Origin of the sequence: Mycobacterium sp. AT1, assembly GCF_002043095.1 — a bacterium.
GTDB lineage: Bacteria > Actinomycetota > Actinomycetes > Mycobacteriales > Mycobacteriaceae > Mycobacterium.
Window position 1 is genome coordinate 1 of sequence record NZ_MVOC01000056.1, and the last position, 97,684, is coordinate 97,684.

Consider the following 97,684-nt stretch of genomic DNA (forward strand, 5'->3'; position numbering starts at 1 on the left):
GCGACCCGGGTCGCGCAACCGTTCTCGGCGGATCAACTCGACGGCTTCGAGCAGTCCCTCCGCCAGCGGGGTACGACCGCCGGTGCGCAAATCGTCGAGCCGCCGGGCTGCGACGTCGACCGAACGCGTCGGCGGCAGTGCGACCTCGGCACCGGTGCCGCGGAACGTCACGACAGCCACTCGGTCGCGCCTGCGGTAGGCATCCAGCAACAGTGACAGGATCGCCGTCTTCACCTGTTGCATGCGCTCCCTGGCGGCCATCGACCCCGACACGTCGACGACGAACAGCACCAGGTTGGCCTCGCGGCCCTCTCGCACGGCGCGGCGCAGATCTTCTGGCTGCAGCGCCAGCCGCCCCGACGTGCGACCTCTGGTGGCCTGATGGGGCGCAGCGGCGCGCACCGTCTCGAGCAGATGGATGCCGTTGCCCGCGGCCGACGACGGAGTGGCGCCGGTGCGGCGGCCCGCCGTCGTGCGGGCTCGGCTTCGGCGCCCGGCCTGCCCGTCACCCACCCCGTCCACGGTGAACAACCGCGCCCGGAAGGGCTCACCCGCACCGACCGGGGCCGACGAATTCCCCTGTTCCGCACGTGATTTCCCGCTCTCGGAGGGGGGTGGTCCGTCGAGGTCCTCCGGGGGCTCTTGGCCGCCGTCGGGTCCGTCGGGATCGGGGTCGGGCTCCGGGCCCGGATCGGGCGCCTCGGGAGGCAGCAGCTCGTCGAGCTCATCCTGCTGCAGCCCCGGAGCGTCGAAGGGGTTACGACGCCGCCGGTGCGGCAGCGCCAGCCGAGCAGCCACCCGGACGTCCTCCAAGGTGATGTCGTCCCGCCCCTGCCACGCCGCGTGTGCGGCGGCGGTGCGGGCGGTGACGATGTCGGCGCGCATACCGTCCACGCCAAGGGCCGAACACACCTCGGCGATCCTCAGCAGCGTCGCCGGCGTCAGCTCGATGCCGGCAACGCGGGACTGCGCATCCGTGATCCGTTGCCGCAGGGCGCGTTCGACGTCGGCGTACCGGCCGCGGAAGGCTTCGGGGTCGGCGTCGAATGCCAACCGGCGCCGCACGACCTCGGCCCGCAGGGCGGGATCCTGAGGGGCGGCCACCTCGACACTGAGACCAAACCGGTCCAGCAGTTGTGGGCGTAGCTCTCCCTCTTCGGGGTTCATCGTTCCCACGATCACGAACCGGGCCGCGTGGGTGACCGAGATGCCGTCGCGTTCGACGGTCAGGCGGCCCATCGCCGCGGCGTCGAGCAACAGGTCGACCAGGTGGTCGTGCAGCAGGTTGACCTCGTCGACGTAGAGGATGCCGCGGTGTGCCCGCGCCAGCAGGCCCGGCTCGAAGTGCACGGCACCCTCGCTGAGGGCCCGCTCCAGGTGGATGGAACCCGCGACCCGGTCCTCGGTGGCGCCGACCGGCAACTCGACGAGGCGCACCGGTCGCATCTCGACGGGCGCATCCTTGGCGAAAGGCCCGTCCGGCGAAAGCGCGTGCGGATCGGCGGGATTGGTCGAGAAGCGATCTCCGGCGACCACCGCGATGTCGGGAAGCAGACCCGCCAACGCGCGCACCAACGTCGACTTCGCCGTGCCCTTCTCGCCGCGTACCAACACACCGCCGATGCCTGGTGAGATCGCGGTGAGGACCAGCGCGAGCGCCATGTCGTCCAGCCCGCCGTCGGCGTCGGGGTCGGCGCCGAGGACCGCTGGGAAGGGGAACAGCTGATACACGGGGGCTCCGCTCGTCATTGCATCGTCGCGATGGATGGGCGTCTTCGGATTCCGTCACGACGGACCGCAAGGATCCGAGTCGAGGCGCGGCAAGCCGGTCGTGGCGTCAACGCTAGCATCGCCTGGGAACAGGTCCGAGCGGTCGCAACGATAGCGAGGGTGGGCACGTGCATCTGACGGTGGTAGGCATCGCAGCGGACGGATGGGATGGTCTGCCCGAAGCCGTTCGCGCGACCGTGCTGGATGCAGAGGATGTCCTTGGTGCTCCCCGCCAGTTGGCCATGCTCCCGAAAGTCATTGGTCAACAACGACACCCGTGGCCGTCGCCTCTGCGCCCCGGTCTGCCGGCCCTGCTCGACGGTCTTGCCGGTCGGCGCGTCGTGGCACTCGCTTCCGGGGACCCCATGCTCAGCGGCATCGGAACCACGCTGGTGAACCTCATCGGCGCCGACGGCGTCACGATCGTCCCGCACGTCTCGTCGGTGGCCTTGGCATGCGCCCGTCTCGGCTGGTCCGCGGAGTCGATCGCGGTCGTCAGCGTGGTCGGCCGCGACGTGCACGCCGTGCTGCGCGAATTGGCCCCCGGCCGCCGGGTGGTGGTGCTGTCGTCGGACGAGACGACGCCCACCGCACTTGCCGCGCTCTTGGTTCGCGCCGGATATGGAGCCAGCCGGGTGACGGTGCTGGGCGAACTCGGAGGCGCGGCCGAAACCCGGTTCGACACCATCGCCGCCGACTTCGACTACGAGCCTCCACGGCTGAATCTCGTTGCAGCCGAAATGATCGGACCGCAGACCACCGGATGGGCGGCCGGCCTGCCCGACGACGCGTTCGAACACGACGGGCAACTCACCAAGCGCGATCTGCGCGCGGCCGCACTGGCCCGGCTGCTGCCCGCACCGGGGCAGCTGTTGTGGGACGTCGGCGCGGGAGCGGGATCGGTCGGCATCGAATGGATGCGGGCCCACCCCAGCTGCGGCGCAACCGCAGTCGAGGCCGACGCCACGAGAGCCGACCGGATCACCCGAAACGCCCGCTCGCTGGGTGTGCCCGGGCTGCGCGTCGTTCACGGCTCCGCCCCCCAGGATCTCACCGGGTTGCCCACCCCGGACGCCATCTTCGTCGGCGGTGGCGCCACCCGCCCCGGCGTACTGCAGGCATGTCTGAACGCGCTCGCGGTCGGTGGGCGGTTGGTGATTCACGGCGTGACGATGGAAACCGAGATCCTCGTGGCGCAGGCCTACCGCGAACACGGTGGCGAGTTGGTGCGCATCCACGTCGAACGTGCCGCACCCGTCGGATCGTTCACCGGGTGGACGCCGGCGCGCGCCGTCACGCAGTGGGCCTACACCCGCTCGTAGGCACGGCTCAGCGCGCTTCGTAGCGCTCATGGTGGACCACCGTGTGCAAGGGCGCGCGCTCACGCCAGCCGTAGCGCTCAAGGTCAGGGGTGTCGGGAAGGTCGGCGACGTGCCCCACGCACAACCAGGCGACGGGCCGCACATGGGCGGGCATGCCGACCAGCGTCTGCAGGAAGTCCTCGCGATAGAACGAAACCCAGCCGACACCAAGGCCTTCGGCGGTCGCTGCGAGCCACAGGTTTTGGATTGCGCACACGACCGAGTACAGACCGGCGTCGTCGATGGCGTGCCTGCCGAGGATCTGCCGACCACCCCGCGTGGGGTCGTAGCCGACGACGACGCCGAGGCCCGACTCCCGGATGCCTTCGACCTTGATTGGCGAGAACGTCTCTGCCCGTTCCCCCGCCAGGCCGCCCGCGAACAGTTCGCGTTCGGTGAGCACGTGATCGCGGAACATGGACAGGGTCGCGGGTGAGCGCACCAGCACGAAGTCCCACGGCTGCGTCATGCCGACCGACGGCGCGGCGTGGGCTGCGTTCAGCACGCGATCGAGGACCTCGGGATCGATTGGCGCACCGGCGAATTCGCGACGGGTGTCTCGGCGCCGGTGGATGACGTCGTAGAGCCCGTCGATGGTGGGCGCGCTCATCGGGACCGCTCCCGCAGTGGGTCGTACAGGTGACTCTCCCCGGCGCACGGGTCGGTACGTTCGGCGAGCGCGCGGCCTACCAGGATCACCGCAGCTTGACGCAAGCCGGCCTCGGCCACGCTATCGGCGATGTCGGCAACGGTGCCGCGCAGCACCACCTCTTCCGGTTGTGATGCCCGGTAGACCACCACGACGGGGCAGTCGGCGCCGTACGGCTCTACGAGCTCGGCCATCAGCTCCCGTGTCCTGGTGATGGCCAGGTGCAGCACCAGCGTCGCCCGGGTCGCGGCGAAGGCGCCCAGCGACTCGGACTCCGGCATCGCCGTCGAACGCTGATGGGTGCGGGTGAGCACCACCGACTGGGTGACCAGCGGCACGGTCAGCTCCCGTCCCACCCGCGCCGCGGCGGCCGCGTAGGCCGGCACTCCGGGGGTCACTGCCCACGGCACACCCGCGGCGTCGAGGCGGCGGGTCTGCTCGGACACCGCGCTGTAGAGCGTCGGATCCCCGGAGACCAGTCGTGCCACTCGTAACCTCGCCTCGTACGCCGCGACAATGCGGGCCACGATGGCATCGAGGTTCAGATCCTTGGTATCGACGAAATCAGCTGCGGGAGAGCAATTCTCGAGAACTTCAGGGTCGAGGTAGGTGCCCGGGTACAGCACAACGTCGGCGTCGCCGAGTAGACGTGCGGCGCGCAGGGTCAGCAGATCGGCCGCGCCGGGACCCGCCCCGACGAACTGCACCGGATTCATTCCGTCGACGATCACTGGACCCACCGGGGCGTCCACACCCGACCCGTTGCCGTCACCCGGGTCGACGACGCCCCGATCAGCAGCAGACACTTCATGTCGACGGAATCGGTGTCGAGATCACCAAGGGTGGTCACCAACAGGGACTCCTCGGCCCGTCCGACGTCACGGCCGACCACCACGACCGTCTCGGCGGACCGATGCTCGAGCAACAACTTTCGGGCCAGCGCAATTTGATCGGGCCGGCTTCGCGAGGCGGGGTTGTAGATGCCGAGCACCAGGTCGGCCTCCGCGATGGCGCGCAGCCGCGCCTCGATCACCGCCCAGGGCTTGAGCCGGTCGGACAAACTGAGCACGGCGAAGTCCGCACCTATCGGCGCCCCGGCCCGTGCCGCGACGGCCTGCACAGCCGACACGCCCGGCAGCACGCGCACCGAGACGTCGGCATAGGTCTCGTCCTCCGCGGCCTCGAAAACGGCTGCGGCCATTCCGAATACCCCCGCATCACCACCAGAGACCACGGCGACCCGTTCACCCCGCTTCGCCAGATCCAGGGCGAAGCGGGCGCGGTCGACCTCGACGGTATTGCCCGAGGAGTGCCGCTGCAGTCCCATGCGCTGCGGCACGCGGGCGACATAGGGCCCGTAGCCCACCACGTGGTCAACCTCGGCCAGCGCCGCGGACGCCTCCGGCGTCAGCCAGCCCTCGGGGCCCGGTCCGAGGCCCACGACCACCAGTTCGGCCGCCGCGATCGCCGGACTGGCCGTCGCGGACACCGGTTCGCCGGGCGTCCGGGAGCGCCGGCCGTTGAGCGAGTCGCCGTTGACGACGATGAGGGACAGGTAGGGCACCGAGGTCTCGTCGACGTCGGCGACCGGCATCCACCGCTCCTCGGGATGGCTCGCCTTTTCGACGTATAGGGCGTGGGAGAGCCGACCCGAGGCCGCCAGTGCCCGGCGGACGGCCGGAAACGTCCGGCCCAGCTTCATGATGATGGCACCGTCGGTGTCGGCCAGCCTGCGAGCCAGCTCGGGCTCGGGCAGCGTCCCTGGCAGCACGGTGAGGACGTCGGTCTGTCGGACCAACGGCGACGCCGTCGTCGCGGTCGCGGCGATGAACGCGGGCAGGCCGGGCACTACCTCGGTCGGAAAGCGCGAGCTGAGCCGATCGTGCATGTACATGTACGAGCCGTAGAACAGTGGGTCGCCCTCGGCGAGCAGCACCACGGTCCGGCCGACGGACAGGTGCGCGGCGAGTCGCGCGGCGGACTCCTCGTAGAAGTCGGCGAGCGCCCCGGCGTACCCGCCGGGGTGGTCGGTGCCGCCGGTGGTGACGGGGTAGCGCAGCTCTTCCTCGACGACGCCGTCGCGGATGAGATCCGCGGCGATGCTCCTGGCGTAAGACTGCTTGTTGACCCCTGCGTGGTAGGCCACGACGTCGGCCTCGCCGATGAGCCTGGCGGCCTTCAGCGTGATGAGCTCGGGATCGCCTGGACCCAGCCCGACCCCGAAAAAGCGTCCGGTGGTCATTCCTTCTCCGCGGCAAGCGCATTCAGCGCCGACGAGGTCATGGCCGAACCGCCGAGACGGCCACGGATCGTGACGAACGGGACGTCGATGCCGTGGTCGGCGGACAATGCGACGAGCGCGTCCTTGGACTCGGCGGCGCCGATGAAGCCGACGGGACAACCCACGATTGCGGCGGGGCGGGGGGCACCGTCGATGATCATTTCCAGCAGGTGGAACAAGGCAGTCGGGGCGTTGCCAATCGCCACGACGGCCCCGGCCAGAAGCGGCGTCCACAGCGAGACGGCGGCCGCGGTGCGGGTGGTGCGCCACGCCTTGGCGAGCTCGGGTACGCGCGGGTCGTGCAAGAAGCAGTGCACGTCGTTGCCTGCCGGGAGGCGGCTGGCGGTGACGCCGGTGGCGACCATCTGGGCGTCGCACAGGATGGGGGCGCCGGCGTCGAGAGCCGACCGGGCCGCACGAACGAGATCGGGGTGAATGATCAGGTCCTTGACCAACGCGGGCTGCCCCGTGCCGTGGATCATCCGCACCGCGAGCTTCTCGGCCTCGGTGGGAATCGCAGACAGATCGGCCTCACGGCGGATGGCGGCAAACGAATCCACGTAGATGGCGGGTCCGTCGTCGACGTACTCGTACCTCTTCGTGGGTCGGGCGAGCTGGTCGGAGCTGATCATCGAAGTCCTTCGGGGCATGCGTGCTGGAACTGCCAGAGTCGGATGTCGCGTCCGTCGGGCACGTCGACATCACTACCACCCCCTACGTTGCAATGGGGTAGCAGTCCCTCCACCGGGTGTCGAAGGCGCGAACTCGTCACCGCCGCGAAGAAACCTGCACTACTCTGATCCAGCACGTCTCGTGGCGATGGAACCCGGTGCAAACCCGGGGCGGTTCCGCCACTGTGAAGGCCGCACGGCGGCCGCAGCCAGACACTGGCCGCGAGACTTCGACAACGAGGGGCGAGAACCCCGAGTAGGAGCCCATGCATGCCCGAAGCCCCGCTGAATTCGATGCCCCTTCCGCGCATCGCCCTGCTGTCCACGTCGGACACCGACCTGCTCTCGGCCCGCGCCAGCGGCGCGCCGTTCAGCCTGGGAAACCCGGTGCGCCAGGAACTCGAGCCACTGATCCGCGGTGCGCAGATGGTGGTGCTGCGAGTGCTGGGCTCGTCGGCGGAGATCGAGTCGGAGTTGGCGGTGCTGCGCGCCACCGGCCTGCCACTGGTGGTGCTCGGCGGCGAACGACAGCCCAGTGCCGAGTTGATGGAGTGCTCGAACGTCCCGATTGGCGTCGCCGCCCAGGCGCACGCCTACCTCGCCGAGGGCGGGCCCGCCAACCTCGGGCAAATGCACGCGTTCCTGTGCGACACGGTGCTGCTCACCGGGGAGGGCTTCGAGGAGCCCGTCGTCATCCCGGAGTGGGGATACGGCGCGAGTGCCGACGCCTCTGGGTCGAACGAGCTGCGGGTCGGGGTTCTGTATTACCGCGCGCACGAGATCAGCGGCAACGCCGAATTCGCCCATGCCCTCGTCGACGCGGTGAGCTCGACCGGCGACGCGGTCGGAGTGCCCATTTTCGCGTCCTCCCTGCGCAGCGCACCGCAGGAGCTGTTCGACGCCATGGGCACGCTCGACGCGCTGGTGGTCACCGTTCTTGCCGCCGGCGGGTCCAAACCGGCCGGGGCGACCGCCGGTGGCGACGACGGCGCCTGGGACATCGAACGCCTTGCTGCCCTTGATATTCCGATGCTGCAGGGGTTGTGCCTGACGTCCTCGCGGGAGGACTGGCAGGCCAGCGACGATGGTGTCACCCCGCTCGACTCGGCCAATCAGATCGCCATCCCCGAGTTCGACGGACGCGTCATCACCGCGCCGTTCTCCTTCAAGGAGATCGACGAGGATGGTCTGCCGCACTACGTCGCCGACCCGGAGCGCTGTTCGCGAGTCGCCGGCATCGCCGTCAAACACGCCCGGCTGCGGCGGCTGCCGAACGCGGAGAAGAGACTCGCCCTCGTCCTCTCGGCGTACCCCACCAAGCACTCTCGCGTCGGCAATGCCGTCGGCCTCGACACCCCGGCCTCGACGGTGCGCTTGCTGCACCGGCTGGCTCAGCAGGGGTACGACATCGGCGACGGATTCGGCGTGCTCGACATCGCCGACGAGACCGAGGCCGGCGACCGGCTGATTCACACGCTGATCGCGGCGGGCGGACAGGACCAGGACTGGCTGACCGCAGGCCAGCTCACCGACGCCCACGTCACCGTCACCGCCGCGGAGTATGCGCAGTGGACGGCGCACCTGCCGGCCAGCCTGCGCGACGCCATGACCGAAGCGTGGGGACCGGCCCCCGGCAAGCTCTTCGTCAACGACGACGACCAGATCGTGCTCGCGGCGCTACGGGCCGGCAACGTCGTGCTGATGATTCAGCCGCCCCGCGGTTTCGGCGAGAATCCAGTCGCCATCTACCACGATCCCGACCTGGCACCGAGCCACCACTATCTGGCCGCATACCGTTGGCTGGAGCAGGGTTTTGGCGCCCACGCCGTGGTACACCTCGGCAAGCACGGCTCGATGGAATGGCTGCCCGGCAAGAACGCCGCGCTGTCGTCCGCATGCGCCACCGACGCGACGATTGGCGACATGCCGCTGATCTACCCGTTCCTGGTCAACGATCCCGGCGAGGGCGCCCAGGCCAAGCGGCGCGCGCACGCCACCATCGTTGACCACCTCATCCCGCCGATGGCGCGAGCGGAGACCTACGGCGACATCGCCCGTCTCGAGCAACTGCTCGACGAGTACGGCAACATCGCGTCGATGGATCCGGCGAAGCTTCCCGCGATCCGCGGTGAGATCTGGAACCTGATGCGGGCCGCCGAAATGCACCGTGACCTCGGTCTCGACGACCGGCCGGACGACGAGGAGTTCGACGACTTCCTGCTGCACGTCGACGGCTGGTTGTGCGAGATCAAGGACGCCCAGATCCGCGACGGATTGCACGTCCTCGGTGGCGCGCCGCACGGCGAGGCGCGGGTCAACCTGGTGCTGGCCATCCTGCGCGCCGCGCAGGTGTGGGGCGGTCAGGATCACGCCGTACCGGGACTGCGAGCCGCCCTCGGTCTGAAGGAGGGCGCCGAGACGCGCGCGGTCGACGAGATTGAGTCGCGGGCACGGCAACTCGTCGAGGCGATGGAGGCAGCGAACTGGGCGGCCGAAACGGCGGTCTCGCTGCACGACGATCCCGAGGTGCAGAAGGTGCTGCACTTCGCCGCGACCGAGGTGGTGCCGCGGCTGGCCGGCACCGCTGGCGAGATCGAGGCCGTATTACACGCCCTTGCAGGCGGTTTCATCCGCCCCGGACCGTCGGGCTCACCGCTGCGGGGTCTGGTGAACGTGCTGCCGACCGGCCGCAACTTCTACACCGTCGACCCCCGCGCGGTGCCGTCGCGGCTCGCCTGGCAGACCGGCCTAGCCATGGCCGACTCGCTGATCCAGCGCTACCTCGACGACACCGGCACCTACCCGGAGTCCGTGGGCCTGTCGGTGTGGGGCACCAGCGCAATGCGTACCTCCGGCGACGACATCGCCGAGGTCTTCGCCCTCCTCGGGGTGCGCCCCGAGTGGGACGAGGCGTCCCGGCGGGTCAGCCGTCTCGCGATCGTCACGCCCGAGGAACTTGGCAGGCCGCGCATCGACGTGACGGTCCGCATCTCGGGCTTCTTCCGCGACGCATTCCCCCACGTGGTGGCGATGCTCGACGACGCGGTCCGGATGGTCGCCGAACTCGACGAACCCGACGACCAGAACTTCGTGGCCGCCCACGCCCGCGCCGACATGGCCGAGCACGGTGACCAACGCCGTTCCACCACAAGGATCTTCGGCTCCAAACCGGGCTCCTACGGCGCAGGCATCCTGCAGGTCATCGAAGCGGGCACCTGGCGCGATGACAAGGATCTCGCCGAGGTCTACACCGCGTGGGGCGGGTTTGCCTACGGCCGTGGTCTGGACGGCGCACCGGCAGCCGACGACATGCGTACCAACTACCGCCGAATCAAGGTGGCGGCCAAGAACGTCGACACCCGCGAACACGACATCGCCGACAGCGACGACTACTTCCAATACCACGGCGGCATGATCGCCACCGTGCGCGCACTCACGGGATCAGACCCCAAGGCCTACGTCGGCGACTCGACCACACCGGACGCCGTTCGCACCAGGACGCTCTCGGAGGAGACCGCCCGCGTCTTCCGCTCCCGGGTGGTCAACCCGCGGTGGATCGCCGCCATGCGCAAGCACGGATACAAGGGCGCCTTCGAGCTCGCCGCGACGGTGGACTACCTGTTCGGTTTCGACGCCACCGCCGGCGTCGTGCACGACTGGATGTACGAGAAGCTGGCCCAGGAGTACGTGCTGGACCCCACGACCCGGGAGTTCCTCGACACCTCCAATCCTTGGGCGCTGCATGGCATCGTCGAACGCCTGCAGGAGGCCGCCGATCGCGGGCTGTGGGCCGACCCCTCCGCCGAGACGCTGGCCGCCTTGCAGCAGGCGTACCTGGAGGTCGAGGGCGATCTGGAGGATCGTAGTGCGACCGTCGGAGGCTGAGCCGGTACGGGTCCGGATCCTAGGGATCGGCATGGGACCGGGGCAGGTGACCCACGAGGTCGCCGACGCACTGCGGTCGGTCGACTACGTGCTCGCGGCCGCCAAGGGCGACGACGATGGGCTGCTGGCTCTGCGCCGCGAGATCGTCGAGGCGTTCCCCGGTGCCGGCGGGCCCGCCGAGATCGTGGTGGTGCCCGACCCGGTCCGCGACCGGTCGGCCGGGCTGACCGACGCCAATTACGAAGGTGCGGTGGCAGATTGGCACGACGCCCGGGCGGCCCGGTATGCCGACGTCTTGCGCGAACGGGGTGGCACCGCGGCATTCCTGGTCTGGGGTGACCCGTCTCTGTACGACTCCACGATCCGGGTCGTCGAGAAGGTGCGCGCACTTGGGCTAGGGGTGGAGTTCGACGTGCTGCCGGGCATCAGCGCACCGCAACTGCTCGCCGCCCGGCACCGCATCGTGCTGCACGAGGTCGGCAGGTCGGTACACGTGACGACCGGGCGTCGGCTACAAGAGGCGGTGGCCGCCGGACAGGACAACGTCGTCGCCATGCTCAACCCGCCGCCAGACCGGTTGGACCTCACCGGACTCGACGACTGGACGGTGTGGTGGGGTGCCAACCTGGGCGCCACCGGCGAGCGGTTGGTGTCGGGACGCCTCTCGGAGGCACTGCCCGCCATCGTCGACGCGCGCGAGGAGGCCAAGGCCGAGGCGGGCTGGGTGATGGATCTGTTCCTGGTGAGGCGCACCTGATGGCGGGTCTGCTCGTCGCGGGCACCACCAGTGACGCAGGCAAGAGCGTGGTGACCACCGGGCTGTGTCGGGCCCTGGCGCGCCGCGGGGTGAAGGTGGCCCCGTTCAAGGCGCAGAACATGTCCAACAACTCCATGGTGTGTGCGGGTCCATCCGACGGCGGCGCGGAAATCGGCCGAGCCCAATGGGTTCAGGCCCTGGCGGCCCAGGCCGTTCCCGAGGTGGCGATGAATCCTGTGCTGCTCAAGCCGGGCAGTGACCACCGCAGCCACGTCGTGCTGATGGGCCAGCCGTGGGGCGAGGTGTCGTCGTCGGATTGGCTGGAGGGACGGCGGGCGCTGGCGACCGCGGCGCACGCGGCGTTCGACGAGCTGTCCGCGCGGTTCGAAGTCGTGGTGGCCGAAGGCGCGGGAAGTCCGGCCGAGATCAACCTGCGCGCAGGCGATTACGTCAACATGGGCCTGGCCCGCCACGCCGGGCTGCCCACCGTCGTGGTGGGCGACATCGATCGCGGCGGCGTGTTCGCGGCGTTCGTCGGCACCGTGGCCCTGCTGTCCCCCGAGGACCAGGCGCTGCTGACGGGGTTCGTGGTCAACAAGTTTCGCGGCGACGTCGAGCTGCTGGCTCCCGGACTCCGCGACCTGGAACGCCTGACGGGCCGGCGGGTATACGGCACCCTGCCCTGGCACCCCGACCTGTGGTTGGACTCCGAGGACGCTCTCGACCTGCAGGGTCGCCGCTCGACCGATACCGGAGCGCGTCGGGTAGCGGTGATCCGGCTGCCGCGGATCAGCAACTTCACCGACGTCGACGCGCTTGGCCTTGAACCGGACGTCGACGTCGTGTTCGTCTCCGACCCCCGCGCCCTGGCCGACGCCGATCTGGTGGTGCTGCCCGGCACCAGGGCCACCATCGCCGACCTGGCGTGGCTGCGGTCGCGGGGACTGGACCGGGCGCTGCTGGCGCACGTCGCGGCCGGTAAGCCACTGCTGGGCATCTGCGGGGGATTCCAGATGCTGGGCAACGTGATTCGCGACCCCGACGGTGTCGAGGGCGGAGTCGCCCAGGTGGACGGACTCGCGCTGCTCGACGTCGAGACCACCTTCGCGCCGACGAAGGTTCTACGGCTGCCCCACGGCGACGCGCTCGGCGTACCCGCGGCGGGGTACGAGATCCATCACGGCCGCATCACGCGCGGACCCGACGCGGAGGAATTCCTCGGCGGTGCCAGAGCCGGTGCGGTGTTCGGCACGATGTGGCACGGGTCGTTGGAAGGCGACGCGCTGCGGGCGGCATTCCTCCGCGAGACGCTCGAGCTCGAGCCCTCCGGCGTCAGCTTCCCCGCGGCCCGTGAGCGCCGCCTCGATCTGCTCGGTGAGTTGGTCGAAGCGCATCTGGACGTGGATGCACTGCTGCACTTGGCCCTTCGCGGCAGCTCGACGGAATTGCCGTTCCTGGCGCCGGGGGCACCATGACGGCCACGCGGATCCTGCTGCTCGGCGGCACCTCGGAGGCACGGGCTCTCGCCGCCCGACTGCTGGCCGATGGCGTCGAGGTGACGAGCTCGCTGGCTGGCCGAGTGGCCAGACCGCGGATGCCCGCGGGTCCGGTCCGGATCGGCGGCTTTGGTGGCGTGGCAGGCCTGCGCTCGGCGCTCGTCGACTACGACGCCGTCGTCGACGCCACGCACCCGTTCGCGGCGACGATGTCGGCCACCGCAGTCGAGGCCTGCACCGCTGGCAAGACGCCGAAACCGCTGCTGCGGTTGGAGCGCCCGGGCTGGGCGGACCGCGCCCAGGCGTCGTGGTGCTGGGTCGACACTCACGACGAGGCCGCCGCCGAAGCGGCCCGGCTCGGGGAGCGACCACTGCTCACCACCGGACGCCAGCACCTGGCGCGGTTCATCCCGGCGCTCGCCGAGCGGGCGGTACTGGCGCGGGTGGTGGACGAACCCGAGGTGGAGCTGCCCCCGCGTTGGCGGCTGCTCAACGATCGCGGCCCCTACGCGCTACCCGGTGAATTGGCGATGTTCGAGGATCACGGCGCAGACGTGTTGGTCACCAAGGACTCCGGTGGTGAGTACACCTGGCCGAAGATGATCGCCGCCGAACGACTCGGGGTACCGGTGGTCATCGTGCGTCGACCGCAGGTGCCAGGGGGCGTGCCCGTCGTGTCCACCACGGTTGACGCCGTGACCTGGGTCCACGAACTGGCCGCACGTCAGATCGACGACACCCCCCGGTAGACCGCCGCGACCCCCACCACGACGAATACCACCGGTACGGCCCACCGCCCGAACCTTCGAATGGCGACGACGACGAATCGTCGCGACCCGCACCACCCGCCGACGGCGCATAGTACGGCCGCACCGATGACGAAGACACCGATGGTGACGACGAGTTGCGACACACTGTCGGTCCGAAACACCGGCGTGTAGGCCGCCAGGTTGTCGGCCCCGCTGCCGACGGTCAGGCCGGCGACCGCAAGCACGCCGTCCTGTGGAGGCACCCGCTCGTCGTCGTCGACGACGCCACCCCGCAGCGCGGCTCGCAACCCGTTGACACCCAACGCGATTGGCACCACACCGACCAAAGCGAGCCACCCCGCGGGGACTTGGGCAAGACCAGCCCCCGCCAGCAGCGCGATCAGCACGACGATTGCCATCCCCAGGCATTGACCGCACCAGATTCGCCAATTTCCGTCGCGCCCAACGGCGCGGCTGGCCGCGACCAGGGTGGTGCTCGTCAGCAAGGTGTCGATGTTGGTCGCCGCGAACAGGACCGCGGCAAGTGCCGCGGTGGCGGCCACCGATTCGCTCATCACCCCGTCGACGCGCGGTGTTCGGCGAATGGATCGACGTGGCGGCTCCCCAACGCTGCTCCTCTGCCTGCCCACCACCGCGTCGCGGCGCCGCCATGTCCTGTCGCGGCCCACGCTAGGCGGCCCGAGGTTGCAGCATGGTTGCACGGGTGAGCGGTGACCGTTGGTGGGCGAGGGACGTTCCCTGCCATGGGCTCTCGTCGTGTCAGCTGCGGTCGAACACGTCGCAGGCCTGGCCAGGCAGCGGGCGAGTTGACGAGAGTCATTGGACGCCGTTGGCCGAGACCGTCGTGCTGTCGAGAGGTCGACACGAGGCCCGAGCCACGTACCGTCCAGGTCCGTGAGGAGCAGCGGCCTTTCTCCGTCGCGCGCGCTGCCCCGTTCAGCGTTGTTCGCTCACCGAGTCCGCCACCCGCGAGGCCAACAGCCGTGCGGTGTCTTCGTCGGCGGCCTCCACCATGACCCGGACGACCTGCTCAGTTCCAGAGGGGCGCAACAGAATTCGACCGGTGTCGCCGAGTTCGGCCTCCGCCTCGGCGACCGCGGACTGCACCGACGGCGCTTCGGCGACCGTGGCCTTGTCGGCCACCTGGACGTTGATCAGGACCTGCGGCAGCGTGTGCATCGGCGCCGCCAACTCGGCCAGCGTCGAGCGGGTCTGCGCCATCCGCGCCATCAGGCGCAACCCGGTGGCGACGCCGTCCCCCGTGGTGCCAAGCGACGGCATCACGACGTGGCCGGACTGTTCGCCGCCGAGGGAGTAGCCGCCGGCCCGCAGCTCCTCGAGCACGTAGCGGTCGCCGACGGCGGTGGTGCGCACCTCGATGCCCTCCGCCCGCATCGCGATGTGCAGCCCGAGGTTGCTCATCACGGTGGCGACCAGGGTGTTCGACCTCAGCTCGCCCGCGTCGCGCATGGCCAGCGCGAGGATCACCATGATGGCGTCCCCGTCGACGACCTCACCCGCCGCGTCGACGGCGAGGCACCGGTCGGCATCCCCGTCGTGCGCCAGCCCCAGGTCGGCGCCGTTGGCGAGCACCGCCCGCTGCAGCACGTCCATGTGCGTCGACCCGCAGCCGTCGTTGATGTTGAGCCCGTTGGGTTCCGCGTTGATCGCGATCACGGTGGCGCCGGCGGCGCGGTAGGCCAGCGGGGCGGCCGCGGAGGCGGCGCCGTGCGCGCAGTCGACGACGACGGTCATGCCGTCGAGTGGGGCGGGGGCGGCCGTGGCGACGTGCCGGAGATAGAGCTCGAGCGCGTCGTCGGCGTCGCGCACACGACCGATCGCGGCGCCGACCGGGCGATCGCCTGGTCCGGCGGCGAGGAGTTCTTCGATGCGGTCCTCGGCGTCGTCGTCGAGCTTGTGTCCGCCGGGACCGAAGATCTTGATGCCGTTGTCGGGCATCGGGTTGTGCGACGCCGAGATCATCACGCCGAACTCGGCGCCGTAGACGCCCGTCAGATGGGCGACGGCGGGGGTCGGCAGCACGCCGACGCGCAGCACGTCGACGCCCTCACTGGCGATCCCGGCGATGACGGCGGCTTCGAGCATCTCACCGCTGGCCCTCGGATCGCGACCGACGACGGCGATCCGGCGCTGGCCGCCGGGGCTGCCCAGTCGACGAGCGGCTGCCGACCCGAGGGCCAGCGCCAACTCGGCGGTCAGGTCCGTATTCGCGACACCGCGGACTCCGTCGGTGCCAAACAGGCGACCCATGCAACTCCTAGATAAACCGAGAGCGTGCGCGCCTTTGGAAAACAGACGCGCACGCTCGCGGGACAAACCGTGCTGAGGATCAGCGCTTCGAGTACTGAGGCGCCTTACGGGCCTTCTTGAGGCCGTACTTCTTGCGCTCGATCGCACGCGGGTCACGCGTGAGGAAGCCAGCCTTCTTCAGCGGCGGCCGGTCTTCGGGCTGAACGATGATGAGCGCACGGGCGATGGCAAGACGCAGGGCGCCTGCCTGTCCGGACGGTCCGCCACCGTCGAGGTGGGCGAAGATGTCGACGGTGTCGAGCCGGTCGACGAGCACCAGCGGCGCCTTGATGAGCTGCTGGTGCACCTTGTTCGGGAAGTACTCCTCCAGGCTGCGGCCGTCGAGGATGAACTTGCCGGTGCCGGGGGTCAGGCGAACCCGCACCACGGCCTCCTTGCGGCGACCGACGGTCTGAACCGGGCGGTCGAGCAGGAGCGGCTCGCGAACGGGCGCCTCGTCGGCAGCCTCGGTCTCGACGGTCTCGTCGACGGCTTCGGTCGCTTCTGCGGCCTCAGGCGCTTCTGCCACCTCTTCGACCTCGGTCGATTCGGTCACGTCTGTCGTTTCGGTCACTGGGCCACCTGCTTGATCTCGAACGGAACCGGCTGCTGCGCGATGTGCGGATGCTCGGCGCCCGCGTACACCTTGAGCTTCTTCTGGACCTGACGGCTCAGCTTGTTGTGGGGAAGCATCCCGACGATCGCGTTCTCCACGACCCGCTCCGGGTTCTTCGCCATCATTTCGCCGATGGTGCGCCTGCGCAGGCCGCCGGGGTAACCCGAGTGGCGGTAGGCGAACTTGTTGTTGAGCTTGTCGCCACTGATGGCGACCTTGTCTGCGTTGATGACGATGACGAAGTCGCCACCGTCGACATTCGGCGTGAACGTCGGCTTGTGCTTGCCGCGCAGCAGTGTTGCCACTGCGACGGCGAGCCGGCCGAGGACCACGTCGGTGGCGTCGATGACGTACCACGTACGCGTGGTGTCACCCGCCTTCGGCGTGTACGTAGGCACAGCGCTACCTTCTCTTCTCTCGGGTTTCCCGGGGTACCGGGTGTCGGTCGAACGCTGCGGCTGGAGTCCTCGGCGACCGACGTAGACCCGAGAACCCGCAGAGTCGTGAAGACTCACCGCGCGCCAACGGAGCAGCCTACCGGGCGTCGTCGTCGCAGGTCAAAACGCCCGTTCCGCATCCAGTGTGCGGCCAGATCGCGATCCGGCCTCGCACCGCACACTCGACGGGGCAGGAGGGGGGTCCGGACGCGACTGTGCGGTCCCGCCCGGGCTCTCCTCCCGATTGGGACCGCACAGGGTCTACGCGCGCCGCGGTCTAGAAGCTCCAGGCTCCTGCCGCGCGCCGGTCGGTGTCGGCGACGTCGTCGGATCCGTCGCGCACCGCGTTGCCGAGGGAGACCAGGATGTCGTTCAGCGCAGCCGCCGACTGGTCCCACCTCGCCTGCTCGACGCGATAGGCCTCCGCGGCCTCGCGGGTCCACACCGCCTGAAGGGGCGCTATCTGTGCGCGCAGGTCGTCCAGCGCCGCGTTGAATCGCGCGGAGGTGCGGTGAATCTCCTGACGGACCGTGTACTCGATCTCGTTGAAGTCGTATGACAAAACCGGTTCCATGGGTGCTCCATTCGAGTGGGTGGGCGGATGCTCAGCGGACGTCGACCGACGCGATCCGGTGGGAATGCTGGTCGGCCGCCTCGCGGAGGGTCCGCTCGTTGAACCGGATGGTCTCCGCGATGCGTTGCAGCGACTGGTGCAAGGCAAGGGACTCGGTGTTCCACCGGTCGACGACGTCGCGGAAGCGTGCCGCCGCGGTACCGCCCCACACCGACGGTGGGACTGTGGTCATCTGCCCGATGAACGTCCGGAGCATCGCGCCGGTCTCCTCGTTGCGGCTGTCGATCTTGGCTGCCACGGTCGACATCAGACCGAAGTCGGTGTTCAGTGCGCCACTGCTCATCCACATCTCCTTTCGCTCTCCGTTTGTGGTCGTATGCATGATTGGACGCATTGACCGTTGATTCGGTTCCCTTGTCCGTGAATCACTTTCGGGTGACCGCGTGTGCCGAGCGAATCGCCCTGTCGCACGCCGCCTGCGGGCCGGGCTCGGTGACCGGGCCCTGACAACCAATCGCGATCCGCACTCCCCCGTCGAGCAGCACCGTCCAGTCGACGCTCCGGTCGGATCGCACCTCCCGGTAGGTGACGGCGCTGCGATTCGCGCGCTCACCGGCCGCGGCGAAGTCGACGAAGACGCCGCCCGGCTGGTCGGCGAGCGCCGACGTCAACGCCTCGGCAGTCGACTCCAACGACTCGGTGTCGGACACCCGAGACTGTGTCACCTGGATCGCCTCCGATCGACCGGCAGGCGAAACCACTTGCACGCGAGCCGAACCCGGCCCGGCGGTGATCCGCTCGACGGTCCACCCGGCGGGAACCTGGACGGCGACGCGTCCTTCCATCAACCAGGCGACGTCGGCCGACTCCGCATTGCGCCCGTCGAGGCCGATCCCCGCAACCGTCAACCCGCCGACCGTCAGGATCGCCGCGGCCACCCCGACAGCGTGAGGAGGCGGGCGCCACCTGCCCACGGCGTCCGTCTCGGAACCGGGTGATCCGCGGACGGCGTCGGCGAGGGTCCTGTCGTCCTCCATCGTCACCTCGACACCCCGCAACCGAAGCGCCCGAGCGAGATTGGCGCCGAGCAGCGTCGTGCCCGACGGCACGTCGAGGGTCACCTCAGCCAGCCCGTCGACGCACGCGACCACGACGTCAACGACGTCGGCGGCATGGCTCCCCCGCGTGATCACGTTCCGTCGGCCGTCGGCATGCACGACGACGAGCTCGGGGCCGAGTTCGACGACCGTCGCCGCCGCGGCCAACACCTCCGAGCGGAGGTGGACGACGACGTCGTCGCACCAGTGCCGAGCTGCCGCCACGACGCGGGCGATGCGCGACGGGCCCCACCACGACGGACAGATCAGCGCCACGTCGTCGCACAGACCGTCGACCGCCGACCCGAGAACGTCCCGCCACAGGTCGTCGACGGACACGACGCGGTCGTCGACGAGGGCGAGCACGTCGTCGACCGACTCCAGCGCGATCGTCGCCGCGTCGAAGTTCACGGGGCCCCGGCCGACGATCGCCTTCGGCCCCACCACCACGACCACGTCGCTCACGGCGGCTCCGTCCACGACACCTGGACCAGGTGGTCGGACTGCCCGCGCCGGATCAGCGTGCCGCGCCCCGGCGGCAGCGGCGCACACCGCACGGAACCCAGCAGCACGCCTTCGTCCGGGCTGGCGCTCATCATCAGGCCCATGGCGCCCAGGTCCTTCGTCCGCGCCAGGATCGGGTCGAACATCGCCCGCGCGGCACCCCCGGAGCGCCGGGCGATCACCAGGTGTAGGCCGAGATCCCTGGCGTGCGGCAGCAGGTCGAGCAGCGGGAGCAGCGGGTTGCCGGACGTGCCAGCCACCAGGTCGTAGTCGTCGACGACCACGTACAGCTCCGGCCCCGACCACCACGACCGGTCCCGCAGTTGTTGCTGCGTCACCCGTTCGTCGGGCAGCCGCTCCGCGAGCAGGTCCGACGCGGTGGCCACGTGGGCGTCGGCCGACCCCGCCGACATCGCGTAGCCGAGAAGGTAGTCCGATTCGACGACCCCGAGCAGCGTCCGACGGAAGTCGACGACGAGGATGCGGGCGGCATCGGGCCGTGCGGTGCGCACGATCTCCCGGCACAGGGTGCGCAGCGCTGCGGTCTTCCCGCATTCCGTGGCCCCCAAGATGAGCAGATGCGGATGGGACGCGAAGTCGACTGCCGCAGGCCGCATGTCGTCCTCCCCGAGTCCGATGGCGATCTGCCCGCCCGACTGGTCGACGACGTCGGCGTAGGCCACCCGCGACGGCAGGAGGCGGATGGCAGGCGCCGCCCGCCCGGGGAAGCGTGCCGCCACCGCGGCCACGTCGGTGCCGTCGGCGCATGGCTCGGCGAGTACGAACTCCAGTCCCTCGCGGGTGAGTCCGTGCCCCGGCGGTCGGGAGCCCAGCAGGCGGGCCTTCTTCCTGTCCATCTCCGAATCCGCCGGGTCGCCAAGACACAGCTCGACGCGGGTGCCGAGTTGATCCTTGAGTGCGGGCCGGATGTCGGCCCATCGGGACGCGGTGACGACGACGTGGACGCCCAGTGAAAGGCCTTGGGCGGCAATCGCGGAGACGGCTTCCTCCATGCCGTCGAACTCCTGGCGGGCCACCGCCCACCCGTCGACCACCAGGAACGCGTGGCCCCGAACGTCCGGTGCGCCCTCGCGGCGCCGTGTCTCGCGGTCCCGCACCATGGCCTGCACGTGCCCGACGATCCTGCGGGCGAGATCGCGTTCCAGCCGGCCCGCGACCGCGCCGACGTGCGGCAGCGATCGCAGCGTCGACAGCGATCCGCCGCCGAAGTCGAGCCCGTAGATCTGCACCGCCTCGGGGTCGTGCGTCTGCGCCAATCCCACGACCACACTGCGCAGCGCGGTGGTCTTGCCAGACCGTGGTCCGCCGACGATGGCCACGTTGCCCCCGGCGGACCGCAGGTCGACCGTCAACGTGTCACGTCGCTGCGCAAAGGGGTTGTCCACCAACCCGATCGGCAACACCAGCGGCGGTTGCCGCCCCACGCCGTCGAGCAACCCGCGCAACGGCGGTGACATGTCCAGGGGTGGAAGCCACACCTGATGGGCCGGCTCGCCCCGGTCGGCAAGGCCGTCGACCACGACGTCGAGCAACGCCCGGGACGTTCGCGCGGGAACCTCGGGGGTGGGCGGACGCTCGGCGTCACGCGCCGTGAAGCGCCGAGCCGCCTGGCCGTGACGCGGCACTGACCCGGCGACCGGCCCGGAGACATAGGCGCTCCGGAACCGGATGAGGTCACCGGACGCCGTCTTGAGGATCGCCGCCCCCGGTGTGCCTGGGAGTTCGTAGGCGTCGGCCGTGCCGAGTACGGCTCGGGATTCGCTCGCGGAGAACGTCTTCAGACAGATGCGATAGGACAGGTGGGTCTCGAGGCCACGAAGCCGACCTTCGTCGAGTCGCTGGCTGGCCAGCAAAAGGTGCATGCCGAGGGATCGGCCGAGCCGTCCGACGGCGACGAACAGTTCGGCGAAGTCGGGGTGCTGGGTGAGGAGTTCGGAGAACTCGTCGACGACGATGAACAACGCGGGCAGCGGCGGAAGGTCGCGGCCTCGAGCGCGAGCGGCGTCGTAGTCGGCGATGCCGGGGAATCCTCCGGCGGCCCGCAGCACCCGCTGCCGCCGCGTCATCTCCCCGGCAAGGGCGTCCCTCATGCGGGCGACCAGGTGGGCCTCCTCGGACAGGTTGGTCACCACGGCCGCGACGTGTCTGAGGCGCTCGAGGCCAAGAAACGTTGCCCCTCCCTTGAAGTCGACGAGGACGACGTTGAGCGCCTCCGGCGGGTGGGTGGCCGCCAGGCCGAGGACCAACGTACGGAGGAATTCGGACTTTCCCGAACCGGTCGCACCCACGCACAGCCCGTGCGGGCCCATGCCACCACGGGCCGCCTCCTTGAGATCGACGCGAACCGGGTCCCCCTGGTCCGTGAGACCGATCGCGACCCGGAGGTGGTCGCTCCCCGCCCGCGGCCGCCACGTGCGTCGAACGTCCAGGCTCGCCGGATCGCCGACGCCGACCAGCTCGGACCAGCCTGCGCCGCCGCCCGTCGCGGCGGACTCTCCGGCGAACGGCGCAAGCGTTCTGGCGCAGACCACCGCCTGGGCGATCGTCAACGAGTCGAAACGATCCACGGGTCCGGTGTCGTCGCCTAGACGGAGGCAGTCACCTGGCAATGGCCCGACCACGATCGTCGTGATGTCGGCGGCCGGCATCGACGTGGCGTTTCCGTCGACGAGCACGACGTGCCGGGACCCGGGCAAGGCATCCGAACGGCCATGATGCGGAAGCCATTTCACCCAGTCCCAGTGCGCATCGGCGGAGCTGCCGGTCGCGGTGACCCGCACGACGTCCGGGCCGTGCAGGACGGTCAGCTGGCAGATCAACGCGCGAATCACACCGCGAGCCGCCTCCGGCGTCCCCAGCACGGCGATGCGCGGGTGCGCGCGGAGGTCCACCGTGACGGGGAGGTCGGGAACCGTCGACCGGTCGGCGAGCAATCGGTCGACGGCGTCGTCGACCATCGGGTCGCGCGATTCGGACTCCGGGACGACCGGCACCACCACGGCGGTCGACAGCGGGAGCCGACCGGTGCCAACCCGCACGCGGCAGAAGTCCTCGTCGTCTGGGCGGCGCTCCCACATGCGGTCGCCGCCTACCAAAGTCCACAGCGCAGCGGGGTCAGGGTGATTCCAGTGCAGCGATTCGTGTTGAGCCGCCGCGGTTTCGACGAGCGACCCGTCGAGCCCGTCGAGGTAACGGAGGTACGCGCGCCGGTCGGCGTCGAGCTCCCCGCCCCGACGCGCTCCCCTGGACTGGTAGGCCACCGAGCCAAGCACCGACACCAGCATCATGACGGGCAGGAACAGGAACGCCGGACTGCGTGACGACGCGGCTCCGGAAGTGAAGTACAGCACCGTCATACCGCCCATCGCGACGAGCATCACCACCGGCAGCAACTTGCCGACGAGGTTGGACGGCGGATCCTTCGGCACACCGGGCGGTTGCCGCATGACGAGATCGCCGTCCTCGAACGGAGGCGGAAGCAGGCGGCGACGAATTTGTCCCATCGTGTGAATGGACGCTGTCAAGGTCGGTTTGGTTCCATTCGTGCGCGGACGAAATTGCCGCTGCGAGTGGTCCTCCGAGGCGGTTACGGTCAGTGAGGTGTCGGTGTCCAAGGTCTGCGTTCAGGCCGATCGCGATGGTGATCCGGTGGCGGTCGACGTCGTCCTGCCGTCGGGAACCCCAGTGGCCGAGCTGGTCCCCACCATCGTCGGTTTGGTCGACGCTCCCACCCCGACTGGTGGCGTCGCTCGGCGCTGGCGCCTGCAGCGCGCCTCCGGCGCCCCGTTGGACGAATCATTGTCGTTGAGCGCCAACGGCGTTCGCGACGGGGAGCTCGTCATCCTCGACGCCGACGCCGCGCCGGCACTCGGACCGGTGCGGCACGCCGCGTATCTGCACGTCGCCGGGGCACCGCAGGCGCGAACCCGGGGCGACGGCTGGCTACCCGGCGCAGTGGGCGTATTCGCCACCACACTGGCAGGTCTCGCGCTCGCCAGCACCGCGGGATCCGACGGCGCGACCACCAACGCGGTCGTGTGCGCCACCGCCGCGGCGGCCGTCACCGTGCTGGCGGTCGTGACCGGCTACTCGACGACCCCGAGCGTGGGGGTGGTGACACTGGCCTGCGCCGCGGGCTTCCTCGTCGTGCCGTCTGGGCCTTCGGCACCCAACGTCTTCCTGGCCGCGGCTGCTGCGCTGTCGGCCTCACTGCTGATGCTGCGCCTTTCGGGGCGAACGTCACCGGCATTGGTTGCAATCGCGGCAGTCTCGCTGCTGACGGCCGTCGTCACGGTCGCGGCGTTGCCGCTGACGGTCGTCGGCGCTGCTCTCTCCACCTCCGCCCTGGCCCTGCTCGGCCTCGCCCCGCGCGTGTCGATGGTGACCGCCGGGCTCGGACCGGATCGTTGGCACGGCGATCTGGCCGCATCCGCGGGGCACAAGATTCTCAGCGGGTTGGTGGCAGGCGCGGCTGCGGGAGCCGCGGCGGGTGCGGTGGTGGTCGCCGTCGCGGGCCACCCGGGCGCCGCCCCCTTCACCGGGCTGGTTGCCATGGTGCTGGTGCTGCGCTGCCGGACCCACGCCGACGGCGACCGCAGAATCTCCCTGACGGCAGGCGGGTTGGCGGCCCTCGTCGCCGGCGTCTGCGCTCTGCTGAACGCCCGACCGGGCAGCGTCGTCCCGGTCGCCGCCGCACTGGTCGTCGTCGGACTGCTGGCCATGCGCCGTCCCAGCAGTGGTGCCACGGTGGCACGAATGCTGGGGCACCTCGAATACGCCGCCCTGGTCGCCGTGGTCCCCGTCGCGTGCTGGGTCGGTGGCGCGTACACCACCCTCGGACTCCCGTGAAGGCCGCGGCCCGGGCCGCAGCCGTGGCGGCGGTCGCAGGCACCGTGTGGGCGGCTCCCTTCGCCACTGCCGTGACCCCACCGACGGTCGACGACGCGCAGCTCCCCCTGGCCCGACCGCCCGCACCGCGCACGCCGACCGAACAGACCGACGAATGCCGAACCGGCGCGCCAGCAGCCGACGTCGCGGGATCTCAACCAGACTTCACCGAACTCCAGGCGGTGTGGCGGTTGACGAGGGGCGCCGGCCAGACCGTCGCGGTGATCGACACCGGTGTGGCAAGGCATCGCCTGCTGCCCCACCTCCTCCCCGGCGGTGACTACGTCTCGACTGGCGACGGAACCCAGGACTGCGACGGACACGGGACGATCGTCGCCGGCATCATCGGCGCTGCGCCGAGCGACACCGCCGGCGTGACGTTCAGCGGGGTTGCACCCGACGCGTCCATCCTCGCGATCCGGCAGTCGAGCAATCTCTTTCGCCCCAAGGACGGCGCCACCGAGCCCGGCGTCGGTGACGTCGAGACGTTGGCGGCCGCCGTTCGGCTGGCCGCGGACGCGGGCGCGACGGTCGTCAACATCTCGTCGGTCGCATGCGCCGACACCGATCAGGCGCTCGGCGACCAGGCCCTCGGCGCCGCCCTCGCCTACGCGGTCGACGTCAAGAACGTCGTCGTCGTCGCCGCGGCGGGCAACGTCGGCGGACCAGGTCAATGCCCACGACAGAACCCACCGCCCGACCCGGCCCATCCCGGTAGACCGAACTGGGACACCGTGGACGTCGTGGTGACCCCGGCCTGGTACGACGACTACGTCCTGACCGTCGGATCGGTCGACCGCAGGGGCCGGCCGTCGGCGTTCACGCTGTCCGGGCCGTGGGTCGACGTCGCCGCGGTCGGCGAAGGGGTCGTCTCCCTCAGCCCGGACGGCGACGGTGTCACCGACACCGTCATGGGTTCGACGGGTGCGCAGCCGATTTCGGGGACGAGCTATTCGGCGCCGGTGGTCGCGGGCGTCGTCGCGTTGGTGCGATCGGCGGCGCCTCAGCTGACGGCGCGGCAGGTGATGCGCAGGATCACCGACACCGCACACCATCCGGCCGCCGGGTGGGACCCCTGGGTGGGCCGCGGTGTCGTCGACGCGTTGGCCGCGGTGACCGCCGACGGGGCCCCGCCGCGGAAGTTTACGTCGGTTGAATCAGTCACGCAGGCAACAGATCCCACGTCTCCCGCCGACACCTCGTCCCGCCGGGTCTCGCTGGTGGGCGCCGCGGCCTGCGTTGCGGTGGCCACGGCCGCCATGACCGTGTCCGCGGGGCGCCTACGACGGCGTCGGGAGCCCGTCGCGAACGACTGAGGCGGCGTCGACGCCGAGCTCGGGCCCGCGCGGCAGGTTCGCCAGGATGGGCCACGGCGCGATCCCCGAGACATCGCTCAGTCCAAGGAACTTCGCGGTGTCGTCGTCGTGCACGCCGAACACCACGCCCGAGTCCGTGACGAGGAACCGCGCGCCGCCTGCGCCGTCGTCGCCGAGGATGCCGGCAGACCGGACGTAGACGCTGGCGCCGCCGGGGATTGCGACGGCGTCGACGGCTGGCCCTGCTCCGTCCCCTTGCGCGAGAACCGTGATCTGGCGGGCGTCACGAAACGGCGCCTCTCCGACGGCGACAACGGTGTTCGACGACGTCGATGCCGAGCCGCCTGGCTGCCAGCTGGCGCAGACGGCGTATCCGTCGGCGGCGCCGACGGGCGTGCCCGCATGCCGAGGGTAGGTGCCAACGGCTAGTTCGTCGGCGACCGGCAGAGTCGCGACCGCGGTGGGGGCGACGCTGGTCGGTGGTCGCCCGCCGGTGTCGTAGGCGTAGCGGATGAGATCGGCCGCGACCTCGCCGACCCGTTGGAGACCCTGCCGCAGCACCACGAACCGTTCTCCGCCCACCGAGACGACGGACCCGATGGTTGCCCCCGCAAGCGAGGCGGGGCCGGGCGTGCCAGCGCCGGCGATCGACGGCGGGGTGATTGCAGGCACCTCCGGAACGACGTCGAGCAGAGCCCGCGAAACCGACACGGGCACAACGCCATCCAGACGAAGTGCCCGCACCACGGCAATGTTCCTCAGGTCGACCGCGGCTCGCTGCCCGTCGTACAGCAGGTAGGTCGTGGCGGCGCCCTCGCCGCGCGGGGTGACCAGTACCGGACGGCTCGAGTCGAGATGGTCGACGTCCGAGCGGCCGACGGCGACGATGGTGCGGTCGTCGACGTCGCACACCGTCCAGGCCGGGTCGCGCAGCGTTTCACCGATCGCCGCCGGGGCACCGGGAATGCCCATCAGCGGACCGCGTTTCACGTCGGCGATCGACGCCTGGCCCGCCGCAACCGGGTCGGCGGCCGATCGCGCGACGAGGCGGGCCGAGGCGAGATTCGGGACGGGATGCAGGGCGTCACCGACGCGCACGTAGAGCGCACCGGTCTCGCGGGCCATCACGATCGGCGCGGAGTCGGGAACGCCGGTGCCGCGAACCAGTCCGACGACCACCCCCGCAGCGAGCACGAGCGCGGCCAGGAGACCACCGAGGGCAAGCGAGATCGACTGCGCGCGTAGCGGATCGTCGAACATCGCGACGTCCCTGCGCACCAGCGCGTGCATCATCCGGCGCGCGAGAAGGCGCCGCCCACTGAGCTGAAGTCGTGTTGCCGGTTGCCGAGACATACTCCCCCCGCATTCGAGGGTAATCGCGTCACGGTGGCCGCCGGATCACCGATTTCGGGTCAGTCGTGCTCCTCGCCTGCGCGACGTTCCCGGTAGGCCGCGACGTGCTGACGGTTCCCGCAGTTGCCGGTGTCGCAGAACATCCGCGACCGGTTGCGCGAGAGGTCGACCAGCACCGCCTCGCAGTCCGGCGCCGCGCAAATCTTGAGCCTGCGCAGCTCACCGGCGCGGATCAGGTCGGCCAACGCCATTGCCATCTCTGCGCCCATCCGCTGCCACAGCGGGTCGTGGATCGAGGCCAGGTGCAGATGCCACTCCGGCATTTCCGCGTGGCGGGTCAGCCACGGCGAGGCCCTGGTGTCGCTCAGCAGTGCGTTGACCTGACCGACGACGCGCTCCTCGTCGTCGGCGCTCGCCCAGATCTTGCCGACCCGCGTGCGCAATTTCAGAACGGATTCCAGCTCCGCGTCGTCTCGGTCGCGGCGGCCCGTCCATCCGAACGCGTTCAGGTATTCGTCGAGCGAAGCCATGCCGTCGAGCCGCTCGCCGTCCACCCGATCGGTGTTGACGAGGACACACGCGGCACGGAGGGTGAGTTCCGTGTCATGACTGAAATTCAATTGACTCATGACTCCTGTCGGCGGTAGCGTCACGACCAATAGCCATTTTACTCATTACATGCCAGGAGGTGCCGCATGACTGCCGTAACCGACGTGCGACCCGCCGCCGATCACTTTCGAACCGGCCTGCTGTTCGCCCTCTCGTCGGCCTTCGCATTCGGCCTGTCCGGACCCCTCGGCAAGTCCCTGATGGAAGCCGGCTGGAGCCCGACCGCCGCGGTCACCGCCCGACTGGCCGGGGGCGCCGTCGCCATGGCGGTCTTCGCCACCGTGATGAACCGGAACTGGCTGCGTGAGGCACTCGGACACTGGAAGACGGTCGTCGCCTACGGCGTCGTGCCGATCGCAGGCGCCCAACTCTGCTACTACAACGCCGTTTCGCATCTCTCCGTCGGCGTGGCCCTCCTCATCGAATACACCGCCCCCGTCCTTGTCGTGGGGTGGCTGTGGGCCACCACTCGCCGCAGGCCGACCAACCTGACACTGGCCGGCGTGGTGCTCGCCGTCGCCGGAATCATGTTGGTGCTCGACGTCTTCTCCGACGCCCACGTCAACCTCGTCGGCGTTGGATGGGCACTCGTCGCCGCCGTCTGCGCGGCGTGCTACTTCATGATGTCCGACGAAGTGAGCACCGACCCGACCGAGGAAGGCGCCCTCAACCCCATCACACTCGCGGCCGCAGGGTTGATCGTCGGCGCCGTCGCCGTCACCCTGCTCGGAGCGTCGCACGTCCTGCCGATGACCTTCACCGCGAACGACACCGTGGTCGCGGGCTTCACCACGTCGTGGATCGTGCCCGTCGCCGCCATGGCGTTGATCCCCACCGCGATCGCGTACACGCTGGGCATCATGGGCGTCGCCCGCCTACGGCCGCGGTTTGCCTCGCTGGTCGGTCTCTCCGAAGTGATGTTTGCCGTGCTGGCCGCGTGGGTCCTACTCGGCGAGGCTCTGGCCCCCATCCAGGTCGCCGGCGCCGCAGTGGTTCTCGCCGGGTTGGTGCTGGCCCGCCAGGGTGACCGGACCGAACGGTTGGCCGCAGCTAACCCAAATATGTGAAGATGGGCTAGTGACCTTGCTCAGGATGTCCGCCCGCCTGGCCGCGATCGCATCGGCCGTCGCCTGCACCGCGGCGACCTTGATCGCCGCCCCGCCGGCGTCGGCGGCTCCCTGCCCCGACGTCCAGCTCGTCTTCGGGCGGGGCACCAGCGAAGCCCCCGGCATCGGTCGCGTCGGCCAGGCCTTGGTCGACGCCCTCACCCCGCAGCTCGGTGGCCGCACGATCGAGGCCTACGGCGTCAACTACCCGGCCACCTACGACTTCCTCGCGGCGGCCGACGGTGCCACCGACGCCACCAACTTCATCAGCTCGCTGGCAGCGCAGTGCCCTAGCACGCGCGTCGTGCTCGGCGGATACTCCCAGGGTGCGGCCGTCGTCGACATGCTCGCCGGCATCCCCCCGCTCGGGAACAAGATCGGCGAGGTCGGGTCGGCACCGCCGCTTCCCTCGGCCCTCGACGCGAACGTCGCCGCGGTCGTCGTGTTCGGCAACCCGTCGGCGAAGTTCTCGATTCCGATCACCAACTCGATCTTCGGCGGACGCGCCCTCGACCTGTGCGCCGACGGCGACCCGATCTGTTCGGACGGCCGCAACCCGTTCGCCCACACGCACTACGAGTCGTCGGAGTTCATCCCACAGGCCGCGAACTTCGTCGCAGGACTTGTCTAGCTGATTTAGGCGTTACCATTCGGCGTGGCCTTCGATCTTGTTAGACGGACGACTCTCGCCGTTGCTGCGGCTTGCCTCGCCGTCATCGCTCCCGTCCTGTCGACCGTCCCCACCGCGGGCCTTGGCCTCGGCCTCGCTCCGGCGTCCGCCGAAGGCTGCCCCGACATCGAGGTCGTCTTCGCCCGAGGCACCAGCGAAGCACCCGGGCTGGGGCTGCCCGGCGGATCCTTCGTCGAGGCGCTGCGGTCCAAGGTCGGCGGCCGGTCCGTCGGCAGCTACGCCGTCGCCTACCCGGCCGACTACGACTTCCTCGCCGCGGCGGCCGGCGCCAACGACGCCAGCGCCCACATCCAGTACATGATGGGCGCCTGCCCCACCACCCGCCTCGTGCTCGGCGGCTACTCCCAGGGCGCAGCCGTCATCGACGTCATCGCCGCGGTGCCGTTCCCGGCCATCGGCTTCACCAATCCGTTGCCGCCCAACACCCCCGACTTCGTGGCGGCGCTCGTCGCCTTCGGCAACCCGTCGGCCAAGTTGGGTCTGCCGCTGACCTCGAGTCCGGTCTGGGGCGGCCGATCCATCGACCTCTGCAACGCGGGTGATCCCGTGTGCACCAGCGGCGAGGACGTCGCCGCCCACCGCGCCTACGCAGGCGGCCCGGCCAACGACGCAGCGAACTTCGTCGCCGGTCTGCTGTAACCCGGTCGCCACGCGACGCAGACGGCACGTCGTCGACGTCGGCTAGCATCGCCTGGGTGACCCCACAGCTGATTCGCAGGCTCGTCGTCGCGACGTTCGTCACCGCCCTTACCGCCGCTGCCCTGCTGGTGACGCCTGCCGTCACCGCAATCGGGATTCCGACCGCGTCCGCCGCCTGCCCGGCGGTTGAGGTCATCTTTGCGCGCGGTCGGTTCGAGCCCGCTGGCCCCGGCCAAATCGGCAACACCTTCGTCAGTGCGCTCCGCAAGAAGAGCGGCAAGAACGTCAACCTGTACGCGGTGCGCTACCCCGCCGACACCCAGGTCGACCTCGGAGCCAACGACATGAGCGCGCGCGTGCAGAGCACGATGGCCAGCTGCCCCGACACCAGGATCGTGCTTGGCGGCTACTCCCTCGGCGCCGCGGTGACCGACGTGGCGCTGGCCGTGCCCTTCGCCTTCTTCGGCTTCGACAATCCGCTGCCCCCTGGCGCCGATCAGCACATCGCCGCCGTCGCCCTGTTCGGCAACGGCAGCGTATGGGCGGGACCCATCGGAGCGATCAGCCCGCTGTACCGCGAGCGGACGATCGACCTGTGTCACGGGGCCGACCCGATCTGCAACCCCGCCGACCCGAACACGTGGGAGAAGAACTGGACCGACCATGCGGCGCGGGCCTACATCGACGCGGGCATGGTCAACCAGGCCGCCGACTTCGCCGCCGCGCGGGTCTAACCCTCGATCCGCCCCACCTCGTCGGGCGTACGCCGGTCACGGGTCACCAGGATCCGCGCCTCGAGTTCTGCGTCGGCCGGATAGTCCACGCCGACCAACGTCAGGCCGCGGGCCGGGGCGGTGGCGAAGTCACTCGACCGCCGCGTGGACGTCAACAGCTCAGCGCACCAACGAGGTTCGCGCCGACCCTCCCCCACGGCCAGCAGCGCGCCCACGAGTGACCGCACCATCGACCAGCAGAATGCATCGGCGGCGACGTAGCCGACGATCGAATCGCCGTCGCGCACCCAGTCCAGCCGCTGCAGATTGCGAATCGTGGTCGCACCGTCGCGCGCCCGGCAGAACGCCGCGAAGTCGTTGAGACCCTGCAGTTCTCGTGACGCCACGCGCATCGCGTCGACGTCGAGCTGGCGAGGCCACGGCGTGACGAACCTCGCCTCCCGCGGCAAGACGCCGAACGTCGCCGTCGTCAACCGGTACTCGTAGTGCCGCCGCAGCGCGGAGAACCTGGCGTCGAATCCAGTCGGCGCCCTTACCACGTCGAGCACCCGCACGTCCTCGGGCAGCAGCCGAGACAGCCGTCGCACCAAGGGCTGAAATTCCGGTTCGTCGCGAGGAGTGCGCGGATAGACAAGCGGGATCGACTCGGCAGGCACGTCCACGTGGGCCACCTGACCGGTGGCGTGCACACCGGTATCGGTGCGACCCGCCGCCCGGGTGATCACCGGTGTCCGGAACACCGTCGACAGCGCATCGTCGATCGCGCCCGCCACGGTGCGCTGATTCGTCTGCGTCGCCCACCCGGCGAAGTCGGTGCCGTCGTAGGCGACGTCCAGGCGCAAACGAACAAGCCCGCCACCGGAATCGATGGCGGGCTCGTTCACGAGTCGACTACTTGGCGTCGTCGGCCTTGTCGTCCTCGACGACCTCGTCGGTGTCGGCGTCCTCGACCACGGCGTCTTCAACCGGGGCGTCCTCGACGACCTCGTCGGTGGGGCCGACGGCGGCCTCGGGCTCGACCGCGGCCTGCGGCGCGGCGGCAGCCGCGACGGGGGCGTTGGCGGAACCACTGCGACGGGCCCGGTTGGCCTCGGAGGTGACCGTCTTCTCCTGCACCAGCTCGATGACGGCCATCGGGGCGTTGTCGCCCTTGCGTGCCTCCACCTTGATGATGCGGGTGTAGCCACCCTCGCGCTCGGCGAAGTGCGGTCCGATCTCGGCGAACAGCGTGTGCACGACGTCCTTGTCGCGGATCTTCTTCATCACCTCACGCCGGTTGTGCAGCGTGCCCTTCTTGGCGTGGGTGATGAGCTTCTCCGCGTAGGGCCGCAGCGCCCGCGCCTTGGGCTCGGTCGTCTTGATCCGACCGTGCTCGAACAACGACGTGGCCAGGTTGGCCAGGAGCGCCTTCTGGTGTGAGGACGACCCGCCGAGGCGAGCACCCTTAGTGGGCTTGGGCATTGCGACTATCTCCTTATGTGGCCGGCCCCCGTATCAGGTAGGGCCGGGACGGTTTCTTGAAAGCTGTTAGAGCTGTTCGGTTTCGGCGTAGTCCTGCGTGTCGTCCACGTCGTAGCTGGCATCGCTGTTCCAGGTACCGGTCGCGACGTCGTAACCGGCCACCTCGGACGGGTCGAACGTGGCCGGGCTGTCCTTCAGCGAGAGACCCAGCTGGTGCAGCTTGATCTTCACCTCGTCGATGGACTTCTGACCGAAGTTGCGGATGTCCAGCAGGTCGGACTCCGTCCGCGAGACCAGCTCGCCGACGGTGTGGACGCCCTCGCGCTTGAGGCAGTTGTACGACCGGACGGTGAGTTCCAGATCGTCGATCGGCAGCGCGAACGAGGCGATGTGGTCCGCCTCGGCCGGCGACGGGCCGATCTCGATGCCTTCGGCTTCGACGTTGAGTTCCCGTGCCAGACCGAACAATTCGACCAGCGTCTTACCGGCCGAGGCCAGCGCGTCACGCGGGGTGATCGAGTTCTTGGTCTCGACGTCGAGGATCAGCTTGTCGAAGTCGGTGCGCTGCTCGACGCGAGTCGCCTCGACCTTGTAGGTCACCTTGAGCACCGGCGAGTAGATCGAGTCGACCGGAATGCGGCCGATCTCGGCACCGGAGGCCTTGTTCTGCACGGCGGGGACGTAACCGCGGCCACGCTCGACGACGAGCTCGACCTCGAGCTTGCCCTTGTCGTTCAGGGTCGCGATGTGCATGTCGGGGTTCTGCACCGTGACGCCCGCGGGCGGGACGATGTCACCGGCGGTGACGGCACCCGGGCCCTGCTTGCGCAGGTACATGGTGACCGGCTCGTCCTCCTCGGACGACACGACCAGGCTCTTGAGGTTCAGGATGATGTCGGTGACGTCTTCCTTCACCCCGGGAACGGTGGTGAACTCGTGCAGCACGCCGTCGATGCGGATGCTGGTGACCGCCGCGCCCGGGATGGACGACAGCAGCGTGCGCCGAAGCGAGTTGCCAAGGGTGTAACCGAATCCGGGCTCCAAGGGCTCGATGACGAACTTGGACCGGTTCTCGGCAAGGCTCTCTTCGGACAGGGTGGGGCGCTGAGAAATCAGCATTTTCTTTTTCTCCTTCTCGACATCCGCTATTTGATGCCGTTTGGTGTCCCAGGCCACCGTGACCTGGGACGGTCACACGATTACTTCGAGTAGAACTCGACGATCAGCTGCTCGGTCAGCGGCACCTGAATCTGTGCGCGCTCGGGCAGCTGGTGGATGAGGATGCGCTGGCGTTCGCCGACGACCTGGATCCAGCCCGGGATGGGGCGCTCACCGGCGGTCTGACGCGACAGCTCGAACGGCAGCGTGTTCAGCGACTTCTCACGGATGTCGATGATGTCGTACTGCGAGACGCGGTAGCTGGGGATGTCGACCTTCACGCCGTTGACGGTGAAGTGACCGTGGCTGACCAGCTGACGGGCCATCCGGCGCGTACGGGCGAGCCCGGCGCGGTAGATGACGTTGTCCAGCCGGCTCTCCAGGATCTGCAGCAGGTTCTCGCCGGTCTTACCCGAGTGGCGGTTGGCCTCCTCGTAGTAACGACGGAACTGCTTCTCCATGACGCCGTAGGTGAAGCGAGCCTTCTGCTTCTCCTGCAGCTGCGTGCGGTATTCGCTCTCCTTGATCCGCGCGCGACCATGCTGGCCGGGCGGGTAGGGACGCTTCTCGAAGGACTGATCTCCACCGACGAGGTCGACGCCGAGACGACGCGACTTACGGGTGACGGGTCCGGTATAACGAGCCATTTCTTAAATCTCCTCTAGACCCGGCGCCGCTTGGGCGGACGGCAGCCGTTGTGCGGCTGCGGCGTGACGTCGGAAATGGCGCCAACTTCGAGGCCGGCTGCCTGCAGTGAACGGATCGCGGTCTCGCGGCCCGAACCCGGGCCCTTCACGAAGACGTCGACCTTCTTGACACCGTGTTCCTGCGCCTTGCGGGCAGCGTTCTCGGCGGCCAGCTGTGCGGCGAACGGGGTCGACTTACGCGAACCCTTGAAGCCCACGTGACCCGACGATGCCCAGGCGATGACGTTGCCCTGCTGGTCGGTGATCGAGACGATCGTGTTGTTGAACGTGCTCTTGATGTGAGCGGCGCCGTGCGGAACGTTCTTCTTTTCCTTGCGGCGCGTCTTCTGGCCCTTCTTGGGACCAGCCGCTCCACTCTTCTTGGCCTGTGCCATGTGCTTACCTGGCCTTCTTCTTGCCGGCGATGGTGCGCTTCGGGCCCTTGCGGGTGCGCGCGTTGGTCTTGGTTCGCTGGCCGCGCACCGGAAGGCCGCGACGATGCCGCAGACCCTGGTAGCAGCCGATTTCGATCTTGCGTCGGATGTCGGCCTGCACCTCGCGGCGCAAGTCACCTTCGACCTTGATCTCGGAGTTGCTTTCGATGTAGTCGCGCAACTGCGACACCTGATCGTCGGTCAGGTCCTTGGTACGCAGATTGAAGTCAATGCCGGTGGCCGACAAGATTTCCTGCGAGCGAGTACGGCCAATGCCGTAGATGTAGGTCAGCGCGATCTCCATGCGCTTGTCACGCGGGAGATCGACGCCCAGTAGACGTGCCATCAGGCAGTGATTCCTTTTCGTTGCGGAGGTCTTGTCCCAGTCCGTTCCCCTCGCGGGGCCCGGCCTCCGTGCCGGGCGTGTAATGAGCAGCTCATCTGCTCACTGGTACTGGGATTTCATCATTTAGTTGTTGCTGTGCTGCGTTTGCGCGACGCGCAAACGGCTAGCCCTGACGCTGCTTGTGGCGCGGGTCAGAACAAATCACCATGACCCGCCGGTGGCGACGGATCACCCTGCACTTGTCGCAGATGGGCTTGACGCTCGGGTTCACCTTCACGGCGGTCGATCCTGTCTTGGTTGTTCGGTGTCGAGGGCGAGCCCCCGTCACGGTCTAGTTACTTGTAGCGGTAAACGATGCGGCCCCGGGTCAGGTCGTAGGGCGACAACTCCACCACGACGCGGTCCTCGGGCAGAATGCGGATGTAGTGCTGCCGCATCTTGCCGCTGATGTGCGCGAGCACCTTGTGTCCGTTCTCCAGCTCAATGCGAAACATCGCATTGGGCAGGGGCTCGACCACTCGGCCCTCGACTTCGATGGCACCGTCTTTTTTAGCCATGTCCTCCGTTGTTCCTGTCTGGCGCCACAAACGCCGCCTCCGACTTCAAAACGTGAGCCGGATTCGTTAAATTCCAGGACAGGGCACGCAAGGAGCCGGCGCGGATGCCGCACCGTTGATCGATGGTACCCGCTTCCGTGCGCTCCCCAAAATCGCCGTCACCAGCAACGGCTTGAGGGTGGCAAGATCGTTTCAAGGTCCACGGCGACCGATGCTAAGGACTTCACGACCGGCCTCAGGGGGAACGTGTGACCGCTGCCTACCTCGCGGCGTTCATCGTCGGCGGGATAGCGGTTCTCTCGGCGCTGTTCCTCGTCGACTTCGGCCATGGGGCCGGCCATGACGGTCTGCCCTTCCTCAGCCTGACCGGGGTGTCCGCCGCCCTGCTCGGCGCGGGTGCCGGCGGCCTGATCAGCTCCTGGGTCGGTTTCGGCGCCGTCGGCGCCGGACTCGTCGCGATCGCTGCAGCCGTCGTCCTGATGCTCGCGCTTCAGGGACTGCTGCTGCCGTACCTGCGCAGGCAGGAGTCGAACTCGCAGAAGTCGCGGTCGTCCTACATCGGCCTGCTAGGCACCGTCACCCTCGACGTCCCCGTCGGCAGCTGGGGCGAGGTGGCGTTCGTCGACTCCGACGGGAACCGGGTGCGGGCCAGGGCGATCACCGAAGAGCCGGACGTCCTGACGAAGAACACCAGCGTCTACATCGCCGACGTCGATGCCGACTACCTCCACGTCGTGGCGGTTCCCGACCACTAGCGCCGTCCCCAACCACCAGAACGGAAGGCACCGCCGTGTCCACTCTCCTCATCGTCACGATCGCGGTCATCGCCGGGCTCCTCCTGCTCGTCGTGCTCCCGCTGATCTACGTGAAGAACTACATCAAGGTGCCGCCAAACGAGGTGGCCGTGTTCACCGGTCGCGGCCAGCCCAAGGTGGTCCGCGGCGGAGCCCGGTTCCGGGTGCCAGGCATCGAACGGGTGGACATCATGTCCCTCGAGCCGTTCAACGTCAGCATCAACCTGCAGAACGCACTGTCCAACAACGGTGTGCCGGTCAACGTCGAAGCCGTCGGCCTGGTGCGCATCGGATCGGCCGACGAGGCCGTGCAGACCGCGGTGCAGCGGTTCCTCACCTCCGACCTCAGCGAACTGCAACGCCAAATCAACGAAATTCTGGCCGGCAGCCTGCGCGGCATCACCGCCACGATGACCGTCGAAGACCTCAACTCGAACCGTGACACCCTGGCCCGCAGCGTGGTCGAGGAAGCAGGCAGCGACCTCGCCCGCATCGGCATGGAGGTCGACGTCCTCAAGATCGCCGGAATCTCCGACGCCAACGACTACCTGAAGTCACTCGGTCAGCGTCGCATCGCCGAAGTGAAGCGCGACGCGACCGTCGGTACCGCCGAGGCCGAGCGCGACGCGCAGATCCAGTCGGCGAAGGCCCGCCAAGCGGGTTCGGTCGCCCAAGCCGAGGCGGACACCGCGATCGCCATCGCCAACCAGAAGCGCGACGTCGAGCTCGCGAGGCTCCGCGCTCAGACCGAGGCCGAGAACGCCGAAGCCGACCAGGCGGGCCCGCTCGCGAACGCGCGGGCGCAGAAAGACGTCGGCATCGCCACCGAGCAGGCCGAGGCTGCGCGCATCCAGGCCCGCATCGAGGTGGAACAGCGGCGCAGCGAACAGGCCCAGGCGGCGCTGCAAGCAGACGTCATCGCGCCGGCCGAGGCGCAGCGCGCGGCCGACATCGCCCGTGCGGAGGGTCAGCGCCAAGCCGTCATCCTCGGTGCCGAAGCGCAGGCGGAATCCGCTCGTCGGGCTGGTCAGGCCGAGGCCGACGCCCGCAAGGCGGCGGCCGACGCACTCCGCGTCGAGAAGCAGGCCGAAGCGGACAGCCTGCAGGCGAAACTGGTCGCCGAGGCTGCGGGCAAGAAGGAACTCGCCGACGCCTCCCGGGTGGAACAGCTCGCCGAGGCGGCCGGCATCGAGGCCAAGCTCGTCGCCGAGGCCACCGGTAAGAAGGAGATCGCCGCGGCGCTCAACAGCTACACCGCCGAGGCGGCGCGCATGCTGATGCTGCCCGACGTGCTGGCGTCGGTGGTCAAGGCCACCGAGGCAGCGGCAGCGCCGCTCGCCGAGATCGACCGCCTGTCGATCATCGGTGGGGCGGGCGACACCCAGGACGCGATGGGCGGCCTGCTTGGGGTCAGCCCGCTTGCGGTGGCCAAGATCGTCGAGGCGCTCAAGACCTCGGGGATCGACGTCGCCGCGATGCTGAATCGCTTCGGCGAGGAGACCACGACATCCGTCGCGGCCGCGGCGAACTCGCATCCGGTGGCCCCGCCGGCGTCCTGAGCGACGCCCACGCGATTCCGCCCTCCGAGTAACCGGCACTTGTCACCCGCTTCCAGGGTGATATTGGGTGGACGACCAGCGCATAATTGATCGCGATGACCGGACCCACTTCGCAGCCCCGCCATCCCGTGATTCTGACCGTGGACGACGATCCCGCCGTGTCGCGCGCCGTGGCGCGCGACCTACGCCGTCATTACGGCGAGCGGTATCGCATCGTCCGCGCGGAGAGCGGGCCCGACGCGCTGGCGACCCTCAAGGAACTCAAGCTCCGCGGCGACACCGTCGCGGTGCTCGTCGCCGACTACCGGATGCCTCAGATGAGTGGCATCGAGTTCCTCGAGAAGGCGATGGACCTGTTTCCGCTGGCCAAGCGGGTGCTGCTGACTGCGTACGCCGACACTCACGCCGCCATCGACGCCATCAACGTCGTCGACCTCGACCACTACTTGCTGAAGCCTTGGGATCCGCCGGAGGAGAAGCTCTATCCGGTGATCGACGGGCTGCTCGAAGAATGGCGGGCCGTCGGCGACCGGGCGATGCCGTACACCAAGGTCATCGGGCACCGCTGGAACCAGCGGTCGTGGGAGGTCCGCCAATTCCTGGCGCGCAACCAGTTCCCGTTCCGCGCCTACATGGCCGACGAACCGAAGGGCGAGCAGCTGCTCGACGCCGCCGGCCTCGACGGCCGCGACCTGCCCGTCGTGATCACCGAGAAGGGTGAGGCGATCGTCGAGCCGACCGACGGCCAACTGGCCGAGCTGCTCGGACTGTCGACTGAACCGTCACTGCCGATGTACGACCTAGCGGTCATCGGCGGCGGTCCCGCGGGGCTGGCGTCGGCGGTGTACGGCGCCTCCGAGGGACTCGAGACCGTGCTCATCGAACGCACCACGACCGGCGGACAAGCCGGTCGCAGCTCGCGGATCGAGAACTACCTCGGCTTCCCGATCGGCGTCTCGGGAGCCGAGCTGACCAACTCCGCCCGCAGGCAGGCCGAGCGGTTCGGCGCCGAGGTCATCACCACACGCGACGTCGTCAAGCTGCACGTCGGCGAGGCCGCCCCGACCATCGAGTTCGAGGACGGCAGCACCATCGGTGCCCGCGCGGTCATCCTCGCGACCGGCGTCGAATACCAGGAACTCAAGGTCGTCGGCTGCTGGAGCGACCCCGCGGACCCGGACGGCTGCAACTACGTCGGCCGCGGCGTCTACTACGGGGCTTCGGTGTCCGACGCCGAGGAGTGTCGCGGCGAAGACGTCTACATCGTGGGCGGCGCAAACTCGGCAGGCCAGGCCGCGATGTTCATGTCCAAGACCGCCAAGTCGGTGACGCTGCTGGTGCGCGGCCCCTCGTTGGAGGCGTCGATGTCGCACTACCTGATCGAACAGATCGAGGGCAACGACAAGATCAAGGTCAGGACCTGCACCGAGGTGGTCGACACGATCGGCGAGGACGACCACCTGTCCGGGCTGGTGCTGCAGGACCGGCAGTCCGGCGAGCGCACCACGGTGCCATCGGGTCGGTTGTGCTGCTTCATCGGCGCGAGCCCGCGGACCGAATGGCTCGACGGCGTCCTCGCCCTCGACGAGCGCGGTTTCGTGCTGGCCGGGCCGGACCTGAAGGACGTCTGCGGCTGGAACCGGGAACGTCCGCCGCACCACTTGGAAACAAGTGTGCCCGGTGTGTTTGTTGCAGGAGACGTGCGCTCTGAATCCGCGAAGCGAGTGGCGGCCGCCGTCGGTGAAGGGTCGATGGCCGTGATGCTGGTGCACCGCTACCTGGCCGAAGCGTGAGTGCCGGCGCCGCCGGCGAAGCCTAGAGAGAAGGACTGTCCCCATGGGCGAAACGTGTCTGCCCGACGAGCTCCGGACGCTGTTCCTGTTCGAGAAGCTGACCGACCGTCAGCTGAGGTCGCTGTGCGACCACGGGCACCTCGCGCGGTTCGAGCCGGGTCCGATCTGCATCGAGGGCGAGGCGGCGACCTGCTTCTACGTCCTCATCGAGGGTGAGCTGGCGATGTCGAAGCGCTCCGGCGGCGCGGACATCGAAACCAACCGGACCTCGCAGCGCGGCGTCTACTGCGGTGCGTGGAGCGCCTACGTCGACGGCGTGCCCCAGGTATACGAGTCGTCGGTGCGGGTCACGAAGCCGTCGAAGTTCTTCGTCCTTGACGCGACCGCGTTCGGCGAGTTCGTCAAGACCGAGCTCCCGATGGCGGTGCACCTGCTCGAGGGTCTCAAGGTCGGCGGGCTGCGCCAGCGCCAAATCATCGACCAGCGGGAGAAGCTGCTCGCGCTCGGTCAGCTGTCGGCGGGCCTGACCCACCAGCTCAACAATCCGGCCGCGGCGGCCGCTCGGGCCGTCTCGGACCTGCGCGAGAAGATCGCGGGCATGCGGCACAAGCTCGCGATGCTGGCCGACGGGAAGTTCAGCCCGGAGGGTTTGCGCGTCCTGGTCACCATCCAGGAGGAGGTGGCCGAACAGGTTGCCAAGTCCAAGGCGCTTGAGTTGACGGCGCTGGAGGCCTCCGACCGCGAGGACGCGATCGGCGACTGGCTCGAGGACCACGGCATCGTCGGGGCCTGGGACTACGCCCCGACGTTCGTCGAAGCGGGTCTGGACATCGACTGGCTGGAACGCATTTCCGCCTCGGTCGACGAGGTCGACGCGACCGCGTCCCTGCAGGGCGCGATCGGGTGGCTTCGATACACCATCGACACCGAGCTCATGATGAACCAGATCGCCGAGGCAAGCAGCCGCATCTCGGCACTGCTGGCCGGCGCCAAGCAGTACTCCCAGATGGACCGCGCGCCGTACCAGAGCGCCAACGTCCACGAGCTCTTTCGCAGCACCGTCATGATGTTCGGCGAGAAGCTCGGCAAGGACAAGCCGGTGAAGCTGATCAAGGAACTCGACAAGTCGCTTCCCGAAATCCAGTGCTATCCAGGCGATCTCAACCAGGTGTGGACCAACATCATCGACAACGCGATCCAGGCGATGGGTGGACACGGCACGCTGACGCTCCGCACCTCGGCCGTCGGCGAGGACGCGATCAAGGTGGAGATCTGCGACGACGGGCCGGGCATCCCGCCCGACATCGCCGACCGCATCTTCACGCCGTTCTTCACCACCAAGGCCTTCGGCGAGGGCACCGGACTCGGACTCGACCTGGCCTGGCGCATCGTCGCCCAGAAGCACCACGGCAACATCCGCGTGGAGTCCAAGCCCGGTGACACGCGCTTCGTCATCGTGCTGCCGTTGGTGGCTCCCAAGCCGGAAGAGGCGCCGGCCGACGTCGCGGAATAGTCGCGCTGCCGAACGGGGTTGACCCCACCATGGCCAAACCAGAGCTCGGCAAGTTCGGCGTCTTCGGTCACTACCAGCAGTGGCAGCAGGTGCCACCCAAGCAGCTTCGTGAGATCGAAGCCCTCGGCTACGGCGCCATCTGGGCCGGCGGGTCGCCACCCGCCGAGCTCGACTGGGTGGATTCCATCCTCGGTGAGACCGAGAAGCTGGCGCTGGCCACTGGCATCGTCAACATCTGGACCGCCGCGGCCGGCCCCACCGCCGAGTCGTTCCACCGCATCGACGCGGCGTACCCGAACCGGTTCCTCCTCGGCATCGGCGTCGGGCACCCCGAGGCGCACACCGAGTACAAGAAGCCCTACGACGCCCTCACCGAGTATCTCGACGAGCTCGACCGATACGGCGTCCCCAAGGATCGCCGCGTCGTCGCAGCCCTCGGGCCGCAGGTGCTCAAGCTCTCGGCACGTCGTAGCGCGGGCGCACACCCGTACCTGACCACGCCCGAACACACCAGGCAGGCACGGGAACTGCTGGGCCCCGACGCGTTCATCGCACCCGAGCACAAGGTCGTCCTGACCTCGGACTCCGAACAGGCGCGCGCCGTGGGACGCAAGGCACTCGAGGTCTACTTGAACCTGGCCAACTACCTCAACAACTGGAAGCGGCTCGGCTTCACCGACGCCGACGTCGCGAAGCCCGGCAGCGACGCGCTGGTGGACGCCGTCGTCGCCCATGGCACGGTGGACGCCGTGGCCGCGCAACTCTCCGAGCACCTCGCCGCCGGGGCCGATCATGTTCCGGTTCAGGTGCTGACGGGTACAGACAAGCTGGTGCCCGCGCTCGCCGAGTTGGCTGGACCGCTGGGCCTGAAGTAGTCAACCCCAGACCAACCCCATCCGAAGGGACCGCTTCACCCATGACTGACGCAACCGATCTCAAGCCCAACCTCGGGCGCTTCGGCGTCTGGACCTTCGGGGCGGTGACCCCAGAGCAGGCCAAGGAGATCGAGAGGCTGGGGTACGGCGCCGTCTGGGTGGGCGGGTCGCCCGCCGCCGACCTGGCATTCGTCGAACCCATCCTCGAGGCGACGACGTCGTTGCAGGTGGCGACGGGCATCGTCAACGTGTGGACGGCCCCGGCCGCCGATGTGGCCGAGTCCTACCACCGCATCGAGAAGGCCCACCCCGGCCGCTTCCTGCTGGGCATCGGGATCGGGCACCCCGAACACACCGACGAGTACCGCAAGCCCTATGACGTGCTGGTCGAATACCTCGACGCGCTCGACGCCGCCAACGTTCCGACCAGCCGTCGCGTGCTCGCCGCGCTGGGCCCGAAGGTGCTCAAGCTGGCAGCCGTGCGCAGCGCAGGCGCCCATCCGTACCTGACGACGCCGGAGCACACCGCCCAGGCTCACGCACTGATCGGCAACGCGGTGTTCCTGGCTCCCGAGCACAAGGTGGTCCTCGCCAGGGATGCGGCCCAGGCCCGCGAGATCGGTCGGCAGACCGTCGAGTTCTACCTTGACCTGAGCAACTACGTGAACAACTGGAAGCGGCTGGGCTTCACCGACGCCGACGTGCAGAAGCCCGGCAGCGACAAGCTGATCGACGCGGTGGTGGCTCACGGCACGCCCGACGACGTCGCCAGGCGGCTGCAGGAGCACGTCGACGCAGGCGCCGACCACGTCTGCATTCAGGTCCTGGGCGGCGAGGACGCGCTGATTCCGACGTTGGCCGAACTGGCGGGACCGTTGGGGCTTTCGGCCAGCGAGTAGATCGGGCCACCCGCTAGGGTTTGTGACCATGCGTCTGCTGGTCACCGGGGGTGCCGGTTTCATCGGCGCGAACTTCGTCCACGCCGCCGTGCGGGAGCATCCCGACGCATCCGTGACGGTGCTCGACGCCTTGACCTACGCGGGCAGTCGCGAGTCGTTGGCGCCCGTCGCCGACGACGTCCGCCTGGTGCACGGCGACGTCGGCGACGCCGAACTGGTCGAGAAGCTGGTCGCCGAGACCGACGCCGTCGTGCACTTCGCGGCCGAGACGCACGTCGACAATTCGTTGGCCGATCCCGGGGCGTTCCTGCGCACCAACGTCGTCGGCACGTTCACCGTGCTGGAAGCCGTTCGCAGGCACGGCATTCGGCTGCACCACGTGTCCACCGACGAGGTGTACGGCGACCTGCCTCTTGACGATCCCATCCGGTTCACCGAGGCCACCCCGTACGACCCGTCGAGCCCGTATTCGGCGACCAAGGCGGCGTCGGACATGCTGGTGCGATCGTGGGTGCGGTCCTTTCGCGTGCGGGCTACGATCTCCAACTGCTCCAACAACTATGGGCCGTATCAGCACGTCGAGAAGTTCATTCCGCGGCAGATCACCAACGTCCTCACGGGGCGACGTCCGAAGCTGTACGGGTTCGGAGCCAACGTCCGCGACTGGATTCACGTCACCGACCACAACCGCGCGGTGTGGCGAATCCTGGCCGACGGCGAACTGGGGCGCACCTATCTGATCGGCGCCGACGGCGAGCGCGACAACCTCACGGTGATGCGCACCCTGCTGCGGCTGATGGGTCGCGATCCCGACGACTTCGACCACGTGACCGACCGGGCGGGCCACGATCTGCGGTACGCGATCGACTCGTCGGCGCTTCGCGACGAATTGGGCTGGACGCCGCAGCACGACGACTTCGAGTCCGGCCTCGCCGCGACGATCGCGTGGTACCGCGACAACGAATCATGGTGGGCGCAGGCGAAGGACGCGTCAGAGGCAATGTACGAGGAGCGCAACCAGTGACCTTCCGCGAGCTGTCGATTCCCGGCGCATGGGAGATCACGCCGACCGTCCGCCCCGACCCCCGCGGCCGGTTCTTCGAGTGGTTCACCGACGACGAGTTCACCGCGATGACCGGGCACTCCCTCGATCTGCGGCAGGCCAACGTGTCGGTCTCCGCGGCGGGCGTGCTGCGGGGCCTGCACTTCGCCCAGCTGCCACCGAGCCAGGCCAAGTACGTGACGTGCGTGCGGGGCGCGGTGTTCGACGTGGTCGTCGACGTCCGGGTCGGCTCGGCGACATTCGGTCAGTGGGATTCCGTGCTGCTCGACGACCGCGACCACCGGACCGTCTATCTTTCGGAGGGCTTGGCGCACGGATTCCTTGCGCTGCAAGATGATTCGACGGTGACCTACCTCTGCTCGGCGGGCTACTCCCCCACCCGCGAACACACCATCTGCCCAACCGATCCCGCAATCGGCGTTGACTGGCCGCTCGTCGACGGGGCGGTACCGAACCTCTCCGAGCGCGACGCCGCCGCCCCGACCCTCGACGACGTTCTCTCGGCAGGGCTGCTGCCCACGTGGGACGAGGCGCAGGCCTTCGTCGAGGGCCTCGGCTCCCGCCCCTAAACCCCCGCCGCCCCACCCCCGTGTGCGCACAGATCGCGATCTCACAGCACACGCGATGGCGTCGACACTTGCGAATGGTCATCCCCCATTACTAGGATGTCCTAGTAATCGAACACCGTCGAAGGGCAGCCGCCATGACCACTCAGATTCCGCACTTCGTCGACGGCCGGCGGGTCGAGGGCCGGTCCGGCCGCACCGCCGACGTCCTCAACCCCAGCACCGGCGAGGTGCAAGCCCAGGTACCGATGGCCTCCACCGCCGAGGTCGACGCCGCCGTCGAGATCGCCGTGGCGGCCCAGCGCGAGTGGGCGGCGTGGAACCCGCAGCGCCGCGCCCGGGTGATGATGAAGTTCGTCGCGCTGGTCAACGAGAACGCCAACGAACTCGCCGAACTGCTCTCCCTCGAGCACGGCAAGACCGTCGCCGACTCACTTGGCGACATCCAGCGCGGCATCGAGGTCATCGAGTTCGCCATCGGCATTCCGCACCTGCTCAAGGGCGAATACACCGAAGGCGCCGGTGGCGGCATCGACGTCTACTCGCTGCGCCAACCCCTCGGCGTCGTCGCGGGCATCACTCCGTTCAACTTCCCGGCGATGATCCCGCTGTGGAAGGCGGGCCCGGCGCTGGCGTGCGGCAACGCGTTCATCCTCAAGCCCAGCGAGCGCGACCCGTCGGTCCCGGTCCGGCTGGCCGAGCTGTTCGGAGAGGCAGGCCTGCCGAAGGGCGTCTTCCAGGTGGTGCACGGCGACAAGGAGGCCGTCGACGCCATCCTCAACAACCCCGACATCCACGCCGTCGGCTTCGTCGGCAGCTCCGACATCGCGCAGTACATCTACTCGACCGCCGCGGCCAACGGCAAGCGCGCGCAGTGCTTCGGTGGCGCCAAGAACCACATGATCGTGATGCCCGACGCCGACCTGGACCAGGCCGTCGACGCACTGATCGGCGCGGGCTACGGCAGTGCCGGCGAGCGGTGCATGGCGATCAGCGTCGCGGTCCCCGTCGGGGAAGAGACGGCAAATCGGTTGCGCGCCAGGCTCGTCGAGCGGGTCAACCAGCTTCGCGTCGGCCACAGCCTCGACCCCAAGGCGGACTACGGCCCACTGGTCACCGCCGCCGCGCTGGCCCGGGTGAAGGACTACATCGGCCAGGGCGTCGAGGCCGGCGCCGAGATCGTGGTCGACGGTCGGGAACGCGCCAGCGACGACCTCACCTTCGGTGACGCCAGCCTGGAGGGCGGTTACTTCATCGGCCCGACGCTGTTCGACCACGTGACGCCCGACATGACGATCTACACCGACGAGATCTTCGGGCCGGTGCTCTGCATCGTGCGCGCCGACACCTACGAGGAGGCGCTGGCCCTGCCGTCGGAGCACGAGTACGGCAACGGCGTGGCGATCTTCACCCGCGACGGCGACACCGCCCGTGACTTCGTCTCTCGTGTGCAGGTCGGGATGGTCGGCGTCAACGTGCCCATTCCAGTTCCGGTGGCCTACCACAGCTTTGGTGGCTGGAAGCGCTCCGGTTTCGGTGACCTCAACCAGCACGGCCCGGCCTCGATCATCTTCTACACCAAGGTCAAGACGGTCACCCAGCGCTGGCCCTCCGGCATCAAGGATGGCGCCGAGTTCTCCATCCCCACGATGAAGTAGCGCCGGTTCATGGACTACTTCGGTCTCGACCCCGACGAGCGGGTCATCGCCGAGACGGCGGCGGAGTTCGCCGACAAGCGGATCACGCCGTACGCCATGGAGTGGGACGCCACCAAGCACTTTCCGGTCGACGTCCTCCGCGCTGCCGCCGAGTTGGGCATGGCGGCGGTCTACTGCGCGGAGGACGTGGGCGGCAGTGGCCTGCGCCGCCTCGACGGCGTGCGGATCTTCGAGCAGGTGGCGACGGGCTGCCCGACTATTGCGGCGTTCCTGTCCATTCACAACATGTGCACCTGGATGGTCGACACCTACGGCACGGCCGAGCAACGAAAGGCATTGGTACCGCAGCTGGCGTCGATGGAGCTGATCGCCAGCTACTGCCTCACCGAACCCGGTGCTGGCTCGGACGCAGGCGCGTTGCGCACCAAGGCAATTCGCGACGGCGAGCACTACGTTATCGACGGCGTGAAGCAGTTCATCTCCGGAGCCGGGGTGTCCGACGTGTACGTCGTGATGGCGCGCACCGGAGGTAGTGGACCGCGCGGAATCTCCGCCTTCGTGGTGGACAAGGACACGCCCGGCGTCAGCTTCGGCGCCGACGAGGTCAAGATGGGGTGGAACGCCCAGCCCACCGCACAGGTGGTGTTCGAGGGCGTCCGGGTGCCGCTGGATGCCTTGCTCGGCGGCACCGAGGGCACTGGCTTCGGCGTCGCGATGAACGGCCTCAACGGCGGGCGCGTCAACATCGCCGCGTGCTCACTCGGTGGTGCGCAGGCCGCGTTCGACAAGGCGGTGTCCTACCTGGCCAGTCGCGAGGCGTTCGGGATGACCCTGCTCGACGAGCCGACGATCCGGTTCACGCTGGCCGACATGGCCACCAAGCTGGAGACCTCGCGAAACCTGTTGTGGCGGGCGGCATCTGCGATCGACGACGACCACCCGGACAAGGTCGAGCTGTGTGCGATGGCCAAGCGCTACGTCACCGACACGTGTTTCGACGTGGCGGATCAGGCGTTGCAGTTGCACGGCGGCTACGGCTATCTGCGCGAGTACGGCGTCGAGAAGATCGTCCGCGACCTGCGGGTGCACCGGATACTCGAGGGAACCAACGAAATCATGCGCGTCGTGATCGGGCGAGCTGTCGCGGGCGGAGCCCGCAAAACGACAGAAGCCGCCCGGGCCCGCGCGTCTTAGCTCAGGAGGTCTAGATGGCGACGATAGCGTTCTTGGGGCTGGGCAACATGGGTGGCCCGATGGCCGCCAACCTTGCCGCGGCGAACCACACGGTGCGCGGTTTCGACCTGGTGCCTGCATTGCGGGATGCCGCAGAGGCCAAGGGCGTCACCGTCTTCGACAGCGGAGCAGAGGCGGTCACCGGCGCGGACGTGGTGATCACTTCGCTGCCGAACGGTGCCATCGTCAAGGCCTGCTACGCCGAGGCGCTGCCCGCAGCCACGCCGGGCACGTTGTTCGTCGACACCTCGACCATCTCGGTCGACGACGCCCGCGCGATCAACGCCCTAGCCGAGGAACACGGCCACGAACAGGTCGACGCCCCGGTCTCCGGTGGCGTCAAGGGAGCCACTGCGGGCACGCTGGCGTTCATGGTCGGCGGGACCGACGCCGCGGTCGAGCGAGCCAGGCCGGTCCTGGAACCGATGGCGGGCAAGGTCATCCACTGTGGCGGCTCCGGAAACGGTCAGGCGGCCAAGGTGTGCAACAACATGGTTCTCGCCGTACAGCAGATCGCCGTCGGCGAGGCGTTCGTCCTCGCGGAGAAGCTCGGCCTCTCGGCCCAATCGCTGTTCGACGTGATCACCGGCGCGACGGGCAACTGCTGGTCGGTGCACACCAATTGCCCGGTGCCAGGGCCGGTTCCGACGTCACCGGCCAACAACGACTTCAAACCGGGCTTTGCGACGGCGTTGATGAACAAGGATCTCGGGCTGGCGATGGCCGCAGTGAACTCGACCGGCTCGGCGGCGCCGCTGGGTACTCACGCCGCCGAGATCTACGCCGACTTCGCCGCCGACCACGCCGACAAGGACTTCAGCGCCGTCATCGAGCTCCTACGCGGCAGCTGACCGGTTTCCCCTTGCCCACGTCTCGGCGTGCAGCCGCTGACAGTCGGTGATGCGAAGGCCCTCGTAGTCGGCGCGGGCGCCGATCACCTCGGGGTCGACGAGCACCCCGGCGAGGCCGACGGACATCGCGTCGCGCAGGCCGTCGGTCGAACCGGTGAACGCCAGTGAGTCGTGTGCGGGGGCGCCCATCTCGGCCAGCGCCATCCGGAAGGCGGCGCCAAGCGGGGCTGCCTGCGCCAGGTCGTCGGCGGTGACGACCGTCTGAACCAACCCGTCACCGACCAGTTGGCGCACCAGCGGTTCGACCCACTGCCGGCGACCGGTGCTGACGACGCCGACGGCCACCCCTGCGGTGAACCCGTCGGTGATCAGCTCGACCAGGCCGCTCCTGGCATCCAGATCGGCACCGAGCATCACCTCGTCGAGCATCCTGGACTTGGTGGCGCAGATCTGGTCGACGAGAACCCTGAGCAGGACGTCGCACTCGGTACAAATCCCCCGTGCCCGCAGCTCGGCGGCGACGCGCTGCCGTTCGTCGCGCAGCGCCAGCAGCTTGCGGTACCGAGCCGCGGACCACGTCACGGGCAGCCCGTGTGCGGCGAAGGCCGCGTTGAACGCCAGTCGACTGCCCCCGCACTCGGCGTCGGTGAGGGACTCGAGGTCGAAGACCACCGCTCGCAGCGGGTGAGGACCCGCCGCGCTGGGGCGGGACGAGTCCCACCAGAACCGGCCTGCCCGCCACGCTCTGTCCGGTATGTGCGTCATGCCAACAGAGTGGCCCACGTCACACGTCGGCCGCCTCCCCCATCCGGGGGATTGAACGGGCCAACTTGGGTTGCCAGCCAGCAGGCCGGTCCTATGCTCGTGCCATGTCGCCCCCCGCAGGCTCCCCGGTGCGGCTCGTGTTGGTCGACGACCACGAGATGGTCATCGAGGGGCTCAAGGCGATGTTGACGGCGTTCGGCGACCGCGTCGAGGTCGTCGGCCAGGCCGTTGGCGCCGAGCGTGCGATGAACGTGGTCGCCGAACTGAACCCAGACATCGTGCTGTGCGACGTGCGCATGCAGGGCAGCAGCGGACTGGATCTGTGCGCCGCCCTCCGGCAGCGGGAACCGCACCGCAAGGTCGTCATGTTGTCGGTCTACGACGACGAGCAGTACCTGTTTCAGGCGCTGCGGGTCGGGGCGGCGGGGTACCTGCTGAAGAGCATCGGCAGCGACGAGTTGGTCCGCCAGCTCGAGTTTGCACACGCCGGCGAGACCGCGATCGACCCCGGCATGGCGGCGCGGGCCGTGGACACGGCCGCCCGGCTGCAACGCGACGAGTTCTGGCCGGGCGCCAGGCAGGGGTTGACCCAGCGCGAGAGCGAAATCCTGTCCTACGTCGTCAACGGCCTGTCCAACCGCGGCATCGCGACCAAGCTGGTGATCGGCGAGGAAACCGTGAAGACCCACCTTCGCGCCATCTACCGCAAGCTCGACGTCGCCGACCGCACCGGTGCCGTCGCCACGGCGCTGCGCGAGGGGATCTACCGGTGAGGCCGGGACGGTCGTCGCCCCCGGGCGGCACCAACGCCGTCCGCGACCTCGTCGACGCCGACCGCGAGCTGGCTCTCCTGCGGGAGTTGATCCAGGCCGCCTCGAGCGGCCCCGGCGTCGAACCGTTGGCCGAGGCCGCCGCGCGGATGATCACCGCGGCGACGGGCACCGACGTGTGCTTCGTCCACGTGCTCGACGACGCCGAACAGTCCCTGACCCTGACCGGGGCGACGCCGCCGTTCGACTCCGAGGTCGGCAAGATCCGACTGCCGTTGGGCCGCGGCGTGTCCGGGTGGGTGGCGAGCCATCGCGAACCCGTGGTGATCGTCGGCGACAAGGAGTCAGATCCCCGGTATCTGCCCTTCGAGTCGTTGCGCGGCTCGGACTTCACGTCGATGGTGTCGGTACCGATGGAGACCGACCCTGGCGGGCTGGTTGGCGTGCTGAACGTGCACACCGTCGCCCGTCGGGACTTCACCGACCGCGACGTCGAACTGCTGTTGGTGATCGGCCGGCTGATCGCGGGGGCCATGCACCAGGCCAGATTGCACCGCAGGCTGGTGGCCCGCGAACGCGCGCACGAGAACTTCGTCGAGCAGGTCATCGAGGCTCAGGAGATGGAACGTCGTCGGCTCGCCGGTGACATCCACGACGGCATCTCCCAGCGGCTGGTGACGCTGTCCTACCGGCTCGACGCCGCGACCAGAGCGGTGGGCGAGGACGCCGCCGCGGCCGCCGAGCAGCTGGGCATGGCCCGCGAGTTGGTCGACCTCACGTTGGAAGAAGCGCGTGCGGCGATCGGCGGGTTGCGCCCGCCGGTCCTCGACGACCTCGGTCTCGCCGGTGGACTCGCCAGCCTGGCCAGGTCCATCCCACAGGTGGAGCTCGGCCTCTACATCGACGTCGACGTGGCCGAAACCCGGCTGCCCGACCACATCGAGATCGCGATCTACCGCATTGCGCAGGAGTGTCTGCAAAACGTCGTGAAGCACGCACACGCCAGCCACGCCAGCCTCACGTTCTCGGTGGGCGAGGACACGGCCCGGCTGGAGATCGTCGACGACGGACGCGGTTTCGACACGTTCGAGAACCCGCTCGGCGGCGACGAGATGGGTGGCTACGGGCTGCTGTCGATGGCCGAACGCGCCGAGATCGTCGGGGGCAGGCTGCACATCCGGTCCAGGCCCGGCGCGGGGACGGCGGTGACCGCGACGATCCCCTTGCCGCCCTCCCCTGCGCGAGAAGCTGCAGAGCGGCTCTAACTGCCCTCGCAGGCGTCGACGTGTTCGGCGATCGCGGCGAGCACGTCGTCGGAGGCCGCCTTGAGCACCGCCAGCCGCTCGGGTCCGACGACCTCCACGAAGAGCTCGCGCACCCGGGCCGCGTTGGCGGGGGCGGACGCGGCGATGGCGGCGCGGCCGGCGTCGGTCAGCACGACGTCCGGGTAGCGGGCGTCGGACACCTCCTTCTCGACCAGGCCACGCTTCTCCATCCGGCCCAGATGGTGTGACATCCGGCTCTTCTCCCACTGGGTGGCCCGGCCTAGCTCGAAGGCGCGCAGTCGACCACCGGGGGCCTCCGAGAGGTTGACCAGGATCTCGAAGTCGGAGTCCGACAGCCCGAAGTCGCGTTGGAGGTGCTTGACCAGGTGCCTCTCCAAGTGGTGGTGCATCTCCACGAAGCTCCGCCACGCGGACAGCTCGTCGTCGTCGAGCCCGGTCGCATCCGTCATGCCGCCACTGTAGCCCACTGGGTTGACATATCAACCCAGTGGACTATCGTTCACATCAGGTTGACACATCAACCCGATACGAGATGGGAGACGTCATGACGAACGAGAAGCTGATCGCAGTGGTCGGGGCAACGGGATCGCAGGGTGGCGGCCTGGTGCGGGCCATCCTCGACGACCCGAACCACGAGTTCCGGGTGCGGGCCCTGACCCGCAGCGCCACCTCGGAGAAGGCCCGTGCACTGGCCGAGGCGGGAGCCGAGGTGGTGGAGGCCGACCTCGACGACGGGCCGAGCATGCGCCGCGCCTTCGAGGGGGCCGACGGCGCGTTCGTGGTCACCAACTACTGGGCCGAGCGCACGCCCGAGGAGGAGGCCACCCGCACCCGCGCCGCGATGGAGCTCGCCCAGGCCGACACCGCGGCGCTGGCCGCCAAGCAGGCGGGCGTCGGCCACGTCATCTGGTCGACGCTGGAGGACACCCGGGACTTCTTCGGCATGGACGGCGGCGTTCCGGACGTCGACGGGGCCTACAAGGTGCCCCACTTCGACGCCAAGGCCGAGGCCGACGCAATGTTCCGCGAGTACGACGTCCCCACGACGTTCCTGCGCACCACGTTCTTCTTCGAGGGCTTCGCCGGGGGCCTCGGCCCATTGCGCGGCGACGACGGCAAGCTGACACTGACGCTCCCGATGGCCGATCAGTTGATGTCGGGCATCGCCGTCGGCGACATCGGCCGGACGGCACTTGGCGTCTTCCGGCGCGGCCCGGAGCTCGTCGGCGCCACGGTCGGCATCGCGGGCGATCACCTGACCGGCGAGCAGTACGCGGCGGCCCTCGGCGACGCCCTCGGCGAAGAGGTTCTCTACCGGCCGCTCGGCTGGGACGAATTCCGTGCGCAAGGGTTCCCCGGCGCCGTCGAGATGGGCAACATGTTCCAGTACTACGCCCAGAACTCGGCCCGCTTCGTCGGTGACCGTGACCTGTCGGCGGTGCGCGCGTTGAACCCCGGCCTGCTGTCGTTCCGCGACTGGCTTGCGTTGCCGGACAACGGCATTCGCACGCAATGAGCTAGAAGTCGCCGGCCTGCCTGCGCAACGTCTCGATGGCCGAGGCAAGCGCGGCCGACTCTCCTTCGGAGATCCCGATGTCGGCGAACACCTCGTCGTTCAGCGTCGCCGTCGCATCCTCCACCGTCGATCGACCCAGCTCGGTCAGCCGGACCAGGGTGGTACGACCGTCGGTGGGATGCGGCATCCGTTCCACCAGGCCGTCACCCTCCAACCGGCGGATGGCGTGCGTGACGCTGGTGACGTGGACCTGCAGTCGGTCGGACGCCTTGGTGATGGGCAGGGCGCCGCTGCCGCTGAACGCCAGCAGCCGCAGCAGCTCGTAGCGCGAGAAACTCAGGCCGTAGGGACGCAGCGCCGCCTCGACGCGAGCCAGCAGAATTTGGTGGGCGCGCATGACCGACGTGACGGCGACCATGCCGTCGGCGACCGCACCCCAGCCGGCGCGCTCCCAGTTAGCGCGGGCCAGCGCAATGGGGTCACGCTCCGCTGGGTTCGAAGACACGCTCATTCATACCGCACCGGCGGGCCGAACCTATGTCGGGCGTTCGAGCAGGACCTGTCCGGAGTCGACGGAGACCAACTGCACCGACGCGATCTGCTCCTTGGGCATCGGGGTGTTACCGCTGGGCAGCGCGGTGGCACCGGGCAGACCGAGCCACGTCGCCACCTGAGTCCGGCTGCCGTCACGCCCGACGACCACCATGCCGAGGTTGCTCGGCGACGCGTCCGACCCGCCAGACCATTGGCCGTAGGTGCAGGCCATGTCGACTCTGGTTCCCCACGCGAAGCTGCTCAGCCCGACGGTCGCGCTGAACGGCGTCGGCGCGAGCTTGTTCATCTCCAGCTGCGCGACGGCTTGGTCGGTGTCGCCGCTGCGCAGACCCATCAGCTCGGGTCGGACGGCGACCACCAGTCCTACCGCCAGCAGAGCCGCCGCCAAGGCGACCGACGCCGTCGTCAGCCATCGGGCGCGACGCCTGCGCCACCGCACCTTGTCCAGGACCGAGGTCAGCACCTCGGGCCGCAGCGGTGGTGGCTCGGGCTGGTCGCCGTCGAGGCCTCGGACGTCACCCTCGCTGAGGAGGCCGAGGAGGGCAGGCATGCCGCTGAGCTCGGCGACGGCGGAACGGCACCGGTCACACGTCTGCAGGTGCGTCTCGAACTCGCGGCGCTCGGTGCTCGACAGCGCACCAAGCACGTAGGCCGCGTCCCAGGTCGAGTAGCCGTCCCCGTCGACCGCGTCGAGACCGTGGCCCCCACTGGAGTAGGTCATCGCGTCACCCCCATCTCCTGCAAGTTGAGCCGAAGTGCGCGCACCGCGTAGTGCAACCGGGACTTGACCGTGCCCTCGGCGATGTTCAGGTCCGCCGCAGTCTGCGCAACGCTCCATCCCTGGTAGTACGCGCGCTGGATTACCGCGCGGTGGTCTTCGGAGAGCTGGCTGAGCGCCGTGCCGAGGAGCAGTTTGTCCAGCGCGCTGTCGACCTCGTCGGGCCCGGCATGGTCGGCGACCGCCTCCACGTCGGGGGTGCCGGCCTCGTGGCGGAACCTGGCGCTTCGTCGCTCGTCGATGATGAGGTTGCGGGCGACGGTGAACAGCCAGGCCCGTGCCGAGCGCTCCACGTCGTCGGTGACCTCGGGATGACGCCAGGCCCGTAGCAGCGTTTCCTGGACGACGTCCTCGGCGCGAGATTGGTCGCCAGTGAGCCGCAACGCATACCGCCACAGCGCGGCCGCGTGCTCGTCGTAGAGCACGCGCATCATCGCTGCCTCCGGATCATCCATGTGCAACCTCCGACAGTTACACGTCGCCGACGCCCGTTGGGTTCACCTCAGAGTGTGAGGACGCGGGGCCCGTCGTCGGTGGCGGCCACGGTGTGCTCCCAGTGCGCCGCGCGGGTGCCGTCGGCGGTGACGACGGTCCACTCGTCTTCCAGCACGATGGTCTTGGTGGTGCCGAGGGTCAGCATCGGCTCGATGGCCAGCACGGAACCGGCGACGAGGTGGGGGCCGCGGCCGGGTGAGCCCTCGTTGGGCAGGAACGGGTCCATGTGCATGCTTCTGCCGATGGCGTGCCCGCCGTAGCCCTCGACGATGCCGTACTTGCGGTCGTGGCGGGCCTCGGCGGCGTGCGTACCGACCTCGATGGCGTGTGAGACGTCGCTGAGCCGGTTGCCGGGGACCATGGCGGCGATTCCCGCCTCCATGGCCGAGCGGGTGGCCTCGGAGAGCGCTTCGTCGGCCGGGACGAGCGGGCCGACGCCGAAGGTGACCGCCGAGTCGCCGTGCCAGTCATCGAGGATGGCGCCGCAGTCGATGGACACCAGGTCGCCGGCGGCGAGTACTTCCGTCGCCGACGGGATGCCGTGGACGACACGGTCGTTGACCGACGAGCAGATGCTCCCCGGGAAGCCGTGGTAACCGAGGAACGACGGGATGCCGCCGCCGTCGCGGATGACCGATTCGGCGATGACGTCGAGGTCGAGGGTGGAGACGCCCGGTTGGGCGGCCTGCCGGACGGCCAGAAGCGCCTTGGCAACGAGAGCTCCCGCGGCGGCCATGGAGTCCAGTTCACCCGCGGTGCGATGCGGAACGGCCTTGCGGCCACGCAGGCTGGGCAGTCCGATCATCGGTCTACTTGCCGAGTGCGCGCAGCGCGCGGGCGAACACCTCGTCGAGATCGCCGACGGCGTCGACGGTCTTGAGTTCGTCGGAATAGTAGTCCAGCAGCGGTGCCGTCTCGTCCCGGTAGACGTTCATCCGGTTGAGGATGACCTCTTCGGTGTCGTCGGCGCGTCCCCGGCTCTTCAGCCGCTTGAGCAGCTCGTCCTCGGAGACCCGGAACTCCAGCACCGCGTCGAGCTGCAGGTTGCGCTTGGCCAGCATGTCGCGCAGCGCCTCGGCCTGCTCCACCGAGCGGGGGAAGCCGTCGAGGATGAACCCGTCGGCGACGTCCTCGTCGTCGAGCCGGTCGTCGACCAGTGCGTTGGTGAGGGTGGCGGGGACCAGGTCGCCTGCGTCGAGGTACTTCTTGGCCTCGAGGCCAAGCGGCGTGCCGGTACTGATGTTGTGCCGGAACAGATCGCCGGTGGAGACCTGCGGGATGCCCAACTTCTCGACGAGCTTCTGGGCCTGCGTTCCCTTGCCTGCGCCAGGCGGTCCGAGCAACACGATTCTCACTTGAGGAACCCTTCGTAATTGCGCTGCATCAGCTGGCTCTCGATCTGTTTGACGGTGTCCAGTCCGACACCGATCATGATGAGAACCGCGGTGCCGCCAAACGGCAGGTTCTGCACGCTTCCGGTGTTGCCGATCTCCAAGAACAAGTTGGGCAGAACGGCGATCACACCGAGGTAGATCGAGCCGGGCAGGGTGATTCGGCTCAAAACGTATCTCAGATAGTCCGCCGTTGGCTTGCCAGGTCGAATCCCAGGGATGAAGCCACCGAACTTCTTCATCTCGTCGGCGCGTTCGTCGGGGTTGAACGTGATCGACACGTAGAAGTACGTGAAGAAGACGATCAAGCCGAAGTAGATCGCGATGTACACCGGACTGGCGGGGTTGGTCAGGTAGTCCGCGACGAACTTGTCCCACCACCCGGTGCCGGGGTTGGCGCTGCCACTCTGCACCAGCTGGGTGATCAGGTGCGGGATGTAGATCAGCGACGACGCGAAGATGACGGGGATGACGCCGGCCTGGTTGACCTTCAACGGCAGGTAGGTCGACGTGCCGCCGTACATGCGGCGTCCCACCATGCGCTTGGCGTACTGCACGGGGATGCGTCGTTGGCCCTGCTCGACGAACACGACGCCCACGATGATGATCAGGGCGGCGATGCAGACCATGGTGAAGACGGTCGGTCCGCGGCCGTCGAGGATCATCTTGCCCTCGGACGGGATCCGAGCGGCGATGCCGGCGAAGATCAGCAGCGACATGCCGTTGCCGATGCCACGCTCGGTGACCAGCTCGCCCATCCACATGACCAGCGACGCGCCTGCGGTGAGCACCAGCACGATGACGACCAGGGTGAAGATCGACGAGTTGGAGATGATGTCGAGGGTGCAGCCCTGCAGCAGTCCACCGTTGGCGGCCAGCGCGACGATCGAGGTGCCCTGCAGCAGCGCCAGTGCCACCGCGAGGTAGCGGGTGTACTGCGTCATCTTGGCCTGGCCGGATTGGCCTTCCTTGCGCAGTTGCTCGAACCGCGGGATGACCACGGTCAGCAGCTGCACGATGATGCTGGCCGTGATGTAGGGCATCACGCCGACCGCGAATACGGAGAGTTGGAGCAGCGCGCCGCCGGAGAACAGGTTGATCAGCGAATAGATCTGCGCCGAGTCACCGCCCTGGACCTGCTGGATGCACTGCTGCACGTTGGGGTAGTTCACGCCAGGAGACGGCAGCGTGGCACCGACCCGGTAGAGGATGACGATGCCGAGGGTGAAGAGAATCTTCCGTCGGAGGTCGGCCGTCCGCAGTGACGAGATGAAAGCCGAAAGCACTCTTCCTCCTGCGCAGCCGGACAGAGTCGCGGCGTGCCGATGGGGCTGGTCCAACCAGCGCGTTATGGGTAAGTCCTGTGCGATCCGTCAGCCGGTGCGCAGGCGTGCCTGCAGCCAGCGCAATCGCGCGTTGGAACAGTCTACGAGGGTAACAGTTGCCGCCGGTCGGACCCTCATCCGATCGGCGTGAACGCGGCCTGATGGGCGCTTCAGCTTCAGAGCGTACAGTCGCCAACGTCTCGTTACATCAGCTAACTAATAGTTGGAGGCACGGATGACCCATCCCGACACGAAGCGCTTCGACGGCGACGAGTGGGACCTCGCGTCCAGCGTCGGCGCGACGGCCACGATGGTCGCGGCCGGCCGCGCCCTGGCCTCGCGCGAAACCGACCCCCTCGTCGACGACCCCTACGCCGCTCCCCTGGTTCGCGCCGTCGGCATCGAGTTCTTCGTCAAGCTGGTCGACGGCACCCTGGCCCTCGACGAAGAATCCGAGGGCGCAGGCCGGATGCTGGCCGACGTCATGGGGGTCAGGACGCGGTTCTTCGACGACTTCTTCATGGATTCCGCCGGGGCCGGGGTGCGGCAGGCGGTGATTCTGGCGTCGGGTCTCGACTCGAGGGCCTATCGGCTGCCGTGGCCGGCGGGCACGACGGTGTTCGAGATCGACCAACCCGCGGTGCTTGGCGCCAAGTCCGCGGCGATGGCCGACCTCGGCGCCACCCCCACCGCCGACCGCCGTGCCGTCGCGGTCGACCTGCGCGACGACTGGCCGTCGGCGCTCGCGGCGGCCGGGTTCGACGCGACGGCGCCGACGGCGTGGAGCGCCGAGGGCCTTCTCGTCTACCTCCCGCCCGACGCGCAGGACCGCCTCTTCGACGACATCACCGCGGTATCGGCACCCGGCAGTCGCCTCGCCACCGAGTACCACCCGGACGGCGGCGCAGCGCTCGGCGGCCGCGCAGGCGCACTGGCCGACCAGTGGCGGACCCACGGCTTCGACGTGAACATCGCCGACCTGACCTACGTCGGCGAGCGCACGCCCGTCGTCGACTACCTGACCGCGAAGGGCTGGAGTGTGTCGGCCCGCCCCCGACCCGACGTGTTCGCCGACTACGGCCGGGAGTTCCCCGACTCCGAGGCACTCGCGGCCCTGCGCAATTCCCTATCCGTCATCGCCACCCTCGAAGGAGACATTTCATGACACGCACCGCTGACGACAGCTGGGACCTGGCCTCGAGTGTCGGCGCCACCGCCACCGCGGTGGCCGCCACCCGCGCCACGGCGTCACAGGGTCCCGACGCGCTTCTCGACGACCCGTGGGCCGATCCGCTGGTGCGCGCCGTCGGCATGGAGATGTTCGTCAAGGTCGTCGACGGCGAGTCGCTCGCCGACGACGACGATCCGCTGCTGAACCGGCGGGCGATGAACGAGCAGATGGCCGTCCGGACCCGGTTCTTCGACGACTTCTTCCTCGACGCCGCTCGAGCCGGGGTGCGGCAGGCCGTGATCCTCGCCTCGGGTCTCGACACCAGGGCCTACCGCCTGTCGTGGCCCGCGGGGACCGTCGTCTACGAGATCGACCAACCGGAGGTCATCGAATTCAAGACCCGCACGCTGGCCGACCTCGGTGCCGAACCCACCGCGCAACGCCGCACCGTGGCCGTCGACCTTCGCAACGACTGGGCGAAGGCCTTGAAGGAGCAGGGTTTCGATCCCGCCGCCCCGACGGCGTGGAGCGCGGAGGGTCTCTTGGTCTACCTGCCGCCGGAGGCGCAGGACCGGTTGTTCGACGACATCACCGCGCTGTCGGCACCCGGCAGTCGGATCGCGACCGAGCACATGGACCTGAGTTCGATTCCCGGCGATTGGGCCGAGAAGCTCACCGAGCGCACCAAGCGGTTGGGATCCGAGATCGACCTTGCCGAGTTGTTCTACACCGGTGAGCGCAACAGTGCCGCCGACTACCTGGCGAAGCAGGGGTGGCGCAACACCATCCTCCCGACCGCGGACGCTTACGCCGCCAACGGTTTCCAACTTCCCGACGACGAGCTCGCCACGTTCGGCGGCAACTCCGGCTACCTGACGTCGACACTGGCATAGCGACAAGAGGAGAGACATCATGGCGAGAACTGACGGCGACAGCTGGGACCTGGCCTCCAGCGTCGGGGCCACCGCGACGATGGTCGCCGCACAACGCGCGCTTGGTCACCGCGAGAAGCTGATCGACGACCCCTACGCCGAACCGCTGGTGCGGGCGGTCGGCGTCGACCTGTTCACCAGGATGCTCGACGGTGACGTCGACTTCACCGCCGTCGACCCGGCCTTCACCCCCCGTCGGGCGGCCGAGGGCATGGCGGTTCGCACGCGATTCTTCGACGAGGTGTTCCTAGACGGGGCCGCCGCCGGGGTACGGCAGGCCGTGATCCTCGCCGCCGGTCTCGACGCGCGTGGCTACCGACTGCCGTGGCCGGACGGCACGGTGGTCTACGAGGTCGACCAACCCGAGGTCGTCGAGTTCAAGCAGAGGACGCTGCAGGGGATCGGCGCAAAGCCGACGGCCACCCACCGAACCGTGTCCGTCGACCTGCGGGAGGATTGGCCGAAGGCGTTGACCGACAGCGGTTTCGACCCCACCCAGCCGACCTCCTGGAGCGCGGAGGGGCTGCTGATCTACCTTCCCCCCCAAGCGCAGGATGCGTTGTTCGACACCATCACCGCCCTGTCGGCACCGGGAAGCCGTCTCGCCACCGAGCACGTTCCCGACCTGACCGCGTTCACCGACGAGCGCTCTCAGCACCTCAGGGATCGGCTGAAGCAGCTGGGTTCCGACATCGAGATGGCCGACCTGGTCTATCAGGGCAAGCGGAACAACCCCGTCGACTACCTCCGCGAACGCGGGTGGGAGGTCACGGCGTTGCCCAACCAAGAGGCCTACGCCGCCAACGACTTCGAGTTCCCCGACGACGAGATGTCCAAGATCATGGGCGATCTGAGCTACGTCAGGGCGGTGTTCACGGGCTGAGGCCGAGGGATCAGAAGCGCTGGTCCCCCAACCACAGCGCGTTGACCCCGGTCAGCGATCGCTCGGCCTGCGTCAGCAGAACGGCTGCCGACCGTCCGACGAGCGCGCCGAACGCATCCGGCAACGACGCCGCGGCGGGCTGCGACGACGGCTTGGGGCGAAGCGCATCCATCAGCGACGAGCCGGGAAGTCGGACGACCTTGACCTCGGTGTCGGCGTCGAAGCCGGCGAGCACCTTGGCGCGGTCGACCGCCGTGCGGAGCCCGCCGAGTTCGTCGACCAGGCCACGGTCCAAGGCGTCGGCCCCGGTCCACACCCGCCCGCGGGCGACGGCGTCCACCTCCTCGACGGTCATTCCCCGACCGTCGGCGACGCGCTGCACGAAGTCGGTGTAGAACAGGTCGGCTTCGGCCTCGACGTGGGCGTGCTGCTCGTCGGTGAACGGTGCGTTGACCGACCAGGCGTCGGCATTTCTGTTGGTGCGCACCGAATCCGAGCCGATGCCGAGACGGTCCTTGAGATCACGGGCCACCAGCTTCCCGGTGACCACACCGATCGAACCGGTGAGCGTGCCCGCGTTGGCGACGATCGCGTCAGCTGCCATCGACACGTAGTAGCCACCCGAGGCGGCGACGGCACCCATCGACGCCACGATCGGCTTGCCTGCGTCGCGCAGCCGAACCACCTCGCGCCAAATGGTTTCCGAGCCGGTGACGGAGCCGCCAGGGCTGTCGACCCGCAGCACCACGGCGGTCACGTCGTCGTCGGCGCCCGCCTCGCGCAGCGCCGCCGCGATCGTGTCGCCGCCGGCGCTCGAGGTTCCCATCGGCGACAACGTGCGACCGCCACGGCCGCTGACGATCGGACCGGCCAGCGTCACCACGGCGATGGTCGGCTTGGACTTGCGGCCGGGCAGCGACGGCACCGAGCTCGCACCGGCCGCGCGGGCGTAGCGCGACAGGTACAGCCGGGCCGGGGCGTCTGGATCGTCCGGCGAAACACTTGGTGCACCGGCGAGTTCGATGATGCGGGCGTACGCCTCGTCGCGGAAGCCGATGCGGTCGACGAGACGCCCGGTGACCGCGTCGTCGCGCAGCAGCGGCGCCTTGTCGGCCAGCGCGTCGAGGCCGGCGACGTCGACGTGCCGGGACGCGGCCACCGCCGTCAGCACCTGGTCGTGCAGGCTTTGAATCAGCCTGCCGTCGGCTTCCCGGTGGGCGTCGGTGTAGTTCTCCTGGGTGAACATGTTGGCGGCGGACTTGTATTCGCCGCGGGCGACGAATTGCGCTTGGATGCCGGCCTTTTCGAGCGCTTCACGGAGGAAGAGCGCGTTGGTCGCGAACCCGACCAAACCGACGGTGCCCGACGGTTGCATCCAGACCTCGCGGAACGCCGACGCCAGGTAGTACGACATCATGCCCGGGTAGGTCTCGGCCCACGCGAGCGACGGTTTGACGTCACTGAATTCGACGATGGCCTCGCGCAGCTCCTGCACCGGACCCGGTGCGCCTGCGGGCAACTGGACGCGGGCGATCAGCGCCGAGACCCGGTGGTCCTTGGCCGCGCGGCGGATGGCGTCGACCGCCTCGCGCAGCAGCAGTGGTTTGCCGTTGCCGCTGAGCATGGCGAAGGGGTCGAAGCCGCCCGTCTCCTGCGGCACCGTCTGCAGATCCAGTTCCAGCACGCAGCCGCTGGGCACCCCGTGGTGGCGCGCGGTGTCGACCTTGCGGACGATCGCGCGTAGTTCGTCGGTACCTGGGACGTCTGACAGGAAGCTGAGCATGCAGACGAGCCTACCGACGGACTGAGCGTGCCCCCGAAAACGCAAGAAGCCCCCGCCGAAGCGGGGGCTCTTGCGTCGTGGGACTACAGCTCGGTGACCGAGCCGCCTGCGGCGCTGATCTTCTCGCGCGCGCTGCCACTGAACTTGTGAGCGGTCAGGTCGACCTTCACGGTCAGCTTGCCGTCACCGAGGATCTTCACCAGGCTGTTCTTGCGAACCGCACCAGCGGCGACCAGTTCGTCGACGCCGACGGTGCCGCCGTTGGGGAAGAGCCGGTTGACGTCACCGACGTTGATCACTTCGTACTCCGTGCGGAACCGGTTCTTGAAGCCCTTGAGCTTCGGCAGCCGCATGTGGATGGGCATCTGGCCACCCTCGAACGTCACGGGAACGTTCTTGCGTGCCTTCGTACCCTTGGTGCCACGGCCCGAGGTCTTACCCTTGGAGCCCTCACCGCGACCGACGCGGGTCCTGGCGGTCTTCGACCCGGGCGCTGGGCGCAGGTCGTGCAACTTGATGGTCATTACGCCTCCTCGACGGTGACGAGGTGGTTGACGACGGCGAGCAGGCCACGCGTCTGAGCGTTGTCCTCGCGGACGACGGTCTGACGGATCTTGCGAAGTCCGAGACTCCGCAGGCTCTCCTTCTGCCTCCAGCGCGCACCGACGGTGCCTCGCACCTGGGTGATCTTCAGTTCAGCCATGACTATGCCGATCCTTCACGCGCTGCCGCGGCGGCCAGCGCTTCGCTTTCACGTCGCGCCTTGAGCATGCTCGGCGGGGCGACGTCCTCGATCGAGAGGCCACGACGTGCGGCGACCTCTTCGGGGCGCTGGATCATCTTCAGCGCGGCAACGGTGGCGTGAACCACGTTGATCGCGTTGTCGCTGCCCAGCGACTTGGCCAGGATGTCGTGCACGCCTGCGCATTCCAGCACCGCGCGGCATGCGCCACCGGCGATGACGCCGGTACCTGCACTGGCGGGACGCAGCATGACGACACCAGCGGCCGCCTCACCCTGGACGGGGTGGACGATGGTGCCACCGATCAGCGGAACGCGGAAGAAGCTCTTACGGGCCTCTTCGACGCCCTTGGCGATCGCGGCGGGAACTTCCTTGGCCTTGCCGTAGCCGACACCGACCATGCCGTTGCCGTCACCGACGATGACCAGGGCGGTGAAGCTGAAGCGTCGACCACCCTTGACCACCTTGGAGACGCGGTTGATGGCGACGACGCGCTCGAGGAAGTTGCTCTTCTCTCCGCCGTCGCGGCCGCCACGCCCACCGCGGTCGTCACGACGACCGCGTCCGTCACGGTCGCCACCGCCGCCGCCCCGTGGGGGTCGGCTACCGGTCGTTCCGGCGCCGGTTCCGGTTCCTGCTGTTGGCTGATCGGCCATCAGGCAGTCCTTCCGTTTCGAGTCTTCATCAGAATTTCAGTCCGCTCTCGCGGGCGGCGTCAGCCAGCGCGGCGATGCGTCCGCCGTAGGTGTAGCCGCCGCGGTCGAAGACCACGGTGTCCACTCCTGCGGCCTTGGCGCGCTCCGCGATCAGCTGTCCGACGCGCACGCTGTGGGCCTTCTTGTCACCCTCGACCGCACGCACGTCGGCCTCGATGGACGACGCGGCCGCCAGCGTGGTGCCGGACTGGTCGTCCACCAACTGCACGTGGATGTGGCGTGAGGAACGGTTGACCATCAGGCGCGGACGCTCGGGAGTGCCCGCGACCTTCTTGCGCAGCCGGGTGTGGCGACGCAGCCGGGAAATCCGACGGGTCTCGGAGACGCTCTGTCCCAACGGCTTCCGCTTGGGAGCTGCCGTATCAGTTTTCGTGTTGGCCATGGCTTACTTACCCGTCTTTCCGACCTTGCGGCGGATCTGCTCGCCTTCGTAGCGAACGCCCTTGCCCTTGTACGGGTCCGGGCGACGCAGGCGGCGAATGTTCGCCGAAATCTGGCCGACTTGCTGCTTGTCGATGCCGGTGATCGAGAACTTGGTGGGCGTCTCCACCGCGAACGTGATGCCCTCGGGGGCCTCGATGATGACCGGGTGGCTGTAGCCCAGCGCGAACTCGAGGGTCTTGCCCTTGAGTGCGACGCGGTAACCAACACCGAAGATCTCCATCTTCGTGGTGTAGCCCTCGGTCACACCGGTGACCAGGTTGGCGACCAGCGTCCGCGAGAGACCGTGCAGCGAACGGCTGCGACGCTCGTCGTCGGGACGGGTGACGACGATGGCACCGTCGTCACCGCGGTCGACCGTGATCGGCTCGGAGATGTCCAGCGTCAGGGTGCCCTTGGGTCCCTTGACGGAGACGTTCCGTCCGTTGATCGTGACGTCGACCCCGGATGGAACCGGGACCGGCTGCTTTCCAATGCGTGACATGTCTTCTTCCCCTACCAGACGTAGGCGAGGACTTCGCCGCCCACGCCTTGTCGAGCTGCCTGACGGTCGGTCAGCAGACCCGAGGACGTGGAGATGATCGCCACGCCGAGGCCACCGAGAACGCGGGGCAAGTTGGTTGACTTCGCGTACACGCGCAGGCCGGGCTTGGAGACCCGCTTGAGGCCCGCAATGCTGCGTTCGCGACTTGGTCCGTACTTGAGTTGCACCACGAGCGCCTTGCCAACCCGAGCATCCTCGGTGTGGAAGTCGGTGATGTAGCCCTGCTCCTTGAGGATCTCGGCAATGTGCACCTTGATCTTCGAGTGAGGCAGAGTCACCTCGTCGTGGTACGCCGAATTGGCGTTGCGCAGACGTGTCAAGAAGTCTGCGATCGGGTCCGTCATGGTCATGACAGCCAGCTCACCTTCCTCGCGACGGTTCCCGCCGGGTTGAAAACCCTTGGGGGCCTACCGCGTGCTTTCCTAGATTTGATTGGGGGGTTACCAGCTGGACTTCTGGACACCGGGCAATTCGCCGGCGTGCGCCATCTCCCGAAGGCAGATGCGGCACAGGCCGAACTTGCGGTAGACCGCGTGCGGACGTCCACACTTGTTGCAACGCGTGTAACCGCGCACCTTGAACTTTGGCTTCTTGTTGGCCTTGTTGACCAGCGCCTTCTTTGCCATCTGCTCAGTTCTCCTTGAACGGGAAGCCCAGCGCACGCAGCAGCGCCCGGCCTTCGTCGTCGTTGGTCGCCGACGTGACGACGGTGATGTCCATGCCGCGCGGACGATCGATGCTGTCCACGTCGATCTCGTGGAACACCGACTGCTCGGTCAGACCGAAGGTGTAGTTGCCGCTGCCGTCGAACTGCTTGGGCGACAGGCCGCGGAAGTCGCGGATACGCGGGAGGCTGATCGAGACCAGCCGGTCGAGGAACTCCCACATGCGGTCGCCGCGCAGCGTCACGCGGGCGCCGATGGGCATTCCCTCGCGAAGCTTGAACTGGGCGATGGACTTGCGGGCCTTGCGGATCTCGGGCTTCTGGCCGGTGATCAGCTGCAGGTCGGTGACCGCGCCGTTGATCAGCTTCGCGTCGCGGGCGGCGTCGCCGACACCCATGTTGACGATGACCTTGACCACGCCGGGGATCTGCATGACGTTGTCGTAGGCGAACTGCTCGTTGAGCGCGCCCTTGATTTCGTCGCGGTAGCGCTGCTTGAGGCGAGGAAGCGTCTTTTCTGCGGTTTCAGTCGTAGTCATGCTCAGATGTCCTTGCCGTTCTTCTTCGACACCCGGACGTTCTTGCCGGTCTCTTCGTCACGGCGGTAGCCGATCCGGGTGGGGTTGCCGTCGGAGTCGACCACCATCACGTTGGACACGTGGATCGGGGCCTCCTGCGTGACGATGCCGCCCGAGGACGCGCCACGCTCGTTCTGGGACACCGCGGTGTGCTTCTTGATCCGGTTCACGCCTTCGACGAGGACCTTCTCGCGCGACGGGTAGGCGACGAGGACCTTGCCCTTGGCGCCCTTGTCCTTGCCAGCGACGACCAGGACGGTGTCACCCTTGTGCACCTTCATTTACAGCACCTCCGGAGCCAGCGAGACGATCTTCATGAAGCGCTTCTCGCGCAGCTCGCGGCCGACCGGCCCGAAGATGCGGGTTCCGCGCGGGTCGTTGTCGGGCTTGATGATGACGGCGGCGTTCTCGTCGAACTTGATGTAGCTCCCGTCGGCACGCCGGCGCTCCTTGACGGTGCGCACGATGACGGCCTTGACGACCTCACCCTTCTTGACGTTGCCACCGGGGATGGCGTCCTTGACGGTCGCCACGATGACATCGCCGATTCCGGCGTAACGCCTACCCGAGCCACCGAGTACGCGAATGCACAAGATCTCCTTGGCGCCCGTGTTGTCGGCGATCTTGAGCCGCGATTCCTGCTGAATCACTAGATCTCCTCGAATCGATTGCACGACGAACAGCACGAAACTGCTCGACATGCGCGGTCTTCGTTGCCGAAGGGCACGCAGGGTTTCCGCTCACTTTCGAAAGCGACCACCGAGGTCTGCCCAGGGCAACCCCTACATAGTAGGGGCGCAGGGGCAACGAACCAAATCGCTGCTCGAAACGGTTCTCGGCGGGCCCTCAGGGAAGGGTGATCGGGAAGTCCGCGGTCAGCGTCTCAGCCGCCGCGTCGAACGCCGGCGACGTCTCCGATGCGGCGACGTGAACGGCGATCAGGTAATCACCGTCGTTGGTCCAGACGTGCACGATGCGGTCGTCGTAGACCTGCTTGCCTGCCGGTCCGCCGGAGAGCACACCCCTGAGCCGCTGGCCGCTGTAGCCGCAGATTTCCGCGGGGAGCACGCTGACGCTGCTGATGGGGGCCTGGTCGGAGACGTCGTCGGTGTACTTCTCGAAGGCGGCGGTGGGGTCGAGTGCGGTCTTGGCGACAGTGACGGCGCCGGTCATGCCATCGGGTCCGCTCAGCGTCAGACCGGTGGCCGACGGCGCGGCGGTCCAGCCCGCGGGCATCGCGACGACGATCCTCGGGGCGGACGGGTCGTCGACCTCGGCCGTGGCGGGCGCCCCCGGTGTCGCGGTCGGCAGGCAGACCAGGGCGTTCGGCGGGACGGTGTCGGGCAGGGTGGTCGTCACGCCCATCGCCGGCATCTCCTCGGTGGTGGCCGGGCTGGTGGCCGGGCTGGTGATCGTGGTCATGGCGGCCTGCTGGGATGAGGTGGGGCTTGCCACCGGGTGACCGGCGCTGGTCTCGGTGCAGCCGCCCGTCACTCCGACGGTGACGACCGCGGCTGCCAGCACCAGAACTCGCATCGGGACAGTATGTGCCGATCAGGCGTCGGCCACGCAGCGAAATCCGATGTGAACGGTGGCGCTGTCCTGTGATTGCGACGACCTTGCGGCGGGCCGATAGCGGTGGCAGTACTCCGGTGCGCACAGGTGGGACCCACCCTTGAGCGTCTGGTTCACGCTCGGGTCGGGTTCGTGGGAGGGCGTGCAACACCCCTTCGCCGACGCTGCTGCTCCTTGCCGGTGCTCATCCCCCGGTCGCTCCGCTCCTGCCCGCCGGTGCCGCATCGTGTACCTCGTCGACGTCCACTCCCACACGTTGCCGATCATGTCGACCAGCCCGAAGCCGTTGGGCGGAAACTTCCCGACCGGCGAGGTGCCGAACCATCCGTTGGCGCCGTCGTTGCGGTACGGGAAGCGGCCCTGCCAGGTATTGGCCATCAACTCGCCGTTCGGTGCGACGTCCTCTCCCCAGGGGTACGTCGTCGACGCGCCGCCGCGAGCCGCGTACTCCCATTCGGCCTCGGTCGGCAGGCGACGCCCCGCCCATCGGGCATAGGCGGCGGCGTCGGAGTAGGAGATCTGCACGACGGGATGGTCGAGCCGATCGTCGACCGTGCTGCCCAACCCCTCGGGGTGTCGCCACGACGCGGCCGGAGCCCAGTCCCACCACTGCCGCCAATCCCCCAGGTTGACGGGTCCGGAGGTCGGTCGGAAGACCAGCGCGCCTGGTACGAGGTCCGCTTCGGCCACCCCGGGATAGGCCTCCGGGTCCAGTGGGCGTTCGGCGACCGTGACGTATCCGGTGTCGTCGACGAATCGGGCGTACTGCGCGTTGGTCACGGGGTGCCGTTCGAACGCCAGGGCGCCGACGGTCGCCGTGTGGGTGGGAGTCTCCTCGGGGTAGAAGGCCGTCGACCCCATCTCGAACGCTCCGCCCGGCAGCTCGATCAGCTCCGTCAGCATGTCGTTCAGGGTAGGCCTGGCCTCAGTCCTTGGAGAACGCCTGCGCCAGTTCTCGTTCCACGTCCCGGTACGGCGTGCCGGTGACGTCGACGACGACCTTGGCGATGGTCCCACCGGTGAAGGGGAACGGCGCCTGGTACGCCCGCGAGACCGCCTGGCCTGGGTTGCGGCCGACTGCCACTCCCCCGCCTGCCAGGCCGAACATGCCCGGGTGCGTGCGGACTGCCGCCATGGTGGCGACCGTCTGGTCGTCGACGAACAGCGAGACGTCGCCGAGCGGGGTGTGGCTGCCCTCCACCGTGCCCGACCTCTGGTAGCTGACGCCAAACACGTGGCTGCCCAAGGGAATCTGGTCGGGCGATGACACCAGTTGCTCGTCTTCGCCCATGAAGTTGTAGACGTACTGCAGGCGGCCGTCCGCGACGAACAGCACGTGCCCGCCGTGGCCTGCCCCGTGTTTGAAGAGCACGCCCGCCGCATCCGCGGTGTCGACCGTGACCTCGACGAGGGCCGAGAACGACTGGCCGCGGAGCTCGACGGCCGCGCCGATGCCGACTTCGGCGGTGCCCGGGTAGTAGGTGAACGTCTTGCGGCCTTCGGAGAGGTACGGTCGCCAGCCGCTCAGGGTTTCGATCAAGCCGAGGTCGGCCAACGGGAGCCCGTTGTACTTGGCGGCCTCGGCGAACCACAGCGCCTTGAGCTCCTCGAGTTTGTCGGGATGCTCGGCTGCCAGGTCGTGGCACTGGCTGCGGTCCGCCTCGATGTGGAAGAGCTCCCAGCGGTCCTGGTCGAAGTGCGACCACCCCGACGGGCTGGCGGCGTGCACGGTGTTGGCGAACCAGCCGTCGTGCCAGATGCCCCGGGTGCCCAGCATCGTGTAGAACTGCGTGGTCTTGCCGGTGTCGGCACTCGAATCGGCAAGGGCGGCCTTGAAACTCACGCCGTCGAGCGGTTTCTGCGCGATTCCGCGAACCTGCTCGGGCGGGGCGATGTCCAGCAGGTCGTAGATCGTGGGGGTGACGTCGCAGACGTTGACGTAGTGGTCGCGGACTTCGCCGTGGGCGTCGATTCCGTTGGGCCAGGAGATGATTGCGGTGTCGGCGATGCCACCCTCGTGGGAGGCGTAGCGCTTGAACAACTTGTACGGCGTGTTGAACGCCATCGCCCACCCGATCGGGTAGTGGTTGTACGTCTCGGGGCTGCCCAGCTGGTCGTAGAACCGCAGGCTTTCCTCGGCGGTGTCGACGTAGCCGTTGAAGAACTTGACCTCGTTGACCGATCCGTTGGGGCCGCCTTCACCGCTGGCGCCGTTGTCGGAGATGACCACGATGATCGTGTTGTCGAGCTGACCCGATTCCTCGAGGTAGTCGAGCACCCGGCCGATTTGAGCGTCGGTGTAGGACAGGAAGCCGGCGAATACTTCGGCCATCCGGCTGAACAGCCGCTTCTCGTCGTCGTTGAGGGTGTCCCACGGCCGGACGGTGTCCTGGTAGGGCCAGGCTTCGCCGTTGGGCCCCTTGACGTCGAGATACGGGTTGACGGGCGACAACTCGGTTTCTTGCGGCACGATGCCGAGGCGCTTCTGATTCTCCAGGACGATGTCGCGGTAGGCCTCGTACCCCATGTCGAAGCGACCGGCGTACTTGTCGGCCCACTCCTTGAAGACGTGGTGCGGCGCGTGGCCGGCGCCGGGGCACAGGTAGCTGAACCACGGCTTGTCGGGGGCGATCACCTTGGCGTCGCGAATGAACTCGACGGTCTTGTCGGCCAAGTCCTTCGAGAGGTGGTAGCCGTCTTCGGGAGTGGCTGGCGGGGCGACGGGATGGTTGTCGTACACCAGCTCCGGGTACCACTGGTCGGTCTCGCCGCCCATGAACCCGTAGAAGCGTTCGAACCCACGACTCAACGGCCAATGCCGTTTGGTGGCAGCAAGATTGGACTCCTCGAGCGGGGTCAGGTGCCACTTGCCGACGCAGTAGGTGTTGTAACCCCGTTCCGCGAGCACTTCCGAGAGCAACGCGGTGTCCTCGGGTATCCGCCCGTTGCAATTGGGAAAGCCGTTGGTGAATTCCTCGACGGTCGCCATTCCGACGGTGGTGGCGTTGCGGCCGGTGAGCAGCGAGGCCCTCGTCGGCGAGCACAGTGCGGTGGTGTGAAACTGCGACAGGCGCACTCCCCGTTCCGCGATGCGACTCATCGCGGGCATCTCGACGAGTCCACCGAAACAGTCCCACGTCGCGATGCCGGTGTCGTCCCACACCAGATAGAGAACGTTGGGGGCTCCCGGCGGCGCCGTGGGAGCTTGGTAGGGACCCCAGTCCGGCTCGGAGTCGCGGATGTCCAGCTCGATCTTCCCGTTGAACTCCGTCATCGCGCCCCATCCAGGTCGGTGCATCGCCTCGTCTCGACGATCGCCAGGAGAGTACACCCGGCGCCGACCACGGGCCCGACATATTGACGACAGTGCCAGTTGGGCGCGCCGCCCGTCCTGCCGGCGTCGCAGACCGCGTCGCGCGACGGGGCCTCGCGCTAGCGCGAATTGCCCTCGGGTGGCTTGCCGTAGCCGCGCCGCCGCTTGGCCTTGGTCGCGTACATCGCCGCGTCCGCGTCGCGCAGGATCTCGATGGCGGTGCGCTCGTCCTCCGGTGCCACCAGGGTGACCCCGATGCTGGCCTGGGCCCGGATGGTCGCCGCCCCGAGCCTCATCGGTTGGTCGAGATTGCGCTCCAGTCGGGCGACGTACGAGGCGAGTTCGGCGGCGCTGACGTCACCTGCGACGAGGGTGACGAACTCGTCCCCGCCGAGCCGGCCGACGACGTCGTTGGGTCCGACGGATGCACGAAGGCACCGTGCGACGCTTTGAAGCAGCTCGTCACCACAGTCGTGACCGAGCGAGTCGTTGATGGCCTTGAGGTTGTCGAGGTCGATGAACTGGACCGCGCCGAGCCGGTGTTCGCCTTGCGCGCGAAGCGAATCGGCGATCTGGTTGAGGATTGCGGCCCGGTTGGGCAGGCCGGTGAGGGCGTCGTGGGTGGCGCGGTAGGTGAGCCGTTCCCGCGCCACCTGCTCGGCGGTGATGTCGGAGAACGACACCAGGATGGCGGTGACGTGGCGCTCGTCGCTGTCGAGCGGTCGGCAGCTCACCCGCAGCCACGTCCTCCGACCGTCGGGGCGGTCTATTCCGATGATCGAGCCGTGAAACGGTCGTCCGGTCCGGACGGTCTGCACGACGGGGTGGTCCTGCGGGTCGATGGGACGACGGCTCACGTCGTACATGGGGATTCGCTGAACCGCCCGTCCGTCACCCTCGACGAGCGCCGCGGCAGGCACCCCGAGGATCCGCTCCGCAGCCGGGTTGACCGACGTGACGCGGCCCGACCCGTCGACGACCAGGATGCCCTCGTCGAGGGAGTTGACGATCCTGCGCAGAAGGCGTTCCACTCCATGGGATTTGGTCTCGTCGGTGCACACCAGGACGTAACCGCTGTCGAGGGCCGACACGGACACTCGAACGATGACCGGTTGACCGTCAGCCGTGCGGTGGGTGGAGAGCACCGTGCCGCCGCCCTCGACGACGGCCGCGAGGTCGAACGTCGCGCCGACGGCGTCTCCGATCGGCATGGCCAGCGCACTGGACGCGGGACGCTGGTAGACGATTTCGGCGGCCCGATTCCACTTGGTCACCAGGCCGGTCACCGTCGTCGCGATGATTGCGACGTTCACCCTGTCGACCAACATCGCCTGGTACCGCAGACTCCGCTGCGCGGTGCGGACGAACGTCAGGTCCCGCAGCGTGACGTGATATGCGGGTGCCCCCTCCCACGTCGCCAGGGTGGTGACCGCCTCGACGTCGAGAGTCGTGCCGTCGAGACGCAACAGCACTCCCTCCGACGCCCTGGTGACGTCGCCGTCGTGACGCAGCGCCGCCATCCGCGTGAGCACCGACTCGATCGAGTCGGAGTGGATGAATTCGGTGAGCGGCTGCCCGAGCACCTGGTCGGCGTACTGGGCTCCCACCCACCGCACCACCGTCTGGTTGGCATAGACCACACGACCGTCCCGGTGCACGACGATGCCGTCGGGACTCTTGTCGACCAGGCGGCGAAACGATGCGTCGGTGACGTGGCCGCGCACCTTGGCGGTGCGACCGTTACGACGGGTCGCTCCGTCGTAGTCGTCGGTGAGGTCGGGGTTCGCCATCGCGATCAGGTGTCCGGATGACCATGACGTCGCAGGGGTGGACGCACTACCGGATCCGATTCAAGAGGGCCGACGCCACCGCGGTGACGACGGCACGATCGTGGGTGATGACGAAGTCGAACTCACGGTCCTCGTCGCATGCCGCGGCTTGGCCGCCGCGCTCGCGTGCGACCAGTGCGGCGGCGACGTGTGGACCTAGCGTCACCACCACCCACTGTGAACTCAGCGCATCGGAAGCGTCGTGCCTGACGACGCGAATCTCGGATGGCCGGTCCGGGGTGAAGTTGGCGCCGAAGACGGCCACCAGTGGGCTGGCCGCAGCGAGCGCTGCGTAGCGGCGCCGGGTGGGCAGTCCGAAGTTCGCACCGTTCTGGAGGGCGGTCAAGACCATCGGGGTGTCCCTGCTGTGGAGCGCCTGCTCCTCCAGATACCGCGAGATCGCCCACAGCGTCGGCTTTCGCGCCGTCCGCATCGCCGGGTCGCCTGCCACCGCGTCGAACGGACTGTGGAACGACGTATGCGCACGCGCCCGGAGTGCGGGCGACGAGCAGATTGTCGTCGGGGCGTACGGCAGCAGCGGACTCGGCCTGCCGAACAGGAAACCCTGCCCAAGGGTTGCGCCCCATGCCATTGCCTGCTCGAGGTGCTCGTCGGTTTCGATGCCCTCGGCGACGATCAGCGCTCCCCGGCGCTCTCGGTGGGCCATGATGGCGGCGCCGGTCTTCGCAGTGTCGGCGCTCGCGGGATCCTGAATCAGCTTGTTGGCCAGCTTGATGACCTCGGGGGACACGATGTCCAAGAGCGCCAACGACTCTGGGTTGTCACCTACGTCGTCGAGCGCGATCGCGATGCCGTCGGCGCGCAGCGCCGCGACCTTTCGAAGCAGTGTCGGAAGGTGTTTGAGCAGGTTGCGCTCGGTGAGCTCGAAGAACAACGAGAACTTCTCGTGTCCGCGCCGGACGAACTCGCTGTCGGCCCGACCGGTGTAGTCGCTCGCCGGCTCGGAGTTCACGCCGAGAAGCGCACCCTCGCTCAAACCGCCACGCAGGGCGGCGTCAATCGATCTGTCGATGCAGACACGGTCGAGCTCGGTGACCTGCCGCGTGGCGGCGGCGTGGGCGAAGACATCTTGCGGGCCGAGATGAGGCTGCCCGGGCCAGCGCGCCAGAGCCTCGAATCCGACGGTCGAACCCGAGGGCAGCGAGACGATGGGCTGAAAGAACGGCGCCACGCCTTCGCCGGTCACGGCGTCGTCGAGGTCGGACTGGTCACCGTCGAGGTCCCACTGGACTCCGTTGCCCCCCACCACCGACCCGCCTTCCTCGACATCGGACGTCACGGTGCCTGGATTCTGTGTGGAGCTAATCTCCCGACGCTACGCCAAGGGCATCATAGCGGTCGGAGTAGACATCGCGCGTAATGCACGGCCGGTTGCCTATCCTGGGATCAAGCGATGTCAAGCAGCTACGACACCACAGTGTCTCGACATGCGGCGTTTGCCACACCGCCAACCACATCGTCGCACGAGGTCACTACCGCACCCCACCCAGAATTAACAGCAACGCCGGGGGAAACGACAAGGCCCCCGTACGCCAGGGCGTACGGGGGCCTTCGTGAAACGTCGGTCTTACTTGGCGCGCTCGAGCACCTCGACCAGGCGCCAGCGCTTGGTCGCGGACAGCGGCCGGGTCTCCATCAGCGAGACGCGGTCACCGACACCTGCGGTGCCGTTCTCGTCGTGGGCCTTGACCTTGGTCGTGGTCCGGATGATCTTGCCGTAGAGCGGGTGCTTGGAGCGGTTCTCCAGCTCGACGACGATGGTCTTCTGCATCTTGTCGCTCACCACGTAGCCGATGCGCGTCTTGCGCTGTCCGCGTGGCTTTTCCGTGCGCGCGGTGTGCTGAGCACCAGCCGTCGCGTCTTGTTCGTTCTCTGCCATTACGAATCCTCACCAACGGGTCCGGAGGCCAGACCCAACTCACGTTCACGAAGCACGGTGTACACGCGTGCAATCTCTTGGCGCACCACGCGCAGCCGGCGGTTGTTGGCCAGCTGGCCGGTCGCCGTCTGGAACCGAAGGTTGAACAGCTCTTCCTTCGACTCGCGCACCCGTGCGGTGAGCTCCTCGTCGGTCAGCTCGCGCAGTTCTCCTGGCGAAACTCCCACTGCCATCAGAACTGCTCCTCTCGGGTGATGATGCGTGCCTTGATCGGCAGCTTGTGGATGGCGCGCGTGAGCGCTTCCTTCGCGACCTTCTCGTCGGGGTAGCTGATCTCGAAGAGAACGCGACCCGGCTTGACGTTCGCGACCCACCACTCCGGCGAACCCTTACCGGAACCCATGCGGGTTTCGGCGGGCTTCTTGGTCAGCGGGCGGTCGGGGAAGATGTTGATCCACACCTTGCCGCCACGCTTGATGTGCCGGTTGATGGCAATACGAGCGGACTCGATCTGCCGGTTGGTGACGTAGGCGTGCTCCAGTGCCTGGATGCCGTAGTCGCCGAAGCTCACCGAGGTGCCGCCACTGGCAATGCCACGCTGCCGGGGGTGGTGCTGCTTGCGGTGCGCTACCTTGCGGGGAATCAACATGGTTTAGCTCTCCGTGCTTTCTGCTGCCACCGGAGCCGCAACGGCTTCGGGTGCAGCGGACGTATCAGCGGCGGACGTGTCGGCAGCGGGGGTTTCCTCGCTTGCGGCACGACCAGCTTCGGTGCTCGTCGCCGTGGTGCCCGAGGCGCCACTGCGGCGCGGACGGGTAGCGCCGGTGGGACGGTCACGACGCGGACGCTCTGCGCCTGCGGGCGCCGGGGCGGCCAGCTCGCGCTTGCCACCGACGACGTCGCCCTTGTAGATCCAGACCTTCACGCCGATGCGGCCGAAGGTGGTCTTGGCCTCGTAGAGGCCGTAGTCGATGTCTGCGCGCAGCGTGTGCAGCGGCACCCGACCTTCGCGGTAGAACTCCGAGCGGCTCATCTCGGCGCCGCCGAGGCGACCCGAGCACTGCACCCGGATGCCCTTGACGTTCGGCTGACGCATGGCGGACTGAATCGCCTTGCGCATGGCACGACGGAAGGCCACGCGGTTGCTGAGCTGTTCGGCGACGCCCTGGGCGACCAGCTGGGCCACCGACTCGGGGCTCTTGACCTCGAGGATGTTCAGCTGAACCTGCTTGCCGGTCAGCTTCTCCAGCGTGCCGCGGATGCTGTCGGCTGCCGCGCCGCGACGACCGATGACGATGCCGGGGCGGGCGGTGTGGATGTCGACGCGAACCCGGTCACGGGTGCGCTCGATCTCCACCTTGGCGACGCCTGCGCGCTCCAGCTCGACGTTGCGCTCGCCAGGAATGACGAACGGCGCGAAGAGCCTGCGACGGATCGCGACGTCTTCCTTGACGTACTCCGAGTACTGCTTGTCTGCGTACCAGCGGGACTTCCAGTCGGTGGTGATGCCGAGGCGGAAGCCGTGGGGATTGATCTTCTGGCCCACTACTCCGAGCCTCCCTTCGAATCAGAAGTCTCAGAAGCCGTTTCGGGCGTCGCCTTGGTGGCGGCCGCCTTCGTGGCAGGTGCCTTCGTGGCGGGAGCAGTGGCGGCTGCCTTGCTGCCCTGTGCGCGACGCGCCCGGGTCGACGCCGAGGACGACGCACCCTTGGTGCCGCGCACCTTCGGGGGACGGCTCTCGACGATCACCGTGATGTGGCTGGTGCGCTTGCGGATTCGGAACGCACGCCCTTGGGCGCGCGGTCGGATGCGCTTGGCGGTCGGGCCCTCGTCGGCGGTGATGGCGGCAACCACGAGGGTCGCCGGGTCCAGGCCGTCGTTGTTCTGCGCGTTGGCGGCAGCACTCGCGATGACCTTGGCGACGGGCTCGCTGGCCTGCTGTGGTGCCCACCGCAGGATGTCGAGCGCCTCGGCGACGGACTTGCCGCGCACCAGGTCGATTACACGGCGCGCCTTGGATGCCGAGACACGCACGAAGCGTGCCTTGGCAACCGCGGACGGATACTCAATCGTCGTGGTCATTACCGCCGCTTCGCTTTCCGGTCGTCCTTGATGTGACCCTTGAAGGTCCGGGTCGGGGCAAACTCGCCCAGCTTGTGACCGACCATGGACTCCGAGACGAACACCGGCACGTGCTTGCGACCGTCGTGGACGGCGAAGGTGTGACCGATGAAGTCGGGGATGATGGTCGACCGACGGGACCAGGTCTTGATGACCTGCTTGGTGTTCTTCTCGTTCTGGACGTCGACCTTCTTCAGAAGATGGTCGTCGACGAACGGGCCCTTCTTCAGGCTGCGTGGCATCGCTGGATACTCCTAGCGCTTGTTCTTGCCGGTGCGCCGGCGTCGGACGATGAGCTTGTCGCTCGGCTTGTTCTTGCGGGTGCGGCCTTCGGGCTTGCCCCACGGGCTGACCGGGTGACGGCCGCCGGAGGTCTTGCCCTCGCCACCGCCGTGCGGGTGGTCGACCGGGTTCATCACGACACCACGGACGGTCGGGCGCTTGCCCTTCCACCGCATACGTCCGGCCTTGCCCCAGTTGATGTTGCCCTGTTCGGCGTTGCCGACCTCGCCGACGGTGGCGCGGCAGCGCACGTCGACGCGGCGGATTTCACCACTGGGCATACGCAGCGTGGCGTAGGTGCCTTCCTTGCCGAGCAGCTGGATGCTGACACCGGCGGAGCGGCCCATCTTGGCGCCACCGCCCGGTCGCAGCTCCACGGCGTGGATGACGGTACCGGCGGGGATGTTGCGCAGCGGCAGGTTGTTGCCGGGCTTGATGTCGGCGTTCGGCCCCTGCTCGATGCGGTCGCCCTGCGACAGTCCCTGCGGCGCGATGATGTAGCGCTTCTCGCCGTCGACGTAGTGCAGCAGTGCGATGTTCGCGGTGCGGTTGGGGTCGTACTCGATGTGCGCGACCTTGGCGTCGACGCCGTCCTTGTCGTGGCGACGGAAGTCGATCACGCGGTAGGCGCGCTTGTGGCCGCCACCCTTGTGCCGAGTGGTGATGCGTCCGTGTGCGTTACGACCACCGGTGCTGTGCAGCGGGCGAATCAGCGACTTCTCCGGAGTCGACCGAGTGACCTCGGCGAAATCGGAGACGCTGGACCCGCGACGACCGGGGGTCGTCGGCTTGTACTTGCGTAAAGGCATGTCTGTCTAGTCCTCTGTGCTTCCCGCCGGCGGTTAGGCCGGTGCTCCGAACAGGTCGATTGGCTTGCTACCTGCGGACAGGGTCACGATCGCGCGCTTGGTGCTCTTGCGCTGGCCGTACCCGCTGCGGGTGCGCTTGCGCTTGCCCTGGCGGTTCAACGTGTTCACCGAGTCGACCTTGACGCTGAAGATCTTCTCGATCGCGATCTTGATCTGCGTCTTGTTCGAATCCGGGTGCACCACGAACGTGTAGGTGTTGTCTTCGATCAGTCCGTAGGACTTCTCGGAGATCACCGGCGCCAGGATTATGTCGCGGGGGTCAGTGATGGTAGCCACTACGCCGTTACCTCTTCCTTGTCGGAGGTGTGCGCCTCGATGTAGGCGTTCAATGCCTCCACGCTGAACACCAGGTGATCGGCGTCGAGCACGTCGTAGGTGTTGAGCTGATCCGGCGAGATCACTCGAACATCCGGCAGGTTGCGCACGCTCTTGGAACCGATCTCGTCGGTCCGGCCGATGACGATCAGCACCTTGCGCTGGTTGGTCACCAGCGTTTCGAGGAAGGACTTGACGGCCTTCGTCGACGGCGTCTGGCCGCTGATCAGCTCGGTGACCGCGATGATCCGGTCGTTGCGGGCCCGGTCGGAGAGAGCGGAGCGCAGTGACGCGGCGATCATCTTCTTCGGGGTCCGCTGGCTGTAGTCGCGCGGCTTCGGGCCGTGCACGATGCCACCGCCGGTGAACTGCGGTGCCCGCGTCGAACCCTGACGGGCGCGGCCGGTGCCCTTCTGGCGGTACGGCTTCTTGCCGCCACCGGAGACCTCGGCGCGAGTCTTGGTCGAGTGCGTGCCCTGGCGCTTGGCGGCCAGCTGAGCCGTCACCACCTGGTGCATCAGGGCGATGTTGGGCTCGACGTCGAACAGCGCGGCGGGCAGGTCGACGGAGCCGTCGGTCTTGCCATCCGGCGTACGGACGTCAATCGTCTTGTCAGCCATTACTTCTCACCTCGTTTGATCGCAGTGCGAACTACGACGAGTCCGCCGTTGCGGCCGGGGATGGCGCCCTTGATCAACAGGACACCGTTCTCGGCGTCGACCTTGTGCACCTTCAGATTTTGGGTCGTGATGCGGTCACTGCCCATCCGGCCGGACATGCGAGTGCCCTTGAAGACGCGACCCGGGGTGGCGCAGCCACCGATCGAGCCGGGCCGACGGTGCACTGCCTGCGCGCCGTGCGAGGCGCCCTGGCCCTTGAAGCCGTGACGCTTCATGGTGCCTGCGAAGCCCTTGCCCTTGGACGTGCCGGTGACGTCGACGTAGCTCCCGTCGGCGAAGATCTCGGCGGTCAGTTCCTGACCAACCTCGAAGTCGGCGGTGGTTGCCTCGTCGAACCGGAGCTCGGCCAGGTGCCTGCGGGGGTTGATGCCCGCCGCGGCGTACTGACCGGTGACCGGCTTGTTGACCTTGCGCGGGCTGATCTCGCCGTAGGCGAGTTGCACGGCGCTGTAGCCGTCGCGCTCGGTGGTGCGGATACGGGTCACCACGTTGGGACCGGCCTTGACGACCGTGACTGGGACGACCTTGTTGTTCTCGTCGAACACCTGCGTCATGCCCAGCTTGGTGCCCAGAATGCCTTTGCGTGCCATTGGTTCTGGTCTCTCCTACTGGATGTTGACGTCGACGCTCGCCGGCAGATCGATGCGCATGAGAGCGTCAACGGTCTTCGGCGTCGGGTCGAGGATGTCGATCAGGCGCTTGTGGGTGCGCATCTCGAAGTGCTCCCGCGAGTCCTTGTACTTGTGCGGGGAGCGGATGACGCAGTAGATGTTCTTCTCCGTCGGCAGCGGCACCGGGCCAACGACGCTCGCGCCCGTACGGGTGACCGTCTCGACGATCTTGCGCGCCGAGGCATCGATCGCCTCGTGGTCATAGGCCTTGAGCCTGATGCGGATCTTTTGTCCCGCCACGCTTGTCCTACCTCACTATTAACGGGCCCACTGAATGGGCCTGGTCTTCGTGCGCTCTACCCGTTGGGTAGCGCGCTGGCTATGCCGCCGCTGTTTACCTGTCTGTGGTCCACCGACCCCCGCGCTCGGGCGTGTCGCCTTCGCGCACACTCTCCTGCGTCTAAATCCGCCGCAGTCGAGGTGGGGACCGGACGCGCCCGTAAGGGCGCTGGTCGGTCGCCTAAGCCAGGCATGCTCGAGATCAAGCATCGCCCCGGCTCAAGGCAACCCGAACAGTATGCCTCAGATCCCCGTGTGCTCCAAATTCCTGGTCGCGCGGGAATCTGCGGTGGGCACCGACGGCTGTCTTCACCCTTTCACGGGCGCCCAACGTGACGCCACTGCGGCCATGGGACGGAATCCTCGTGGTGGCGTCACGCTCGGCACCCCGGCGTCGCCGCCGAATCCTTACTCCAGAGTAAGGTAGCGCCCCATGCCCACCGCTCCGACGTCGTCGACGGCCACTTACCGCATGTGGACGCGGCTTTCCGGGCGCCCTGGCGGGAGCCGACTGTTCTCCGCCGCAGCCATGGTGCGGGTGCCGTACTTCGCGTCGGTGCTGCCCCACGTGGTGCGGATGGAGCCGGGGTTGGCTGAGGTCACGGTCCCGAACTGGTTCTTCGTCCACAACCATTTGGCGACGGTGCACGCCATCGCGTCGTGCAATGCCGCCGAGATGGCGATGGGCATGCTGATGGAGGCGACCGTCCCCACCACGCACCGCTGGATCCCGAAGGCGATGTCCGTCGAGTACCTGGCCAAGGCGACGACGTCGCTGCGGGCGACGGCCAAGGTGGTGCCGCCCGACTTCCGCGCCATCACCGAGGGCACCGAGCTGGTGATACCTGTCAGCGTCGTGGACCGACACGGCGTCGAGGTCGTGCACGCCGACATCACCACCTGGGTGACCCCCCGCTCATCCCCGCGACTGACCACCGACTACCGGGAGCACCTGTGACGTTCACCCATGCCGAGGCGCACTTCGACTCCGAGGGCACCCGGTGCGCGGTCCGCGTCTACCGCCCACACGTCGATGGCGCCGCGGCGCCGGTCGTGGTGATGGCCCACGGCTTCGGCGGCGTCCGGACGTTACGGCTGTACGCCTACGCCGAGCGGTTCGCCGCCGCCGGCTACGCCGTCGTCGTCTTCGACTACCGCGGCTTCGGCGACAGCGACGGCCAGCCGAGACAGGTGCTGGACATCAAGGCACAGCACGCCGACTGGCGGTCGGCCCTCGGGTTCGCGCGCCAGCTGCCAGACGTCGACTCCGCTCGCGTCGTGGCATGGGGGACGTCGTTGGCCGGCGGGCACGTCATCGCACTGGCCGGCTCCGGGGTTCCGCTGGCCGCCGTCATCGCGCAGGTTCCCCACGTCAGCGGGCCGGCCGCCGTCAGGGCCACCGGCGTGTTGGCCGGGCTGCGCCTGGCCCCGTCCGCGCTGCGGGACCAACTGCGCGCCTGGCGGCACCGCGCTCCCGTCTACGTCGACTCGGCAGGCGCACCGGGTGCCACGGCGATCATCACCTCTCCCGATGCCCTGCCAGGGATGCGGCGACTGATCGCCGAGTCCGGACCGGACGCCGCGTCGGCTCCCCTGTTCGTGGCCGCGCGGGTGGCACTGAAGATCGGCCTCTACTCCCCCGGGCGGCAGGCTCGCGGGGTGTCCTGCCCGACGCTGGTTCAGGTGGCCGCGCACGACGCGGTGACGCCGCGCCGCGTCGCGCTGCAAGCCGCCAACGCGATGGCCCGGCCGACGGTGCACACCTATGACTGCGGTCATTTCGACCCGTACGTCGAGCCGTTCTTCTCGACCGTCGTCGCCGACCAGCTGGCGTTCTTGGCGGCCAATGTCCCCGTGGCTCACTCCCGATAGGTGCCGTGTCCCTCGCGGACCAGGTCGCCGTCGAACATCAGCACCTCGTTGACCAGACCGCCACGTTCGTTGCGGTAGTTGATCACCAGCAGCGACTCACCCCGATAGACGTCCACGACCTCGAAGTGCAGGTCGGGCAGGACGCGGAGCGCGGTCAGCCAGTAGTCGCGCAGTGCCGTCTTGCCGCGGACCACTCCCCCGCTCTCCGGGATCACCCGCGCGGCGACGGGTGAGGTGAAGACGACGTCGTCGTGGAAGTGGTCGAGCACCGCCTCCACGTCGTGGTCGTTCCACGCCCGCGTCCATGCCAGCGCGAACGCCGCCGCATCGGGTGTCGGCATGGGCTACTCCTCGAGGCCGGCCCAGAACGGGCATTGACGCGACTGGTCGAAGTCGGTCACCACCTTGCTCCCGCCGGGCCGCAACGACAACCGCTTTTCCTCGGCGTCGAAGGCTGGCCAGTCGTCGCCGGGGTGTCCGTCGCGGACGAACTGACTCCAGGCGTCGATCATCTGATCGGACAGCACGCGTTGGTCGGGGTCCAGCGGTTGGGCGCCGCCGATGTCGAACAGGTACCGAAGCTCGAGCGAGTGGCTGGCGCCGACCGGAAAGGGCAACGTGCGCAGGGCTTCCGGTGCCGGCGCGCCTCGGTCGTCGAACTGGTAGGCGTACACCGAGTCCGTCTTGGCGAAGCCTTCGGCCATCCGGTCCGCCGGGCAGGCGAAGACCCCGTCGGTGACGGCCGCCGAGTACGCGAGCGGCACGCTGCCGCCGTATCGGGCCAACGGATAGTGCGTGGCCACGGCCGCGGCGTCGCGGCCGAAGGTCTGGGAGAGCAGCTGCGGATACTGCGCCTCGGTGTACGGCGTCTTCAACCGGAGGTACTCCAGCGCCACGAACAACGTGAACTCGTCGTGGTTGGTGCCGATCAGCACGGGAACCTTCGCGGCGCGGCCCTCGGCGATCTCCTTCATCGGGTCCACGGGGAGGACCTTGGTCCCCGTGACGGGACCACTCAACGCGTCGTCGCCGATGCGGTAGTACCACACGGGTTTTCGGAGCTTCTCGGCCGGCAGTGCGCGCAGGCAGGCGGCGACGGTGCGCACGTCTTCGCAGCCCGCGTCGCGCGCGTAGTCGACGCTGGCCCGCTGCGCGTCGGGCAACGGAAGCTGCGCCTGGCACGGCCCGCTCTGAATGATCGCCGCCCGGAAGAGTCCCTCGGACCCCGGGGCGACGAGGTGGTCGCACACCGACATGCCGCCCGCCGATTCGCCGGCGATGGTGACGGCGTCCGGGTCGCCGCCGAAGTTGGCGATGTTGTCGTGCACCCACCGCAGCGCGGCCTGCTGATCGGAGAGTCCGTAGTTGCCGACGGCGCCGGGCGGTCCGAGGGACGGGTGGGCGAGGAAGCCCAATGCTCCGAGCCGGTAGTTCACCGTGACGACGACGACGTCGCCGCGGGATGCCAGCCAGCGCGAGTCGTAGATGCCGCTGCTGCCGTTGACGAAGGCCCCACCGTGAATCCACACCATGACGGCGCGTTTCTTCGCCGACGGCGGGGGCGTCCACACGTTGAGCGACAGACAGTCCTCGGAGGTCTGCCTGCCCATCTCGAGATCGCTGGCGTCCTGCATGCAGCGGGGGCCGGTGCGAGTCGCGTCGCGCACCCCTGGCCACGACGGCGCGGGTGCCGGGGGTTGCCAGCGCAAGGGGCCGACGGGCGGTGCGGCATAGGGGATTCCGGCGAACACGCGGTGATCGGGGGCGACGACCCCGCGGACCGCGCCGGTCACGGTCTGGACGAGCGCGGGGTCGGTGGGCGGAGGTGGGGGCGGCGTCGCGGCTGGGTCGTCGCCGCGGGCACAACCCGCAAGCAGGACGAGCACGGCGACCACGATCGTCGTCGCGTGGCGACCAATCGATTCTCGGCGCATCTCGGCCGAGCCTACCGATGGCGGTTCGGCCGTCACCCGGGCGGAGCACGCCGTGTGAGCCAGCCCACTGTCGACCGCCTAGACTGTCCGCTTGACACCCGTCAAGTGCAGCCCGCGTATCAGGAGCCACGATGAGCACACCGACCGACGAGGACCCGGCGAAGGTACTGGCCGATCCGACCGCCTACGCCGACGACGAGCGCCTGCACGCAGCCCTCACCGAGCTGCGGGCGAACAATCCCGTTGCGTGGGTTGAGAATCGGCGTTACCGCCCGTTCTGGGCGATCACCAAGCACGCCGACATCATGGCCGTCGAACGCGACAACGAGCTCTTCCTCAGCGAGCCCCGCCCGCTGTTGGCCACCGCGGCCGCCGACGACATGGCCAAGCAGCAGCTCGAGGCGGGCATCGGGCTGCGGACGCTCATCCACATGGACGACCCGCACCACCGCAAGGTCCGCCGGATCGGCGCCGACTGGTTCCGCCCCAAGGCGATGCGCGACCTCAAGGTGCGCGTCGACGAGCTCGCCAAGCGCTACGTCGACAAGATGGCCGACATCGGGCCCGAATGCGACTTCGTGACCGACGTCGCCGTCGACTTCCCGCTGTACGTGATCATGTCGCTTCTCGGCCTACCCGAATCCGACTTCGGTCGCATGCACTCCCTGACCCAGGAGATGTTCGGCGGCGACGACGACGAGTACAAGCGCGACAGCGGATCACTGGAGGATCAGTTCGCGGTGCTGCTCGACTTCTTCGCCTACTTCTCACAGTTGACCGCCTCGCGCCGCGAGCATCCGACCGACGACCTCGCCTCCGCGATCGCCAACGGCCTGATCGACGGCGAACCGCTGTCCGACGTCGACACCGCGTCGTACTACGTGATCGTGGCCAGCGCCGGACACGACACCACCAAGGACGCGATCTCGGGTGGGATGCGGGCGCTGATCGACAATCCGGGTGAGCTCGAGCGGCTGCGCAACGATCCGAGTCTGATGCCCACCGCGGTCGAGGAGATGATCCGATGGTCGACTCCGGTCAAGGAATTCATGCGCACCGCCGCCGCGGACACCACCATCCGGGGCGTGAACATCGCCGCGGGTGAGTCCGTCTACTTGGCGTACGTGTCGGGCAACCGCGACGAGGAGGTCTTCACCGACCCGTTCCGGTTCGACGTCGGCCGCGATCCGAACAAGCACGTCGCGTTCGGTTACGGCGTGCACTTCTGTCTGGGCGCGGCGCTCGCCAGGATGGAGATGAACAGCTTGTTCACCGAGCTGATTCCGCGGCTCGAATCCGTCGAATTGGCAGGTGTGCCAGAGCTTTCCGCGACGACGTTCGTCGGCGGCCTCAAGCACCTTCCGATTCGGTACTCGATGCGGTAGCAGTCCCGTCGGGCTTCTTGGCGAAGGCAAGGAGGAAGCCGTCGACCGCGGCCACCGCCACCTTCTCGTAGTCGAACTCGACGAGCGTGCTGAGCCGTCCGAAGGCCAGTGGGCCGATCAGCAGCGCGAGGGCCACGGCGGGGTCGACGTCCTCGAGCTCGGCGGCGGCCTGTGGGCCGTCGAAGATCACGTCGAACGGCGCCGAATACTGCTGCGCGATGCGCTCCCTCAGCGATCGCACCTCGGGGCTGGCCGGGTCGTCGTGGCGCAGGTGCGCCAGCTGGCCGATGTCGGGCCCAAGGGAGAGCCAGGACATCGCGGTGAGGGCAGTGGGCGCCTCTGCGATCGACTCGGCCCAAGCCACCACGATCGCGGTGAGCCGGTCCCGCAGCGAGCCGTCCTCCGGCGGCATGGGGGGCGGCGGAATCAGGCTGGTGAAGCTGGCGGCCAACAGGTCGTTGGCACTGGAGAAGTGCCGGTAGAGCGTGGCTCTCGCGACGTTGGCGCTGCGGGTGACGGCGTCGACGGTGACGGCACTCGGCCCACCGGACCGCAGCAGAGCGGTCGCGGCGTCGAGCAGTCGCGCGCGCGAACGCGCAGGGCGCGGGTCGGAGTGCTCGGCCGGCATCGTGTGCTTCACCTCCAGCGACGGGAATCCGGTGCCGTGAGACTATCGGTCTCACAGCAAGACGGTCCGTCTCGTTCGACGCAAGAGGAGGCGACGGCCGTCCCGCCAGGATATCGACGACCTAGGTGTTGGCCGTCGCCTCGTCCTTTCCGGCCAGCCGGTCGTCCCACACCTGCAGCACCTCGGGCGAGGTGGGTGGCGTCATCAGGCTGGCGACCACGTAGGCGAGCAGGCTCGCGCCGAGGCCGTAGTAGATCGGCTCGTTGGCGAGCACGTCACCGACGATGAACATCGTGCCTAGCGTGACGACGGTGCCGACCCCCATCGACCACAGTGCGCCGGTGCCGGTCGCGCGCTTCCACACGAAACCACCGAGGATCGCGACCAGCAGACCGCCGACCAGGATGTCGTAGGCGATGGTCAGCGCCGCGACGACGTCGTTGAGCAGCGCCGCGATGACGATCACCGCGATGCCAAGTGCCACCACGTACAGCCGGTCGGAGTGCACGTCTCGTTCGACGTCTTCGCGTTCCGCGGGCTTGCCGAACACCCTGAGCAGCAACGGTTTCACGTCGGTCTTGGCGACCGTCGCGGTGGCGATCAACGCCCCCGACGCAGTGGACATCATCGCCGCGACCGCGGCCGCCAGCACGAGGCCGCTGATCCCGACGGGCAGGATCGTCTCGGCGATCTGGGCGTACACGTCGTCCTTGGCTTCGACGTCGGGCAGGAAGGTCGACGCGGCCATGCCGATCGCCGCCCCGGCGACGCCGTAGAAGAGGCAGTACACCGCGGCGGTGGTGCCGCCCCACTTGGCGACCCCCGGCGAGCGTGCAGTGAAGACCCGCTGCCAAATGTCCTGTCCGATCAGCATTCCGAAGCTGTAGACGACGAAGAACGTGATGATCGTCGGCATTCCGATGGCGCCCAGGTCGAACACCGTGTCACCTGCGCGCTCCCGGATGCCGTCGAGGCCGCCCGCCTTGTTCCAGGTGAAGGGCAGCAGCAGGAAGAATATGCCGATGGTCTTGAGGACGAACTGCACCATGTCGGTGAGCGTGATCGACCACATGCCGCCGATCGAGGAGTACAGCATGACGATCACCCCGCCGATGATCACCGACACCGTGCGGTCGGTGCCGAACAGGACGTTGAAGACGGTGGCGTAGGCGATCGTCGACGTCACCGACAGCATCAGCGTGTAGGCGACCATGACGATTCCGGACGCTGACGTCGCGTCGACGCCGTAACGCAAACGCAGCATCTGGGCGACGGTGTACACCTTCAATCTCTGGATTCGGCCGGCGAAGAGCAGGCTCAGGGCCAGCAGTCCCACCGCGACGGCGACCACCAGCCACATTCCGGAGATGCCCCACTTGTATCCGAGGCCGACACCGCCGACGGTCGACGCACCGCCCAAGACGACGGCGGCCATGGTGCCGGTGTAGAGCGCGGGCCCCAGTCGCCGTCCGGCGACGAGGAAGTCTGCTGAGTCCTTGGTCTTCGACTTGCCCCAGAACCCAAAGGCGAGCATGGCGGCGAGATAGATGACGATGATGGCGATGTCGAGCGGCTTGCCCATGACGAGCTCCTGTATCAGGTGGTTGCGGACGTGTGATGGGTGGGCGCGAACATGTGCAGCCGGGCGGGGAGTACGACGACGGCGGGGCCGCGGGTGCTGAAGGTGCCGGCAACGACCTCGCCGACGGTGTCGAGCGTCGCCAGATGTGCGGGGATCCCGAAACTCGCTGCCAGCGCGACGAAGTCGGGCCTGGCCAGTTCGGTGGCGGTGGCCTGGCCGAAGGCATCCGCCATGTACTCGCGCAGAATGCCGTAGCCACCGTCGTCCACGATCAGCCACGTGACGTCTGCGTCGTGCTGGCGGGCGGTCGCGAGCTCGGCGATGGAGTACATGGCACCGCCGTCGCCCGACACCGCGAAGGTCCGTTGGCCCGTCCCGATGGCGGCGGCCACGGCGGCGGGAAAGGCGAAGCCGAGTCCCCCGGCGCCCTGCCCGGAGTGGAACTCGCCGTCCTGGGGATCCCACGCCGACCACGCCCAGTAGGCCGCGATCGTCATGTCCCAGAACGTTTGTGCCGCAGCGGGAACCGCGGCGCGCAGGTCCCGCATCAACGCCAGCTCGGTTTTGACGTCCTGGCCGGCGAGCCGGTCCTCGACGGCGTGGCGCAGACCGGCGGCGATGCCTGCGCCGTCACCGGCGTCGCGCGGCACCACCCGAGTGGCGATGGCCGCCAGGGCGAGACCGGCGTCGGCATGAATGGCCAGGGCGGGGTGGTTGGCCTCCAGAACCCGGAATTCGGCGTCGACGTGGATCAACCGACCCTTCGGCGCGAACGTGAAGTAGTTGCTCGTCACCTCGCCCATCGCGGTGCCGACCGCGAGCAAGACGTCGGCGTCCTCGAGCAGCGCGGTGGTGTGGCGGTCCTCGATCCACGAGCCCGCCGACAGCGGGTGGTCGAACCTGATCGCACCCTTGCCGCCGATCGTCGAAACCACCGGAGCGTCAAGCCTTTCCGCCAGCGCGACGAGCGCCTCCGGGCCGCGACGGGAGCGCCGGACTCCCCCACCTGCCAGGATCACCGGGCGTCGCGCGGCGCTCAGCAGTTCGGCGGCCACGTCGACGAGTTGCTCCCGCGGCGCCCGGTCGGCGACCGCGGTGACCACCGAGGTGACGCGAGGGGTGTCGGCCGGCTCGAGCAACACGTCCTGAGGTATCTCCACCCACGTCGGCCCTGCCGGAGCGGACTGAGCTAGCGACCACGCGTCGGCGAGCAGGCTGGGCAACTGGGCCGAATGGCTGGCAACGGCGGTGCTTTTCGTGACGTTGACCGCGCTGCGCTGTTGGTCGTCGAGTTGGTGCAGCATGCCGCGGCGCAGCCCGAGGCCCGATCGCGGAACCTGGCTGGTGATCACCAACAGCGGGACGCCCGTCGCGTAGGCCTCCTGCAACGCGCCAAGCGCAGTCAGGGCGCCCGGTCCCGTCGACAGGAACAACACGCCGACCTCGCCGGTGGCCCTGGCGTATCCGTCGGCTCCGAACGCCGAGTTGTTCTCCACCCGTGAGCTCACGAATGTCAGGTCGCTGCGGCGGATCGCGTCGAACAACCCCAGCGCGTTCTGGCCCGGAATGCCGAATACATGCGAAACCCCCAGCGCCGTCAGGGTTTCGACGACGACGTCGCCGCCGTTGCGCGGCCCGTCGCTTCGCTCGCCCAGGTTGCCGGTCACCCCGCCCGCTCCTCGTGTCGCATCGCCAGCAGGGACACCAGGTCGTAGGCCACGTGGGCGGCCGCGACACCGGTGATCTCGGCGTGGTCATAGGCGGGCGCGACCTCGACGACGTCGGCGCCGATCAGGTTGAGTCCGCGGAAGCCGCGCAGGATCTCGAGCAGTTCGCGACTAGTCATGCCGCCCGCTTCTGGGGTGCCGGTACCCGGCGCATGTGCGGGGTCGAGGACGTCGATGTCGATCGAGACGTAGACCGGGCGGTTGCCGAGGCGCTGCCGGAGCTTGTCGACGACTTCGCGCACGCCTTGGTAGTAGATGTCGGATGAGGTGACGATGCCAAAGCCGAATCGACGGTCGTCCTCGAGATCCTTCTTGCCGTACAGCGGTCCGCGCGTCCCGACGTGAGACAACGCCTCGGTGTCGAGGATGCCCTCCTCGACGGCGCGGCGGAACGGGGTGCCGTGGGTGTATTCGGCACCGAAGTAGGTGTCCCAGGTGTCCAGATGCGCGTCGAAGTGCACCAGTGCGACGGGGCCGTGCTTCTGCGCGGCGGCACGCAGCAGCGGCAGCGCGATGGTGTGGTCGCCGCCGATCGTCACCAGCGCGGTGTCGTTCTTGGTCAGCTCGACCGCGGCGGCCTCGATCGTCTCGATGGCCTCGTGAATGTTGAACGGATTCACGGCGATGTCGCCCGCGTCGGCGACCTGGGCGATGTCGAACGGTGACACGTCCAGCGCCGGGTTGTAGGGCCGGAGCAGGCGCGACGCTTCCCTGACGTGGGTCGGGCCGAAGCGGGCGCCGGGCCGGTAGGACACCCCGGAGTCGAACGGCACCCCGGCCACGACGACGTCGGCGTGGGGAACCTGGTCCAGTCGGGGCAGCCGCGCGAAGGACGCGGGGCCCGCGAATCGCGGTGTCTTCGATGCGTCGATCGGGCCGATGGGCGCAACCGATGCGCGATCCCGCTCCGCTTCTCGCTTGGTCACGCGGTCACTTCCTCTGCGTTCGTGGTGATTCCGGTGCGTTCCGCGGCCATGGCCGTCCCCTCACCTGTGTATGTGTTGTGGGTCACCGTAGGACCGCAGACAGCGGCTCGCAAGCAGTTCATTCATTACACCGAGGTTTCTAATCACGTTGTGACGGAGCATTCAGGAGTATCGACTCACAACTGAATAAAATGAGCGGATTCTTGTCTGATATGACGGTGCACCCAGGCTGAAAGAACTTCCGACGAATTTCAGGAGAACGTGATGGATGAGGTCGACGAGGCCATCGTGGAACTCCTCGAGGCGGATGGCCGCCTCACGCACCGCGAGATCGCCCGCGCCATCGGGCTGTCGCGGTCCACGGCCGCGACGCGCGTCCAGCGCCTACTCTCCAGCGGTCAAGTGGTGATCCGTGGCGCCGTGCATCCCGCCGTCCTGGGTCGCGGCGCGCTGGCCCATGTGAGCGTCTCCGTCCACGGGCCCGCCGCCCCCGTCGCCGCCGAACTCGCCCGCCGCGACGACGTGCCGTTCCTGTCGTTGACCGGCGGACCGCACGCCCTGGTGGCCGAGATCCGGTCGGCGTCGGCAGGCGACGTCGACGCCGCGGTGTCCGAACTTCGCTCGCTGCCGGGCGTTTCGGGGGTGGACACGCTGATCTATGTCGAGGTGATGCGGGACGTCATCAGTCCCGTCGGCACGGTCAGGACAGAGGTGGACGACACCGACCGTGCACTGCTCGCCGCCCTGCAGCACGACGGCCGCGCCTCCTACGTCGACCTGGCGGCGAAGGTCGGCCTGTCGGCGGCCGGTGCCCGCAGGCGGGTGGTGCGCCTGCTCGACGCCAGGGTGGTCCGCGTCGGCGCCGTGGTCCGGCACTCCGGCCAGGACCGGCAGAGTGCGCTGGGGTTCGGCATCAGGCTGGCCGGTGGCCACGAGGACGTGGTGGCGGCGCTGGCGTCGATGCCGTCGGTCATCTTCGTCGCCCGCACGCTCGGCCGCTTCGACCTGCTGGCCACGATGCGGGCCTTCTCTGCGGCACAGTTGGTCGGGATGCTCGACGTCGTGCGCGCGTTGCCCGACGTGCGAGCCCTGGAGAGTTGGACGCATCTCGACGTGGTCAAGGAGAGCTACGCCGCCGGATTCGACTCGGCGCGGGTCGACTACTGAGTCGAGAGACTCTCGGTCTCGCAACGAGACTGTTAGTCTCGAAACTCGTTCGGCGGAAGGGGTGGCGCCATGGTCGGATCCTTCGTGCCGTCCCGCCAGGATGTCGACCACGATCCCACCGCCCCGTCCCCGCGGGCGCGAATTTGGTTGCTGGTGGTGGCCTGCCTCGCCGTGTCGACGGTCATCTCGTCCATGGTCGCGCTGAACTCCGCGCTCCCCGACATCGCCGTCGAGACCTCCGCCACCCAGTCCCAGCTGACGTGGGTCGTCGACGGCTACACCCTGGTGCTGGCCTGCCTGCTTCTGCCCGCAGGCGCGTTCGGTGACCGCTACGGGCGGCGCAGGGCGCTGCTCATCGGGCTCGCCGTGTTCACGGTCGCCTCCGTCGCACCAATCCTCCTCGACGGGCCCGTGGAGCTGATCGTCGCCAGGGCCGTCGCCGGCGCCGGCGCAGCCTTCGTCATGCCTGCGACGCTGTCCCTGCTCACCGCCGCCTACCCGAAGTCCGAGCGCAACAAGGCAGTTGGCATTTGGGCCGGCGTGGTGGGGTCCGGCGCGGTGCTCGGATTCCTGGTCACCGGCCTCCTTCTCGAGTTCTGGTCGTGGCAGTCCATCTTCTGGGCCTTCGCCGGCGCGGGAGCACTGTTGTTCGCCTTGGCGTGCACGGTCTCGTCCTCACGCGACGACGACGCCGCACCCCTGGATTGGCCGGGGGCGGTGCTCATCGGTGCCGCGGTGGCCGTCTTCGTCTTCGGGGTGATCGAGGCGCCTGCGCGCGGGTGGACCCATCCTCTGGCATGGGGATGCATGGCGGCCGGAGTGGCGTTCGCGGTGGCGTTCACCGCCGTGGAACTACGACGCACCCATCCGTTGCTCGACGTCCGACTGTTCGCCAGACCGGACTTCGCCACCGGCGCCCTCGGCGTCACGATCCTCTTCTTCGCCAACTTCGGGTTCTTCTTCGTCGTCATCCAGTACGTCCAGCTGGTGCTCGGATACAGGCCGCTCGGATCCGCGGTGGCACTGGCACCGCTGATCGTGCCCATCTTCATCCTCAGTGTCGCCACCGGGTGGTACCTCCCGAAGGTTGGTCTGCGGGTAGCGGCGACGGTCGGCCTGCTTCTGATCGCAGCGGGACTGCTGTGCCTACGCCTGCTCGACGTCGGGTCGACCTACCTCGACCTGGTGTGGCCGCTTCTGGTGATGAGTACCGGCATCGGTTTCTGCACGGCGCCAACCACATCCGCCATCATGGGTGCGGTGCCCGACGAGAAGCAGGGCGTCGCGTCGGCGGTGAACGACGCCACCCGCGAAATCGGGGCCGCCCTTGGCATCGCGGTGGCGGGTTCTATCCTCGCCGGTCGCTACACCGCCGCGCTCGCCCCAGACCTCGCCCGGTTCCCAGAGCCGGTGCGCGAGCGCGCGGCCGGTTCACTGGCGGAAGCCTTGGCGGTGGCCGAGCGCATCGGTCCGCAGGGCGGCCCGCTCGCCGAGCTGGCAAAGACGGCGTTCATCGACGCCATGGCGTCGTCGGTGCTCGTCCTCGCCGTGGTGATCGTGATCGCCGCGATCTTCGTGGCGTTCTGGGCCCCGGGCAGGGACGGCCGCCAGCCGCGGATCGTGCGCCGCCGGGGCGAGGGTCGGCATCGATCACGCGATGAACTCGGCCGCCCGGTGACCGATCATGACGATGGTGGCGTGAGGTCCGCGACTGGTGATGTCGGGCAGCACCGACCCGTCGACCACCCATAGCCCCTCCACGCCGCGCACCCGACACCTCTCGTCCAAGGGCGCCTCGCCGTCGCGTCCCATCGGGACCGTCCCACAGAGGTGCTGCGACGTCGACCAGAACGAGTCCCGAGCTTCGTAACCCGACCCCGCGAGATCGTGTGCCAGGTCGGCACCGCCCGCCAGGACCGTGGCGTCCGAGACGTCGCCGTCGTAGCGATGCTCGATCAGCGGCGGCACCCCGGCGTCCGCGGAGGCAAGGGTCAGCCGGCCGCGGGATCCCGGCCGCATCAGCGTCACCCCAAGGTGTGGGCGATCGGCCGGGTCGTCCGCGGAGCCCGTCATGGCGCCAAACCCCGTTGTGTAGCAACGAATCTCCAGGCCGTCGGCGGTGGAGAGCAGAACCTCCAGCGGTGGGCGACCCGGCGCGGCGGGCCAGTCGACCGGAAGGACCCATTCGGGATGGTCGACGCTTCGCGTGCCCACCGGCAGGTCCTGCAGCACCGGGACCCCCGCGGCGGACAGCTGGGCAGCTGGTCCGATGCCCGACAGCATCAGAAGGTGCGCGGACCCGATGGCCCCTGCCGACAGCACCATGCGATCGGCCGTCAGTTCACCCCCATCGGCGCACTCCACCCCGACGGCACGATTGCCGGCGAACCGGATTCGCCGCACCCTGCGGTTCGGCAGCACCACCAGATTGGGACGCCCCGCGGCCCGGCCGAGGAAGGCCTCGCCCGGCCCCACCCGAGTGCCGCGCTCGATGTTCAGCGGCACCGCACCGACGCCGGGCCGCCCCGCGCCCGCACCGTTGAGGTCGTCGATCCACTCGTAGCCGTGACCGCGTGCCGCATCGACGAAAGCGACTGCCCCCTGCTCGAATTCGGTGATGCGTCGGATCCGCATGGGCCCGTCGGCGCCGTGCAGTGGGCCGGCGAAGTCCAGGTCGGTTTCGACGTCACGAAAGTGCGGCAGCACGTCGTCCCACGACCAGCCGGGGATCCCCCAGCCGTCGAAGTCGGCGGGCAGCCCGCGGCAGAAGTAGCCTCCGTTGACCGCGCCGGACCCGCCGACGACCGCCCCGCGCATGATCGACGCGGTGCGGCGCGGCCGGTCGGTCAGCGTGGTCTGGTAGTGCCTGACCACCGAGCTCGCCGCTCCGATCGGGAGGCGCAGGCCGTTGCGAATCTGATCGGTCACCCGCGGATCGGACGCCCCGGGACCCGACTCGACGACCGTCACCCGGCGGGCGGGATCACGCGAAAGGCTTTCGGCAAGAACACAACCAGCGCTGCCCGCGCCGACGATCAGGACGTCGGAGTGCAAGGCTGAGCTTTAGGTCCGGATTTGCGGCTTGAGCGCGCCGAGGTGACGCTCGCGCACGACGCCCTGCCAGAGGCCGAGCCCGTAGGCGATGTCGTCGAGCCGGCGGAGCAGGACGTAGGAGACCAGCCCGACCCGTTTTGAGTCGTCGTCGACGTTGGCGTTCCTGCTTGCCCAGTCGACGACGCCGTCGACGACTGCGGCGACCAGCACCACCTGCCGGCAGCGCCGGAAGCAGACTGCGGCCACCAGGGCGATGGGCCAGTAGTGCCTGCAGATTGCCGACGCCAACTGCAGCGCCGCCGACCACAGCCCTTGCGCGGCGACCGCGGCCACTTCCCTTGGCTCGGTGTCGACCGCGCTGAGCACCTTCGCGATCTTGCGTCCGGTGATCGCGGCGACGACCGTCGACGCGACGTAGCCGACTCCCGAGCCCATCGCCAACAGCAGCCACACCAGCAGGGTCCACCCGGACAGCACCAGCGGGGCGGTCTTCCCCGGGTGTCGGACCGCAAGGGGCGCAGCGGAGGAACCATAGAAGGCCTTGCGGGCGAACCACTTTCGCAAGGTCGTCCGATGGTCGTGGCCGACGAGGGCGATCGGCTCGTAACGCAGCCGTGCCTTCGCCTCGATGAAGCGCCAGCACAGGTCGACGTCTTCACCGGACCTCATCGTCTCGTCGAACCCGCCGACTTTCTCGATGGCGGTCCGACGGCAGATGATGGCCGCGCTTGGCACATAGGAGACGGTCCCATAGGGCACGACGGGGGCTTCGCGCTGACCCAGGTCGAGCGAGGACCGCACCGCCTCGTAGCGCGCCACCATGTTGTGCGGTTCGTTCAGTGCGACGATCCGCGGCGCCACCAGGGCGACGGTGGGATCGCAGAAGTGCCCGAGCAGCGCCTCGAGCCAGCCGCGGCGCGGGACGACGTCGGAGTCGAGGAAGGCGACGAAGTCGGTTTCGCAGACGGCCAGGCCAGCGTTGCGGGCGGCGGCGGGCCCCTTGCTGACCGGGTGGCGCAGTACCCGCACGTCGCAGTGGAGGCCCGCGAAGTCGTCCACCCGGACAGGTGGCGACGAACCGTCGTCGACCACGACCACGCACATGCCGCGCAGCGTCGAAACCAGCCGCCTGAGCCCAATCGCGTTGTTCAGCACCGGAATTACGATGGTGACATCGCGGTGCGACGGTCCAGTCGCCGGGCGGGGGTGGGCGACGGTGGCGTCCAGCAAGGTGCGGGCCAGCTGCGCACTCTGGGCGTCGTGGACCTCGAGGCGACCGCTGTTCAGCATCGTTTGAGCGGCGGGCGCCAAGCGAAGCAGCCGGGTGGGTGAGCCGCCGAGAAGCGCCGATCCCGCTCCGAGCACTCTCACCCGTCTGTCCACCTGCACGGCAAAGCCGTCGGGCAGTCGTGGTTCGGTCACTGCAAGAGCCCCCCGGCACCGGGGGTCCACGCCGCGACGCGGCGGGTGCAGGTGTCGACCATTTCAGCAAAGATACGCGACCCCTCGGCGGCCGACGCCGTGGTGGGGTTGCCAAGGACGCCGACCGAACTGACCGCGGCGACGCCGCCGTCACGAAGGCGGGGCATGAGCTCCGCCAACGGCCTCTCATTGCCTGCGACCCACTGCTCGGTGCGCACCAGCTCGGGCGAAATATGTAGCAATACAGACGTTTCGGTGTGACCGGCATGCGCGTCGGCGCCGCGGACGCTGCACGCGCACCACGCGACGTCGCGGCCTTCGCTACGCAGCAGAGTGACGGCTGCGGCAACCGCGGAGACGTTGCCACCGTGCCCGTTGACGAAGACCAGCCGGGACGCCCACTCGCAGGCCGACCGACCGTATTCGACCAGTAGGAGCTGGAGCGCAGCGGTGCCGATCGACACCGTTCCGGGAAATCCTTGATGCTCGCCGCTGGCTCCGTAGCCGATCGCGGGCGCCAGCATCCACGGGCCGGCGAGTTGCTCGGCAATCCTGCGGGCGACCGCAGACGCGATCCGGGTGTCGGTGTCAACGGGCAGGTGTGGCCCATGCTGCTCGGTTGAGCCTAGCGGGATTATCAACGCGGGTGACAGATCGTGAAGCTGCCTCGCCGTTGAGATCCCAAGCTCGTTGGGGAAAGCCACCCGCCGATCGTAGGCCGAATTCACCTGGTGTGCGCCGGATGTTGGGGTTTGCGCGGCATTTGGTTCAGCCGATTTCGTCCCGAGGATGGCCGGGCCTTCCCGTCCGCCTCGTCAGCACCGCCCGCCCCACCGGGACCACGCCGGCCCCGCCTCGGAGCCTAGGTGGTCTCGGACGTGGGCATGCCGAGGGCGCGGGTGAAGCCCGACGGCACCAGCACGTCGTCGGCAACCAGATCGTGGATGGACGCCTTGCCGAGTCCCATCAGCGCGGAGTCGATGCCGCTGCGCATGATGTCGAGCACGTTCTCGACGCCGGGCTGCCCCTCGGCCGCGAGTCCCCACAGGTAGGCGCGACCGAGCATCACGGCGCGCGCTCCGAGCGCGAGGGCCTTGACGACGTCGCTGCCGCGGCGGATGCCGCCGTCGAGGAGCACCTCGACCTGGTCCCCGACCGATGCGGCGATCGCCGGAAGCGCGCGGATCGACGCGGGTGTCCCGTCGAGGTTGTTGCCACCGTGGTTGGACACGGAGATCGCCGAGACACCGGCGTCGACAGCGCGTTTCGCGTCGTCGACTCGCATGACGCCCTTGAGCATCACCGGCCCGCCCCACAGGTCGACGAGCCAAGCGATGTCCTCCCACGTCGGCGGCGGGGTGCCCATCCACTCGCCGTAGGCGGAGAAGAACGGCGGCCCGGCTTCGCCCGCGTTGCCCTGGTTGGGTACGCGCAGGTTCGGCGGGCGCATGGTCTTGGCCCACTGCAGCAACCAGCTCGGGCGGGTCAACCCCTCCGGCATCATCCGGACGGTGGTGCGGAGGTTCATCTCCTCCGGGATCACCGGGCTGCCCCAGTCGCGGCCGTGCGAGAAGCTCCAGTCGGTGGTGACGATGATCCCGACCGCGCCTGCCGCCCTGGCCCGTTCCACGCGGGCGGCGATGGCGTCGCGGCCGCCCAGCCAGTAGACCTGGAAGAAGAGTTTGGGGTTGGCGGCGATGACGTCTTCGATGGGCTTGCTCGCAAACGACGACAGACCCATCGCGGTCCCCCGCGCGGCGGCAGCCCGCGCCACCGCGACCTCACCGTCGGGGTGGACGGCCTGCACGCCGGTCGGGGAGATGATCACCGGCAGTGAGATCTCTTGTCCCATCACGGTTGTCGCGAGGTCACGCTTCTCGATCGCGCCGATCACGTGCGGGGCGAAGCCGATCTCGCCGAAGGCGTCGACGTTGTCGGCAACGGTGATGCCGCGCTCGCTGGCGGCGATCAACGAGCTGTAGACGGATTTCGGCAGTCGCTTCTTCGCACGCTGCTGTGCGATGGCTACGGTCTCGAACCACTTGTCACGTGCCATGTCTATACGGGACTTTCGTTGCAGAACTTCTTGGGCGGAAGCTTCAGGAGCTTGAGCGGGATCGGGCCCTTGCGGCCTCCGGAACGGGAGTGGTCGCCGCTGGGTTTCGGCTTGTCGCGCTCGAGGGCGAGGGCCGGTTCGCCGTAACCCTGGACGCATTCCGGGTCGGGCCCGTCCAGCGGAAGGCCGGTGAAGAACTTGGCGGCCATGCAGCCTCCGCGGCAGCCGTCGTAGTGGTCGCAGCTCCCGCAGGCACCGGCGGATTGCGGCTCGCGCAACTCGCGGAACAGCTTCGAGTTCTGCCATACGTTCTGAAATCCGCTGTCCGCGAGGATGTTTCCGGCAAGGAAACGGTCGTGGATGGCGAACGGGCAGGCGTAGACGTCGCCGACGGGATCGATCAGGCACACCACGCGTCCGGCTCCACACAGGTTCAGGCCGGCGAGAGCGCCGGGCTGTCCGAGCCCCGAGAGGTGGAAGAAGGAGTCGCCGGTGAGGATGCCGTCACCGCGGGCGACCAGCCAGTCGTACAACTGGACCTGCTGGGCTGCGGTCGGGTGCAGTTCGTCCCAGACGTCGGCGCCTCGGCCCGACGGGCGCAGTCGGGTGATGCGCAGCGTGGCGCCGTAGCTGTCGGCCAACGCCTTGAACTCGTCGAGCTGGTCGACGTTGTGTCGGGTGACGACGACCGAGATCTTCGCGTCGCGAAATCCGGCCTCCGACAGGTTCTCCAGCGCGCGGATCGCCATGGCGAAGGACCCTGGTCCACGCACCGCGTCGTT

General features: G+C 68.5%; 102 protein-coding genes and 1 riboswitch. Of the genes, 33 read left to right on the forward strand and 69 right to left on the reverse strand.

Going from position 1 to position 97,684, the window contains the following annotated elements:
• The coding region (locus B1790_RS24275; protein ID WP_142271484.1) for a VWA domain-containing protein at nt 1–1,749 on the reverse strand (1,749 nt) is incomplete at its 3' end.
• A 149-nt stretch (nt 1,750–1,898) separates the two neighbouring features.
• On the opposite strand from B1790_RS24275, the gene cbiE reads away from it, so the two are divergent.
• The gene (cbiE, locus tag B1790_RS24280; protein WP_198952110.1) at nt 1,899–3,092 is read left to right on the forward strand and encodes a precorrin-6y C5,15-methyltransferase (decarboxylating) subunit CbiE; all 1,194 of its coding nucleotides are present in this window, start codon (nt 1,899–1,901) and stop codon (nt 3,090–3,092) included.
• Nucleotides 3,093–3,099: 7 nt separating this feature from the next.
• On the opposite strand, the gene bluB is transcribed toward cbiE, so the two are convergent.
• Genes bluB through B1790_RS24300 form a run of 4 tightly spaced genes read right to left on the reverse strand, consistent with a single transcriptional unit; the run spans nt 3,100 to nt 6,693 of the window.
• Nucleotides 3,100–3,741 (reverse strand): 5,6-dimethylbenzimidazole synthase, encoded by a 642-nt coding sequence (gene bluB / locus B1790_RS24285; protein WP_079925847.1) that lies wholly within the window; start codon nt 3,739–3,741, stop codon nt 3,100–3,102.
• Entirely contained in the window at nt 3,738–4,496 is a 759-nt protein-coding gene (locus B1790_RS24290; RefSeq protein ID WP_079925922.1) for a cobalt-precorrin-4/precorrin-4 C(11)-methyltransferase, read from the reverse strand. The genes bluB and B1790_RS24290 overlap by 4 nt, the downstream gene beginning before the upstream one ends.
• Before the next feature lie 11 nt (nt 4,497–4,507).
• The gene (locus tag B1790_RS24295; RefSeq protein WP_079925848.1) at nt 4,508–6,022 is read right to left on the reverse strand and encodes a precorrin-2 C(20)-methyltransferase; all 1,515 of its coding nucleotides are present in this window, start codon (nt 6,020–6,022) and stop codon (nt 4,508–4,510) included.
• Nucleotides 6,019–6,693, reverse strand: a complete 675-nt coding sequence (locus B1790_RS24300; protein ID WP_079925849.1) for a precorrin-8X methylmutase — start codon at nt 6,691–6,693, stop codon at nt 6,019–6,021. Before B1790_RS24300 ends, B1790_RS24295 begins: the two co-directional genes overlap by 4 nt.
• A gap of 148 nt (nt 6,694–6,841) precedes the next feature.
• Nucleotides 6,842–6,972, forward strand: a riboswitch (cobalamin riboswitch).
• 30 nt (nt 6,973–7,002) lie between these two features.
• Between B1790_RS24300 and cobN the strand changes: the two genes are divergently transcribed.
• Genes cobN through B1790_RS24320 form a run of 4 tightly spaced genes read left to right on the forward strand, consistent with a single transcriptional unit; the run spans nt 7,003 to nt 13,619 of the window.
• A complete protein-coding gene (gene cobN, locus B1790_RS24305; RefSeq protein WP_233165298.1) occupies nt 7,003–10,617 on the forward strand; it encodes a cobaltochelatase subunit CobN in 3,615 nt (1,204 codons plus the stop codon).
• Nucleotides 10,598–11,374: a precorrin-6A synthase (deacetylating) gene (gene cobF / locus B1790_RS24310; RefSeq protein WP_255407302.1), complete on the forward strand. Its 777-nt coding sequence runs from the start codon at nt 10,598–10,600 to the stop codon at nt 11,372–11,374. Before cobN ends, cobF begins: the two co-directional genes overlap by 20 nt.
• The gene (locus B1790_RS24315; protein ID WP_079925851.1) at nt 11,374–12,849 is read left to right on the forward strand and encodes a cobyric acid synthase; all 1,476 of its coding nucleotides are present in this window, start codon (nt 11,374–11,376) and stop codon (nt 12,847–12,849) included. Before cobF ends, B1790_RS24315 begins: the two co-directional genes overlap by 1 nt.
• Nucleotides 12,846–13,619: a cobalt-precorrin-6A reductase gene (locus B1790_RS24320; RefSeq protein ID WP_079925852.1), complete on the forward strand. Its 774-nt coding sequence runs from the start codon at nt 12,846–12,848 to the stop codon at nt 13,617–13,619. Before B1790_RS24315 ends, B1790_RS24320 begins: the two co-directional genes overlap by 4 nt.
• On the opposite strand, the gene B1790_RS24325 is transcribed toward B1790_RS24320, so the two are convergent.
• The 8 genes from B1790_RS24325 to eccCa form a co-directional block, all read right to left on the reverse strand.
• On the reverse strand, nt 13,595–14,194 hold the full coding sequence (locus B1790_RS24325) for a cadmium resistance transporter (protein WP_079925853.1): 600 nt from the start codon (nt 14,192–14,194) through the stop codon (nt 13,595–13,597). The two genes, B1790_RS24320 and B1790_RS24325, sit on opposite strands and share 25 nt — an antisense overlap.
• Nucleotides 14,195–14,576: 382 nt before the next feature.
• The gene (gene glmM / locus B1790_RS24330) at nt 14,577–15,911 is read right to left on the reverse strand and encodes a phosphoglucosamine mutase (protein ID WP_079925854.1); all 1,335 of its coding nucleotides are present in this window, start codon (nt 15,909–15,911) and stop codon (nt 14,577–14,579) included.
• A 79-nt stretch (nt 15,912–15,990) separates the two neighbouring features.
• Complete coding sequence (rpsI, locus tag B1790_RS24335) at nt 15,991–16,479, reverse strand: 30S ribosomal protein S9 (RefSeq protein WP_198952112.1); 489 nt, start codon at nt 16,477–16,479, stop codon at nt 15,991–15,993.
• 41 nt (nt 16,480–16,520) lie between these two features.
• Nucleotides 16,521–16,964, reverse strand: coding sequence for a 50S ribosomal protein L13 (gene rplM, locus B1790_RS24340; RefSeq protein ID WP_079925856.1), 444 nt, complete (start codon nt 16,962–16,964; stop codon nt 16,521–16,523).
• Between the two features lie 316 nt (nt 16,965–17,280).
• Nucleotides 17,281–17,577, reverse strand: a complete 297-nt coding sequence (locus B1790_RS24345) for a WXG100 family type VII secretion target (protein WP_056557062.1) — start codon at nt 17,575–17,577, stop codon at nt 17,281–17,283.
• A gap of 31 nt (nt 17,578–17,608) precedes the next feature.
• Nucleotides 17,609–17,920: a WXG100 family type VII secretion target gene (locus B1790_RS24350; RefSeq protein WP_142271485.1), complete on the reverse strand. Its 312-nt coding sequence runs from the start codon at nt 17,918–17,920 to the stop codon at nt 17,609–17,611.
• Between the two features lie 82 nt (nt 17,921–18,002).
• Entirely contained in the window at nt 18,003–19,139 is a 1,137-nt protein-coding gene (locus tag B1790_RS24355) for a type VII secretion-associated protein (protein ID WP_142271486.1), read from the reverse strand.
• Complete coding sequence (eccCa, locus tag B1790_RS24360) at nt 19,136–22,702, reverse strand: type VII secretion protein EccCa (RefSeq protein ID WP_079925859.1); 3,567 nt, start codon at nt 22,700–22,702, stop codon at nt 19,136–19,138. Before eccCa ends, B1790_RS24355 begins: the two co-directional genes overlap by 4 nt.
• A 97-nt stretch (nt 22,703–22,799) precedes the next feature.
• Here eccCa and B1790_RS24365 point away from each other — a divergent pair, with 97 nt between their 5' ends.
• Together B1790_RS24365 and mycP are read left to right on the forward strand one after the other, a co-directional pair.
• Nucleotides 22,800–24,047 (forward strand): EsaB/YukD family protein, encoded by a 1,248-nt coding sequence (locus B1790_RS24365; protein ID WP_158083877.1) that lies wholly within the window; start codon nt 22,800–22,802, stop codon nt 24,045–24,047.
• Nucleotides 24,044–25,402, forward strand: coding sequence for a type VII secretion-associated serine protease mycosin (gene mycP / locus B1790_RS24370; RefSeq protein WP_233165299.1), 1,359 nt, complete (start codon nt 24,044–24,046; stop codon nt 25,400–25,402). The genes B1790_RS24365 and mycP overlap by 4 nt, the downstream gene beginning before the upstream one ends.
• Here mycP and eccB read toward each other — a convergent pair.
• Together eccB and B1790_RS24380 are read right to left on the reverse strand one after the other, a co-directional pair.
• Nucleotides 25,367–26,755, reverse strand: coding sequence for a type VII secretion protein EccB (gene eccB, locus B1790_RS24375; protein ID WP_079925861.1), 1,389 nt, complete (start codon nt 26,753–26,755; stop codon nt 25,367–25,369). The two genes, mycP and eccB, sit on opposite strands and share 36 nt — an antisense overlap.
• 59 nt (nt 26,756–26,814) lie before the next feature.
• A complete protein-coding gene (locus tag B1790_RS24380) occupies nt 26,815–27,375 on the reverse strand; it encodes a CGNR zinc finger domain-containing protein (protein WP_079925925.1) in 561 nt (186 codons plus the stop codon).
• A 75-nt stretch (nt 27,376–27,450) separates the two neighbouring features.
• Between B1790_RS24380 and B1790_RS24385 the strand changes: the two genes are divergently transcribed.
• From B1790_RS24385 to B1790_RS24400, 4 genes are read left to right on the forward strand one after another with little or no spacing between them, the layout of a single operon-like run.
• Nucleotides 27,451–28,431, forward strand: coding sequence for a DMT family transporter (locus B1790_RS24385; protein ID WP_079925862.1), 981 nt, complete (start codon nt 27,451–27,453; stop codon nt 28,429–28,431).
• A gap of 25 nt (nt 28,432–28,456) precedes the next feature.
• Entirely contained in the window at nt 28,457–29,101 is a 645-nt protein-coding gene (locus tag B1790_RS24390; protein ID WP_198952113.1) for a cutinase family protein, read from the forward strand.
• A 24-nt stretch (nt 29,102–29,125) separates the two neighbouring features.
• The gene (locus tag B1790_RS24395; RefSeq protein ID WP_079925863.1) at nt 29,126–29,800 is read left to right on the forward strand and encodes a cutinase family protein; all 675 of its coding nucleotides are present in this window, start codon (nt 29,126–29,128) and stop codon (nt 29,798–29,800) included.
• 56 nt (nt 29,801–29,856) lie between these two features.
• The gene (locus B1790_RS24400) at nt 29,857–30,534 is read left to right on the forward strand and encodes a cutinase family protein (RefSeq protein WP_369832418.1); all 678 of its coding nucleotides are present in this window, start codon (nt 29,857–29,859) and stop codon (nt 30,532–30,534) included.
• Here B1790_RS24400 and truA read toward each other — a convergent pair.
• The 8 genes from truA to infA all read right to left on the reverse strand — a co-directional run bounded on the left by truA (nt 30,531) and on the right by infA (nt 35,176).
• Entirely contained in the window at nt 30,531–31,418 is an 888-nt protein-coding gene (truA, locus tag B1790_RS24405) for a tRNA pseudouridine(38-40) synthase TruA (RefSeq protein WP_079925864.1), read from the reverse strand. The two genes, B1790_RS24400 and truA, sit on opposite strands and share 4 nt — an antisense overlap.
• Nucleotides 31,419–31,425: 7 nt before the next feature.
• A complete protein-coding gene (rplQ, locus tag B1790_RS24410) occupies nt 31,426–31,995 on the reverse strand; it encodes a 50S ribosomal protein L17 (RefSeq protein ID WP_079925865.1) in 570 nt (189 codons plus the stop codon).
• Nucleotides 31,996–32,061: 66 nt separating this feature from the next.
• On the reverse strand, nt 32,062–33,144 hold the full coding sequence (locus tag B1790_RS24415; protein WP_255407303.1) for a DNA-directed RNA polymerase subunit alpha: 1,083 nt from the start codon (nt 33,142–33,144) through the stop codon (nt 32,062–32,064).
• A gap of 50 nt (nt 33,145–33,194) precedes the next feature.
• The gene (gene rpsD / locus B1790_RS24420) at nt 33,195–33,800 is read right to left on the reverse strand and encodes a 30S ribosomal protein S4 (RefSeq protein WP_079925867.1); all 606 of its coding nucleotides are present in this window, start codon (nt 33,798–33,800) and stop codon (nt 33,195–33,197) included.
• Between the two features lie 14 nt (nt 33,801–33,814).
• Complete coding sequence (gene rpsK / locus B1790_RS24425) at nt 33,815–34,234, reverse strand: 30S ribosomal protein S11 (protein WP_056557104.1); 420 nt, start codon at nt 34,232–34,234, stop codon at nt 33,815–33,817.
• A 4-nt stretch (nt 34,235–34,238) separates the two neighbouring features.
• Nucleotides 34,239–34,619 carry a 30S ribosomal protein S13 gene (gene rpsM, locus B1790_RS24430; protein WP_056557107.1) on the reverse strand — a complete coding sequence of 127 codons (381 nt, stop codon included), beginning with the start codon at nt 34,617–34,619 and terminating at the stop codon, nt 34,239–34,241.
• Nucleotides 34,620–34,782: 163 nt separating this feature from the next.
• Complete coding sequence (rpmJ, locus tag B1790_RS24435) at nt 34,783–34,896, reverse strand: 50S ribosomal protein L36 (RefSeq protein WP_079925868.1); 114 nt, start codon at nt 34,894–34,896, stop codon at nt 34,783–34,785.
• Nucleotides 34,897–34,954: 58 nt separating this feature from the next.
• Entirely contained in the window at nt 34,955–35,176 is a 222-nt protein-coding gene (gene infA / locus B1790_RS24440) for a translation initiation factor IF-1 (RefSeq protein ID WP_005140011.1), read from the reverse strand.
• A 248-nt stretch (nt 35,177–35,424) separates the two neighbouring features.
• Between infA and B1790_RS24445 the strand changes: the two genes are divergently transcribed.
• The 11 genes from B1790_RS24445 (at nt 35,425) to mmsB (ending at nt 47,980) form a co-directional block, all read left to right on the forward strand.
• Nucleotides 35,425–35,931 carry a hypothetical protein gene (locus tag B1790_RS24445; protein WP_079925869.1) on the forward strand — a complete coding sequence of 169 codons (507 nt, stop codon included), beginning with the start codon at nt 35,425–35,427 and terminating at the stop codon, nt 35,929–35,931.
• Nucleotides 35,932–35,966: 35 nt separating this feature from the next.
• A complete protein-coding gene (locus B1790_RS24450) occupies nt 35,967–37,529 on the forward strand; it encodes a flotillin family protein (RefSeq protein ID WP_079925870.1) in 1,563 nt (520 codons plus the stop codon).
• Between the two features lie 95 nt (nt 37,530–37,624).
• Nucleotides 37,625–39,322: a response regulator gene (locus B1790_RS24455; protein WP_079925871.1), complete on the forward strand. Its 1,698-nt coding sequence runs from the start codon at nt 37,625–37,627 to the stop codon at nt 39,320–39,322.
• A 43-nt stretch (nt 39,323–39,365) separates the two neighbouring features.
• On the forward strand, nt 39,366–40,835 hold the full coding sequence (locus B1790_RS24460) for an ATP-binding protein (RefSeq protein WP_079925872.1): 1,470 nt from the start codon (nt 39,366–39,368) through the stop codon (nt 40,833–40,835).
• Between the two features lie 29 nt (nt 40,836–40,864).
• Entirely contained in the window at nt 40,865–41,710 is an 846-nt protein-coding gene (locus B1790_RS24465) for an LLM class F420-dependent oxidoreductase (protein ID WP_079925873.1), read from the forward strand.
• A 41-nt stretch (nt 41,711–41,751) separates the two neighbouring features.
• Nucleotides 41,752–42,609: an LLM class F420-dependent oxidoreductase gene (locus B1790_RS24470; RefSeq protein ID WP_079925874.1), complete on the forward strand. Its 858-nt coding sequence runs from the start codon at nt 41,752–41,754 to the stop codon at nt 42,607–42,609.
• Between the two features lie 28 nt (nt 42,610–42,637).
• On the forward strand, nt 42,638–43,633 hold the full coding sequence (rfbB, locus tag B1790_RS24475; RefSeq protein WP_079925928.1) for a dTDP-glucose 4,6-dehydratase: 996 nt from the start codon (nt 42,638–42,640) through the stop codon (nt 43,631–43,633).
• Complete coding sequence (gene rfbC / locus B1790_RS24480) at nt 43,630–44,241, forward strand: dTDP-4-dehydrorhamnose 3,5-epimerase (protein WP_198952111.1); 612 nt, start codon at nt 43,630–43,632, stop codon at nt 44,239–44,241. The genes rfbB and rfbC overlap by 4 nt, the downstream gene beginning before the upstream one ends.
• A gap of 134 nt (nt 44,242–44,375) precedes the next feature.
• Nucleotides 44,376–45,896, forward strand: coding sequence for a CoA-acylating methylmalonate-semialdehyde dehydrogenase (locus B1790_RS24485; protein ID WP_079925876.1), 1,521 nt, complete (start codon nt 44,376–44,378; stop codon nt 45,894–45,896).
• Between the two features lie 9 nt (nt 45,897–45,905).
• A complete protein-coding gene (locus B1790_RS24490) occupies nt 45,906–47,090 on the forward strand; it encodes an acyl-CoA dehydrogenase family protein (RefSeq protein WP_079925877.1) in 1,185 nt (394 codons plus the stop codon).
• 14 nt (nt 47,091–47,104) lie between these two features.
• The gene (gene mmsB / locus B1790_RS24495; RefSeq protein ID WP_079925878.1) at nt 47,105–47,980 is read left to right on the forward strand and encodes a 3-hydroxyisobutyrate dehydrogenase; all 876 of its coding nucleotides are present in this window, start codon (nt 47,105–47,107) and stop codon (nt 47,978–47,980) included.
• On the opposite strand, the gene B1790_RS24500 is transcribed toward mmsB, so the two are convergent.
• Nucleotides 47,966–48,745 carry an HAD family hydrolase gene (locus B1790_RS24500; RefSeq protein WP_079925879.1) on the reverse strand — a complete coding sequence of 260 codons (780 nt, stop codon included), beginning with the start codon at nt 48,743–48,745 and terminating at the stop codon, nt 47,966–47,968. The two genes, mmsB and B1790_RS24500, sit on opposite strands and share 15 nt — an antisense overlap.
• A 104-nt stretch (nt 48,746–48,849) precedes the next feature.
• Here B1790_RS24500 and B1790_RS24505 point away from each other — a divergent pair, with 104 nt between their 5' ends.
• Entirely contained in the window at nt 48,850–49,518 is a 669-nt protein-coding gene (locus B1790_RS24505; protein WP_079925880.1) for a response regulator transcription factor, read from the forward strand.
• Nucleotides 49,515–50,780: a GAF domain-containing sensor histidine kinase gene (locus B1790_RS24510; protein WP_079925881.1), complete on the forward strand. Its 1,266-nt coding sequence runs from the start codon at nt 49,515–49,517 to the stop codon at nt 50,778–50,780. Before B1790_RS24505 ends, B1790_RS24510 begins: the two co-directional genes overlap by 4 nt.
• Here B1790_RS24510 and B1790_RS24515 read toward each other — a convergent pair.
• Nucleotides 50,777–51,250 carry a MarR family winged helix-turn-helix transcriptional regulator gene (locus B1790_RS24515; RefSeq protein ID WP_079925929.1) on the reverse strand — a complete coding sequence of 158 codons (474 nt, stop codon included), beginning with the start codon at nt 51,248–51,250 and terminating at the stop codon, nt 50,777–50,779. The two genes, B1790_RS24510 and B1790_RS24515, sit on opposite strands and share 4 nt — an antisense overlap.
• A 95-nt stretch (nt 51,251–51,345) precedes the next feature.
• On the opposite strand from B1790_RS24515, the gene B1790_RS24520 reads away from it, so the two are divergent.
• Nucleotides 51,346–52,317: an NmrA/HSCARG family protein gene (locus B1790_RS24520; RefSeq protein ID WP_079925930.1), complete on the forward strand. Its 972-nt coding sequence runs from the start codon at nt 51,346–51,348 to the stop codon at nt 52,315–52,317.
• Between the two features lies 1 nt (nt 52,318).
• Here the strand turns inward: B1790_RS24520 and B1790_RS24525 are convergent, their stop codons facing one another.
• From B1790_RS24525 to secY, 6 genes are read right to left on the reverse strand one after another with little or no spacing between them, the layout of a single operon-like run.
• Nucleotides 52,319–52,822, reverse strand: a complete 504-nt coding sequence (locus B1790_RS24525) for a MarR family transcriptional regulator (RefSeq protein WP_233165300.1) — start codon at nt 52,820–52,822, stop codon at nt 52,319–52,321.
• Between the two features lie 30 nt (nt 52,823–52,852).
• On the reverse strand, nt 52,853–53,593 hold the full coding sequence (locus tag B1790_RS24530) for an anti-sigma factor (protein ID WP_079925883.1): 741 nt from the start codon (nt 53,591–53,593) through the stop codon (nt 52,853–52,855).
• Nucleotides 53,590–54,105 (reverse strand): sigma-70 family RNA polymerase sigma factor, encoded by a 516-nt coding sequence (locus B1790_RS24535; protein WP_079925884.1) that lies wholly within the window; start codon nt 54,103–54,105, stop codon nt 53,590–53,592. The genes B1790_RS24530 and B1790_RS24535 overlap by 4 nt, the downstream gene beginning before the upstream one ends.
• 47 nt (nt 54,106–54,152) lie before the next feature.
• Nucleotides 54,153–54,950 (reverse strand): type I methionyl aminopeptidase, encoded by a 798-nt coding sequence (map, locus tag B1790_RS24540; RefSeq protein ID WP_079925885.1) that lies wholly within the window; start codon nt 54,948–54,950, stop codon nt 54,153–54,155.
• Nucleotides 54,951–54,954: 4 nt separating this feature from the next.
• Complete coding sequence (locus B1790_RS24545; protein WP_079925886.1) at nt 54,955–55,500, reverse strand: adenylate kinase; 546 nt, start codon at nt 55,498–55,500, stop codon at nt 54,955–54,957.
• Nucleotides 55,497–56,822 (reverse strand): preprotein translocase subunit SecY, encoded by a 1,326-nt coding sequence (secY, locus tag B1790_RS24550; RefSeq protein ID WP_079925887.1) that lies wholly within the window; start codon nt 56,820–56,822, stop codon nt 55,497–55,499. Before secY ends, B1790_RS24545 begins: the two co-directional genes overlap by 4 nt.
• Before the next feature lie 274 nt (nt 56,823–57,096).
• Between secY and B1790_RS24555 the strand changes: the two genes are divergently transcribed.
• Genes B1790_RS24555 through B1790_RS24565 form a run of 3 tightly spaced genes read left to right on the forward strand, consistent with a single transcriptional unit; the run spans nt 57,097 to nt 59,847 of the window.
• Nucleotides 57,097–58,026: a class I SAM-dependent methyltransferase gene (locus tag B1790_RS24555; protein WP_079925888.1), complete on the forward strand. Its 930-nt coding sequence runs from the start codon at nt 57,097–57,099 to the stop codon at nt 58,024–58,026.
• A complete protein-coding gene (locus B1790_RS24560; protein WP_079925889.1) occupies nt 58,023–58,925 on the forward strand; it encodes a class I SAM-dependent methyltransferase in 903 nt (300 codons plus the stop codon). Before B1790_RS24555 ends, B1790_RS24560 begins: the two co-directional genes overlap by 4 nt.
• A 19-nt stretch (nt 58,926–58,944) precedes the next feature.
• The gene (locus B1790_RS24565) at nt 58,945–59,847 is read left to right on the forward strand and encodes a class I SAM-dependent methyltransferase (RefSeq protein WP_079925890.1); all 903 of its coding nucleotides are present in this window, start codon (nt 58,945–58,947) and stop codon (nt 59,845–59,847) included.
• Between the two features lie 10 nt (nt 59,848–59,857).
• Here B1790_RS24565 and sppA read toward each other — a convergent pair whose 3' ends face one another.
• The 27 genes from sppA to rpsJ form a co-directional block, all read right to left on the reverse strand.
• Entirely contained in the window at nt 59,858–61,630 is a 1,773-nt protein-coding gene (gene sppA / locus B1790_RS24570) for a signal peptide peptidase SppA (protein WP_079925891.1), read from the reverse strand.
• An 83-nt stretch (nt 61,631–61,713) separates the two neighbouring features.
• Nucleotides 61,714–62,154 (reverse strand): 50S ribosomal protein L15, encoded by a 441-nt coding sequence (gene rplO / locus B1790_RS24575; protein ID WP_079925892.1) that lies wholly within the window; start codon nt 62,152–62,154, stop codon nt 61,714–61,716.
• Nucleotides 62,154–62,333 (reverse strand): 50S ribosomal protein L30, encoded by a 180-nt coding sequence (gene rpmD / locus B1790_RS24580; protein ID WP_056557186.1) that lies wholly within the window; start codon nt 62,331–62,333, stop codon nt 62,154–62,156. The genes rplO and rpmD overlap by 1 nt, the downstream gene beginning before the upstream one ends.
• Nucleotides 62,334–62,335: 2 nt before the next feature.
• Nucleotides 62,336–63,028, reverse strand: a complete 693-nt coding sequence (gene rpsE / locus B1790_RS24585; protein ID WP_079925893.1) for a 30S ribosomal protein S5 — start codon at nt 63,026–63,028, stop codon at nt 62,336–62,338.
• 28 nt (nt 63,029–63,056) lie between these two features.
• On the reverse strand, nt 63,057–63,425 hold the full coding sequence (gene rplR / locus B1790_RS24590) for a 50S ribosomal protein L18 (protein ID WP_198952114.1): 369 nt from the start codon (nt 63,423–63,425) through the stop codon (nt 63,057–63,059).
• A 48-nt stretch (nt 63,426–63,473) separates the two neighbouring features.
• Nucleotides 63,474–64,013, reverse strand: a complete 540-nt coding sequence (gene rplF / locus B1790_RS24595; protein WP_079925895.1) for a 50S ribosomal protein L6 — start codon at nt 64,011–64,013, stop codon at nt 63,474–63,476.
• 11 nt (nt 64,014–64,024) lie between these two features.
• Complete coding sequence (gene rpsH / locus B1790_RS24600) at nt 64,025–64,423, reverse strand: 30S ribosomal protein S8 (protein ID WP_056557199.1); 399 nt, start codon at nt 64,421–64,423, stop codon at nt 64,025–64,027.
• Between the two features lie 90 nt (nt 64,424–64,513).
• Complete coding sequence (locus B1790_RS24605) at nt 64,514–64,699, reverse strand: type Z 30S ribosomal protein S14 (protein WP_079925896.1); 186 nt, start codon at nt 64,697–64,699, stop codon at nt 64,514–64,516.
• A 4-nt stretch (nt 64,700–64,703) separates the two neighbouring features.
• Nucleotides 64,704–65,276: a 50S ribosomal protein L5 gene (gene rplE / locus B1790_RS24610; RefSeq protein WP_079925897.1), complete on the reverse strand. Its 573-nt coding sequence runs from the start codon at nt 65,274–65,276 to the stop codon at nt 64,704–64,706.
• A 2-nt stretch (nt 65,277–65,278) separates the two neighbouring features.
• A complete protein-coding gene (rplX, locus tag B1790_RS24615) occupies nt 65,279–65,596 on the reverse strand; it encodes a 50S ribosomal protein L24 (protein WP_079925898.1) in 318 nt (105 codons plus the stop codon).
• Complete coding sequence (rplN, locus tag B1790_RS24620) at nt 65,597–65,965, reverse strand: 50S ribosomal protein L14 (RefSeq protein WP_056557578.1); 369 nt, start codon at nt 65,963–65,965, stop codon at nt 65,597–65,599. It lies immediately after the preceding gene.
• Nucleotides 65,966–66,161: 196 nt separating this feature from the next.
• Entirely contained in the window at nt 66,162–66,851 is a 690-nt protein-coding gene (locus B1790_RS24625; protein ID WP_079925899.1) for a hypothetical protein, read from the reverse strand.
• 18 nt (nt 66,852–66,869) lie between these two features.
• On the reverse strand, nt 66,870–67,793 hold the full coding sequence (locus B1790_RS24630) for a formylglycine-generating enzyme family protein (protein WP_079925900.1): 924 nt from the start codon (nt 67,791–67,793) through the stop codon (nt 66,870–66,872).
• A 22-nt stretch (nt 67,794–67,815) separates the two neighbouring features.
• Nucleotides 67,816–70,188: an arylsulfatase gene (locus B1790_RS24635; RefSeq protein WP_369832420.1), complete on the reverse strand. Its 2,373-nt coding sequence runs from the start codon at nt 70,186–70,188 to the stop codon at nt 67,816–67,818.
• Between the two features lie 134 nt (nt 70,189–70,322).
• A complete protein-coding gene (locus tag B1790_RS24640; RefSeq protein ID WP_079925902.1) occupies nt 70,323–71,993 on the reverse strand; it encodes a diguanylate cyclase domain-containing protein in 1,671 nt (556 codons plus the stop codon).
• Nucleotides 71,994–72,039: 46 nt separating this feature from the next.
• A complete protein-coding gene (locus B1790_RS24645; protein ID WP_079925903.1) occupies nt 72,040–73,332 on the reverse strand; it encodes an EAL domain-containing protein in 1,293 nt (430 codons plus the stop codon).
• A 288-nt stretch (nt 73,333–73,620) separates the two neighbouring features.
• Nucleotides 73,621–73,932, reverse strand: a complete 312-nt coding sequence (gene rpsQ, locus B1790_RS24650; protein ID WP_056557227.1) for a 30S ribosomal protein S17 — start codon at nt 73,930–73,932, stop codon at nt 73,621–73,623.
• Entirely contained in the window at nt 73,932–74,165 is a 234-nt protein-coding gene (gene rpmC / locus B1790_RS24655; protein ID WP_056557231.1) for a 50S ribosomal protein L29, read from the reverse strand. Before rpmC ends, rpsQ begins: the two co-directional genes overlap by 1 nt.
• Nucleotides 74,165–74,581, reverse strand: a complete 417-nt coding sequence (gene rplP, locus B1790_RS24660) for a 50S ribosomal protein L16 (protein WP_056557234.1) — start codon at nt 74,579–74,581, stop codon at nt 74,165–74,167. Before rplP ends, rpmC begins: the two co-directional genes overlap by 1 nt.
• A 3-nt stretch (nt 74,582–74,584) precedes the next feature.
• Entirely contained in the window at nt 74,585–75,478 is an 894-nt protein-coding gene (gene rpsC / locus B1790_RS24665; protein ID WP_079925904.1) for a 30S ribosomal protein S3, read from the reverse strand.
• Nucleotides 75,478–76,014: a 50S ribosomal protein L22 gene (rplV, locus tag B1790_RS24670; protein WP_079925905.1), complete on the reverse strand. Its 537-nt coding sequence runs from the start codon at nt 76,012–76,014 to the stop codon at nt 75,478–75,480. Before rplV ends, rpsC begins: the two co-directional genes overlap by 1 nt.
• Nucleotides 76,014–76,295: a 30S ribosomal protein S19 gene (gene rpsS / locus B1790_RS24675; protein ID WP_056557244.1), complete on the reverse strand. Its 282-nt coding sequence runs from the start codon at nt 76,293–76,295 to the stop codon at nt 76,014–76,016. Before rpsS ends, rplV begins: the two co-directional genes overlap by 1 nt.
• Nucleotides 76,296–76,307: 12 nt before the next feature.
• Complete coding sequence (gene rplB, locus B1790_RS24680; protein WP_079925906.1) at nt 76,308–77,144, reverse strand: 50S ribosomal protein L2; 837 nt, start codon at nt 77,142–77,144, stop codon at nt 76,308–76,310.
• Nucleotides 77,145–77,177: 33 nt separating this feature from the next.
• The gene (gene rplW / locus B1790_RS24685; RefSeq protein ID WP_079925907.1) at nt 77,178–77,480 is read right to left on the reverse strand and encodes a 50S ribosomal protein L23; all 303 of its coding nucleotides are present in this window, start codon (nt 77,478–77,480) and stop codon (nt 77,178–77,180) included.
• Entirely contained in the window at nt 77,480–78,139 is a 660-nt protein-coding gene (gene rplD, locus B1790_RS24690) for a 50S ribosomal protein L4 (RefSeq protein ID WP_079925908.1), read from the reverse strand. Before rplD ends, rplW begins: the two co-directional genes overlap by 1 nt.
• A complete protein-coding gene (gene rplC, locus B1790_RS24695; protein WP_079925909.1) occupies nt 78,139–78,789 on the reverse strand; it encodes a 50S ribosomal protein L3 in 651 nt (216 codons plus the stop codon). The genes rplD and rplC overlap by 1 nt, the downstream gene beginning before the upstream one ends.
• A 15-nt stretch (nt 78,790–78,804) precedes the next feature.
• Complete coding sequence (gene rpsJ / locus B1790_RS24700; RefSeq protein ID WP_003925843.1) at nt 78,805–79,110, reverse strand: 30S ribosomal protein S10; 306 nt, start codon at nt 79,108–79,110, stop codon at nt 78,805–78,807.
• Nucleotides 79,111–79,582: 472 nt separating this feature from the next.
• Between rpsJ and B1790_RS24705 the strand changes: the two genes are divergently transcribed.
• Both B1790_RS24705 and B1790_RS24710 read left to right on the forward strand, forming a co-directional pair.
• Nucleotides 79,583–80,107: a hotdog fold domain-containing protein gene (locus tag B1790_RS24705; protein WP_079925910.1), complete on the forward strand. Its 525-nt coding sequence runs from the start codon at nt 79,583–79,585 to the stop codon at nt 80,105–80,107.
• Nucleotides 80,104–81,021, forward strand: coding sequence for an alpha/beta hydrolase (locus B1790_RS24710; protein WP_079925911.1), 918 nt, complete (start codon nt 80,104–80,106; stop codon nt 81,019–81,021). Before B1790_RS24705 ends, B1790_RS24710 begins: the two co-directional genes overlap by 4 nt.
• Here the strand turns inward: B1790_RS24710 and B1790_RS24715 are convergent.
• Nucleotides 81,009–81,362: a nuclear transport factor 2 family protein gene (locus B1790_RS24715; RefSeq protein WP_079925912.1), complete on the reverse strand. Its 354-nt coding sequence runs from the start codon at nt 81,360–81,362 to the stop codon at nt 81,009–81,011. The two genes, B1790_RS24710 and B1790_RS24715, sit on opposite strands and share 13 nt — an antisense overlap.
• A gap of 3 nt (nt 81,363–81,365) precedes the next feature.
• Nucleotides 81,366–82,955, reverse strand: coding sequence for a carboxylesterase/lipase family protein (locus B1790_RS24720; RefSeq protein ID WP_079925931.1), 1,590 nt, complete (start codon nt 82,953–82,955; stop codon nt 81,366–81,368).
• 131 nt (nt 82,956–83,086) lie between these two features.
• Between B1790_RS24720 and B1790_RS24725 the strand changes: the two genes are divergently transcribed.
• Nucleotides 83,087–84,340 carry a cytochrome P450 gene (locus tag B1790_RS24725; protein ID WP_079925913.1) on the forward strand — a complete coding sequence of 418 codons (1,254 nt, stop codon included), beginning with the start codon at nt 83,087–83,089 and terminating at the stop codon, nt 84,338–84,340.
• Here B1790_RS24725 and B1790_RS24730 read toward each other — a convergent pair.
• The 4 genes from B1790_RS24730 to speB form a co-directional block, all read right to left on the reverse strand.
• On the reverse strand, nt 84,306–84,968 hold the full coding sequence (locus B1790_RS24730) for a TetR/AcrR family transcriptional regulator (RefSeq protein ID WP_079925932.1): 663 nt from the start codon (nt 84,966–84,968) through the stop codon (nt 84,306–84,308). The two genes, B1790_RS24725 and B1790_RS24730, sit on opposite strands and share 35 nt — an antisense overlap.
• 121 nt (nt 84,969–85,089) lie before the next feature.
• Nucleotides 85,090–86,550 (reverse strand): sodium:solute symporter, encoded by a 1,461-nt coding sequence (locus tag B1790_RS24735; protein WP_079925914.1) that lies wholly within the window; start codon nt 86,548–86,550, stop codon nt 85,090–85,092.
• Nucleotides 86,551–86,564: 14 nt separating this feature from the next.
• Nucleotides 86,565–88,217 carry a thiamine pyrophosphate-binding protein gene (locus B1790_RS24740; RefSeq protein WP_233165301.1) on the reverse strand — a complete coding sequence of 551 codons (1,653 nt, stop codon included), beginning with the start codon at nt 88,215–88,217 and terminating at the stop codon, nt 86,565–86,567.
• Nucleotides 88,214–89,203 (reverse strand): agmatinase, encoded by a 990-nt coding sequence (gene speB / locus B1790_RS24745; RefSeq protein WP_079925915.1) that lies wholly within the window; start codon nt 89,201–89,203, stop codon nt 88,214–88,216. Before speB ends, B1790_RS24740 begins: the two co-directional genes overlap by 4 nt.
• A gap of 264 nt (nt 89,204–89,467) precedes the next feature.
• Here speB and B1790_RS24750 point away from each other — a divergent pair, with 264 nt between their 5' ends.
• Complete coding sequence (locus tag B1790_RS24750) at nt 89,468–90,370, forward strand: Lrp/AsnC family transcriptional regulator (protein ID WP_079925916.1); 903 nt, start codon at nt 89,468–89,470, stop codon at nt 90,368–90,370.
• A gap of 69 nt (nt 90,371–90,439) precedes the next feature.
• A complete protein-coding gene (locus B1790_RS24755) occupies nt 90,440–92,122 on the forward strand; it encodes an MFS transporter (protein ID WP_079925917.1) in 1,683 nt (560 codons plus the stop codon).
• On the opposite strand, the gene mftG is transcribed toward B1790_RS24755, so the two are convergent.
• The 5 genes from mftG to mftC form a co-directional block, all read right to left on the reverse strand.
• Entirely contained in the window at nt 92,021–93,424 is a 1,404-nt protein-coding gene (mftG, locus tag B1790_RS24760; protein ID WP_079925918.1) for a mycofactocin system GMC family oxidoreductase MftG, read from the reverse strand. The two genes, B1790_RS24755 and mftG, sit on opposite strands and share 102 nt — an antisense overlap.
• Before the next feature lie 9 nt (nt 93,425–93,433).
• Nucleotides 93,434–94,846 carry a mycofactocin biosynthesis glycosyltransferase MftF gene (mftF, locus tag B1790_RS24765; RefSeq protein WP_079925919.1) on the reverse strand — a complete coding sequence of 471 codons (1,413 nt, stop codon included), beginning with the start codon at nt 94,844–94,846 and terminating at the stop codon, nt 93,434–93,436.
• Nucleotides 94,843–95,574 (reverse strand): mycofactocin biosynthesis peptidyl-dipeptidase MftE, encoded by a 732-nt coding sequence (gene mftE / locus B1790_RS24770; RefSeq protein WP_079925920.1) that lies wholly within the window; start codon nt 95,572–95,574, stop codon nt 94,843–94,845. The genes mftF and mftE overlap by 4 nt, the downstream gene beginning before the upstream one ends.
• A 134-nt stretch (nt 95,575–95,708) precedes the next feature.
• The gene (gene mftD / locus B1790_RS24775) at nt 95,709–96,902 is read right to left on the reverse strand and encodes a pre-mycofactocin synthase MftD (protein WP_079925921.1); all 1,194 of its coding nucleotides are present in this window, start codon (nt 96,900–96,902) and stop codon (nt 95,709–95,711) included.
• 2 nt (nt 96,903–96,904) lie between these two features.
• A partial coding sequence (mftC, locus tag B1790_RS24780; protein WP_079925934.1) for a mycofactocin radical SAM maturase occupies nt 96,905–97,684 on the reverse strand: 780 nt, incomplete at its 5' end.

What these genes read in the sequence shown, in the direction of transcription:
- rpsQ (WP_056557227.1), bottom strand. Translation starts at nt 73,932, where the DNA reads ATGGCAGAGAACGAACAAGACGCGACGGCTGGTGCTCAGCACACCGCG.
- rpsM (WP_056557107.1), bottom strand. Translation starts at nt 34,619, where the DNA reads ATGGCACGTCTACTGGGCGTCGATCTCCCGCGTGACAAGCGCATGGAG.
- B1790_RS24630 (WP_079925900.1), bottom strand. Translation starts at nt 67,793, where the DNA reads ATGCTGACGGAGCTGATCGAGCTGCCGGGCGGAGCGTTCGAGATGGGG.
- sppA (WP_079925891.1), bottom strand. Translation starts at nt 61,630, where the DNA reads ATGCTCAGCTTCCTGTCAGACGTCCCAGGTACCGACGAACTACGCGCG.
- B1790_RS24515 (WP_079925929.1), bottom strand. Translation starts at nt 51,250, where the DNA reads ATGACGGATGCGACCGGGCTCGACGACGACGAGCTGTCCGCGTGGCGG.
- B1790_RS24520 (WP_079925930.1), top strand. Translation starts at nt 51,346, where the DNA reads ATGACGAACGAGAAGCTGATCGCAGTGGTCGGGGCAACGGGATCGCAG.
- B1790_RS24725 (WP_079925913.1), top strand. Translation starts at nt 83,087, where the DNA reads ATGAGCACACCGACCGACGAGGACCCGGCGAAGGTACTGGCCGATCCG.
- B1790_RS24485 (WP_079925876.1), top strand. Translation starts at nt 44,376, where the DNA reads ATGACCACTCAGATTCCGCACTTCGTCGACGGCCGGCGGGTCGAGGGC.
- rplP (WP_056557234.1), bottom strand. Translation starts at nt 74,581, where the DNA reads ATGTTGATTCCCCGCAAGGTAGCGCACCGCAAGCAGCACCACCCCCGG.
- bluB (WP_079925847.1), bottom strand. Translation starts at nt 3,741, where the DNA reads ATGAGCGCGCCCACCATCGACGGGCTCTACGACGTCATCCACCGGCGC.
- B1790_RS24730 (WP_079925932.1), bottom strand. Translation starts at nt 84,968, where the DNA reads ATGCCGGCCGAGCACTCCGACCCGCGCCCTGCGCGTTCGCGCGCGCGA.
- cobN (WP_233165298.1), top strand. Translation starts at nt 7,003, where the DNA reads ATGCCCGAAGCCCCGCTGAATTCGATGCCCCTTCCGCGCATCGCCCTG.
- rpsH (WP_056557199.1), bottom strand. Translation starts at nt 64,423, where the DNA reads ATGACCATGACGGACCCGATCGCAGACTTCTTGACACGTCTGCGCAAC.
- B1790_RS24500 (WP_079925879.1), bottom strand. Translation starts at nt 48,745, where the DNA reads ATGACGCACATACCGGACAGAGCGTGGCGGGCAGGCCGGTTCTGGTGG.
- B1790_RS24490 (WP_079925877.1), top strand. Translation starts at nt 45,906, where the DNA reads ATGGACTACTTCGGTCTCGACCCCGACGAGCGGGTCATCGCCGAGACG.
- glmM (WP_079925854.1), bottom strand. Translation starts at nt 15,911, where the DNA reads ATGGGTCGCCTGTTTGGCACCGACGGAGTCCGCGGTGTCGCGAATACG.
- B1790_RS24530 (WP_079925883.1), bottom strand. Translation starts at nt 53,593, where the DNA reads ATGACCTACTCCAGTGGGGGCCACGGTCTCGACGCGGTCGACGGGGAC.
- rplF (WP_079925895.1), bottom strand. Translation starts at nt 64,013, where the DNA reads ATGTCACGCATTGGAAAGCAGCCGGTCCCGGTTCCATCCGGGGTCGAC.
- B1790_RS24705 (WP_079925910.1), top strand. Translation starts at nt 79,583, where the DNA reads ATGCCCACCGCTCCGACGTCGTCGACGGCCACTTACCGCATGTGGACG.
- rpsD (WP_079925867.1), bottom strand. Translation starts at nt 33,800, where the DNA reads ATGGCTCGTTATACCGGACCCGTCACCCGTAAGTCGCGTCGTCTCGGC.
- rpsE (WP_079925893.1), bottom strand. Translation starts at nt 63,028, where the DNA reads ATGGCCGATCAGCCAACAGCAGGAACCGGAACCGGCGCCGGAACGACC.
- B1790_RS24505 (WP_079925880.1), top strand. Translation starts at nt 48,850, where the DNA reads ATGTCGCCCCCCGCAGGCTCCCCGGTGCGGCTCGTGTTGGTCGACGAC.
- rplC (WP_079925909.1), bottom strand. Translation starts at nt 78,789, where the DNA reads ATGGCACGCAAAGGCATTCTGGGCACCAAGCTGGGCATGACGCAGGTG.
- B1790_RS24565 (WP_079925890.1), top strand. Translation starts at nt 58,945, where the DNA reads ATGGCGAGAACTGACGGCGACAGCTGGGACCTGGCCTCCAGCGTCGGG.
- B1790_RS24605 (WP_079925896.1), bottom strand. Translation starts at nt 64,699, where the DNA reads ATGGCAAAGAAGGCGCTGGTCAACAAGGCCAACAAGAAGCCAAAGTTC.
- B1790_RS24755 (WP_079925917.1), top strand. Translation starts at nt 90,440, where the DNA reads ATGGTCGGATCCTTCGTGCCGTCCCGCCAGGATGTCGACCACGATCCC.
- B1790_RS24735 (WP_079925914.1), bottom strand. Translation starts at nt 86,550, where the DNA reads ATGGGCAAGCCGCTCGACATCGCCATCATCGTCATCTATCTCGCCGCC.
- B1790_RS24295 (WP_079925848.1), bottom strand. Translation starts at nt 6,022, where the DNA reads ATGACCACCGGACGCTTTTTCGGGGTCGGGCTGGGTCCAGGCGATCCC.
- B1790_RS24560 (WP_079925889.1), top strand. Translation starts at nt 58,023, where the DNA reads ATGACACGCACCGCTGACGACAGCTGGGACCTGGCCTCGAGTGTCGGC.
- eccCa (WP_079925859.1), bottom strand. Translation starts at nt 22,702, where the DNA reads ATGGGACAAATTCGTCGCCGCCTGCTTCCGCCTCCGTTCGAGGACGGC.
- B1790_RS24715 (WP_079925912.1), bottom strand. Translation starts at nt 81,362, where the DNA reads ATGCCGACACCCGATGCGGCGGCGTTCGCGCTGGCATGGACGCGGGCG.
- mmsB (WP_079925878.1), top strand. Translation starts at nt 47,105, where the DNA reads ATGGCGACGATAGCGTTCTTGGGGCTGGGCAACATGGGTGGCCCGATG.
- B1790_RS24465 (WP_079925873.1), top strand. Translation starts at nt 40,865, where the DNA reads ATGGCCAAACCAGAGCTCGGCAAGTTCGGCGTCTTCGGTCACTACCAG.
- infA (WP_005140011.1), bottom strand. Translation starts at nt 35,176, where the DNA reads ATGGCTAAAAAAGACGGTGCCATCGAAGTCGAGGGCCGAGTGGTCGAG.
- rplO (WP_079925892.1), bottom strand. Translation starts at nt 62,154, where the DNA reads ATGACCATCAAGTTGCACGACCTGCGCCCAGCGCCCGGGTCGAAGACC.
- B1790_RS24315 (WP_079925851.1), top strand. Translation starts at nt 11,374, where the DNA reads ATGGCGGGTCTGCTCGTCGCGGGCACCACCAGTGACGCAGGCAAGAGC.
- B1790_RS24470 (WP_079925874.1), top strand. Translation starts at nt 41,752, where the DNA reads ATGACTGACGCAACCGATCTCAAGCCCAACCTCGGGCGCTTCGGCGTC.
- B1790_RS24350 (WP_142271485.1), bottom strand. Translation starts at nt 17,920, where the DNA reads ATGAGCAGTGGCGCACTGAACACCGACTTCGGTCTGATGTCGACCGTG.
- rplD (WP_079925908.1), bottom strand. Translation starts at nt 78,139, where the DNA reads ATGGCTGACAAGACGATTGACGTCCGTACGCCGGATGGCAAGACCGAC.
- B1790_RS24635 (WP_369832420.1), bottom strand. Translation starts at nt 70,188, where the DNA reads ATGCACCGACCTGGATGGGGCGCGATGACGGAGTTCAACGGGAAGATC.
- rpsK (WP_056557104.1), bottom strand. Translation starts at nt 34,234, where the DNA reads ATGGCACAGGCCAAGAAGAGTGGAGCGGCTGGTCCCAAGAAGGGCCAG.
- rplV (WP_079925905.1), bottom strand. Translation starts at nt 76,014, where the DNA reads ATGACCACGACGATTGAGTATCCGTCCGCGGTTGCCAAGGCACGCTTC.
- mftD (WP_079925921.1), bottom strand. Translation starts at nt 96,902, where the DNA reads ATGGCACGTGACAAGTGGTTCGAGACCGTAGCCATCGCACAGCAGCGT.
- B1790_RS24325 (WP_079925853.1), bottom strand. Translation starts at nt 14,194, where the DNA reads ATGAGCGAATCGGTGGCCGCCACCGCGGCACTTGCCGCGGTCCTGTTC.
- map (WP_079925885.1), bottom strand. Translation starts at nt 54,950, where the DNA reads ATGATCGGACTGCCCAGCCTGCGTGGCCGCAAGGCCGTTCCGCATCGC.
- B1790_RS24390 (WP_198952113.1), top strand. Translation starts at nt 28,457, where the DNA reads ATGTCCGCCCGCCTGGCCGCGATCGCATCGGCCGTCGCCTGCACCGCG.
- B1790_RS24720 (WP_079925931.1), bottom strand. Translation starts at nt 82,955, where the DNA reads ATGCGCCGAGAATCGATTGGTCGCCACGCGACGACGATCGTGGTCGCC.
- B1790_RS24750 (WP_079925916.1), top strand. Translation starts at nt 89,468, where the DNA reads ATGGATGAGGTCGACGAGGCCATCGTGGAACTCCTCGAGGCGGATGGC.
- eccB (WP_079925861.1), bottom strand. Translation starts at nt 26,755, where the DNA reads ATGTCTCGGCAACCGGCAACACGACTTCAGCTCAGTGGGCGGCGCCTT.
- rpsS (WP_056557244.1), bottom strand. Translation starts at nt 76,295, where the DNA reads ATGCCACGCAGCCTGAAGAAGGGCCCGTTCGTCGACGACCATCTTCTG.
- rpmC (WP_056557231.1), bottom strand. Translation starts at nt 74,165, where the DNA reads ATGGCAGTGGGAGTTTCGCCAGGAGAACTGCGCGAGCTGACCGACGAG.
- B1790_RS24460 (WP_079925872.1), top strand. Translation starts at nt 39,366, where the DNA reads ATGGGCGAAACGTGTCTGCCCGACGAGCTCCGGACGCTGTTCCTGTTC.
- B1790_RS24455 (WP_079925871.1), top strand. Translation starts at nt 37,625, where the DNA reads ATGACCGGACCCACTTCGCAGCCCCGCCATCCCGTGATTCTGACCGTG.
- B1790_RS24535 (WP_079925884.1), bottom strand. Translation starts at nt 54,105, where the DNA reads ATGGATGATCCGGAGGCAGCGATGATGCGCGTGCTCTACGACGAGCAC.
- rplX (WP_079925898.1), bottom strand. Translation starts at nt 65,596, where the DNA reads ATGAAGGTGCACAAGGGTGACACCGTCCTGGTCGTCGCTGGCAAGGAC.
- rplQ (WP_079925865.1), bottom strand. Translation starts at nt 31,995, where the DNA reads ATGCCCAAGCCCACTAAGGGTGCTCGCCTCGGCGGGTCGTCCTCACAC.
- B1790_RS24555 (WP_079925888.1), top strand. Translation starts at nt 57,097, where the DNA reads ATGACCCATCCCGACACGAAGCGCTTCGACGGCGACGAGTGGGACCTC.
- B1790_RS24290 (WP_079925922.1), bottom strand. Translation starts at nt 4,496, where the DNA reads ATGAATCCGGTGCAGTTCGTCGGGGCGGGTCCCGGCGCGGCCGATCTG.
- rplE (WP_079925897.1), bottom strand. Translation starts at nt 65,276, where the DNA reads ATGACTACGACTGAAACCGCAGAAAAGACGCTTCCTCGCCTCAAGCAG.
- B1790_RS24300 (WP_079925849.1), bottom strand. Translation starts at nt 6,693, where the DNA reads ATGATCAGCTCCGACCAGCTCGCCCGACCCACGAAGAGGTACGAGTAC.
- rplB (WP_079925906.1), bottom strand. Translation starts at nt 77,144, where the DNA reads ATGCCTTTACGCAAGTACAAGCCGACGACCCCCGGTCGTCGCGGGTCC.
- B1790_RS24320 (WP_079925852.1), top strand. Translation starts at nt 12,846, where the DNA reads ATGACGGCCACGCGGATCCTGCTGCTCGGCGGCACCTCGGAGGCACGG.
- B1790_RS24625 (WP_079925899.1), bottom strand. Translation starts at nt 66,851, where the DNA reads ATGCGAGTTCTGGTGCTGGCAGCCGCGGTCGTCACCGTCGGAGTGACG.
- B1790_RS24345 (WP_056557062.1), bottom strand. Translation starts at nt 17,577, where the DNA reads ATGGAACCGGTTTTGTCATACGACTTCAACGAGATCGAGTACACGGTC.
- rpmD (WP_056557186.1), bottom strand. Translation starts at nt 62,333, where the DNA reads ATGGCTGAACTGAAGATCACCCAGGTGCGAGGCACCGTCGGTGCGCGC.
- B1790_RS24640 (WP_079925902.1), bottom strand. Translation starts at nt 71,993, where the DNA reads ATGGCGAACCCCGACCTCACCGACGACTACGACGGAGCGACCCGTCGT.
- rfbB (WP_079925928.1), top strand. Translation starts at nt 42,638, where the DNA reads ATGCGTCTGCTGGTCACCGGGGGTGCCGGTTTCATCGGCGCGAACTTC.
- B1790_RS24385 (WP_079925862.1), top strand. Translation starts at nt 27,451, where the DNA reads ATGACTGCCGTAACCGACGTGCGACCCGCCGCCGATCACTTTCGAACC.